The organism is Streptomyces sp. NPDC006711, assembly GCF_042869775.1.
Taxonomy (GTDB): domain Bacteria; phylum Actinomycetota; class Actinomycetes; order Streptomycetales; family Streptomycetaceae; genus Streptomyces.
In genome coordinates this window covers 1-112554 of sequence record NZ_JBIAGO010000010.1, presented here as the reverse complement: position 1 = coordinate 112554, position 112554 = coordinate 1, and the positions used below count along the sequence as shown (strand labels likewise).

Here is a 112554-nt window from a genome sequence, read left to right as displayed (position 1 = left end):
GTTCGGCGTCGTGTGATCAGCCAGCAGGAGGCACGTCCATCCATCGTGCTCGAAGGCGCAGGAGGGCCCTGTGAACATGGCCGCCTCCTCCCGCAGGCCGTCGATGTCACGCCACGTCGCCCACCAGATCTGCTCGTGCTGCCCGAAGTCCTGGCTGATGAGGGGCTGCTCGTGCTCCTCGACCTCATGGCGTTCGGGCAGATGGCACGTCAGCCCCTGAGCGTCCCAATCCACGATCCCGCTGACCCGCGCGAGGTTCTGGAGCTTGATGACGTCCGCGTCGCACAGCCTGCCGCGTGCACCGCACTGCTGGGGGTTGTCGTCCTTCATCGTGTCCTCGCTTCTCGGTGTGGGGCTTCTCGTGGTTGCGCATGTCGGCGGGACCGCTTCGCTGTGCGGCTATCGCGGGGGACGACCGAGGAACCAAGCACCACCCGGCGCAATGACGAGGAACGCCGCGGCGGCCACAGCGAAGCGCGCGCCGTCCAGTTCGCCGGGTAGGACGATGGCCGCAAACACCGAGAGGGCGATGACGAGCGGGACGAAGAAGCTGACGTTCGTGCTGGCCGAACTGTCCACGGTCAGCCCTCCTTGTCGTGGTTACCGAAGATGGCGCGCTTGGCCTCATCCAGCATGGCCTGACCGTTGCTCCACCGGTTCGGTACGCCTTCGATGAACTGGTCGAGCGCGGCACGCAGAGCGATCGCCTGCTCCAGATTGAGGTGCGGATTGCGACCGCTCGCAGCGGGGCTGTCGCCAATGAACAGCCAGACATGAGGCTCAGACGCGGCCGATGACTCCTGCACGCGGATCGTGTGCCCATAGCTCGTCTTGATCGGGCTGCCCGCATAGGTAAGGAAGCCTCGGCCGTTGGCGGCTACCGGCTCGCCGACGGTGGGGTGCTCGGTCATGCGGTCTCCTTAGTATGTTGCGGGCGGGGGCTGCTGCCGGTCAGCGCTTCCCGAGCCACTTGCGAACGGTCATGCGGTCGATGCCCGCCTGCTTCGCGAACCCGGCTTCGGTGGCGTCGCCGCTGTTGATGCGAGTGACGGCGATCTGCCGCAGGCTGATGAAGGCCTTCTGCTCTGCCAGGCGGGCGTTGACGCGCTCGCTGGCGAGTTCCGCGATGAGTTCTTCGGGCGCTTCAGTCATGAGCCGGTAGGCGGCAGTGAGTGCAGCTTCGCGGTCGTCACGGTCATCGGCATCGGGGTACTGCTCTGCGATGTCGTCGGCGGTGTGCAGGAGTTCGTCGATTTGGTCGCCCGTGAGGCCGTGGTCGTCGCCGAGCCAGGCTTCGAGTTCGTAGCGCTGCATGCGTCATTCCTCGGTGAAGTTGCAGGCATAGCAGTCGCAGGGGTAGGCGGCGACGGTTTCGCCGCCTACGGCCTCTGCGAAGGCGTTGCCTTCGGCGGTGCGGTGGGCGACGGGAGCGTGGAAGACGGGGATCTGCGAGCTGGCGGCCTCGTAGAGGGCGCGGGCGTGGCCTTCGCCGCGGTGGTCCTCACTGACCTCGATGTTCATGATCTCGTTGCGGTCGGTGGAGATGTAGAGCTCCGCGATGAGTTCACCGTCGGCGTTATGGGTCTCCCAGATGTGGTAGCTGCTGCCGTCGCCGTAGTAGTCGCCGGTGCGTGTGGTGATCGTCAGCATGGCGGCCTCTCCTGAGTGCGACCCTCGCCCCTTCTGTGGACCACTCTACAGCTCGCCTGTAGTCGTGTCTACAGGCTTGCGGAGGGGGCGTGGGCGCGCGGCGTGGCGGCCGGTAGCGCATAACGTTCCCTTATGCGCTAGGGAGTTGGTAGAATCGGGCATGACGAATCGCGATGATCCAAACTGGCTCTGGGAGTTCCGGGCCGAGGACTTCGTACATGCGCGACTTCGCGAAGACTTCGCCGCAGCCGAGGCACTACCCGAAGGCGACGAACGGGACGCGGCCGTGATCCGTGTCGAGTCGCTCCGCCTTGCCGTCGTCCAGCACTCGCCCTACGTGGATGACGACGGCAAGTCGTGGGGCAGGTGCTTCACCTGCCCCGGATCCTGCGGCTTCCCCTGCTCGACGATGCGCTACTTCACCCGCATGTGGCGCCACCACCCTGACTACCGGCCGGGCTGGAACGACACCCTCGACGGGCAAAGCGGCCCGTCCAGCTGGGAGCGCGACCAGCTCCGCCTCGCTGAACTCGGCGGCTACCGGCACGAGTTCCTTGCCGATCACCCGGAGGCGGCGTGACCGAGTTGCTGCCGAAGCAAGCCGCCGGGCAGTCGATCGCGCTACCCGGCTCGGACCTGTTCGAAGAAGTCCGCCGCAAGCTCGTCGACGACCTTGGCCAAGTTCAGGTCGACCGCAAGGGGCGGGCGCGCATCTACCGGGCCCGAGCCGAACTCCTCGCCGAGGCCGTCACCTCCGAGACATTCGTGATGGTCATGGACTGGCTGTCCTCCACCCGGCGGGGCAGCCTCCAAACGAAGCGCAACTACGTCGACGACATCCGCCGCGTCTGGGGCGCCTACGCCCAGGAGTTGGGCCACGACCGCTTCGCCCTCGGCTGCTTCACGGCCGACCACATCCGCGCCTGGCGACTCCGCATGGAAGGCCGCGGGGCACCGCCCACCACAATCAGCCGCTACCTCAACACGCTCTCCTCGCTGCACACCTACGCCGCCGAGAAGATCGACCTCCCCAAAAACCCCGTCACCCAAGACGACCGCCCCAAGGTCGACAAGGGCAACACCTCCCGCAGCACGCCTGTCCTCGAAGTCGACGAAGTGCAGGCCGTAGTCAACGCGGCGGAAAACGAGTTCGACGCGCTCATCGTCCTCCTCCTCTACACCCTTGCCGGACGCGTCAGCGAGATGTGCGCCGCTGACGTCACCGACCGGATCGAACGAGGGCGACGCTCCTACCTCGACGTCACTCGAAAAGAGAGCAAGGAGCGTATTCTCCCGCTGCCCACCACCGTCGCCGAACTCCTCGACGCCCACACTGCCGGCCGCACGGAGAAAGCCCTCCTCCTCGACTCCGCCGGTGAGCGCCTTGACCGTCACGACATCGCCCGGCTCCTCACGCGCCTGGGCCGCAAGGCGCGCGTCCTCGTCTGCTCGGCCGCCGACCAGCCGGCGCACGCCTTCGCCCGCTGCAAGGCCTGCCGGAAACTCACCCCGCACGTCCTGCGGGCCAGCCGGATCACGCACATGCTCGACGACCACGTCGACCTCGCCGAAGTCCAAGCCTTCGCCGACCACGACAACCCAGCCACCACCGTCGGCTACTGGAAGCGACGCAACAAGGGGCAGCGCAACGCCGCCCATGTCGACGCGGCCGAAGCCCTGTTCAGCGGCATTACCGACCGGTTCGGGCTGGGAGAGAAATGACCATCCACGAGGACGCCGCTCGCCTACTACTTGAAGAGCTGCAAGGCGAACCGGATGGCGCCACAATGCTCGCCCGCATGACCGCAACTCTGCGCGACGGTTCGTACAGTCGGCAGCTCATCGCCTTGGTGGGGCAGACGCAACGCGAGCCGGCTTACTGGCCGCCCCACCAGGTAGCGGCCCTCATGCGCGTCCTTGAGGGCTTGTCCTATGGGCGCATCATCCGTCGACGCATCCCAGTAGGAGCCGAGCCCGGCCCGGACGCAGACCGGCAGGGAAATGCGGCGAAGCTGAAAGCTGTCACAGATCCGTTCCGAGCCGAACTGGGCATGACACAGAACGGCGCAGACAGCGATGGCACGCTCTCGTGGAGCGAGCCCGTGAACTTCTGGCGGGCACTCGGCGTTCGCGTGCTTCACCAGCAAGGCCTCTACGGTTCCGTGCACGCTCCCTTCGAGGTCCGCCCGTGGTCTGTGCCGCTAGAGGTCGGTTACACGCTGCCCAGCCGTACAGCCGCACATCTGATGGTGGAGGGGGCGGTTGCGCGGTGGGCCTATGACGACAAGGAGATCTGCCTACTGCTTGATCTTCCGCGCATCGGCGAGATGGTTGGCACCCGGCCGCTCCCAGAGGGCGTCCAACCTTTCAGAGTCGGGCTGTAGGCGCAGGTGCGGCCTGCCGAGGGGTTACTCCCCACGCCCCCGAGGGGGTCGCTGCGAACGAGGCAGGCCGCGCCGCCACGTTAGACCGATGGCCCGGCCCTGTCACTACGCGTGCGGCAACTCGTCACTCTCGTCCCACGCCTCGGGCCCGCCGCCGCCGCGCCATTCGATGAGCGGCGACCGGACGACGTCGATGTCGTCGACCTCCAGCCCGGCCCGACGCAGCCAGATGACGAGGTCGGCGAGGTCGGTGGCCCGGCCGATGGTGCTGCCGTCGATGCGCACGCGGCGGGCGCCCTGTTCGTCGGGCGGGTAGACGACGATGATCCGGCGATCGGCCATGCATCCAGGGTGCGTCGGGCTTACGACTCCAGCACCCCGAGCTCGCTGTCCGGCCGGCAGTACGGGCAGGCCGGAACCGCGTCGACGGTGAGCGCACGGAGCGCCTGCTCCCGCGTGACGGCCTCGGTGCGGCCGGCTGCCATGCCGCACCCGCCGACGTGCACGCCCTCCGCGACCGGACCCGTCCCGCTGCGCTGGTAGGCGATCACCCAGTCCGGGACGGGCGGCGGCGTCCGGCGGGCGGCAGTAGCCCGCTCCTCCTCGGCCGCGATCCACCGCCGCGTCTGGTCCAGCTGCTGGAGCTGGACGCGCTCCAGAAAGCGGAGCAGGTCAAGGCGCGACGGGTCGGACATGTGTTCGAGTCTACGGCGCTTCCGCCTGCTCCTGCTCGGCGGCCTTAAGCGGCGTCCGACTCAGACCTTTTCAACACGCCCGCCGTTGTCAGTGGCCGCCCGTACAGTGGCAGCATCACATTCCCCGAGCATGCGGGGCTTGCTGCTGGAGGCCCGCCGGGACAGCGACCGGCGGGCCACTGCTGTTCAACGGGGCGCGTCGGGGACCTGGGGAGTGACTGGCGAGTTACGTCGTCCGTACATGACGACAAAGTGCCCAACACTGAAAGGGATTGCCGTGGCTGACGATCTGACCCCCTATGAACGCCTCCAGGAAGCAGCTGCCGAAGCCGCGATGGGAGCCCGCCTGCTCGCCCTTCGCACCCTTCGGGATGCGCACTGGGAGTGCGTCGCCCTGGAAGCCGAGTGGCGCGACCGGTCAGCGCCGGGCGCCGCCGAGGTGCGCGCCGCTCTTACTCGGATCCGCGCCAAGCTGGCTCCTGCCGTGACTGTGCCGTGGGGCGATCAATGACTGGCTGCACCCCATGACCACCGCCTGCCACAATGAGCCATGACCACCACGCTCGTCTCCGCCGCGACCCGCACAGTCGCCGTCCCGCAGACCCGCCGGATCTCGCTCGCCGCCCGGGCCGCAGCCCAGCACGCCGGACACGCCCCGGCCGTCCTCGACCGCGTCACCGAGGCAGCCGAGACAGTGCCGTCCGCGTCCGCCTTCCAGTCCGCGCTGTAGATCAGGCCGCGTCTTCGGGGTGCCGCACGAGCTTCTTCAGCGCCGCCTCGACCTCGTAGCGGCTGTGCGCCTCGTCCGCTTCCGCGAACGCCGTGATGGCCGCCTGCACAGCCTCGGCGGTCTCCACGGTCAGCGCGCCCGCCTGGATCTCAGCCCAGGCCCTGCGTTCCAGCTCAATCAGGTCATCGCTCAGTTCGATTGCCACGAGCCAGGATCCTAAGCCGCCTCGGCTACGTCGCCGCGCAGGGTCTCCGACCGCTGAGCCGCCGCCCATTCCACCAGCAGCTCCAGGTACGTCTCCGACCCGAGACCGCCCTGCTCGACGAGCCCACGGATCTCCTCGTTGATCACCGACGCGGGGCGCGCGGAGCCAGCAGCGGCAGGTGTAGTAGGCATGGATCAAGGCTACCCAGCAGCACCCGTACACCACCGCCTAGGATCCGGCCATGACGATTCGCGCAGTGGTATTTGACGTCGGCGAGTGCCTGGTAGACGAGACCCGTGAGTACGGCACTTGGGCCGACTGGCTCGGCGTACCCCGCCACACCTTCGCCGCCATGTTCGGCGCCGTCATCGCGCAAGGCCGCGACTACCGCGAAGTGTTCCAGGAGTTCCGGCCGGGCTTCGACCTGTATGAGCAGCGCCAGGCGCGCGCGGATGCGGGGCAGCCGGAGCACTTTGACGAGAGCGACCTGTACCCGGACGTTCGCCCGGCCCTTGCCCAGCTGCGGGCGGACGGCCTGTGGCTCGGTATCGCCGGGAACCAGACCGTGCGGGCTGGCGGCATCCTGCGCGAGCTGTTCATGGACGACGTCGACCTGATCGGCACGTCGGACGACTGGGGCGCATCGAAGCCAGATCCCGAGTTCTTCCACCGCGTCGCCGACGTCGTGCCGTTCTCCAACCACGAGATCCTGTACGTCGGCGACCGCGTCGACAACGACCTCCGCCCCGGCGCACAGGCGGGCATGCACACCGCGCTTGTTCACCGCGGGCCGTGGGCCACAATCCAATGGAACACCGAGGAAGCGAAGAGCCTGCCGACAATGCGCATCGACAGGCTCACCGAACTCCCCGAGCAGATCGCGAAGTTCAACGCGTCAGCGCGCTAACGGTCGTCGCCCACCCATATAGCTGATCATCAAGGTCGCGAACGCACTGTTCATGCTGGTGCGGTGCCAGGGCGCGCCGCACCTCGCGGACGCGGTCCATGCCCGTCGCGTACCAGGTGATCGCCAGTTGATTGAGGGCCAGGGTGGCGTACCGACACGCCTCTTCCGGGTTCCCGGCCGCAGCCTCTACCGCCGCGAGGTCGCCGAGGATCACCGTGCGCTGCTTGTCCGACTCCGGAGGCAGCTCTTCGAGGACTTGCTCCAGCGTCTGGCGGGCCTGCGGCAAGTGCCCCGCCTTCAACTGCGTGTTGCCCTTGAACGCGGCGAGACGTGCCGCGCTGAACCAGTCCAGCCAATCCGGTGTCGGGTGCCCGGTATCTGCGGCGAGGACGCCCTCGCCGTGGCCGATCAGGTGTAGCGCGGTACGAGTGTTGCCGCACCGTGTCTCGCACTCGGCCTCAACGGCATCGAGCCAGGCGAGCAGGTCCGCGCTGGCCGGGCCGCGCCGTGCATACGTCCGCGCCGCGATCAGTCGCTCGATGGCTTTCTCTCGCTCGCCGGCCCACCCAGGGATGAACGCAGTGTGGGCGAGCACGGCCGCCCCGAGGAGTGGGTCATCTGCCTCGCCTGCGGCCTGAAGTGCGCGCAGGAGGGTGGAGTCGGCGGCGTTCGGCTCACGCAGGTCAAAGAACTCGACTCTCCCGGCGAGGAGGTAGCTCTCGGCAAGGGCCACGGCCACGGCCTTGCGGGTGTCCCCGGCCGTCTCGGCGAGCAAGGCGCAGCCGAGCCGGGCGTGGGCGAGGACCGAGGGGTGCAGTTCGGCGGGCGCCACAGACCAGTACATCCGACGGTGTGATCGCGTGACTGCCGCGAAATCGGCGGCAACGGTGGCGGGCTGCATGGTCGCCTGCGCTTGCGCGGGCACGGTGGCCAGGCCGAGAGCAGCGATCGCCCCGCCGACGACGACGCGCCGCGAGGGATCCGGGCTGGCCTCGTCACGACCGTCGGGGGGCGTGAAGCCGAGGGACTGCATGTCCTGGCCGAGCAGGCGTGTGAGTGCCCGCTGGCAATCCGGGTGAGGCCACGGAGGATTGGCCGACTCCCATCGCCGCAACTGGCGGGTACCAACCGAGAGACCCAGCTTGGTGAGAGCGTCGGCGAGGGCCTGCTGCGAGTTGTACCCGGCCGCCACCCGGGCAGCTCGAAGTCGCGCGTTGCCAGTGGAGCGCGGCACGGTTCACCTCCGCTGAGTTGATGCTCTGCCAGTGTCGTCGCAGGTCCGCTTGGTGGCTAGGTCTCACCCGGATGAGCTCATCAAAGCCCGCTTTGCAAGCGCCAAAAGCCCCTTGAAAGTCCTCGTGTTAACGCGCCTTCTGGCCCACTCTGGTCTCCCTCCGCAAGCAAGCGCCGGAACCGAGGAGCTGTATCGCATGGACGTCGTTTCCACCGGGCCACCCACCGAAGGCACGTGCGCCCTCCGGGGGGCAGGGGTCGATTGGGACGCAATCCGTGTGCCTCGCGTCCTTGGCCTCACCGCGCTGTGCATCCTCGGGCGCCGCTCAGGCGCCGTCATCGACGACGGGAGTGCCCTGTACTGGTTCCTGTCGCCCGGCGTGGGTGCCGACTGGGACGGAGAGAGTGCCCAACTCCTGACGCTCGGCAGCGCGGTATACGTGCCGCCGGCCCGCCGGACGCAAGGACCGGGGCCCTTCTGGCGGATCTGCCCGGGTGATGCGACCTGGCACACTGACCCCGCTGCCCTGCTGGCTGCCATCGAGGACGCTCTCGATGCCAACCACCGGACCAGCGGCACGGGGCGGGTGGCCCAGTGAGCGCCGCGGTCGCCGCAAGCCAAAGAAGAGCAATCGCTGCCTGGCTGGCCGACAGCCTCAACCGGCCCGCCGACGCGCGAGCGCAGTGGGCGGATGGCCATCTTGCGGTGCTGGCGCTCGGCCGCCGGTTCTCCGCGGTCCGTCTCTCCGACGAACTCGTCTACGCGGTGGCAGCCGGCACGGATCCCGGGATCGCCAGCGAGGTGCTGAGTGCGCTGGACGGGCCCGTCATCCACGACCCGCGTAACGGCCGCTTCTACGCGCTGGTGCCGGCGTCCCCGCCCGGCCCGAGCCTCGGCCCCCACGCGGCGTACCTCGGCCTCGGGCATTACATCGGCGTGCCCCGGGTCGGCGACGACGAGCAGACCGAGACGTGGTCCAGCTACTGGGTGGTGCCGATGCGGACACCTGGCGATCTGTGCAATCCGATCCCTGTCATGGGGCTGGTCAACGCGGGCACCGCGATCCTCGACGGCCGGATCGAGTTGTGACCGACTTGCCGACCCCTGCCGCCTACGTGACGCCCGAGTGCCGCGAAGCCAGCAATCTCTTCTGGCGCGGGGGACACCTGCTCTGTCCCGGCCCCCTCGAAGTCCGGCGGCCGCCGAGCATCGTCGCGGTAGAGGTTCTGCGGTGCGCCTGCTCCTGCCACCACGCCGACCGCTGATCCCGCCGCCCCTGCCCGACCAGGGCGGCTCACCAAAAAGCAACGGTTGAAAGGAGATCCAACGATGAGCGCTGCCGAAAACCGACTCCTGTTCGCATGGCTAGAGGTGACGGGACTCTGCAACGAGTTCTGTGACCACTGCTACGCCGACAGCGGCCCCAAGGGGACGCACGGCACCATGGCCGTCGAGGACTGGGTGCGGGTGCTCGACGAGCTCGCCGAGATGGGCGCCCTGGACGTCCAGTTCATCGGCGGGGAGCCGACGCTGTACCCGCACCTGCCCGAGCTGATCGAGCACGCCCACGGAGCCGGACTGGGTATCGAGGTGTTCTCCAACCTGACCCACATCCGCGAGCCGCTGTGGGACACCTTCCAGGCGTGCGGGGTCAAGCTCGCCACCTCGTACTACTCCGACGAGGCCGAGCAGCACGACGAAGTGACCCGGCTCAGGGGTTCCCACAAGAAGACCCGCGCCAACATCGAGAAGGCGCTCGGCTTCGGCATCCCGCTGCGCGGCGGAGTCGTCACCGTCCGCCCGGACCAACGGGCCCGTGAGGGACTGCAAGACCTTCTGAACCTCGGAGTTGAGCAGGTCGGCGGCGACCGCACGCGGGCGTTCGGGCGGGCCGGCCAGGGGGCCACGCCGACCATCGCGGACCTGTGCGGGCACTGCGCGCACGAGAAGTGCGCCATCGGCCCGACCGGCGACGTGTGGCCGTGCGTCCTGGGCCGCTTCCTGACTCTCGGCAACGTGACGGAGACACCCCTGGCGGAAGTCTGGGGCGGGGCGCAGATGGCCGTAGTGGAGGCCGACATCAGGGCTGTGCACGGGGACGGCATGCAGTCGTGCACCCCGCCGCAGTTCCTCCCGATGTGCGGGCCGTGCGGGCCGTGCGTCCCCTCGGTCGGACACTGCGATCCCAGGGAAACAGAAGCCGCCGCTACGATCGGCGCACCGAACTAACCCGCTGCACGTCAGGGAGCACACAATGGACGATCACGGTGATGACTTCGGCCCATGGGGGTGGGAGCCCCAGGGCAACGCCATCCGGCGGACCGAGGACGAGTGGGCGACCATCGCGCGGTACGTCCGGCACGCCGCGAACAAGTTGGGGCCGGAGCTCCCGCTGTGCCTCCCCGGTGAACCACAGGAATGCGGGCGCCCAGCTCAACAGCACGTGATCGCGTGGGCCGCGCACCTCCGGGCCGTGTCCCATCACCTGATCGAACAGGCCACTCCCAGTGAGGCGAGGGGGGCTCACGCCGTCGGCCCCCTGTATCAGCGGCGTCTGGCTGAGTTGCGAGCCCAGTCCGCCCCGGTGAACGCCTCTCACTGAACTGCCGCACGTTTTGTCTGACAGTCCCGCTCGGCGGTCGGGGCTTCTTACCGTCGCACGAGGTCCGCGAGCGGTACGCCGATGACTTCGGCAATGCGGAACAGGCTGTCCAAGAGGGGCGACGAGTGACCCTGCTCAATGCGGTTGTACGTCGCCCGGTCCATGCCGGCGCGCAGCGCGACGGTCTCTTGCGTCAGATTCGCGTGTAGCCGAGCTGCGCGGATGCGATCGCCAACGGCCTGACGGCGGGTGATCACCCAGTCGGGCGGTGGAACGGAGCGCGGCACGAGTCCACGCTCACCGGTACAAGATCGAAAGTATGTAGGGTGAAACCTACATTCTGTGATCATATTTCGGTTGGGTACTCCCTGGAGTCCACTACGTATACGCCCGGCCGCGCCGCCCGTGCGCGCGCGGTCGGGTTGGACGGTCGACGGTGTACGTAGATCCGCCTGTTTCGACCGTCCGGTGCTCTGATTCGGTCAGAGCGCGCCGCCCCGCCCCGCTCATGGGGCGGGGCGGTTTATGTTGTGCAAGAAGGCCCCCCGCCGACAATCGCGGCAGGGGGCCTCTCCCTGCGGGCCGGGCCTCCCCGCCACAGCACCACAGGACATGACCGGCGTAGATCAGGCGCGCGTGGGGGAGACGCGCCAGCCCCGGTCGAGAGCACTCTAACGACTTGTTGACGTTGGGCAAGTCACCCTGAAGAGTGAAGACATGACGCGCGGAGCTTCATGATCGCTTGGGGTAGTGGACTCTTTGTGGACTTCGATCGCAGAGAAGGCCCTCCAGTCGATCTTGGCTGGAGGGCCTGAGCAGGCTCTCACCTGCTGACATCCGGTCGGTGGGCGTGGACGGTTTCGAACCGCCGACATCTGCTTTGTAAGAGCAGCGCTCTACCCCTGAGCTACACACCCGTGGATGAGGAAACAGCCTACATGGCCTGCGGCCCACCACCGCACACCGGACCCCGGGGGTGGGGCTGGCACCACCTTGGATTCGGATGCGGGCCTCAGGGTGCGGCGCGGGTCGGGGCTCTAGCGTGGAGGGACGGCCGCGCGCGTGACGCGGACCGGCAGGCAAACCGGGGGGAAGAACACCATGGCATCTCGCCTTCGCACCACGCTGATCGCCACGGGCGGGGCAGGACTGCTGGCGTCGGCTCTCGTGGGGTGCGGGAGTTCGGACGCCTCCAAGGCACCCGTCGAGCACAAGGACTTCGCGTTCGCCGGGAAGGCGCTGGTCATCGAGGCCGACGACTCCACGGTCGTGGTCTCGCCCGCCGACGTGAAGGATGTCGAGGTCGACCGGCAGGTGGACGGATGGGTCGCCTTCGGCAGCGGACCCGAGGCGAGCTGGGGGCTCAAGGACGACACCCTGAGCCTCACCGTGAAGTGCGGCGGGCTGATCGAGAACTGCGGCGCCCGGCACGTGGTGAAGGTGCCGCGCGGGGTCGCGGTGACCGTGCGCGACAACGACGGCCGGGTCGAGGCGAGCGGGTTCGACACCCCGCTGAAGATCTCCTGCGACAACGGCCGGGTGAGCGTCAAGGACTCCTCGGGCCCGCTCGACCTCACCTCCGACAACGGCCGGATCGACGGCGAGGGCATCCGTGCCGCCAGCGTACGGGCCGGCTCGGACAGCGGCCGGGTGACGCTGACGTTCGCCGCCGTACCGGACAGCGTGGTGGCTACGAGTGACGACGGGCGGGTGGACCTGACCGTACCGAAGGGCACGTACAAGGTCGCGGCCCGCTCCGACGACGGCCGCGTCGACGTGGACGTGGACCGCTCCGAGGGCAGTACGCACCACCTGACCGCGCGCAGCGACGACGGCCGGGTCACCATCCGGCACAGCTGAACCCGCCCGGCCGGCACCGCGACCGGCACCGCACGCGAAAGCCGGGGCCGGGCGTGAACTGACCGGGCCGCGTGTTCGTCCTTACCTGGTGGGAGAATGGACCGGGCAGGGCGACACAGCACGGGAGAGGGATGTGACGGCGACACACGCGCGGCCGTACAGCAGAGCGGGTGCCACCGTCCGGGATGTGCTGGCGCTCATGGCGTTGCCCCTGGTGCTCGGCGCATCGGTGCTGCCCGGCGCCTTCGCAGGCGGCGGCACGCGGCGCTGGTTCGGCGGGCGCGGCGAGAGCGTGCGGGCGGACGCGCAGGCCGCCAAGGACGCCGCGGCGGCCGCGTTCTACGAGCTCGACACCGCCCAGCGCGATCTGCGGATCTCCATCGAGACGATCACGGCGGTGGACAGTTCGCCCGGTGCCCGCCGGGCCGTCGACGACTTCGCCGCACTCGGCCGCCGCATCGACGAGGTCTCCAACCGCTACATCGACGCGGTCGACGCCCATGACCTCGACCGCGACGGCCTCGACACCTCCGTCGCCGCACGGGCGCGGACGGAACTGACGGCCGCCAAGGACGAACTCGTCCGGGTCAAGGGCGACCTCGACCGTTTCGAGCAGAGTCTGCGCCCGCTCCTGGACACCGCCGAGACCCAGCTCGCCCGGCTCGCCCCCGCCGTGGAACGCGCCCGGCACGCGCTGCTCGGCGCCAGCACCGCGCTCGACGCGGTACGCGCCTCGGGGCTGCGCGCCGACGACCTCGCCGCCCGGCTCGCCGCGCTCGGTCCGGAGCTCACCAAGCTCAACGAGGGCGCGGGCCGGCACGGCGTGCCCGAGACGTTGCAGCGCGCCGACCGCGTACTGCGTGAGGCCGAAGCGCTGCGAGCCGAGGCCGAGCAGCTGCCCGCGAAGGCCGCCGAGATCGACCGCAGGCTGGTCTCGCTGCGTACCCGCGCCCAGGCGCTCACCACCCGGGCCGGCCAGGTCGAGCCGGTCCTGAGCGAGCTGCGCCGCCGTTTCGCCGCCGCCTGCTGGCAGGACCTCCAGCAGGTGCCCGAGCAGGCCGCCGTCTCCGTACGGCAGGCCGAGGACAAGCTCAAGGAGGCGGCCTCGGCGCGCCAGGAGCAGCGCTGGGCCGACGCCACCTCGCGTCTCAGTACGGTGCGGGCGCTCCTGAACACCACGGACGAGGCCGTCTCGGCCGCCGGTGACCGGTTGCGCCGCCTCGACGCGGTGGCCAAGGACCCGCAGCAGGAGATCCAGCGCACCCGTTTCGCCCTGCGCGACGCCCAGCGCCTGGCGATGTCCGGCCGCACCACCCCCGACCCCCGGCACGCCCGGCCCCTGGACGACGCGGTGGCACGCCTGGAGCGCGCGATCGCCACGCTGGAGGGGCGTCACCCGGACTACTGGCACTTCCTCACGGAGACCGAGGCGGTGCGGGCGACCGTGGCGCGGGTGGTGGCCACGATTCGCGAGGAGCTGGGGCACGGCGCCTGACCGGTCCGCTTCCGGCCCGGTCCCTGCCGCTGCCCCGTCCGCCCGGCGCTGAGTTGTTGCGGACACCGGCCGGGCGCACCCTGGTGTACGTACGCCCGAGTACGTCACGTATGCCTGAGTACGTCATGTACGCCCACGTACGTCGCGTGCGCTCTGCCGGTCTAGGGATGAGGAGGGCCGCCACGATGGCCAGCCATACGATCTCGCAGCGCTTCAACCACAGCCGGGTCTCGCTGAACGAGCACCTGCCGGTCGACCACCGGCTGAACCGCGTCTACCGCTTCGGCGCCGGGGCCATGGGGGCCGTCCTGCTGGTCTTCGGCATCCTCGGTCTGATCCACCGGATCGGCTTCTTCGACACGGGCGGTGACACCGTCGCCGGGCTGAGCACCAACGGCGCGCTGAGCGTACTGTCCATCGTCGTCGGGCTGCTGCTCCTGTACGGGATGGTCAGGGGCGGCAACTTCGCCTCCACCCTCAACATCGTGCTCGGCGTGCTGTTCCTGATCAGCGGGTTCGTGAACCTCGCGCTGCTGGACACCTCGCGCAATTTCCTCGCGTTCAAGATGCAGAACGTGCTGTTCAGCTTCGTGGTCGGGCTGATCCTGATGGTGTTCGGGATGTACGGGCGGGTCACGGGGTTTCTGCCGCACGACAATCCGTACTGGAGGGCGCGGCACGAGCACGTGGAGGAAGAGCGCCCCTGATCGCCCCGTCCCGTCCGGGGCATGGGCGGGGGGTGGGCCGCTCGGTCGACTGCGGCTCAGCCGGCCGGGGCAGCGCTTACTCTGAGGCCATGCCTCGTTATGAATACCGCTGCCGTTCGTGCGGCGACACCTTCGAACTCAGCCGGCCGATGGCGGAGTCCGCCGCGCCCGCGAATTGTCCTGCCGGGCACGAGGACACGGTGAAGTTGCTTTCCACCGTGGCGGTGGGCGGCTCCGCGAAGTCCGGGCCGGCGCCGTCCGGCGGGGGCGGTTGCTGCGGCGGCGGTTGCTGCGCCTGACTCCGTCGGGGTGAGCATGGGCATGCGGGCCGGATGCGCGGGGCGCGGCCACGCGGGCCGAGAACGTCATGCCGGCCAGCACCAGCCCCGCCAAGGGGCGCGGGGAACTGCGCGCCCAGCCACCCACGGCCCGCAGCCGAGGCCCCTGGAGCTCCGCCCCAGACCCCGATCGCGCCTAAAGGGCGCTCGTCCTCAATCGCCGGACGGGCTGAGGTATGCCGGGTGGGCCAGCACCAGCCCCGCCAGGGGCGGGGGGACTGCGCGCCCAGCCACCCACGGCCCGCAGCCGAGCTCCCTGGGGCTCCGCCCCAGACCCCATTCGCGCCTAAAGGGCGCTCGTCCTCAAACGCCGGACAGGCTGAGGTATGCCGGGTGGGCCAGCACCAGCCCCGCCAGGGGCGCGGGGAACTGCGCGCTCAGCCCAGCACGGTCCGCAGCCGAGGTCCCTGGGGCTCCGCCCCAGACCCCGTATCGCGCTGAACGCGCTCGTCCTCAAACGCCGGACAGGCTGAGGGTGCCGATGCGGGCCCGCGCGGACCCCTGCCAGGGGCACAGAGACGGGCTGAGGTTGCCCGTGCGGGCCAGCACCAGCCCTGCCAGGAGCGCGGAGACGGGCTGAGGATGCCCGTGCCGGCCAGCACAAGCCCCGCCAGGGGCGCGGGGAACTGCGCGACCAGACCCCACACACCCGCACGCCAACCCCGCGGGGCGGGCGGTCAGCGTTTGCGGGCGAGGGTCAGGCCGTCCGCCACGGTCAGCATCACGCTGTCCATGCGCGCGTCCGCGACCACGTGTTCATTGAACGCCCTGATCCCCGCCGCCGCCCCGCCCGCCCCGGGATCCACCACCCGCCCGTGCAGCAGCACGTTGTCCGCCGCGATGAGCCCCCCGGCCCGCATCCGGGGCACCAACTCCTCCCAGTACGCGACATAGTTCTCCTTGTCCGCGTCCAGATACGCGAAGTCGATGTGCGGCTCGGCCGGCATCGCGCGCAGCGTGTCGAGCGCCGGCGCGATCCGCAGGTCGACGCGGTCGGCGACGCCCGCCTTCGCCCAGGCCTCCTTGCCGTACGCCGTCCACTCCTCGGAGATGTCGCAGGCGATCAGCGTGCCGTCGGCCGGCAGCGCCTGCGCCATGGCGAGCGCCGAGAAGCCCGTGAAGGTGCCCACCTCGACGACGTGCCGGGCGTTCACCAGGCGTACCAGGAAGGCGAGGAGCGGCGCCTGCTCCTCGGCCGACTGCATGCCCGCGTGGTCCGGCAGCCGGTCGTAGGTGGTGGTCACCAGGCCCTGCTGAACGGCGTCGAGGGGCGGATTGTGCGCCAGCATGTAGGCGTACAGCTCATCCGTGATCTTGGTGCTGTTTCCCTTGCTCATGCGGCGACCGTACCCGGATCCCGGCGCCGTTCGGCCGTTTCGCGTCAGCGCGCGGCACGGGCCAGGAATCGCCGCAGGATCTCCTCGCCCGCGACGACCCCGCGCTCGGCCAGCGCCTCGGTGTTCGGGGCGAGCCAGCCGGCCTCGGCCAGTTCGCCGTGGCCCGGGCGCCAGGCCGCGTCGGCGGCGAGCAGCAGGTCGGCGTCGAGGAGGGAGTCCCCGGCGGCCAGGGTGAGAGTGGCCCCGGTGCGCCGGGCGATCTCGCGGACCGCCGCGCTCTTGGTGAGCGGCTTCGGCACGGCGTAGATCTTGCGGCCCTGGAGCGAGACGGTCCAGCCGCGCGGCCCGGCCCAGGCGGTGAGTTCCTTGACCCACTGCTCGGGCAGCGCATCCCGCTCGACGACGAGGTAGGCGAACAGGTCCTCGGCGGTCCGCTCCTTGCGCAGCCAGCGCGGGTCGGCGGTGGCCCGCAGGTGGGCGGTGATCTCCGCCAGCGGGGCGCACTCGGCGGCGATGCGGGCGGCCACCGCGCGGGCCCAGTCCTGGTCGGACGCGCCGTCGACGAGCAGGTGGCCGCCGTTGGCGCAGATCGCGAACCGCGAGGGCGGGCCGGGGAGTCGGACGCGTTGGTACTGCGCGCGGGTGCGGGTCGTGGTGGGCACGAACACGGCCGCCGACTTCAGCTCCGTGAGCAGCCGGGCCGCGTCCTCGGTGACGTACGAGAGGGGCTTGTGCTCGTACACCTCGACGCACAGTAGCTTCGGCGCCCGCTCGTCGGGCCCGGCGATGGCGAGGGCCGCGCTGGAGTAGATCAGGGTGCGGTCGAGGTCGCTCGCGACCAGCGGGAGCGGGCTCATTCGGCCGCCACCGCCTTGCCGTCGGCGCCGGTGGCACCCCGGGTGTACTGGGGGTGGATCAGGCCGACGCAGCTGTAGGGCAGCCCGTCCACCTCCTCGACGGGTACGCCGCGCTGCTCGGCGAGGAGGCGGACGTGGTCGAGGTCGCCGCCCGCGCCGCGCGCCGCGAGGATCTTCCAGGGGACGCGGCGAAGGAGCACCCTGGTGGTCTCGCCGACGCCGGGCTTGACCAGGTTGACGTCGTGGATGCCATACTCCTCGCTGATCCGCTCGACGGCGGCCCAGCCCTCCCAGCTCGGGGTGCGGTCGGTGTCGCGCAGCTCCTTCGCCTCGCGCTCCACGTCGTCCGCGACCTCATCGAAGCGGGCCGCGACCGCGTCGAGGAAGTGGCCCGACACGTCCGCGCCGGCCAGCTCGCGGTAGAACTTGGCGCCGTGGAAGTCGCCGGGGCCGATGAGGTCCTGGCGCAGCACGGTGCGTGAGATCAGGCCGCTCACCGTGGAGTTGAGGCAGGCGGAGGGGATGAGGAAGTCTTCTCGGGTGCCGTAGGTGCGCACACAGGACCCGGGGTCGGCGAGCACAGCGATCCCTGGGTCGAAGCCGGAGAACTCGGGGAACTCCCTTATCGCGGCGGCCAGTTCGCGGGTGATGGCGCCCTTGCCCGTCCAGCCGTCGACGAACACGACGTCGGCCGGGTCGTGGTGGGCGGCCAGCCAGCGCAGGGCGTTGAGGTCGATGCCGCGGCCGCGCACGATGGACACCGCGTAGTGCGGCAGGGCGAGGCCGCGGTGGTGCAGGGCCCAGCGGCGCATGAGGACGCCGACGGGCGTTCCGGCGCGGGCCAGCGAGACCAGCACCGGGCGCGGATGGGGGTCCCCCCGGCGCTTTCGGCGTTGGGGGAGCTCGGTCAGGACGGTCTCGGTGACCACGCCGACGGCGCGCGCGATCCGGGGGGCCGATGCGTCGAGCGCGGCGCGGAACAGCTCCTGGTACTGGGGGCTCGGCTGGTACTCGACCGGCAGCGACTCCGCGTAGTGGGCGCCGCCGCTCTGGATGGCCTCCTCGCGCTCCTCCGTGGGGGCTTCGAGCTCGGTCCCGGACAGGTCCTTGAGCAGCCAGCCCACTTCGTCGGGCGCGTAGGAGGAGAAGGCGGGTCCCCTGAGGGGTTCGGGCAGCGGCTCGGGCATGGGGGCACCTTGGGGTACGTACGAGGGCAGCACGGCCAGCACGACGTGCGGTATGTGGGCGGCGAGCTGGGCCAACAGGCCGTCGGGCGCGTGCAGTTGGGGGGTGTCGGCGACCGAGTCGACGACGGCCACGACCGCGTCGAAGCCGCCGTCCGCGACGTTGTAGGCGTACCGCTCGCCCGGTCCGTCGGCCGGGTCGTCGTGCGCGGGGAAGGCGAGCCGGGTGCGGATGGCGTAGCCGGGGTCGTCGACGGCGAGGACGGGCGAGCGGGTGGTGGTGGAGTAACGCACCTCGGCCGCGCCGAGCTCTTCGAGGGCGACGGCCAGGCGCAGCGGCGCGTACATCAGCTCTTCGAAGCCGAGCACGAGCACGCGTCGCGGCCGCGCGCCGGCGCCGGGGGCGCCCAGCGCCTCGGCGATCCGGGCGGCCATGCCGGGCAGCGCGGCCTCCAGCTCGGCCCGGTGGGCGGGGGTGAACCCGTGCCGCCCGCCGTCGGGCAGGCCGTCGGGCCAGCGCAGGTCGACGCGGCGCGGGGCGCCCGGGTGGAGAGCGCTGCTCTTACCAAGCAGGTGTCGGCGGTTCTTCGACTCGTACTGCTCGACCAGGGCCCGCCCCTTCTCCAGGACGCCCTCCGGCAGCCGTACCGTGCCCGAGGCGGCGGCGACCAGGTCGACGCGGGCGCCGGTCTCGGCTGCGAAGGCCGTGAGGCGGTCGCGGTCCCCGGGGGCGCGCATGTCGACGAGGGCGACGATCACATAATGGTCGCGGGGGTGGCGGGCGTGCAGGTCGCGCATGGTGTTCAGGACCGTGTTGCCGGTCGAGAACTCGTCGTCCACCAGCACCAACGGTCCCTCGCCCGCGAGGAGTTGGGGGTCCTCGGGCAGGATCAGGTGGGAGGTGGCGTGGGAGTGGGACTCCTCGAAGCCGCCGGCCACGGCCACGCCCTCGACCGGGCGCCGGGTGGAGTGCAGACAGGGGGCGAGCGCCAGGCCGTCGGCGACCGAGTGGCCAAGGCCCGTCGCGGTCTCGGCGTACCCGAGGACCACGGCCCGCGCGGCCGACTCGTCCCCGAGCAACTTCCGCACGCGTACGCCCAGTTCGTACCCGGCGCGCCACACCACCGTCGGGCTCTGCGGCACGTGCTTGCCAAGGACGTTGGAGACGAGCAGGTGGGCGCGCTTGGGGTTGCGGCGCAGGGCGAGCCCGAGCGCGTCGCGCAGGCGCTCGTCCCCGACGAGCTCGACGCCCAGCCGCTCGGCGACCCACGTTCCCGACCACTCAACCACGTAGCTGTCTCTCTCTGTTCGTTCGTGTCGTTCGCACGAAAGGGTTTCTCGTTCGCGCGAAAAGGGTTCTTGTTCGCCCGCCCGGGACCGGCCGTGGCGCGCGGGTCAGACGGCGAGCCCGGCGGCCAGGAGGTCCACGAAGCCGACGTCCTCGGCGGCGACCCCGAACACCTCGGCCCGCAGCAGGGTGCGCTCGGCCCAGGCGCGGTGCGGCTTCACCTCGTTCATCTTGTTCGTGTACGCCGAGCGCAGCACTCCGCCGCCGTCCCGTTCGGGCCGCAGGATGTCCGCCGCGTCGCTGAACTCCTCGTGGCTGACCACCGAAAGGGCGTGGACGGGCGCGACGTGCGAGGGGTGGATGCAGGTCTTGCCGAGCAGGCCGTTGGCCCGGTCGAGCTCGATCTCGCGCAGCAGGCCGTCCAGGTCGTGCTCGATCAGGGCGGTGCGCAGTTTCTCGGCGCGGCCCTCCAGGAAGGGGCTGCGGCGCAGCTGGGGCTTGAACATCCGCTCCTGGAGCCGGAAGTACTCCCACACGGGGCCGGTGATGGTGAAGCCGCTGCCGTCTGCGCGGCCCAGCACGTTCACCACGTCCGCGATGACGCCGGCCACGATCTGCACGTCGTACGCCGTCATCTCCGGCGAGCGGCGCAGTCCGTAGGCGGCGCAGAAGTCGGTGACACCCAGGCGGAGCGCGAGGACCCGCTCGCGGTACTTCTCCACGGTGCGGGCGATCCCGGCCAGGGTTTCGGCGCGGGTCTCCAGATGGAGCAGCTGGGACGATTCCAGGACGGGCATGGCGAAGAGCCGGCGGCCGCACGCGGTCTCGGCGGCGGTGAGCGCTTCGAGGAACGGCAGGCCGCGCTCCTCGGTGAACTTCGGCAGGACGAAGCCGCTGAGCAGCCGGGCGGAGGTGCCCATGCGCTGGACGAGGCCGGTTATCTGGAGCGGGTCGCGGACGCGCACGAACAGCAGCGGGACTTCCTCGCCCCGGGCTTCGAGGTCGGCGAACTGGCGGACCAGGTTGTCCTCGGCGGCCGCCACCTCGGCGTCGTCGATCGAATCCTCCAGGCACAGGACCATGGACACCACACCCCGGCGGGCCTGTTTCAGGACGTCGTCGGCGAGGGCGGGCCTGGTCGCGGGGCTGTAGAGCGTCGCGCCCAGGGCGGCCGACAGCACGCGTGCGGGAGAGCCGGCGGTGAACTCAGCGGGCTCCTGATGGAAGAGGTCCTTCCGCACAGCCGACGGGACGTGCCCGAAATGACGCATATATATCCCCTGTACTGCCCGGCGGGCCAAGATTTTGGGTGGCCGGTAATAGTACGTAGGAAGACGTGTCAAGAGTTCCCCAAGTGCATGAAATTCGCGTAACTCATCTGCATCGTCACGCCCCGTGGGCCACGCGCGTACGCCGTGGGACGGCCGTGGGACGGGACCGGGCCGGTCCCCGCGTTGTCCGGGGGGCCCACGGGGAGGCAGGATGACCCGCATGACGCACGCGATGCTGAAGGGGTCGAACGTCCCGCTGGAGGCTTCGGCCGTACGGGCCGTGCTCCGCTGGTCACCCGGCGCCGACGTCCCGGACGTGGACGCCTCGGCGCTGCTGCTCGCCGCCGACGGACGGGTGCGTTCGGATGAGGACTTCGTCTTCTACAACCAGCCGCGCCATCCCTCGGGTCTGGTGCGCCGGCTGCCCAAGAAGCGGGTCGCGGAGGGTCTGACCGACACCGTCGAGGCCGATCTGTCGGCGCTCGACCCGTCCGTGGACCGCGTGCTGATCACCGCGTCGTCGGACGGGGCGACCTTCCGCGCCGTGCGCGATCTGCGGATCGCGCTGTTCGACGCGGCGGCGTCGGGGGGCGAGCCGGTCGCGCTGTTCGATGTGAAACCCGAGACCGGCGAGGAGACCGCGATCATCTGCGGTGAGCTGTACCGCCGTGGCGAGGGGTGGAAGTTCCGCGCGGTGGGCCAGGGGTACCCCACCGGCCTGGTCGGTCTCGCCACCGAGTACGGCATCTCGGTGGACGACGGCGAGGGCGTGGCCGGCGCGGACAGCGCGAGCGGCGTCGACGGCGTCGGCGGTCCTGACAGCGCCGGCAGCGCGTCCAACTCATCGAGCGCCCCTGGCGCCCCGAGCGCGCCCAGTGCGCCGTCCGTGCCCCAGCCGCTGCCCAGGCACGCGGCCCCGCCCGCCTACGGCTATCCGCACCCCGCTCCCCCGGCGAGGCCGCCGGCCGCGGCGCCCTCCTACGGCTATCCGCAGCCGGCCTCGCCGGGGCCCGCGTACGGCTACCCCCAGAGCGTCCCGGCGCCTGCCCCGGCCCTCACGCCGGACCCCGCGTTCGTACTGCCGCCCATGGGGCCGCAGTTCATCCGCTCCTAGGGGGTGTCTGGTGGATCAGGGTCGGTCAGGGCGCGGCGTCTGGTGCGGTGCATCGCAAGGCGCCGGAGCGTCTCGATAGCGGAGTTATCGGGGCGATTCGGCAACGCCGCGAGGTGCCGTGCCAGACGCCGCGCCCCCGGCCATGGTCCACCAGACACCCCCTAGCGCGACGCCCGGGGCGGCCGCGGCTCAGGCCTTGGTCTTGTAGCCGCGGCCCCACTGGAGCCCCCAGCCGTACAGCCGGTCGAGCTCGGCCTGGAAGCCGTACACGAACTTCACCTCGCGGCGCACCACCATGTCGCCCTTGACGTTCTCGATGGAGACCACGGCGCAGGAGCGGGCCTCGGGCGCGCGCTCGTCGAGTTCGATCTCGATGCGCGGGCCGTTGCTCGGATACAGCGTCACCTTGGCGTGGGTGCGGTCGAAGGCCGGCGTCTGGTCGTAGATGTAGACGAAGATCAGCAGCCGCTTGATCTCGTCGCGGTGGTCCAGGTTGACGAAGACCGTCTCGCCGGAGGCCGAACCGAAGCGGTCGTCGCCGCTGCACTCCACGTACGGCGGCTTGTTGGTGGCGCCGAAGAAGTTGCCGAGCGGCTGGACGACTCCCTTGGTGCCGTCCTGGAGTTCGTACAGACAGCCCAGGTCGAGGTCCACGTTGACCATGGACTGGGTGTGGCCCTGGACCATCTCCGGCTTGAAGAACTGGAGCGGGTGGCGCAGCAGCCGCCCGCCCTGCTCGGGTTTGCCGCCGAAGTCCGAGGTCCGCATCCGCCATGACAGGTTGACCCGCAGGCTGCCGGTGTTGGCGCCCTGCTTGCCGAGCGAGACCGTGTTGTGCCGTCGGGTCAGCTCGATCGTGTTGGTCGCCGCGCTGCCCGAGTCGAACTGTGAGGCCTTGCCTCGCCACAGGCCGTCCCAGAACGCCATTGCCCCCACCCCATAGGTCGTGAACCGTCCCCGCACACGCCGGCACCGGACCGGCGACACACACGCGGGGCGGCCGGCGAGGCCAGAGCCTCGTGACCGCCCCGCTCAGAGCGTTCCTCATTCGAGGGCGGATCACACGCCCTGGGGCGTGCGCTCCGGAAGCACCGGGGTCACACCCCGGAGCCGACTTCCGCCGGTTCGCCCGCGTCCTCGCCGCCGGCCGCCGCGATCCGCCGGTTGCGGCGCACGGAGGAGAAGAAGGACCACGCGATGAGGACGACGCCGACCAGACCCGTGATCACGTCGTTGATCTCGTACTGGATGGTGACGAGCAGGATCACGGCCAGCGCACCGATCGCGTAGTGCGCTCCGTGCTCCAGGTAGACGTAGTCGTCCAGGGTGCCCTGGCGGACCAGGTAGACGGTGAGCGACCGTACGTACATCGCGCCGATGCCGAGGCCGAGCGCCATCAGGACGATGTCGTTGGTGATGGCGAAGGCGCCGATCACGCCGTCGAAGGAGAACGACGCGTCCAGGACCTCCAGGTAGAGGAACATGAAGAAGGCGGCCTTGCCGGCCATGGCGACGGCGGACACCTTGCTGCCGGTGCGCTTGGCCTCTTCCTCCTGCTCGTGCTCGCGCTCCTCGTCCTCTTCGAGGCGGTTCTCGAAGTAGCCCGAGAGGCCGCCGACGACAAGGTAGGTGATGAGGCCGGCGATGCCGGAGATCAGGACCGTCTGCGCCTTGTCCACGTGCGCGCCGCCGTGCTGGTGGGCGTGGGTGGCCACCGTCATGGAGGCGATGAGCAGCGCGATCAGGGCGATGCAGACCGAGAGCATGTCGATCTTGCCGAGCTTGGCCAGCGGGCGCTCGAGCCAGGCGAGCCACTTGATGTCGCGGTCCTCGAAGATGAAGTCGAGGAAGATCATCAGGAGGAACATGCCACCGAAGGCGGCGATGGAGGGGTGCGCGTCGGTCACCAGCTGCTGGTAGCGGTCCGCGTCGTTCAGGGCCAGGTCGACCGCGTCGATGGGACCGATCTTGGCGCTGATGGCGACGATGACGACGGGGAAGAGCAGGCGCATGCCGAAGACGGCGATGAGGACGCCGACCGTGAGGAAGATCTTCTGCCAGAAGGCGTTCATCTTCTTCAGGATTCCGGCGTTGACCACCGCGTTGTCGAAGGACAGCGAGATCTCCAGGACCGCCAGGATGGCGACGACCCCGAGGGCGGTCCAGCCGTCGTAGAGCACGGCCAGGGCCAGGCCGATCGCGGTGATCACGAATGACCAGCCGAAGGTTTTCAGAAGCACTGACTTCCCCATCGTGTAGAGCGGGCCGACCCGACGAAGAGCGGGTGTCCCCCCGCCACCGCGCGCGGCTTGACGCAGCTGTCTCCCGGAGGCGGACCCCCGGGCCCCCTTGCAGGGACCGCCCCGATCGGCGCTCGATTTGAGGGCAACCGGGTGATCTCTTTAGGAGACGTTGACCCCGAAGTCTAGGGCGATGCCGCGCAGACCCGATGCGTACCCCTGGCCGACGGCCCGGAACTTCCACTCGCCGCCGTAGCGGTACAGCTCGCCGAAGATCATCGCGGTCTCCGTCGAGGCGTCCTCGCTGAGGTCGTAGCGGGCCAGCTCCTGGCCGTCGGCCTGGTTGACCACGCGGATGAACGCGTTGGCGACCTGCCCGAAGGTCTGGCCCCGGTTGTCGGCGTCGTGGATCGAGACCGGAAAGACGATCTTGTCGCAGCCGGCGGGCACCTTCGTCAGGTCGACGATCAGGGACTCGTCGTCGCCCTCCCCCTCGCCCGTGAGGTTGTCGCCGGTGTGCTCGACGGAGCCCTCGGGGCTCGTGAGGTTGTTGTAGAAGACGAAGTACTCATCGCCCAGGACGCGTCCGTTGGCGCACAGCAGCGCGCTGGCGTCCAGGTCGAAGTCGGCTCCGGTGGTGGAGCGCGCGTCCCAGCCGAGGCCGACGAGGACCTGCGTGAGGTTCGGTGCGGCCTTGGAGAGGGAGACATTGCCTCCCTTGGCGAGCGTGACGCCCATGATCGTGTCCTCCCCGATAAGTGGAACAGGTGGCGAGCGCGTCCGGCGCCGCGCCTTTCGGGGGCGGCGGGCCGGGCGAAAAAGCGGCGGGCTCCGACGGCACGCCGAAGCCCTCAGCCCCTGTGACCAGGGCCTATAGCACCCCCGTCCGGCACAGCCAAACGCACAGGTCAGAGCCTACATGCCCTGATCGCATTCCCGGCGGGTTCCGGGCCGTTTCCGTGCCTTTGGGGGTGGGGTGGGGGGTGGGTGCGTTTGGGGGCGCCGTCATGGGTGGGTGCCGGCCCGCGGGCCGTCCGGGCCAGGACACCTCAGCGCGTGGGGGCGGTTTCCAGTAGAGGAAACTCGATCCCCTTGCCACCGCCATGAGGGGCCGCGAACATCGGACACGACACCTGAAGCGGAGGGGGCCCAGTGGCAACAGAACTGACGCTCTTGGTCGGGGTCTGTGACGAGGGCGATTGCCCGACGATCTACGCCACCGACAGGGGGACGCTCGCCGTACAAGGTGCGGGTGACTGGTTCGAAGACTTCGAGCGGGAAGCTTTCCGACTGGAAACCCTGGACGATTACAGCCAGTCCGGCGGCGTGGACGCCTACCAAGCCTTCCTTGCCGGGAAACCTCAACCGGAGGAATACAAAGCGGCCGGATGGGTCAGGACAGTAAGCGACGCGGTGCAGGCGGGAAAGCGCATCTACCGCGTACACGTGTTGGCACGTCCGCTGACCGACTATCTTCGGTTCGAGTTGTCGTGGGGCTACATTCGCAACATGACTGCCGGAGAAGAGTTCTTCATCCTGGACACCACCAGCCAGGGGAACCCTGTCCCGGACGCTCCCGACTTCTGGATGTTCGATGACCAGACGATTGGCGCCATGAAGTACGACGGTGAGGGTAAGTACCTCGGCGTCGACTTCATCGGTGAAGACAAACGGTCGGAGTTCCGCCGGTACCGGGATACGGCGATGGCTTCGGCCGTTCCGTTCCCCGAATGGTGGGCCCAGTACGGCGAGTGAACAGATCCAGTCTCGGCTCTGCGCTACGGGCGCTGCGCGAGTCCTCCGGTATGGAGGCCAAGGCAGTGGCTCGTAGCGCTGCCATGTCCAGGTCCAAACTGTCCAAGATCGAGAACGGCAACACGTCTCCGAGCGTCACTGACGTGGACTGCATCCTCAGCGCGCTGGCTGTTCCAGAAGAGATCAAGGCCGAGTACATGGCTGCCGCGCGAGCAGCAGCGACTGAGATCACCCCTTGGCGCCTGATCCGACGACTGGGGTACAACCGAAAGCAACAACAGATTCAGGCTCTGGAATCTCAGACTCACCTCTTCCGTCTGTTTCAGCCGTCACTGATCCCTGGCCTCCTCCAAACACCGGAGTACATTCGAGCCGTCTTCGCGCGCAGGAACCTCACCGAGGCGCAACTGGATCTGACGATCAGTGCGAGGCTGGCACGGCGAGCCGCGCTTTATGATGCCGGCAAGGCGTTTCGGTTCATCATTACGGAACCTGTGCTTCGCTGGCGGATTGTGGCCCCGCTACTGATGGTTGGACAGTTGGACAGGGTAATATCCGTATCCCGGCTCCCCAACGTGGATATTCGAGTGGTGCCCCTGGCCGCCCCACAGGTGGACTTTCCGGGGCATTCGTTCTCCATCAAGGATGAGCGCACGGTGACCGTTGAGACTGTCCATGCAGAGACCGTGGTGACCGATCCCCGGGATATAGCGCTCTACACGTCAAAGTTTGATGGATTCGCGCGTCATGCTGTTGCTGGAGAGGATATGCGGGAATTGATCGCTTCCATCCGGGACGGCTTTTTGCGCGAACAGGAAACTCTCTAGGCGACGGTCCGCGCCAGGCTGACACTTGTGCGGTAACGAGGACTCCGACGAGAGGAAGCCATGACCAGTCCGCTCAAGTACCCGCGCCCGCCCGTGGAGTTGGCCGGGGCGGTGGAGGCGTACCTGTACGGCTGTGCGCCGGCCGATGGGTGCGGGGTGTGTGCCGCGCTGGTGAGGGAGTTGGGTGAGGCCAAGGCGGCCGAGAAGTGGAGCGCGGCGTACGACGCGGCGGCGGAGGTTCGCAACCACCCTCACCCGGGCCGGGCGAGGTAGTGGAGATGCGAGAATGGCGCGACGCCTGGGACCGCGCGCAGCACGCCACCGACGCGCTCAGGGAAGCCCTGGACGGGATGGGGGCCGGGGCCGGCCGTACGGCGCGCTTGCGGCCCACCGTGAGCCGCAAGGGGACGGCCTGGGTCGACGTGGGTCAGCTCCCGGCGTACCTGGCCGAGCGGGTCGCCGAGGTGATCCGGGCCGGGAGCCTCGGCCGCACCGATCAGTCATGAGCGGGCGTGCGACGCATAGCGCCGCGAAGGCCCCCCAAGGTGAAGTTGGGGGGCCTGCGGTCGGAGGCCGGCCTCAGACGTTGACGCCGAAGTCCTGCGCGATGCCGCGCAGGCCCGAGGCGTAACCCTGGCCGATGGCGCGGAACTTCCACTCCGCGCCGTTGCGGTACAGCTCGCCGAAGACCATCGCGGTCTCCGTCGAGGCGTCCTCGCTCAGGTCGTAGCGCGCCAGCTCGGAGTTGTCCGCCTGGTTCACCACGCGGATGTAGGCGTTGCGCACCTGGCCGAAGGACTGCTGGCGGGACTCGGCCTCGTAGATCGAGACCGGGAAGACGATCTTGGCGACGTCGGCCGGCACCGCGGCCAGGTTCACCTTGATGACCTCGTCGTCGCCCTCGCCCTCACCGGTGAGGTTGTCACCGGTGTGCTCGACCGAGCCGTCGGGGCTCTTGAGGTTGTTGAAGAACACGAAGTTCGAGTCGTTGGTGACCTTGCCCTGGTCGTTGGTCAGCAGGGCACTGGCGTCCAGGTCGAAGTCACCCCCGGTGGTGGTGCGTGCGTCCCATCCCAGACCGACGATGACCGCGGTCAGGTTGGGGGCGGCCTTGGTCAGCGAGACGTTGCCGCCCTTGCTGAGGCTGACTCCCACGAGTCCTCCCAATGGTGTGAGGGGCAAGCTAGGTCAGCGTCCCCGTCGTGCGTTGGCATCGGATCAACGAATGGATCCTAGTGACCGGTTCCCGGGTCAAACAGACGATTCGGCCGAACGACGCGTCAGGTGTCGCCCGGCCGGTCCGGCGGCGCCGCGCGCTCAGATGGTGTCGAGCGCCTTGACGTAGTCGTTCAGGTCGCGCGCGTCCGGAAGGCCGTTCACCACGCTCCAGCGGACCACACCTTCCTTGTCGATGACGAAGGTGCCGCGCACCGCGCAGCCCTTGTCCTCGTCGAAGACGCCGTACGCGCGGCTGACCTCGCCGTGCGGCCAGAAGTCGGAGACCAGCGGGTACTCCAGGCCCTCCTGCTCGGCGAAGACGCGCAGGGTGTGGATGGAGTCGTTGGAGACGGCGAGCAGCTGGGTGTCGTCGTTGACGAACTTCGGCAGGTTGTCACGCAGTTCGCACAGCTCGCCCGTGCAGACGCCGGTGAAGGCGAACGGGTAGAAGAGCAGCACCACGTTCTTCTCACCGCGGAAGTCGCTGAGCTTCACGGTCCTGCCGTGGTTGTCCTTGAGCTCGAACTCCGGGGCCTTGGTGCCGACCTCGATAGCCATCAAAACGCCTTCCCTTCACTGGGCCGATCTGGTGACACCCACCCTACGCACCCCGCCACGCCAAGGGCCCCCTCGGGCAACAGCCTGAGGGGGCCCTTGGGGCGTGAGGAGGGATCAGCGCTTGCCGGACTTCAGGCGGGTGCCCGACCAGTCCTTGGCGACGCTGACGCTCTTGGCCGGCGACAGGCCGGCGGTCTGCGCCGCGTCCTGGATGTCGCTGGGCTCGATGTATCCGTCCCGGCCGGTCTTCGGGCTCAGCAGCCAGATGGTGCCGGCGTCCTCCAGAAGACCGATGGCGTCCACCAGCGCGTCCGTAAGGTCGCCGTCCTCGTCCCGGAACCACAACAGCACGACATCGGCTGTGTCGTCATAGTCCTCGTCGACGAGATCCTGGCCAATCAGGGACTCGATGCCCTCGCGGAGATCCTGGTCGACGTCGTCGTCGTAACCGATCTCCTGGACCACCTGTCCGGGCTCGAACCCCAGCCTCATGGCCGGGTTGGTCCGCTCCTCCGCGTGGTCCGCGGTCGCGCTCACGGCTTGCCTCCTGATCTTGATTCGGTAAGTTCTCCAGCCGCGCGCGTACGCGGGGCATGGGGCGTAGTCCACACGGGCGGGACGAATCTCGCAAGTACCCGGCACCCGAACCCGCCCTTCGGGGCCCAGTGTGGCCGTGTTCAGGGACATCCGCATCCCCGCCGGTGATTCATCCCACACGCTTGGTCACTATTTGTTCCGTTCTGTTCCTCCGGGTACCCCTCTCGGGTTCGAACACCCTTCGGGAACGGATGGCCGGGTTGAGCGTAAGGTTGCGATTTGGCCCGACCCGTCCAGGCCCTGAGCCTACTTCCTGCTCCGGTGACGGTTACCTCGCGGTAGAGATGACGTTTGCGCCCCAGCGGTACACGATGGGATGCGGCGCACAATTGGCTGTCCCCGCATCCCCCGACAGTGAAGGAACAGCGTGGCTTCCGGATCCGATCGCAACCCGATCATCATTGGCGGCCTGCCGAGCCAGGTCCCGGACTTCGATCCCGAAGAGACCCAGGAGTGGCTCGACTCCCTGGACGCCGCCGTCGACGAACGCGGCCGGGAACGGGCCCGCTATCTGATGCTCCGGCTGATCGAGCGGGCGCGCGAGAAGCGCGTGGCCGTGCCCGAGATGCGCAGCTCGGACTATGTCAACACGATCGCCACCAAGGACGAGCCGTTCTTCCCCGGCAACGAGGAGATCGAGCGCAAGGTCCTCAACGCGACCCGCTGGAACGCGGCCGTGATGGTCTCCCGTGCGCAGCGCCCCGGCATCGGCGTCGGCGGCCACATCGCGACCTTCGCCTCCTCCGCCTCCCTGTACGACGTCGGCTTCAACCACTTCTTCCGCGGCAAGGAGGAGGACGGCGGCGACCAGATCTTCTTCCAGGGCCACGCCTCCCCCGGCATCTACGCCCGCGCCTACCTGCTCGACCGGCTCAGCGAGCAGCAGCTCGACGCGTTCCGCCAGGAGAAGTCGAAGGCCCCGTACGGGCTCTCCTCCTACCCGCACCCGCGGCTCATGCCGGACTTCTGGGAGTTCCCGACCGTCTCGATGGGCCTCGGCCCGCTCGGCGCGATCTACCAGGCGCGGATGAACCGTTACATGGAGGCGCGCGGCATCGCCGACACCTCCAACTCGCACGTGTGGGCCTTCCTCGGCGACGGCGAGATGGACGAGCCCGAGTCGCTGGGCCAGCTGTCCATCGCGGCCCGCGAGAACCTGGACAACCTGACCTTCGTCGTCAACTGCAACCTCCAGCGCCTCGACGGCCCGGTACGCGGCAACGGCAAGATCATCCAGGAGCTGGAGTCGCAGTTCCGCGGCGCCGGATGGAACGTCATCAAGCTGATCTGGGACCGCAGTTGGGACCCGCTGCTCGCCCAGGACCGCGACGGCATCCTGGTCAACAAGATGAACACCACGCCGGACGGCCAGTTCCAGACGTACGCCACCGAGACCGGCGCCTACATCCGTGAGCACTTCTTCGGCGACGACCACCGGCTGCGGGCCATGGTCGAGGGCATGACCGACCAGCAGATCCTGCACCTCGGGCGCGGCGGCCACGACCACAAGAAGATCTTCGCGGCGTTCGCGGCGGCCAAGGCGCACAAGGGCCAGCCGACCGTGATCCTGGCCCACACCGTCAAGGGCTGGACGCTCGGGCCCAACTTCGAGGGCCGCAACGCGACCCACCAGATGAAGAAGCTGACGGTCGACGACCTGAAGGGCTTCCGCGACCGGCTGCACATCCCGATCACGGACAAGGAGCTGGAGGGCGGCGCGCCGCCGTACTACCACCCCGGGCGCAAGTCCGAGGAGATCCAGTACATGCACGACCGCCGGCTCGGGCTCGGTGGCTATGTGCCGACGCGCGTGGTGCGCGCCAAGCCGCTGCCGCTGCCCGAGGACAAGACGTACGCGGCCGCCAAGAAGGGCTCGGGCCAGCAGTCGATCGCCACGACGATGGCGTTCGTGCGCATCCTGAAGGACCTGATGCGGGACAAGGAGATCGGCAGGCGTTTCGTGCTGATCGCGCCCGACGAGTACCGCACCTTCGGCATGGACGCGTTCTTCCCGAGCGCCAAGATCTACAACCCGCTGGGCCAGCAGTACGAGGCGGTCGACCGCGAACTCCTGCTCGCCTACAAGGAGTCGCCCACGGGCCAGATGCTGCACGACGGCATCTCCGAGGCCGGCTGCACGGCGTCCCTGATCGCCGCGGGTTCGGCGTACGCCACGCACGGCGAGCCGCTGATCCCGGTGTACGTCTTCTACTCGATGTTCGGTTTCCAGCGCACCGGCGACCAGTTCTGGCAGATGGCCGACCAGTTGGCGCGCGGATTCGTCCTCGGCGCGACCGCCGGGCGTACGACGCTGACCGGCGAGGGGTTGCAGCACGCCGACGGGCACTCGCACCTGCTGGCCTCGACCAACCCGGCCTGTGTCGCCTACGACCCGGCGTACGGCTACGAGATCGCGCACATCGTCAAGGACGGTCTGCGCCGGATGTACGGGCCCGAGAGTGAGGACGTCTTCTACTACCTCACGGTCTACAACGAGCCGATCCAGCACCCGGCCGAGCCGTCGGACGTCGACGTGGACGGCATCCTCAAGGGCATCCACCGCGTCGCCCCCGGTGCCTCGGGCGCCATCCCGGCGCAGATCATGGCGTCCGGTGTCGCCGTGCCGTGGGCCATCGAGGCGCAGCGGATCCTCGCCGAGGAGTGGAACGTACGGGCCGACGTCTGGTCGGCGACGTCCTGGAACGAGCTGCGTCGTGACGCCGTCGAGGTGGAGGAGCACAACCTGCTGCACCCCGAGGAGGAGCAGCGCGTCCCGTACGTCACGCGCAAGCTCCAGGGCGCGCAGGGGCCCTTCGTGGCCGTCTCCGACTGGATGCGGGCCGTGCCCGACCAGGTCGCGCGCTGGGTTCCCGGCACGTACCAGTCGCTCGGCGCGGACGGGTTCGGCTTCGCGGACACGCGGGGTGCGGCGCGGCGCTTCTTCCACATCGACGCGCAGTCGATCGTGCTGGCCGTGCTCACGGAGCTGGCCCGGGAGGGGAAGGTCGACCGTTCGGCGCTCAAGCAGGCGGTCGACCGGTACCGGTTGCTGGATGTGAGTGCGGCTGAGCCGGGGGTGGCGGGGGGCGACGCGTAGGCGCTCCGCTGGGGTTGCGGGGTACGGATGCGGTGCGGTGGGCGCCGGCGGGGTTGCTCCCCCGCCGGCCTCGCCCTCCGCGCGTGGCCGCCTGTAGCCACGCGTGGCTGGTTTGCGCAGTTCCCCGCGCCCCTTAATGGGTCGGACCTCGGGTGCCGGTCCGTGCGCGGTTGCTCGCGCAGTTCCCCGCGCCCCTTGAAAGGTCGGACCTCGGGTGCCGGTCCGTGCGTGGTTGCTCGCGCCGTTCCCCGCGCCCCTGGCGGGGGCGGTGCTGGCCCGCACCGGCACCCTCAGCCCGTCATGGGGGTCCCCCCTGGCCCTTAAGGCCTTGGGGGAGATTGAGGACGAGGCCGTTCAGGCCGAACGGGGTCTGGGGCGGAGCCCCAGGGGTTTTCCCTTTGCCCCCGGAGGGTTTAGGGAAGGGGTGGGGAGGGGCACCCCGGGGTCTGGGGCGGAGCCCCGGGGGCCCGGGTGCGGGTGGGCTCGCCGCGTTCCCCCTCGCCCCCGGCAGGGACGGGGTGGGCCCGGCCACCCCCAGACGCTCAGCCCACCAGCCAGACGATGGCCAGCACCGTATCGATCGCGCCCAGGATCAGAGCGACCCAGGCCGGCACCGCACCGGAGGCCCGGCGGCGCCCCATCGCCTCCCAGCCGCAGGCCATCGCCACCGGCCCCAGGACGATCGACAGGACGAAGAACCCCGCGACCGCGCAGACGAGCCCGATGATGCCCAGCGTCGCGCGGTCCGGCCCGGTCCGGGGCCACATGCGGTTCCGTGACCGGGGGGTCCTGCGCGTACGGCTCGTGTGTCCGAAGCCCGCCATCATCACTCCCTGAGGTTGTCGGCTCGGCCTCCACAGAACCGGGTACCACGCCTCGGCTCCCCCACACCCTGAACTCCCGTATGGGATAGGGGGATTAAGGGGATCGAGGCGCGCGGCGCCCGCCGGACCACCGGGCCGGCCCGGTCAGATGTGACCCGCGCCCGCACCCGCCTGCGCGTTCTCGCCGCGCTTGGTGAACATCGCGACCGCCGCCGCGAGCACCGCCACGACCCCGGCGACGGTGAACGCGGCGCTCATGCCCGACACGAACGTGTCGTGCGCGACGCCCGCGATCCTGGCCGCGATCTCCGGCGGCGTACCCGGCTTGGCCGGGCCCATGCCGACCTCGACCGCCTTGGACAGGTCGGAGGAGTCCTTGGGGCTCAGGGGCGGGAGCTTGGCGGCGGCCCAGTTCTCGGGGAGCTTGGAGGTGACCTGCGAGGACATCACCGCGCCGAGCACGGCGGTGCCGAGCGAGCCGCCCACCTGCATGCCGGCCTGCTGGAGACCGCCCGCGACGCCGGACAGCTCAAGCGGCGCGTTGCCGACGATGACCTCGGTGGCGCCGACCATCACGGGGGCCAGGCCCATGCCGAGCAGCGCGAACCAGATCGACATGGTGGCGGTGCCCGTGCCGATGGTCAGCCGGGACATGCCGAACATGGCGACGGCGGTGCAGACCATGCCGCCGACCAGCGGGATACGCGGACCGAGCTTGGTGATCAGGATGCCCGCGACGGGCGAGGCGACGATCATCATGCCGGTCAGCGGCAGCAGGTGGAGCCCGCTGTCGACGGCCGTCATGCCGTGCACGTTCTGAAGGTAGAAGGTGACGAAGAAGAGGCCGCCCATGAAGGCGAACGCCATGAGGATCATCAAGACCGTGCCCGCCGAGAGCGGGACGGAGCGGAACAGGCCGAGCGGGATCAGCGGTTCCTTGACCTTGGTCTCCCACAGTGCGAAGAGCACGAAGCAGATCACCGCGGCCGCGATGAACCCGAGGGTCTTCCCGCTGCCCCAGCCGTACTCCGAGCCCTTGATGAGGGCCCAGATCATGCAGAACATCGCGACCGAGAGGAGCAGGATGCCCAGGACGTCGAACGACTTCGGGGCGTTCTGCGCGCGGTGGTCGCGCAGGATCAGCAGGCCAAGCACCAGCGCGATCGCGCCGACCGGCACGTTGATGAAGAACACGGACTGCCAGCTGACGTGCTCGACGAGCACGCCGCCCAGGATCGGGCCGCCCGCCGTGGAGGCGCCGATGACCATGCCCCAGATGCCGATCGCCATGTTCAGCTTCTCGGCCGGGAAGGTGGCGCGCAGCAGGCCGAGCGCGGCCGGCATCAGGAGCGCGCCGAACAGGCCCTGGAGCACGCGGAAGGCGATGACGTAGGTGACGCTGTGGGACAGGCCGATGGCCCCGGACGCGGCGGCGAAGCCGACGACACCGATGAGGAAGGTCTGGCGGTGGCCGAAGCGGTCGCCGAGCTTGCCCGCGGTGATCAGCGAGACGGCCAGGGCCAGCATGTAGCCGTTGGTGATCCATTGGACGTCCTGGAGCGAGGCGTCCAGGTCGTGCTGGATGGCCGGGTTCGCGATGGCCACGATGGTGCCGTCGAGCGCGACCATCATCACGCCGATGGCCACGGCGAAGAGCGTCAGCCAGGGGTGGCCGCGCAGCCCCTTGGCCGGCGCCGGTATCTCGTCCTGCGGCGCCATTTCCACGGCGGTATGACTAGTCATGCGTTCGAGGCTAGTGTCAGCGGCTGACAGTTGACAAACCATTTCACAAGTCGGTGGCTGTCACATGGCTCACAGCTAGACTGAGCGTGCCGAATACGGCCGGATATGGCTGGGATTCGGCTGGAATGCGGTGGATATTTGGCCGGTATCCGGACCGGCCATACGACTGGCACGCGACGAAAAGAGACCCTGAAGTGACGGTGGAGCAGCGGCCGGTGGCGCCCTCGGGCGGCCTGCGCGAGCTGAAGAAGCAGCGCACCCGCGACGCCCTGCTGCGGGTGGCCCTCGAACTGTTCACGACCCAGGGGTACGAGCGGACGACCATCGACGAGATCGCCGAAGCGGTCGACGTCTCGCAGCGCACGTTCTTCCGCTACTTCGCCAACAAGGAGGCCGTGGTCTTCGCCGCCCAGTCCACCGTGGAGGGGCACTTCATCGACGCGCTGCGCGAACGGCCGCCCGGGGAGGGCCCGTTCACCGCGATGCGCCGTTCGGTGCTCTCGGCCTGGGACACCATCGAGGAGCGCCTGTCCCCCGTGGTGCCGGTCACCCTCTACATGCGTACGTACCAGGTGATCGAGTCGACCCCCGCGCTGCTCGCCGTCCATCTGCGCCGCTCGGTGGAGCTGGAGGAGCACATCGCGCGCCTGATCGCCGAGCGCGAGGGCCTGGACGTGGACGCCGACCCCAGGCCCCGGGTGGCGGTGGCCGCCTTCACCGGGGTGATGCGGGTGGCCGGCTGTCTCTGGGGGAAGGGCGAGGACATGAGCGTGGCGGCGATCCGCGAGCTCACCTGCGCCTACATGGATCACCTCGGCCCCGCCCTCGCCGACGACTGGCGCTCCTGACGCGAAGGGGGCGCGGCGGGGCCGGCGGCGCCCGCGCCGTACGGAGCGTGCGCCCGCGCGCGCTCTTGGTGAGGCCACGCCGAGTTCAAACGTGATCTGAGTCACTGTCGGTACGAGGGGCCTCCTGGGTCTCTTAATGTGGTCCGCAGTGACTTCCTTCGACTCCTCCCCCACGCTGAACGCCTGGCGCGCGCTGCTCGCGCTCGCCGTCGTGTTCGTCATGCTCGCGACCTCCGGCTGGACGGCGATCCGCGGCCACGCCGACGACTCCGCGCCTCGCGCCAAAGCCCTCGCGGCCTGGGCGCGGGGCACGATAGAGGGCCACAAGCTGCCCGGTGCCGACGGCACCGCGCAGCAGCTCGCGCACTTCTTCGGCACGCTCACCTCCCACGAGCGCGACGAGCTGGCCGACCGCTACCCGCTGGTCGTGGGCAACCTGAACGGCGCCCCCGTATCCCTGCGCTACCGCGCCAACCGGGCCGCGCTCACCGAGGCCCGCGCCGTCGAGCAGAAACGCACGGTCGATCCCAGGCTCTCCGCCGACGGCCGCCAGGACGCGAACCGACGGATGCGCCGGTTCGCGTCACTGCTCGACGACGACCGCCAGATCCTCGCCTTCGACCCCTCCGACACCGGCCGGGTCGCGGAGGTCTTCGGTGATCTGGACCACGCCGAGCGGGTCTCGGTGATCGTCCCCGGGGTCGACACCAACGTCTTGACCTTCGAGAAGTCCAGCCGCAAGAACACCGCCCCGGTCGGCATGGCCGAGTCCCTGTACGCGGCCGAGCAGGCCGCCTCGCCCGGCACCAGAACCGCCGTGATCGCCTGGGCCGACTACACGGCGCCGGTCGGGCTCGGCATCGACGCGGCGATCGGCAGGCTGGCCGAAGAGGGCGCGGTACGCCTTTCCGCCATGGTGCGGGCGCTGCCGGGGACCTCGCGGGTCGAGCTGTTCTGCCACAGCTACGGCTCCGTGGTGTGCGGGGTCTCCACCCGTGCACTGCCGTCCCGCGTCAGTGACATCGCGGTGGCGGGCAGCCCCGGCATGCGGGTGCGCGACGCCGCGCAGCTGGGCACCTCGGCCCAGGTCTGGGCGATGCGCGACAAGGACGACTGGATCCAGGACGTGCCGTACCTGGACGTCGCGGGCCTCGGCCACGGCGCGGACCCGGTCTCGGCCGCCTTCGGCGCCCGCGTCATGTCGGCTGCCGGAGCGATCGGCCACACCGGCTATTTCGAGCCCGGCACCCGCAGCCTCGCCAACTTCGCCGCCATCGGAGTTGGCGCGTACCAGGCGGTCGGCTGCGCCGCCGCCGACGCCGACTGCTCCAGCGGAATGTCCGTCCGGTCCGCGGCTTGACGGACGCGACGGCGGGCGGACACGCGTAGACGACGCGGGTCGTCCCGTGCGGCGGGGCGAGGACGGGGTTTTCTCGGAGGGGGGACGCGGGGGCCCGCGCCGCCTACGATGAGGCGCATGGGTGATGTGCTGGCCGGAATTCATGCCACCTGGGAGTTCGGGACCGACTCCGTGCTCATCCGCTTCGAACGGGGGATCCGCGCGCCGAAGCTCTTCCAGGCGCTGCGGGAACGACGCATCCCCTACGAGGCGTTGGAGTCGGTGACGCTCCGCCCGGGCAAACGCGGCACGGTGGTGCTGCACGCGGTGCCGAGACCTGGCGCCGATCCGCTGATGGAAGCCGCCGCCGGCCAGCTCAAGGAGTCCTGTGACCCCTACCGCCTGGTGCTGCCGGCCGAGCGCGAGATGCTGGCCGAGTACTACGCCGACGAACTGCGCTCCTCCTTGGTGGCACACGCCGGTGACACGGCCGAACGTCATCTGGTGGCGGCGCCCGAGGCCCCGCTGAGCTTCAAGGCGTACGACGGCCGGGCCGGCTTCGACGGCAAGCAGGTCACCTTCCGCTGGTTCTGGACGGGCGCCTCCTCGGAGAAGTGGAAGGCCGGCGACCAGACCTTCCCCGTCGCCCGGCTCGGCGGCGTCGAATGGCGCTCCCCCGAGGTCTTCGACGGACATCTGCGGCTGCTGCCGCGCGCGACGGACGGGACGGAAGGTTTCGCCGGACCCGCCGACCGCGATCCGGCATCCGTGGTCTTCGGCCTCGGCTACGGCCCGGTGCACGAGTCGCTGCCCTTCGCCGCCGCGGTCCTGGCGGCCGTGCGGGGCGGCGGTGCCGGTGGGGCGGGTGGGGCAGGCCTCTCGATCCCGCACCAGATCGTCCCGGTCCCGGCGGACCGGCGCGACCCCGCGGACATCGCGGAACGCATCCGCCACCTCGGGGACCTGCACCGGGCGGGCCTGGTGACGGACGACGAGTTCAGCGCGAAGAAGGCGGAGCTCCTGGCGGAGCTGTAGGCGGCAAGATCCTTACGGGGCTGTAGCCAGGAGCCAGGAGTCCGGGGTGGCGGCGGGCGGCCTACTGCTCGCGGGCCGCCGAGGTGGACGACATGTCCGGGTAGCGGTCGCCCGCCACCTGCCCGGCGATGGGTTCAAGCAGCGCCAGCTCCTCGGCGCTCAAGGTGATGCGGGTGGCGCCGGTGTTCTCCAGGAGGCGGCCGCGCTTGCGGGTACCGGGGATCGGTACGACGGTCAGGCCGTGCACCTGGGCCCGCTGCTGCACCCAGGCCAGCGCGATCTGCGCGGTCGTCGCGCCGTGCGCCGCCGCGATCTTGTGCAGCGGTTCGAGCAGGGCCGCGTTGGCGGCGGCGTTGTCACCGGTGAAGCGGGGCTGGTGCCTGCGGAAGTCGCCGTCGGCCAAGTCCTTGCCCGCGTCGGCGAACGCGCCGGTCAGAAAGCCGCGGCCCAGCGGCGAGTACGGCACGAAGGTGACGCCGAGTTCGGCCGCGGCCGGCACGGCGCTGCGCTCGACGTCGCGGCTGAAGACCGACCACTCCGACTGGAGCGCGGTGATGGGGTGCACGGCGTGCGCCTCGCGCAGTTCGGCGCCGGTGACCTCGCTCAGGCCCAGGTGCTTGACCTTGCCCTCCCGTACCAGCTCGGCCATCGCGCCGACGGACTCCGCGAGCGGCACCTCGGGGTTGCGGCGGTGCATGTAGTAGAGGTCGATGACCTCGATGTCCAGGCGGCGCAGGCTCGCCTCGACGGCCTTCTTGATGTAGGCCGGGCTGTTGTTGATGCCCCGGTAGTGCGGGTCGTCGGCGCGGCGCTCGATGGCGAACTTGGTGGCCAGGGTCACCTCGTCGCGGTGGGCGGCGAGGAAGGGCGCGAGGAAGCGTTCGTTGGCGCCGGAGCCGTAGACGTCGGCGGTGTCGATGAGGGTGACGCCCGCCTCGACGGTCGCCTCCAGGGTGTCGCGCGCGGCGGCCTCGTCGGTGTCGCCGTAGAACTCGCTGATGCCCATGGCGCCGAAGCCCTGGACACCGATCATCGGCCCGTCGGCGCCGAGCCGTACGGTGCTGATCTTCTCAACCGGGTTCTCGCTCATGGGGGTTCAGGCCCTTTCCGACGCCGGGAAGGCGTCCGCTTCGGACGCCCTGCGGGCGTCCGCGTAGAAGTCGATCTTGTAGTCGAGTACGGCGAGCGTGTCCTGGAGCTCCGCCATGCGCGCGATGACGTCGCGCCGGGTCTGCTCGAGGAGCTCCTGGCGCTCCTCGAAGGTGTGCGCTCCCTCGCGGACGAGTTCGGCGTAGCGGACCATGCTCGCGACCGGCATGCCGGTCAGGCGGAGCTTGCCGACGAAGGCCAGCCAGGTCAGGTCCTTGTTGCTGAACCTGCGCTGCCCGGTGTGCGAGCGGTCCACGTGCGGCATCAGGCCGATGCGTTCGTACCAGCGCAAGGTGTGCGCGGTGAGTCCGGTGCACGCCACCACTTCGCTGATGGTGTAGCGGTCCTGGCCGTCGGGGCGGGGGTGGGGCGGTTCCGTCGCGCACAGCCCCTGCCGGACCCGTGCCGCGACCTTCACCGCCGTGCTGTCGATCACCGTCATGACCTCCACGCTAGGACCTTGGAGTGCACTCCAAGCAAGCGATTTGGGCCCCGGATCCTCCCGCGTGCCTCCGCTCGCCTCCACCGCACACCGCCCGGGCGCTCGCGGCAACCGGACGGAGCCCGACGCGGGCGCGTCGGGCGCTGGGGCGCGGGCTAGGCTCGTACGCATGGAGAGCCTGCGGATCATAGAGACCTGGCCCGTGCCCACCGCCGCGGCGGCGGTGGTGCGGGCGGACGGAACACTGGCCGGCGCGCACGGAACGGTGTCCCACCGGTTCCCGCTGGCCTCCGTCACCAAGCCGCTCGCCGCCTACGCGGCCCTCGTCGCGTACGAGGAGGGCGCCATCGAGCTCGACGAGCCGGCCGGGCCCGCCGGCGCCACCGTACGGCACCTGCTCGCGCACACCTCCGGCCTCGCCTTCGACGAGCACCGCGTGATGGCGCCCCCCGGTGATCGCCGGCTGTACTCCAACGCGGGCTTCGAGGTCCTGGGCGACCACATCGCCAAGCAGTCGGGCATCCCCTTCGCCGACTACGTCCGTCAGGCCGTGTTCGCGCCGCTCGGCATGGACGCGAGCAGCGTGGAGGGCTCCCCGGCCAAGGACGGCGTCTCCACCGTCGAAGACCTCGCGAAGTTCGCGGCGGAACTCCAGGCGCCCCGGCTGCTGCACCCGGCCACGGTCGCCGAGGCCACGCACGTGCAGTACCCGGGCCTCAAGGGCGTGCTGCCCGGCTACGGCCACCAGAACCCCAACGACTGGGGGCTCGGCTTCGAGATCCGGGGCGCCAAGTCCCCGCACTGGACCGGCAGTTCGTCCTCGCCGCGCACCTTCGGCCACTTCGGCCAGGCCGGTACGTTCCTGTGGTGCGACCCGGACGCGGGCCTGGCCTGCGTCGCCCTGACCGACCGCGCTTTCGGGCCCTGGGCGGCCGAGGTGTGGCCGGTGTTCACCGACGCGGTGCTCGCCGAGTTCACCCGGAGCTGAGCTCCCACAGCAGCACTTCGGCGGCGTCCTCGGCCACCAGGTCCAGGCCGCCGGCGGCGCTGATCCGCGCGGAGTCGCCCGGCGCCAGCACGTCCTGCGCCAGGCGCACGCGACCGCGCACGACATGGACGTACACGCCCGGCGCGTCGGGCACCTCGGTGCGCGCGCCGGGCGCGAGGCGCCGCACGTGGAGCATGGCCCCCGCCGGGCGGACCGCGTACGGCGTGGAGTCCGCGACGGCGCGCACGACGTCGTAGGCGGGGACGCCGCCGGGCTCGGCCGGGGCGAGCCACATCTGGAGGAAGACCAGCGGCTGTACGCCCTCGTTGCGCTCCTCGTGCCGCACGCCGGCCGCCGAGCTCAGCCACTGCACGTCTCCCGGGCGCACCCGCGTGGTGTGGCCCGCCGAGTCGCGGTGGGTGAGCTCACCCTCGATCACCCAGGTCACGATCTCGGTGTGGCTGTGCGGATGCTCGTCGAAGCCCGCGCCGGGCGCGAGCCGTTCCTCGTTGCACGCGAGCACCGGCCCGAAGCGCAGGTTGTCCGGGTCGTAGAAGCGGCCGAAGGAGAAGGCGTGCAGGGACTCGATGCCGGCGTCCGCTTCCCCGCCCGGGTAGCGCTCGTCGCCGCGCCTGACTGAAATCACGCCCACCACGGTAGACCCGGCGGCGCCGGCCCGAGCCGTTTGTCACCCGGACTCACCCCGGCCCGGCGCGGAGGGTTGCCGATAAGGCACTCTTGTCCCCGTGCCAGCACCCGATCCCGAACACCCCGCGAAGAATGCCCATCCGCACGCGGCGACCCTCAAACGCCTGGAGCAGTCCTCGGGACGGCTCGCGGCGAACGCGATCGCCCGCATGGACGCGACGTTGCCGTGGTACCGGGCGATGCCGCCGGAGAACCGCTCCTGGATCGGTCTGGTCGCCCAGGCCGGCATCGCGGCCTTCACCGAGTGGTTCCGGCATCCCGAGACGCCCCAGGCGATCTCGACCGACGTCTTCGGCACCGCCCCGCGCGAACTGACCCGGGCCATCACCCTGCGCCAGACCGTGGAGATGGTGCGCACCACCATCGAGGTCATGGAGACCGCGATCGACGAGGTCGCGGCGCCGGGCGACGAGTCGATCCTGCGTGAGGCGCTGCTCGTGTACGCCCGCGAGATCGCCTTCGCCACGGCCCAGGTGTACGCGCAGGCCGCCGAGGCGCGCGGCGCCTGGGACGCGCGGCTCGAATCCCTTGTGGTCAACGCGGTGCTCTCCGGTGAAGCGGACGAGGGCGCCGTGTCCAGGGCCGCGGCCCTCGGCTGGAATTCGCCCGAGCACGTGTGCGTGGTGCTCGGTACGGCGCCCGACGGCGACAGCGAGCTGACCGTGGAGGCGATCCGGCGGGCGGCGCGGCACACCAAGCTCCAGGTGCTCACCGGGGTGCTCGGTGACCGTCTGGTGGTCATCGCGGGCGGCAGCGACAATCCGCTCCAGGTGGCGAAGGGTCTGATCGGGCCCTATGCCGCGGGCCCCGTGGTGGCCGGGCCCATCGTGCCCGACCTGCTGGCCGCGACCCGGTCCGCGCAGGCGGCGGCCGCGGGACTGAAGGCGTGCTCGGCCTGGCAGGACGCGCCGAGGCCGGTCCTCGCGGACGATCTGCTGCCGGAGCGCGCGATCGCCTCCGATCCTGCCGCGCGCGAGCAGTTGGTGGAGGAGATCTACAGACCGCTGGAAGAGGCGGGCTCGGCGCTCCTGGAAACCCTGAGTGTCTATCTGGAGCAGGCGAGCAGCCTCGAGGGCGCCGCCCGGATGTTGTTCGTCCACCCCAATACCGTCCGCTACCGGCTGCGACGTGTGACGGACGTCACCGGATGGTCACCCTCCGATGTGCGCTCCGCGTTCACGCTGCGGATCGCGCTGATCCTGGGGCGCCTGGCCGACGGAGATTCACAGTCCTAGACTTTTGTCGGACACCCACAATTCCCCCGACGGTTCTTCGTCCCTGTCCCCACGGGCGTACGGAGCCGTCCACAAGAGAGAGTGTGAGAGTGCTCGTACTCGTCGCTCCCGGCCAAGGCGCTCAGACGCCCGGCTTCCTGACCCCCTGGCTCGAACTGCCCGGCGCCGCCGACCGGCTCGCCGGATGGTCGGACGCCATCGGTCTCGACCTCGTCCACTACGGCACGCAGGCGGACGCCGACGCGATCCGTGACACCGCCGTGGCCCAGCCCCTGCTGGTCGCCGCCGGTCTGCTGGCCGCCTCGGCGCTGGGTGAGGTCTCCCCGGGCGCCGTCGCGGGGCACAGCGTGGGCGAGATCACCGCCACCGCCATCGCGGGCGTCCTGTCGGACGAGGCCGCGCTGGGCTTCGTGCGCAAGCGTGGTCTGGGCATGGCCAAGGCCGCCGCCGTCACGCCGACCGGCATGGCCGCGCTGCTCGGCGGCGCGCCCGATGACGTGCTGCCGCACCTGGAGAAGCTGGGTCTGACGCCGGCCAACGTGAACGGCGCGGGCCAGATCGTGGCCGCGGGCACCGCCGAGCAGCTGGCCGCGCTGGAGGCCGACAAGCCCGAGGGCGTGCGCAAGGTGGTGGCCCTCAAGGTCGCCGGAGCCTTCCACACCCACCACATGGCCCCGGCCGTGGCGGAGCTGGCCGAGGCCGCGAAGTCGCTCGACATCGCGCAGCCGCGCCTGACCTACGTCTCCAACGCGGACGGCCAGGCCGTGGCGAGCGGCCAGGACATCGTGGCCCGCCTGGTCAACCAGGTCTCCAGTCCGGTCCGTTGGGACCGGTGCATGGAGACCTTCACCGAGCTGGGCGCGACGGCGCTGATCGAGCTGTGCCCGGGCGGCACCCTGACCGGCCTCGCCAAGCGCGCGATGCCCGGCGTCAAGACCCTCGCCCTGAAGACCCCCGCCGACCTCGACGCGGCTCGCGCGGTCATCGCCGAGCACGCATCCGCCTGAGGAGCGAAGAGCCATGTCGAAGATCCGGCCCAGCAAGGGCGCTCCGTACGCCCGCGTCCTGGGCGTCGGCGGCTACCGTCCGGTGCGTGTGGTGCCCAACGAGGTGATCCTGGAGACGATCGACTCCTCCGACGAGTGGATCCGCTCGCGCTCCGGCATCGCCACCCGCCACTGGGCCTCCGCCGAGGAGACCGTGGCCGCGATGTCGATCGAGGCCTCGGGCAAGGCGATCGCCAACGCCGGGATCGACGCCGCCCAGATCGGCGGTGTGATCGTCTCCACCGTCTCGCACTTCAAGCAGACCCCGGCCGTGGCGACGGAGATCGCCGACAAGCTGGGCACGGGCAAGGCGGCCGCCTTCGACATCTCGGCCGGCTGCGCGGGCTTCGGCTACGGTCTGACCCTGGCCAAGGGCATGATCGTCGAGGGTTCGGCCGAGTATGTGCTGGTCATCGGCGTGGAGCGGCTGAGCGACCTGACCGACCTCGAGGACCGCGCGACGGCGTTCCTGTTCGGGGACGGCGCGGGCGCTGTCGTGGTGGGCCCGTCGGACGAGCCGGCCATCGGCCCCACGATCTGGGGTTCCGAGGGCGACAAGTCGGAGACCATCAAGCAGACCGTGCCGTGGACCGAGTACGACAGCTCGGGCAAGTTCCCCGCCATCACGCAGGAGGGCCAGGCGGTCTTCCGCTGGGCCGTGTACGAGATGGCGAAGGTCGCCCAGCAGGCGCTGGACGCGGCCGGGATCAGCCCGGACGACCTGGACGTCTTCATTCCGCACCAGGCCAACATGCGGATCATCGACTCGATGGTGAAGACTCTCAAGCTGCCGGACCACGTCACGGTCGCCCGTGACGTGGAGACCACCGGCAATACCTCGGCCGCCTCGATTCCGCTCGCGATGGAGCGGCTTCTGGCGACCGGACAGGCGAAGAGCGGCGACACCGCGCTCGTCATCGGCTTCGGGGCGGGTCTCGTGTACGCCGCGACGGTCGTTACCCTCCCCTAGGCACTCCGGATCTTCCGGAAGCCCGTAATTCGAAGCATTAACACCGAAGGAGCGCCAACATGGCCGCCACGCAGGAAGAGATCCTCGAGGGTCTCGCCGAGATCGTCAACGAGATCGCCGGCATCCCGGTTGAGGACGTCGAGCTGAACAAGTCCTTCACCGACGACCTGGACGTCGACTCGCTGTCCATGGTCGAGGTCGTCGTCGCCGCCGAAGAGCGCTTCGAGGTCAAGATCCCGGACGAGGACGTCAAGAACCTCAAGACGGTCGGCGACGCCACCGAGTACATCCTGAAGCACCAGGCCTGATTCAGGACCTGAATTCGGGCCGCCACCCAGCGGTGGCGCCGCTGATTCACGCCCCTTACACACGTGGAGAAATTTCCTGTGAGCTCGACCAATCGCACCGTGGTCGTCACCGGTATCGGCGCAACCACACCGCTGGGTGGCGACACCGCCTCAACCTGGGAAGGTCTGCTGGCGGGACGCTCCGGTGTCCGTGCCCTAGAGGGTGAGCGCTTCGCCGAACTGCCGGTCAGGATCGCGGCCCCGGCCGCGGTCGACCCCGGTGAGGTGCTGCCCCGCCCGCTGGCCCGCAAGCTGGACCGCTCGGCGCAGTTCGCGCTGATCGCGGCCAAGGAGGCCTGGGCGGACGCGGGCTTCACCGCGCCGGCGGGCGAGGAGTCCGGCCTCGCGCCGGAACGGCTCGGCACGGTCATCGCGTCGGGCATCGGCGGCGTCACCACCCTGCTCGACCAGTACGACGTGCTCAAGGAGAAGGGCGTACGCCGCGTCTCCCCGCACACCGTGCCCATGCTCATGCCCAACGGCCCCTCGGCCAACGTGGGCCTGGAGGTCAACGCCCGCGCGGGCGTGCACACCCCCGTCTCCGCGTGCGCCTCGGGCGCCGAGGCCATCGGGTACGCCGTCGAGATGATCCGCACCGGCCGCGCCGACGTGGTGGTCGCGGGCGGCACCGAGGCGGCCATCCACCCGCTGCCCATCGCGGCGTTCGCCAACATGATGGCGATGTCCAAGAACAACGACCACCCCGAGCAGGCCTCGCGCCCCTACGACAAGGCCCGTGACGGCTTCGTCCTGGGCGAGGGCGCCGGCGTCGTGGTCCTGGAGTCCGCCGAGCACGCGGCCAAGCGTGGCGCCCGGGTGTACTGCGAGGTGCTGGGCCAGGGTCTTTCGGCCGACAGCCACCACATCGCGCAGCCCGAGCCGACCGGCCGGGGCGTCGCCGCCGCGGTGCGGAACCTGCTCGACTCCACCGACCTCAAGCCGTCCGAGGTGGTCCACCTCAACGCGCACGCCACCTCCACGCCGCAGGGTGACATCGCCGAGATCAAGGCGCTGCGCAAGGTGCTCGGCGACGACCTGGACCACGTGGCGATCTCCGCGACGAAGTCCATGACCGGCCATCTGCTCGGCGGCGCGGGCGGCATCGAGACCGTCGCCACCGTCCTGGCCCTGCACCACCGCGTGGCGCCGCCGACCATCAACGTCGACGAACTCGACGACGAGGTCGACGCGGCCCTGGTGAGCAGTGAGCCCCGCAAGCTGCCCGAGGGTTCGATCTCCGCGATCAACAACTCGTTCGGCTTCGGCGGCCACAACGTGGTGCTCGCCTTCCGCTCGGTCTGAGCGCGTTCCGTACAAGCGCGTTCCGTACACGTGTGAAAGGGCCCCACCCTGTGGCGGGGCCCTTTCGCGTACGCGGGTGTGGCGTCAGACGACCTGGTGCAGCCAGCGCACCGGGGCGCCCTCTCCCGCGTAGCGGAAGGGCTCCAGTTCATCGTCCCAGGGCTTGCCGAGCAGCTTGGCGATCTCGGCCTCCAGGACGGTCTCGCCCTGCGCGGAGCGGGCGAGCGCGGCGCGCAGCCGGTCCTCCGGGATCAGGATGTCGCCGTGCATGCCGGTCACGGCGTGGAAGATGCCGAGGTCGGGCGTGGCGCTGTAGCGCTCGCCCTCGGCGGTGGCGCACGGCTCGGCCGTCACCTCGAAGCGCAGCAGGTGCCAGCCGCGCAGCGCGGAGGCGAGCTTGGAGGCCGTGCCGGGTTCGCCGCGCCAGGAGAACTCGGCTCTCCAGGTGCCGGGCGAGGCGGGCTGGCGGATCCAGTCGAGCTGGACGCGCACCCCCAGGACGCCGGCCACGGCCCATTCGACGTGCGGGCACAGCGCGCGCGGGGCTGAGTGGACGTAGAGAACTCCACGTGTCGTCACCGGGACCTCCAGTGCGGTTCGAGGTTCGCCTTCCCCAGCGGCCTCGCGCCCCTGCCGTTCCCGGTCAGGACAGCACCTGACATTCTGCCCCTGGGTTCAACAGTAAACAGCATCGGGAGCTAATCTCCTGAAAAGGGACAGTATGTGACGTGATGTAATGTACCGGAGCCGTCTGGCGTGGTTCCTCTGGCTGGACGGGCCCAAGCTACCGCGCTGAGCCCTGCCAAGGGTGTCGTAATGTCGGTCGGGGCGTCTTCGAACACGAAGCTTTCACCCGCGAGGACGCCGCGAGAACCGCACGACCACCGCACGGAGGGGGACCGGGACATGCCGGACAGCCGCCAGGGCCGTCGCACGCCCGCCATGGCCGCCCTGCTCGCGGCGGCCGCGCTCGCGCTGACCGCCGGCTGCGAGTCCGGTGGCCCCACCGGAGCGGGCCCCGCCGCCTCGAAAAAGCCGTCGCCCACGCCGTCGCCCGCCTGGAACCGCAGCCCCCGCTCGATAGCCGCCGTGGGTGACTCGATCACCCGCGGTTTCGACGCCTGTACGGTGCTCGCCGACTGCCCCGAGGTCTCCTGGGCGACGGGCAGCGACACCCAGGTCGACTCCCTCGCGACGCGGCTGCTGGGGCCATCGGCGCCCACCCACAGCTGGAACTACGCCAAGACCGGGGCCAGGATGGCCGACCTGCCCGGGCAGATGACGCGGGCCGCGGCCGAACATCCCGGCCTGGTCACGGTGATGACCGGCGCGAACGACGCGTGCCGCGACGATGTGGCGGCCATGACGCCGGTCGCCGCCTTCCGTACGGACTTCGTGAAGGCGCTTGGTGAACTGCGTGCGGTCTCGCCCCAGTCCCAGGTGTACGTGGCGAGTGTGCCCGATCTGAAGCGGCTGTGGTCCACGGGGCGGGGCAGTCCGCTGGGCAAGCAGATCTGGAAGCTCGGCATCTGTCAGTCGATGCTGGCGGACGCGGATGATCTGGGGGCGGGGGCGGTCGCTCGGCGGGAGGCCGTCTACGACCGGGTCGTGGCGTACAACCAGGTCCTCAAGGACGTGTGCCTGCGGGACCGGGCGTGCCGTTACGACGGCGGGGCGGTCTTCTCCTATTCCTTCTCCGGGGCTCAGCTCAGCCCCTGGGACTGGTTCCATCCCAGCAAGGACGGGCAGGCGCGGTTGGCCGAGCTCGCGTACGCGAGGGTCACGGCGTGAGCGTGCGCCGGGGTCACGCCGTCGGGGCTCCGCCCCGAACCCCGGTGGGCCCCACCCCGCCCCTTCCCTAAACCCGCCGGGGGTGAAAGCCCCTGGGGCTCCGCCCCAGACCCCGTCCGGCCTGAACGGCCTCGTCCTCAATCGCCGGACAGGCTGAAGATGCCGATGCGGGCCAGCACGAACCCCGCCAGGGGCGCGAGGAACTGCGCGAAAAGCGACCACGGCCCGCACCCGACCACAAGGCCCTTAAGGGGCGCGGGGAACTGCGCGACCAGCCACGCACGGCCCGCACCCGAAAGCGAACAGGGGCTACAAGGGGCGCGGGGAACTGCGCACACGCCGACGGGGGCCCACCGGTGCGGGCTGGCCCGCGCTCAGGGGGCTATACCTCCAGCGTCGCAGACAGCCTCGTATCCCCCAGCGAGTGGCACGCCCGCACCTCATAGGGGCCCGGGACGAAGCGGAAGCGCCCCCGCTCCTCGTCCCAGATTTCGAAGGCTCGCCCGCGCAGCGGGATTTCCACCCGCACCGTGGCGCCGGGGCCCGCCTCGACCGGGGCGAACCCGGCGAGCCACCGCCGGGGCCGCTCCACCGCGTCGTCCAGGGGAGCCAGATAGATCTGGACGGTCTCCCGCCCGGCGCGCTCCCCCGTGTTGCGGACGCGGACCGTGGCGTGCGCCGGCGTCACCTCAAGGGACTCGTACTCCCAGGTGGTGTAGCCGAGCCCGTGCCCGAAGGGGTAGGCGGGCGCGACCCCCGCCCGGTCGTAGGCCCGGTAGCCGATGAACAGGCCTTCCTCGTAGGGGAGTTGGCCATCCGCCGGGCAGACCTGGGTGACCGGCGCCCGGGCCAGCGAGACCGGCCACGTGGTGGGCAGGCGCCCGCCGGGCTCCGCGTGCCCGAGCAGCACGTCGGCGAGCGCGGCGCCGCCCTCCTGCCCCGGAAACCAGCTCAGCAGGACCGCCGCGACGGACTCGCGCCACGGAAGCTCCACCGGGGAGCCGGAGTTGACGATGACCACGGTGCGCGGGTTGACGGCGGCGACGGCGCGGACCAGGTCGTCCTGGCGCCCGGGCAGCCGCAGGTCGCGCCGGTCGAACCCCTCGGACTCGACGCGGTCGGTGGTGGCGACCACCACCACGGCGGCCTCGGCGGACCGGGCCGCCTCGACGGCCTCGGCGATCAGCTCGTCCGCGTCGCGCCGGGGCCCGAGGTGGGTGAGCGAGAACATCACGGCACTGAGCGCGGCGCGGGGCGCCCGGCGCACGGTGTGCAGCAGGGACACCTCGACGGGCTCACCGGCGGCGAGATGGGCGCGGCGGCGTTCGGCGGGGGCGCCGAAGAACGCCTCGAACGGGTCGCCGCCCTCACGGGGCTCCTGCGTCCCCTGCCACAGGATGCGGCCACCGACCGCGAGCGTGAACGCGCCGGTCCCCCGCGTCCCGAAGGTGTGCTCGCCGCTCTCGCGCGGCGTGAAGGTACCGGTGACCTCGACGGAACACAGGCGCTCGTGGGTGACTCCGGCGGGCAGGTCGCCGCCGATCCACTGGACCTGTCCGCTGGGCAGTGAGCCGGTGCCAAGGACGTTCCCCTCGGCGTCCCGGCACACCGCGCGCAACTCGAATCCCTGTCCTGCGGGGGCAAGTTCGTCGCTGGGGTCGGCGCCCACGGCGTACGTCAGAACGCCGTCGGGCAGCGCCGCGGTGAGCCCGTCGAGCGGGGAGACGACGTGCTCGGGGAAGACGGTGGCCGAGCCGCCGCCCAGCACCCGGGCATCGCGCGCGGCGGCGCCGATGAGCGCCACCTCACGCACCCGCGCCGGATCAAGGGGCAGCGCGCCGCGCTCGTTGCGTACCAGGACGAAGGAGCGGCGGGCGATCTCGCGGGCGAGGGCGGGGCCGTCCAGGGCGGGGGGCAGTTCGGTGACGGCCGGCTCGGCGCCGTCGAGGGCGCCGACGCGGGCGGCGAGCCGCAGCACAGCGCGCACCGCGTCGTCGACGGCGGCCTCGGCCACCTCGCCGGCCCGGACGGCGGCGGCCAGCGCGTCGCCGTACACGGTCACCGGGCCCGGCATCGCGATGTCGAGGCCGCCGAGGATGGCGCCGACGGTGGAGCGGGCCGCCATCCAGTCGGAGACGATGATCCCGTCGAAGCCCCACTCGCCGCGCAGGACGTCCTTCTGGAGGTGGCGGTGCTCGGTCATCGTGGTGCCGTTGACCTGGTTGTAGGCGGCCATGATGCCCCAGGGGCGGGCGTTTTCGACGATGGCCTCGAAGGGCGCGAGATAGAGCTCGCGCAGCGGGCGCGGGGCGATCACGTTGTCGACGGTGAAGCGGTCGGTCTCCGCGTCGTTGGCGACGAAGTGCTTGACGGTGGTGGCGACGCCGCCGCCCTGGACGCCCCGGACACAGCCCGAGGCGATCTCGCCGGTCAGGTGCGGGTCCTCGGAGAAGCACTCGAAGTGCCGGCCGCCGAGCGGGGTGCGGTGCAGGTTGACCGTCGGGGCGAGCAGGACGTGGACGCCCTTGCGGCGGGCCTCCTGGGCGAGCAGCGTGCCGGCCTCGCGGGCCAGCTCCGGGTCCCAGGTGGCCGCGAGCGCGGTCGGTGACGGCAGGGCGATCGAGGGGTCGTCGGCCGTCCAGCGGACCCCGCGCACCCCGATCGGCCCGTCGGACATGACCAGGGACCTCAGTCCGATCGCGGGCAGGGCGGGCAGGGACCACATGTCCTGCCCGGCCAGCAGGCGGGCCTTGGTGTCCAGGTCGAGCCCGCTCAGGGCCGCCTCGACGACGTCGCTGTGATCGGGGGTGGAAACGGATGCGCCTGCCACGGCCGTGCCTCCTCGGAGAAGTCCGCTGTCGGGCCCATGGTGACCGGTTTGCCTGTAGAGCGGTAGGGTTAGTGACCTTTCCGTGATAATAGGATGCCGTACGGTCCTCTCGGAACAGCGAAGGACCGGGACGGAGCGGGGGATCCATGGCGAGGGCCACGAGGGGCAGGAGCGCCCGGAGCGAGGAACGGCGCGCGGAGATCCTGCGGGCCGCCCTCGAAGTGATCGCGGAGCGCGGCTACCGGGGCGCCTCGCTCGGCGCCGTCGCCGAACGGGTCGGCCTGACCCAGCAGGGGCTGCTCCACTACTTCCCCACCAAGGAGGCGCTGCTCGTCGCCGTCCTTGAGGAGCGGGACCAGTGGGACACCGGCGGGCGGCGCGAGGCGGCCGAGGGCTGGCGCCTTGAGCTGCTGGCCTCCCTGGTCGAGTACAACGCCATGCGGCCCGGCGTGGTCCAGACGTTCTCGGCGCTGCTCGGCGAATCGGTGACCGAGGGGCATCCGGCGCGCGCGTTCTTCACCGGCCGCTACGCGCAGGTGCGCGAGGAGATGGCGGCGGTGCTGCGGGCTGAGTTCGGTGAACGGCTGCCCGGTGGCCTGAGCCCGGAGCGGGCCGCGCCGCTGCTCGTCGCGGTGCTCGACGGCCTCCAGTACCAGTGGCTGCTCGATCCGGACGCGGTGGACATGGCGGGCGCCTTCCGCGACTTCGTGACACTGCTGCACGGGTCCCGCGGCTCATAAGTCCCTCTATCCACACGGGACTTGTGTGCCAATACTGGGCGCCACCCGACCCCGACGGAAGGACCCATGGTGCGACGACGTATACGGGTGGCACGGCTCGCCCCGGCTCTGGCGGCGCTGACGTTCTGCGCACTGCTCGGCCCGGCCCCGGCGCAGGCCGCGACGGGGCCCCGGACGGCCACCGTGGAGGAGCAGCGCCTTGCGGGCCCGGTGCCGAAGGAGATCCTGGCACGCAGCGGATTTTCCGACGTGGCGCCCGAGTTCACGCGCGCCCTTGACGGCGTACGGTCCGCCGAAGCGGCGCGCCGGCTCGTGGCCCGCGAGGGGACACGGCTGTGGCAGCGGGCGGTGGACCGGGTGCAGGGCCGGGGCCCCGCGGGCGGCGACCTGAGCCGCGACGACGACCGCCCGCTGTACTGGGCCAGGCTCGGCCTGACCCGCGAACTGAGGCTGTGGGAGCCGCAGTTCACCCTGTCCGACGCGGACCGCGCGGCGCTCATCGACAGCCTTGAGCAGACCTCGCGCGGCCAGAAGAGCGTGCGCTATCCCGAGGGCAAGGGCTTCAAGCGCGTCCTGGTGACCGGGTTCGATCCGTTCACGCTGGACAGCGACATCCGGATCAGCAACCCCTCGGGCGCGACCGCGCTCGCCCTGGACGGCACCTGGCTCCGTACCCCCGACGGGCAGCTCGCGCGGATCGAGGCCGTGACGTTCCCGGTGCGCTGGCAGGACTTCGCGGACGGGGCCGTGGAGCGGGCGCTCACGCCGGTCCTGCCGAAGGTGGACGCCTTCACCACGGTGAGCCAGGGCCGGGTCGGCCGCATCGACGTCGAGCGCTTCAACGGGGCCTGGCGGGGCGGCTTCTGGGACAACGTGGACGCGTCCTGCACCGGCACGGTCCCGGTGAGCGACCCGGCCTCGCAGCCGCAGTGGACCCGTACGACACTTCCGTACCAGCGCATCGTGGCCGCGAAGACCGGGCCCTTCCCGGTCTACGACCACACCGACGTCACCGAGATCCCGGCCGGCGCGACCACCCCGGTCGACCGGCCCGATGGACCCACGCCGGACTCGGCCGCGCGGGCCGGGGGCGGTGGCGACTACCTCTCCAACGAGATCGCCTACCGGGCCACCCTGCTCCGCGACCGCCTCGGCCTCGGCATCCCGGGCGGCCATGTGCACACGCCGGTCCTGGAGTTCGGGCCGGGCAACACCGATCCGGGGACGGGCACGGTCAGCGATCCCCAGTTCGTCCGCAACCGCCTGGACATCGTGGCCCAGATGAGGGCGATCGTGGCGGTGGCGGCGCAGTAGGGCGGCGGGGCCGGGCCCGTCCGGCGCGGCGGCTTTCCGGCGGGGCTCTAGCAGGCGGCCGGCGCCGCGCCGGCCGCGCCCACGTCCCCGCCCGGCTCCGCGTCGTCGCCCGGCTCCGCGTCGTCGCCCGGCTCCGCGTCGTCGCCCGGCACCGCGTCGTCGCCCTGCGGGGCGTCCGGCTCGCCGAGCAGGTCCCGCACCATCAGGGTGGCTCCCGCGACCGCCCCCGGCATCAGGAAGACCGCGACCAGCGGGACGGCGAAGGCCAGGGCGAGGGGCACGCCGAAGCCGAGGACCAGCAGACGGCGCGAGCGCAACAGGGCGAGCCGGGGCCGCAGTTCCATGCCCCGGCGTTGCAGGGCGACCGCCGTGAGCTCTTCGGCGAGGAAGAAGCCCGTGACGCAGAAGCCGATGGCCGGGATCACGCTCTGGCCGATCACCGGCACGAAGCCGAGGCCGAAGAGCAGCAGGCCGTAGCAGGAGACCCGCACGAGGACGCGCAGGGAGTCACGGGCGGAGATCCACAGCTCGCGCCGGAGCGACAGGCCCGACTCGGGGGCCGCGCCGCCGCTTCGCGCCCGGTCCACGTCGGCGGACAGCTTCTCGTAGAAGGGCTGGCCGACGAGCAGGGTCACCGCCGTGAAGGAGATCACGGCGAGGAAGAGGCCGAGCGCGAAGACGAGCGCGGTCAAGAACCCCCGGAACAGGCCGAGCCAGGGCGAGGACCAGCCGTCGGCGAACGGGGTCGCCCAGCCGACGACGTCGTCCGCGCCGAAGGCGAGCCCGATCAGCGCGCCCACGTACAGGACGAGGGTGATGAGGCCGGGCAGCAGTCCCACGCCGAGTGACCTGCCGTGCCCGGCGGCCCAGCGCTGCCCCTTGACCAGATAACCGAAACCCGTCCCTATGTCACGCATGGCTTCGACCCTATCCGGCCACCAAGGAGCGGATTTCGCCGCGTCGGGTCAGGGGCGGGCGAACCGGTCGAGCGCGGCCTGGGCGGCGCCGCTCATCCCCGGGTGCCCCAGGCCGTGGCGCGCCCGCTCGATCACAAGCAGTTCGCAGCCGGGCCAGTTCGCCGCGAGCGCGCGGGCCGGGTCCGGCGGCGAGCTCACGTCCTGCTCACCCGTGATGAGCACCCCGGGGATCGCGCCCAACTGCGCTGCCCCGTCCCTGAGTTGATTCTCCCCGAGCCAGGCGGCGTGGCGCCAGTAGTGGGTGACGAGGCGGGCGATGGTCATGCGGACGCCCGGGTCGGCATAGCGCGAGTCCCCCAAATCGTCGGGGAGTTGGGCCCCCGGCGGCCGGACGTGGGTCTCCTCCCAGCGGCACCAGTCGTAGGCGGCCCGTTCGCGCACGGCCGGGTCGGGGTCGGCGAGCAGCCGGGCGTACGCGTCGACGACCCGCTCCCCGGCGCGCGGCCGCCCGGCGGCGCGGTAGGCCGCCCACGCCTCGGGGAAGTGCACCCCGACGCCCTCGGTGACCCATTCCACCTCGGCGCGGGTGGTGGTGGTGACCGAGACGAGGACGATCTCGCTGACCCGCTCCGGGTGCGCCTGGGTGTAGGCGAGGCCGAGCGTCGCGCCCCAGGAGCCGCCGAAGACAAGCCACTTGTCGATGGACAGGTGCTCGCGCAGCCGCTCCATGTCGGCGATCAAGTGGTGCGTGGTGTTGGCGGCGAGGCTGGTGGACGCGTCGCTGACCGGTGGGGTGGAGCGGCCGCAGCCGCGCTGGTCGAACAGGACGACGCGGTAGCGGGCGGGGTCGAAGTAGCGCCGCCAGGACGGCGTGGCGCCGGAACCGGGTCCGCCGTGCACCACGACGGCGGGTTTGCCCTCGGGGTTTCCGCAGACCTCCCAGTAAACGAGGTCGCCGTCGCCGGTGTCGAGCATGCCGTGGTCGTAAGGGGCCGTCTCGGGATGGGTCATGCGGGCCATCCTGGCAAGGACCGTGCGCGAGGGCAGCACGATTGTTACGCGGCCCGGCCGGGGGCCCACGGCGAAGGACCGCGCCCGGCAAGGGGGCGCGGTCCTTCGGTCCTGCGGCGGTGCGGTCTCCCGCGCGTGCGCTGGTTACGCGACGGCGAGGTTCACCGTGATGTTGCCCCGGGTCGCCTTGGAGTACGGGCAGACCTGGTGGGCCTTCTCGATCAGGTCCTGGGCGGTGGCGCGGTCCACGTTCGGGATGGTCGCGGTGATCTCGACGTAGATGCCGAAGCCGTCGTCGTTCTTGCCGATGCCGACGTGCGCGGTGACGGTCGAGCCGGAGATGTCGGCCTTCTCGTTGCGCGCCACGACGCCGAGGGCACCCTGGAAGCAGGCGCTGTAACCGGCGGCGAACAGCTGCTCGGGGTTGGTGCCCGCGCCGTTGCCGCCCATCTCCTTCGGCGGGTTGACCACGACGTCCAGCTGGCCGTCGTCGGTGAAGACGCGGCCGTCACGGCCGTTCTCGGCGGTGGCGACGGCGGTGTAGAGGACCTCGGACTTCTGAATGGACATGCTGGGGTGCTCCTCCTGGGTACGCGGCCGCTCGCGCCTCACGGCCGCCGGGATGTGGAAAAACCTTATCGGATCGCGGAAACCGTGAGGCGGAGTGTGCGGTGGGTCACTCGCGGCCGCAGGGTCGTTCACGGCCGCGGTGGAGCACGCGCCGCCGCGGGGGTCCACTCGCGGGCCCACTACCCCTCGCACGCCGGCCGCACTCCCCCAGAGGGGTCACCGGCTACTTGCCGAGCGTGACGACCATCTTTCCGGTGTTCTCGCCGCGCAGCATGCCGAGGAAGGCGTCCACGCCGTGCTCGATGCCCTCGACGAACGTCTCGTTGTACTTGAGCTCGCCCGACGCCAGCCAGCCGCCGACCTCGCCGACGAACTGCTCCTGCATGCCGTAGTGGTCGCCGACCAGGATGCCCCTGAGCTGGAGCCGCTTGCCGATGACCATGACCATGTTGGACGGGCCAGGGGTGGGCTCGGTGTCGTTGTAGCCCGCGATCGCGCCGCAGAGGGTGGCGCGGCCGTGCACGTTGAGCGTGGAGATGGCCGCTTCCAGGTGGTCGCCGCCGACGTTGTCGAAGTACACGTCGATGCCGTCCGGGGCGGCCGCGCGCAGCTGCTCCAGGACCGGGCCCTTCTTGTAGTTGAAGGCGGCGTCGAAGCCGAGCTCGTCCACGAGCCACTTGACCTTCTCGTCGGAGCCGGCCGAGCCGATGACGCGGGAGGCGCCCTTGAGGCGGGCGATCTGGCCGACCTGGCTGCCGACCGCGCCGGCCGCGCCGGAGACGAACACGGCGTCGCCCTCCTTGAAGGAGGCGACGTCCAGGAGGCCCGCGTACGCGGTGAGGCCCGGCATGCCGAGCACGCCGAGGTAGGCGGAGAGCGGGGCGATCCCGGCATCCACCTTCACGGCGTGCTTGGCCTCCACGTCGGCGTACTCGCGCCAGCCGAGCCCGTGCAGGACGTGGTCGCCGACCGCGAAGCGCTCGTCGCCCGAGGCGATGACCTCACCGACCGCGCCGCCGTCCATCGGCCGCTCCAGCTGGAAGGGCGGGATGTAGGACTTGGTGTCGTTCATCCGGCCGCGCATGTACGGGTCGACGGACATGAAGAGGTTGCGGACCAGGACGTGGCCGGGCGCCGGCTCGGAGACGGGGGTCTCGCGCAGCGCGAAGTCGGACGCCACGGGCCAGCCGTTCGGGCGGGCGACGAGGTGCCAGGCGCGGCTGGTGGCGGGGAGTGCGGGCGAGGTGGCCATGGGGTGCGTCCTCCTGCGAAGCAAAGATGGATCGGTCTGCTCGGTCTGCTCGGTCTGCCTGTTCGGGCTGCTCGTCCTGCTCGGCACATCGGGCACACATCAGTACGCCCGAGCCGGGCACGCGGGACATACGGCACGGTGGCGCCGGGGCCCGAATACTTCAGACACTGAAAGAACCATGCGCCCATATATTTGAGATTGTCAAGTATGTCGGTAGGCTGGTGGGCATGGCCCCCCGAATGGATCCCCTGAGCCTCGAAGTCGTCGAGCTGATCGGCACGGTCGTCGGCCGCTACTACGAGGAGTACGAGCGGGCCGCCGCCGAGCACTCCCTGACCGGCGCGCAGGCCCGGGTGCTCGGTCTCCTCGCCCTCGAACCGATGCCGATGCGCCGGATCGCCCAGAAGCTGAAGTGCGAGCCGTCCAACATCACGGGCATCGTCGACCGGCTGGAGGCCAGGGGCCTGGTCGAGCGCCGCCCCGACCCGGCCGACCGCCGCGTCAAACTGGCCGCCCCCACCGCCGAGGGCCTGGCCACGGCGGCCCATCTGCGCGACTCCCTGAACTTCGCGCGGGAACCGCTCGCCGGGCTCTCCGCCGAGGAGCGCACGGTACTGCGGGATCTGCTGCGGCGGATGCTCGGCGAGTAGCGGGCCCGGGGGCTGCCCGGCTCGGACGCCGCCGTACGGGCCGGATCAGGCGCCCCGCCACGGGATCAGGCGCCCCACCGCCCGATCAGGCCCAACGACCGCCGGATCAGGAGCACCACCACAGGAAGCGGTGGCAGGTCTTGGTCGGCGTGGGCGTGGGGGGCGGCGGCGGGGGTGGCGGCTTGGGCCCGGTCGAGGGCGGGGGGTCCTGGGGCCCGGGTGAATCGGAAACGCCCGGGGAGGCGGAGGACGTGGGCGCGGCCGGTCCGGATGGCGGGGCGCCGGGACCGTGGGTGAGCGAGGCCGACGCCTTCGGCGACGGGCTCTCCCTGCGCGGTCCGTCACTGCGCTCACCGCGCGGCGTCTGCCCGCCCGCCGCGCCCCGGCCGTGCCCCCGCGAGGACACCGGCTCTGCCGTGACCCGCGCGGGCGCCGGCGCGACGCTGCCCGACGGCAGCGGCTGGGGGTCGGAGATCGACTCGTCGTCGTGCACGGAAGAGGCCCGGTCGCCCGTCGGCGGCTCAAGCGCCATCTGGACGAAGCCCACCGCGCCGGCCACCAGGACCAGGCCGGCCGCGCCGAAGAGGATCGCCTTTCCGCGTCGGGGCCGGGCGCGCCGGCCCGGGCGCGCGCGGCGTCGGTGGCCCGAGGGCGCGGCCGCACCCGGGGTGCGGGCCGGGGCGCCGGCGTACACCAGGAGCTCGTCGGGTTCGCTTTCGGGGTGCGGCCCCAGCTCCTGCGCGGGGGTTCCGCATCCGGCGCAGGCCAGGGCGCCGTTGAGGTGCCGTCGGCAGGAGTGGCAGTAATCCATGGCTCCGGGAGGCTATGCGGCGGCCGGGAGACAAAAGGGGCCACAGTTGTGTGGATCTTGTGCGGAAGGGCCGTGCCCCTGGCGCGTCCGCGCGACGAATCACCATGGACCGGGGCGTTGTCAGTGGGGCGGGGCAGGATGGACGTCATGACGGAAACCGTGACGCGGCCGCTGGGTCCGCTGGACTTCCAACTGGTGCTGCTGCGACGGATGGCCGACCACCAGCCGGGCCTGGTGGAGGATGCCCGCCGCGAGCTCGGCGCGTCGATCGCGGACATGCGCGAGGCCAACAAGCGCTGGCAGGCCATGCTCCGCTCGTCCCGCTCCCGTGGCGCGCTCGCCCGTTACCGCTCGGTGCTGGGCGCGCCCGAGTCGGTCACGCGGCGCAGGATCGGTGATCTGGACTGCGAGTCGCAGCAATGGCCGGTGCCACTGTGGCCCGGGCTGCGCTTCGAGGTGCTGGCGGGGCCCGGCGGGGCGGTGTGGAACGAGTGGCTGGTCCGGGCCCCGGGCATCCCGGGCCCCGACCTGCGCGCGGAGGCGGACCTGCGGCCCTGGTCGTGCACGGTGGACGAGGCGGCGCGGGCCTTCGCGCCGGCCCTCCCGATGGAGGGCTCGGCGCCGACGCGCTGGCAGCTGGCGCTCACGCTGCCCGGCGGCGAGGAGCGCGTCGCGGAGTTCACGTGGGGGTTGCTGCAACGGCTTCTGCCGTGAGGGGGCGGGCGCTCGGACCGCCGTCGCGGATCCGGGCCCCCGGTCACGGCGGGAGCCGCCCGTCCCGCTGACCGTCAGGAGGCGGCTCCCCGAAGGGCGCAGCCCAGCGCGCGCCGGTCCCCGGGCCGTCCCATGATGCGAATTACGTGCCGGTCGCAGGAAGCGAACCACGTACCGCTCTCGGGAGGATCTGCCGTGACCGTCAGTCTTGAGCAGTTGCGCCGTTGCCATGTAGCCGTCGACCTCGGGGCCGCCAGGACCCGCGTCTACATCAAGGGCGCCGGGCTCGTCGTGGACGAGCCGAGTGTGGCCGCCGTCAACACCCGTACGGGCGCGCTGATCGCGGTCGGCGCCTTCGCCGAACAGATGACGGGCCGCACGCCCGACTACATCCGGGTGGCCCGCCCGGTCTCGGGCGGCACGGTCGTCGACATCGAGATGGCCCAGCGCATGCTGCGCCACCTGCTGGGCGAGAAGCTGCGCCGCCAGCTGCGCCGCAAGCCCCGGCTGCGCGCGGCCGCCTGCACGCCGCACGACAGCGACCCGCTGGCCCAGCGCGCGGCGATGGAGACGCTGGTGGGGCTCGGCGCCCGCAGGGTCGAGCTCGTCGACACCCTGATCGCGGCGGCCGTGGGGTGCGGGCTCCCGGTGGAGCAGCCCACCGCCACCATGATCATGGTGTGCGGGGCGGCCACGACACAGATCGCGGTGCTCTCTCTCGGCGCCATCGTGACGGCCGTCCGCATCCCGGTCGGCGGCGAGGCGATCGACCACGCGGTGATCCAACACCTGCGCCACCAGCACGAGTTGATGCTTCCGAGCCAGTCCGTACGCCCCTTGCAGCTGGCCCTGCGCGGCAATGGCCTCACCCCTCAGGGGCCCGCGCGCACCGAGATCCACGGGCGCGACGTGGCGACCGGCCTCGCCCGTTCGGTCCTGGTGGACACGGCCGCCGTGCGCGACGCGATCCACACCCCGCTCACCGCGGTCCTCGACGGCATCGGCAAGGTGCTCCGCGAGTGCCCGCCCGACCTGGTCGCCGACCTGGCCGAGCGGGGCATCATGATGGTCGGCGGCAGCGCGCTGCTCCCCGGCCTCGACCAGATGCTGCGCGACTCCACGGGGGTGCCGGTGCACATCGCGGAGCGGCCCGACGTGTGCGCGATCCAGGGCCTGGGCGCGATGCTGGAGGGCAAGATCCAGCCGATGGTCCTCAACCCGACGCCGGTGGCCGAGTGAGCGGCGCGGGGGCGGCGTCGAGCGATGGTGGATCATCGAAGGATGACTGAAGCGGGGGGCCCACCCGGCGCGGCGCCCCGGGGCCGCCCCACCGCGGGCCCGGACGCCCACGACGCGGACACACACGCGGCGGACACCGGGGCCGCGGACCCCGGGGCCGGCCCCGCGGCGAGCCCGGCCGGTCCGCCCGGTACCGGCCCACCGGACCCGGCCCCCACCGCCCGCAGCCCGCTGGACCCGCCCCCCGACGCCCCCGGCCCAAAGGCCCCGGCCGCAGACCCCCGGGCCCGCCCCGCCGCAAGCCCGGGCACCACGCCCGGCACCGGGCCGCCAGACCCGGCCCGCACCGGCCCGGACCCGCAGGACCCGCCCCCCACCGCCCCGGACCCAAAGGCCCCGGCCGCAGACCCCCGGGCCCGCCCCGCCGCAAGCCCCGGCACCGCGCCCAGCGCCAAGCCGGCAGACCCGGCCCGCACCGGCCCGGACCCGCAGGACCCGCCCCCCAACGCCCCGCGCCCAAAGGCCCCGGCCACGGACCCCCAGGCCCGCCCCGCCGCAAGCCCGGGCACCACGCCCGGCACCGGGCCGCCAGACCCGGCCCGCACCGGCCCGGACCCGCAGGACCCGCCCCCCGGCGCCCCTGGCGCGGACGCCGGGACCAGGGCGGTGGCCGCGCCTCGGTTGCCCCTGTTGCTTCAGGCCGTGCTCAGCGTCGGGACCGATCTCGAACTGCGCACCACGCTCCAGCACATCGTGGACACCGCCGCCGAGCTGACCGACGCCCGGTACGGGGCGCTGGGGGTGGTCGACCCGGAACGCGGCCGGCTCACCGAGCTGTTCACCGCCGGCCTCACCGACGCCGAACGGGAACGCGTCGGGCCGCTGCCGGACGGCCGCACCGGGTTGCTCGGCGCCCTCATCCACGACCCCCAGCCCCTGCGCCTTGACGACCTGAGCGAGGACCCCCGTTCGGTCGGCCTGCCCCCCGGCCACCCGCCGATGCGCACGTTCCTCGGCGTACCGATCCGCGTGCACAACCAGGTGTTCGGCAACCTCTACCTCACCGAGAAGCGCGACGGCTCCTTCACCGAGGACGACCTCGCGCTGCTGCGGGTCCTGGCCGCGCAGGCCGGGATCGCCGTCGGCAACGCCCGGCTGTACGAGACCGTGCGGCTGCGGGAGCGCTGGATCGACGGCGCGGCCGCCGTCACCACGTCGCTGCTCACCGGCGACACCGCGGCGAACGCCCTGACGACGGTGGCCGAGCGGGCCCGCCTGCTCGCGGACGCGGCCGCCGGGGTCGTGCTCCAGCCCACCCCGGCGGGCGGCATGGAGATCGTCGCCGCGTCCGTCCCGGACACCGGAGCCGGAGCCGGAGCCGACGCCGACGCCGACGCCGCCGACATCATCGGCACGACGATCGAACCCGGCTCGCCGGTCCTGGTCCAACTCCTCGGCGGGGAGCCGGTGTTCATCGAGGACTCGGCGACCGACCCCCGGATGACCACCCGGGTCCGCTCCCGGTTCGGGCCGAGCATGATGCTGCCGTTGCAGAGCGGCGGCAAGCTCATCGGCACGCTCGCGCTGCCCCGCAGGCGCGGAGCACGCCCCTACACGGCGGTGGACCGGCTGCTCGCCTCGCAGTTCGCCTCGCAGGCGGCCCTCGCCCTCGTCCTGGCCGACGCCCAGCACAACCGCGAACAGCTCGCGGTGTACGAGGACCGCGACCGCATCGCCCGCGACCTGCACGATCTGGTCGTCCAGCGCCTGTTCGCCACCGAGATGATGCTGGAGTCCACCCGGCGCAGGGCGCAGAAGTCGGCGGCCGACGACACGGACGAGATGCTGACCCGGGCCGTGGACGAGCTGGACTCCACCATCCAGGAGGTGCGCACCGCGATCTTCGCCCTTCAGCAGCCCCCGGCGGAGGCGCCGGCCACACCGCGCGGCCGCGTCCTGCGCGAGACCGCCGGGGCGGCCGCCCTGCTGGGCTTTCGCCCCTCGGTCCGCTTCGACGGGGCGGTCGACACGCTGGTCGGGGACGTGGTGGGCGGCCGGCTCGTCGCCGCGCTGCGCGGCGCGCTGGCCGCCGCGCACCGCAGGGCGGGGGTCTCCTCCGTACGGGTCGTCGTGGACGCGGACGCCGAGCTGCCCGACGGCCGCTCCGCCGTCCGGCTCACCGTCGTCGACAACGGCATGCGCGACGACGGCATCCGGGGCACGACCCTGACCTGGCAGGCCCCGCTGGAGTAGCCGCCGTCCCACCCGCCACGGGCGCGGCCGGCCCCGGACCGCACCCGGCCGCCGTGAGAGTGCTCACGCTCCGGCGGAACGCGGGGCCCGGTACGGCAGGATGCGGATCATGCGTCCGGACGGCGCCGCGCGGGGGTCCACGACCCGCGCCCCGGCACGGTCCGGCCACCGCCCCCAGCGCGCCGACCGGCGCGACGCCGTCGATGCCGAGGAGTCCCGTACGTGTCCCCTCTCTTCCCCTCCCTGTACGCCGCCGAGCCCGGGGAGGCGGTCCGCTTCGGCGAGCGGTCGCTGACCCATGCCGAGCTGGCCGCCGCCGCGGGGTTCCTGGCGGCCCGGCTCGCGGGCGCCGGACGCGTCGCGCTCTGGGCGACGCCGACCCCCCAGACCGTGGTCGGCGTGGTGGCGGCGCTCGTCGCGGGCGTGCCCGCGATCCCGCTGAACCCGAAGACGGGCGAGCGGGAACTGGCCCACATCGTCGGCGACAGCGAACCCACCGCGATCCTTGCCGCCCCGGGCGACCAACTCCCGGACGCGCTGGCCGCGTTGACCCGTATCGACGTACCCCTGACCGGGACGGCGCGGCGGCTGCCCGCCGAGCCGGGCGAGGAGACGCCCGCCCTGATCGTCTACACCTCCGGCACCACCGGCCCCCCGAAGGGCGCGGTGCTGCCCCGCCGGGCGATCGCGGCGACGCTCGACGCGCTCCGCGACGCCTGGGCCTGGACGGCGGACGACGTCCTGGTGCACGGGCTTCCGCTGTTCCACGTCCACGGCCTGATCCTCGGCGTCCTCGGCCCGCTGCGCCGGGGCGGCTCGGTGCGCCACCTGGGCCGCTTCTCGGTGGACGGCGTGACCCGCGAACTCTCCACGGGCGCCACCATGCTGTTCGGGGTGCCGACGATGTACCACCGGATCGCCGAACTGGTCGATGAGGACCAGGAGTTGACGAGGGCCCTGGCGGGCGCGCGGCTCTTGGTGTCCGGCTCGGCGGCGCTGACCGCGCCCGACCACCGGCGCATCACCCGCGCGACGGGCCGCGCGGTGATCGAGCGGTACGGCATGACCGAGACGCTGATGCTGTGCGCCGAGCGCGCGGACGGCGGGGCGCGCCCGGGCACGGTGGGCGCCCCGCTGCCCGGCGTCGCGCTTCGCCTGGCGGACGAGGCCGACGGCATCGGCGAGATCCAGGTGCGCGGCCCGAACCTGTTCAGCGGCTATCTGAACCGCCCGGACGCGACCGGCGCCGCGTTCACCGACGACGGCTGGTTCCGCACCGGCGACATGGCGAGCGTGGACGCGGACGGCCAGGTGCGGATCGTCGGCCGCAAGGCCACCGACCTCATCAAGAGCGGCGGCTACAAGATCGGCGCGGGCGAGATCGAGAACGTACTCCTGGACCACCCCGGTGTGCGCGAGGCCGCGGTGACGGGCGAGCCCGACGAGGACCTGGGCGAGCGCGTGGTGGCCTGGGTCGTGCCGACGGATCCCCAATCCCCGCCGGACGCGGCCGAGTTGAGCGACCACGTCGCCGCGCAGCTCGCCCCGCACAAGCGCCCGCGAGTGGTGCGCTACTTGTCCGAGCTGCCCCGCAACGACATGGGCAAGATCATGAAGCGGGCTCTGCATGTCTGAGCCGGCCGGGCGGATGACGGCGCGCGAGGCGATCGCGGCCGTGGCGTCCACGTTCGACGAACTGCCCGCGCCCGAGCGGGACTTCCCCGAGGACGGCCCCCTGAACTGGTCGGGCTACGGCGCCTCGCGGGCGCGCGCGAGGGAGCGCACCGGCGAGACGGAGTCGGTCGTGTGTGGCCTCGCCTCGGTGGAGGGGCGGCCGTGCGTGCTGCTCTCCTTCGAGTTCGGCTTCCTCGGTGGCTCTCTCGGCCAGTGCACGGGAGACCGGCTGGAACTCGCGTACGCCACGGCACGCGAGCGGCGGCTGCCTCTGGTCTCGCTGATCGCGACCGGCGGCAGCCGGATGCAGGAGGGCATGCTCGCGCTCACCCAACTCCAGCGCGTGGCACGGCAGTCGGCGCTCCTCAAGGCGGCGGGGTTGGCGCAGATCTCGGTACTGCGCGACCCCACGACGGGCGGCGGCTGGGCCACGCTCGGCGCGGGCGCCGATGTGGTGCTCGCCCTGCCGGGCGCCCAGATCGGCTTCGCGGGCTCCCGGGTGCGCCCGGCGGACGCGGACCCGGCGGCCTACTCGGCCCGGGGCCAGCTCGCGGCCGGCCAGATCGACGCGATCGTACGCAAGGAGGACCTGCGGGGCGTCCTCGCGGGCTGGCTGACCCTGCTGCGCGCGGGCGGGTCCGAGCCGGCGCCGCCGCCGGCGCCCTTCGACGGCCCGGGTCTTCCGGCGGACGGCTGGGAGGCGGTGAGCCGGGCCCGCGCGGCGACCCGGCCCCGCGCGGAGGCCTACCTCGACGCGTACTTCGCGCACCGCCAGGCCCTGGTGGGCGACCGGTGCGGGGGCGTGGACCCGGGCATGCTGTGCGGCTTCGGCCTGCACGGCGGACGGAGTTACGCCTACGCCGCGCAGACCGGCACCGCGACCCGCCCTGCGGGCTACCGCACCGCCGCCCGTCTCATCCGCCTCGCCGACCGCCTGGGCATCCCGGTCCTGACCCTGGTGGACACCCCGGGCGCGGCCAACGACGCGGCGGCGGAACGGGCCGGGCAGGGCGCGGCGATCGCGGAGGCGTTCGCCGCGGTGGCCTCGGCGCGCGTCCCGGTGACCACGCTGGTCATCGGCGAGGGCGGCTCGGGCGGCGCGCTGGCCCTGACCTCCCCCGACCGGACCTGGGTGACGGCGGACAGCTACTTCTCGGTGATCGCCCCGGAGTCGGCGGCCGCCATCTTGAAGCGCGACGCCTCGCAGGTGCGCCACACCGCGACCCAACTGCGCCTGCGCCCGCAGGACTTGGTGGAGCTCGGGGTGGCGCGGGGGGTGTGGGACGCCTGAGGTCTTCGCGCGCGGTGGGTACGCCGACGGGCCGAGCGATGGGGCCGGGCGACGGCCTGGCGACGGCCTGGCGACGGGCCGGGCGCTAGGGGTCGCGCGCGTCGTACCGCGCGAAGCCCCGGCGGGTGAGGCCGAGCACCGTCACCGCGAGGACGCAGGCCAGGCCGCCGCCCACCACCATCACGGCGGGCGAGGTCACGTCGGCGACCGTACCGGCGAGGAAGTCGCCGAGCCTCGGCCCGCCCGCGACCACCACGATGAACACGCCCTGGAGCCGGCCCCGCATCTCATCGGGGGCGGCGACCTGCATCATCGTGTTGCGGAACACCATGGACACGGTGTCGCAGAACCCGGCGACGGCCAGCATGAGCAGGCCGAGCCACAGCTGCCGGGTCAGGCCGAACGCCGCGATGGCCCCGCCCCAGCCGCCCACCGAGATCAGCACCGCGAGCCCGTGCCGGTGGACGCGTCCCTGCCAGCCGGAGAACACCCCGCCGAGCAGCGCGCCGATCGCGGGCGCCGCCACGAGCAGCCCGGTGGTGCGCGCGTCACCGCCGTACCAGAGCACGGCGACGGCGGGGAACAGGGCGCGGGGGTGGGCCAGGATCATCGCGCAGAAGTCGCTGAAGAACGTCATCCGCAGGTTGGGCCGGGTGGCGAGGAAGCGCAGCCCCTCAAGGACCGAGGGCCGCGCGCCGCCGCCGGCCCGCTCGGGCAGCATCGCGGGCAGCCGCCACATCGCGTACAGGGAGGCGGCGAAGGTGATCGCGTCGATGAGGTACGCCGTCTTGTACCCGGCGAAGCCGACGACGAGGCCGCCCAGCATGGGGCCGACCAGCGTGCCGGTCGTCATGATCATGGAGTTGAGCGCGTTGGCCGCGGGCAGCTGCCCGGGCGGGAGCAGCTTGGGGATCATCGCGGACCGGGCCGGGGCGTTGAGGGCCTGGCAGATCGACTGGAGCGCGATGACGGCGTACAGGAACCAGACGTTCGCGAGCCCGGCGAAGGTGCCGGCCGCGAGCGCCGCGGAGAGCGCGGCGGAGCCGAACGCGCTGTAGAGGCCGAGCTTGCGGCGGTCCACGGTGTCGGCGACCGCCCCGCCGTACAGACCGAACACGATGAGCGGTACGAGCGTGAAGATGCCGACGAGGCCGACGTAGAAACTGGAGCCGGTCAGGTCGTAGACCTGGAGCGAGATCGCGAGCGCGGTCATGCCGCTGCCCACCCAGGACACCATGTTGCCGAACCAGAGCCGGCGGTAGTCCGGTGAGGTCCGCAGCGGGGTGAGGTCGGCGAATATCCGACCCCGGGTCGGTATGGACCCGGTCGCCGCCCCCGGCGCGGTCCCGCCGCCCGGGGTGGCACCGGCCCCTGACTCGGATCCGGCCGCACCGCACGACGACGCGGGGCTCTGGACGGGCTGCTCGGCTTGTTCGCTCACGCGGGATGCTAACCCCGACGGTGAGGGGGAGGTAGGGCCGACCTCACAGGGGGGTGGGGGCGGCGCGGGGCGGGTGGTGCACGGGCCAGGGGCATGCGGGACGCGGGCCGACAGCCGGTGGCCCGGTGTATCCGCTCGGGCGGGCCGGCCCGGGCCCCGCCGAGTCAACCGGGGTGGCGGGCCGGGTGCCGCCCGGCCCATGGGGCGATCGGCCCGCAGGCCGACGGCCGGGCGGAGCCCCATCCGGCGACCGGGGTCGTGGGGGCCCGTACCCCGGCTGGGTCAATGGCCTGGGTCTGTGGTGCGTGGGCGGGGTGCGGGCCCGCGGGACCGGTCGGCGCCCCGGCCGCGCACCCGTCGGCTCAGGTCGCGGGCCTGGGGGCCGCAACCGGTTGCGGGGAGCACGTTCGCGCCACACGTGGACGCGCGCGCCGAAGTCCCCGGCCGCCGCTACGCTTCCCCCGATCAGTACGCGTCGTCGCCGCCCCCGCCTCCATCAGGCGGGGGCGGCGACGCATCTCGCCGAAAGGCCCACCATGAACACCCTGATCTCCGCCGCCGTGCGCGGCGCCACGCCCACCCCGCCCACCACCCGGCGCGTACCCCTCACCGCACGGGCCGCCGCCCAGCACGCCGGGCACGTGCCGGCCACCCTGGACCGCGTCACCACGACGGCCGCCAACGTCCCCAGCGCCTCGGCGTTCCAGTCGGCCCTGTGAAGGCGGCGTAACTCCGACACCCCGCCGGGAAGCCCCCGCCATCCGCACACGGCGTGCGTGACACCGGGGGCTTCCTTCGTTTCGCCGCCACGGACCGCGTGGCCCCCGAGCGGCCGGGGACCGCGGCCCACCGGTGGCATTGAGTCCCTTTGCCGGGGCCTTCCGGCCGTGTACCTCAGAAAGCCCTCAACCGTCGCCCGGGCTCGCGTCGCAGCACGCAGAATGCCAGCCGGGGCGTTCCCTACGTCGCGCGCATGCCCCGCCGAAGCCCAACGGAACACGCAGCGGACCTCAAGGAGCACGCCGATGGACGCGACCGACGAGCACAGCGGCAGGGCCCAACCGAGCCTGGACCACCAGGCGTCGGGCCCCGGCCTCTTTCCCGGCACGGGGCAGCCCGATGTCGCCTCCGACCCGGAAGCGAAGAGGACCGCCGCGAACACCATCGAGACCCACCTCGAACCGGACACCAAGACGTCGGGCAGCCACGCCGACGCGGCGACGGCAGCGGCGGTCAAGGAGTTCGGCCCCCGCGACGGACAGGGCTGGGCCACGTCCGGCGCCCTGAAGAAGGCGCAGGCCACCTGGGGCGGGCAGGTTCAGGCGCTCATGAACCGTCTCGGCGGCGAGAAGTCGGCGCTGAGGGGCACGAACACCCTCTTCAGCAACACCGACATCGGCATCCAGCACGGGATCGCGCGGGTGCCCTCCCCCTTGGACCACTACTGATCCGCCCTCCCCACCCCTCCACGGATCCACAGGACCTCATATGCCCACATATCAAGAGATATTGGCGACCGATCTGTCCACCCTGACCACGGCGGCGACGCAGTGGGAGGAGATGGCGGGACAGTTCCACGAGCGGGAGACGCTGTACCACGACCAGGTGCACACGATCACGCTTTCCCCCCAGTGGGTGGGCGAGAGTTCCCATGCGGCGAACGCCGCCTTCGGCGTCACCTTGAACGAGTACAGGAACGCCCAGACCGAGGCCAGGGCGATGGCCTCCCTGCTCAGGGACGCGCACACGCAGTTCACGGAGCTGCGCAAGAAGCTGGAGGCCGAACGGGACGGCGCCGTCAAGGACGGCATGCTCGTCTCGGCGACCGGAAACGTCACCTTCGACGCCGGCAGGCTCACACCGTCCGAGCTGAGCGCCTACGACCACGACCTGAGCGACCAGCAGTCGGCGCGGGAGAAGGCCGGCGTCTGGCAGAGCCGTATCGACCACGCCGTACAGAGCGTGTGCGACGCGGACGAGGGGTTCCAGATCGCGCTCACGCAGGTGGTGAAGGACCCCGACATCACCGACGGCACCAACAACGGGTTCAACGGCCGGGCCAAGGGTGACATCGAGCAGTACGAGGCGGACGAGGGCAGGGACATCGCGCTGCGTGTCGACTCGGGCAAAGCCACCGCCCAGGACTATCAGGAGCTGCGACGGCTCTTCCGTGACAACGCGGGCGACACGGCGTTCAGTCAGACCCTCCTGGACGATCTGGGCGCCGGCGGAACGCTGAAGCTCTCCAACTCCCTGGACAGCCTGGCCCACTACAAGGACACGGAACAGAGCGGCCAGTACCTGGACATCCAGAAGGGTCTCGCCACGACGCTGGCCACAGCCACCCGCGACCCGAACTCCGCCTTCTACCAGCGCTTCCGAGCCGGCACGCAGAAGTCGGGCACCGAGGAATTCAAGCTGAACGGCCTCAGCAGGATCCCGGACGAGCGGGTGCGCGGCTACCAGAGCCTGGTCACGCTCATGCAGCAGGGCAACGGCTATGCGGGCCAGTTCCTCAAGGACACCGCGGACGACATCCGGCACGCCGAGACGGCCTACGCGGCCAAAGGGAAGCCCGGCTCGCCCTGGGCCCTGCGGGACACGTTCAGCGGTGACAACCGGGGCTGGTTCGCCAACGACCCGCTCGACGGCGTCCTCGGCCTGATGTCCCGCGATCCGGCGACCAGCACCGCCTACCTGGACCCGGCGCACAGCGACAACCTCAACTACCTTTTGCACGGCCGTGATTGGGACACCGTCGTGGACCATTTCGCGACCCCGCCGGGCGGCACCACCCAGGGCATGCCGGTGTTGGTGGAGGACGCCGACACCCGCAAGGGGTTCGGCGCCGCCCTGGAGGCCGCGACCACGGGCAACGCCCCGGGCGCGTACCAGCCCATCGGCCACCACACGACGGCGCAGGCGAGCATTCTGCGGCAGACGCTCGACACGCTGAACGCGGACAACCACGCCCAGAAACTGCCGAAGAACCTCACCGAGCCGCTGGCGCACATCATGACGTCGTACACGGCGGACACGCACCAGACGTTCGCCAAGTCCGATACCCGCTACGAGATCGCCTTCAACGACCAGGGGACGGTCTGGGAGGACAAGGACGGCGCCCATCTGGCCCTGGCACCCGACCACTTGACCAAGATCATGCGGGGAATCGCCGACGATCCGGAGGCTTTCGGGCACCTCTACGGGGCGGAACAGAGGTATGCGCACGATGTCCTGGCCGCCCTGCCGCAGGACGCCGGGGAGAAGACCATCCACGATCGCGTCGTCGAGTCCTCGCGTGCCATGGGTTCCTACGACGGCGTCCGCGCGGACATCATCTTCGACGAACGTTTCAAGAAGACGCAGTGGGCCGCCGACTTCAACCACGGGATCGGCACGGCGCTGAGTACGGCCCTGATGTTCAACCCGGTGTCCGATCTCGACCCCGTGGGGAACCTGGCCACCAAGAGCGTCGACATCTGGACGTACGAGTCCAACAAGGAACACACGGCCGAGGCGAATCTGGAGGCGACCGCCGCGAACGCGAAGACGTACGACGCCGGCCAGCGTGACGTCGATCACATGGTCAGGATGTGGAGCCAGAGCCGCGGGCACGACCTCAACGGCGACTACACCAAGTACTTCCTCCACGCCGGCCAGGACGAGTACAGCATCAGCCGCGACGACTCCATGCGCTTCCTGCGCCCCGACCGCTGACGCTCCGCCGGAACGGCCCTCGACAGAATGAGCACCATGCAGAAGAACCCCAGGCTCCGACGCATCCACCCCGGCTGGTACGCGGGGGCGTTCGTCGCCGTTCTGGCCATAGCGGCCCAGGTTGTCTACAGCACCGGCCTCTACGGCTCCTGGCGCGACAGCCGGTCGGTGGACCGGGCCTGTGGCGGGAATGTGGCACGGCCGGAACTCGCCACGGCTCTGGAGTCCTCGCACCTGCGGGCGAGATCCCTTGAGCTCGACGACGGGTATCTGGCCCATTGCCTGGTGCTGAGGGCGGACTCCGCACGCAACGGCTCGCTGGAGATGTCCCTGCGCTGGAGCAGCACCGGGCCTGCCCCCCTGGAGGCATTCCCCTCCGACATCACCAACGGGTTCAAGGGAGCGGCCTCGCCCCTGGGCAAGGGCTGGCCGGGCATCGCACGAAGCGGGGACGGCGGGGCGGTCCAGGTCGCCCTGGACTGCCGCAACGACCGGGGCAAGGCGCTCATCGCCCACGGACGTTTCGCCCCGCCGGGCTTCGCCCCGTCGAGGAGCACGGCCGCGCTCACCGGTCTGGGCCAGGTGACCGCCGAGACCGCTCGCAAGGCGGCGGAGAAGTACGGGTGCCGGACGAGCGGCGGGGGGAAGCTGAGCGACGTGTCGGCGCCTCCTGTCGGCGCCGGGTCCTACCGGGCCAAGCCGCTGGGGCAGTCACAGGGGTCCTGCGCCGCGTTGCGCGACCTCGCGCCGACGGCGACGCCGAGCGGCACCCCGCTGGCGGTGGAGTTCCCCGCGGACACCCGGGCGCCCCAGGTGAACTGCTATCTCGCCACGGCGTCCCAGAAGCCTGGATATGGCCTGTTCGCCTTCTACGGCGCGACCGCGAAGGAGTTCCGGACGAGCGCGGCGGCCCGCTCCCTGAAGCGACTGGAAGGGGACCTTGCAGAGGACAAGGACAGCGTTTGGGCCACCGCCCAGTGCCCTCAATCCGCCGAACCCGCCTCGTTCCTGCTCACCCGGCTCCAGGAGGTGACGGCGTCCGCCGTCACCTACCCGGCCCCCCGCTCCTCCCCCGACTTCGCGAACACCGCCCTGAAGGCGTTCGCGGACGGCGAGGCGAAGCAACGGGGGTGCACCGATGTGCGGATGACGACTCAGCCGTGAGAGCCCGTCGAAGCGTCCGGCGGGGCGGGGAGGTCCCGTCCGGCCGGGGCGCGACACGCGCTCGGCGGTGCCGGTGGGCCAGGCGGGTGATCACTCGCTGGAGATCGTCCGGCGGCCCGATCCGGATCGAGCGGGGCCGTCCGCCGCACCCTCGGCGGACGCCACACAGCGCACCGAAACCGCCAAAGGCGCAGGCCAGAACGTTTCTGCACAGGGAACTGCTGGTGGGGCGGGTGGGACTCGAACCCACGGCCGACGGATTATGAGTCCGCTGCTCTAACCGGCTGAGCTACCGCCCCTTTACGGCGCGTCGCGCACATGTGTGCGCGCCGTCTGCCGCAGCATAGCCGCTCATACGATCTCCTGCCTCGGATGGTCGGCTTCGCACGCCCATGAGGACTTCGCGGGGATCCCGGCGGTTCCACCGGATACGAAAAAGGACCCCGAAGGGTCCGATTCCGCTGCTCTCCCGACTGGACTCGAACCAGTAACCTGCCGGTTAACAGCCGGCTGCTCTGCCAATTGAGCTACAGGAGACCGAGCTCCCCCGACTGGACTCGAACCAGTAACCTGCCGGTTAACAGCCGGCTGCTCTGCCAATTGAGCTACAGGGGAATGTCTCGTCGCCTCGAACGTACCCACCTGGGATGATCCCGGGCGGCGTGCGTTCGCTGCGACACATACATTAGCGCAAGCAGGGGGGTGCTCCGCCAATCGGTTCCGCCCCGGGTGATCACGGGGCTGCGCGGGTAGGCGCGGCTCACACGCTAGGGAAGGGTGACCGCCATGCGATACCGGCTCTCGTTCGCCGCCGGAATGGCTCTTGGATACGTGCTCGGGACCCGGGCCGGCCGCGAGCGCTACGAGCAGTTGAAGAAGTCCGCGCGCCAGGTGGCGCAGAACCCCGCCGTGCGCAACACCGCCGAGTCGGCCGCGCAGACCTCGCGGGACGTGGCGGGCAAGGCGTTCCACGCGGTGAGCGAGAAGGTCGGGGACAAGGTGCCGGCCTCCGTGGCCGGCCGGGTGCGCTCCCTGCGCGAGCGCGGTCCGGGCGGCGAGGACGACTGGGGCACCAGCAACACCTGACGCACCGGCACCACCTGACGCGCAGGCGACGCCCCCGGCGCGGAACCCCGCCCGCGCCGGGCGACAGCGTTGTCCCGGCCACTGCCGTCCCGGCCGCCCCGCCCGTGCGGCAGAATCGGGGCCATGGGGATAGTCGCCGGTCTTGACAGTTCTTCCGCCTTCACGCGCATCGTCGTCTGCGACACGGACACGGGCGCCGTTCTGCGCCAGGGGTACGCCCCCCACCCGGTCGAACCCAAGGCCACGGAGGTCGATCCGCAGGCGTGGCTGCTCTCGCTCGGGGAGGCGGCGAGCGGCGGGCTGCTCGAAGGGGTCGAGGCCATCGGCGTCTCGGCCCAGCAGCACGGGCTGCTGCCGCTGGACGGCGCGGGCAATCTCGTACGTCCCGCGCTGACCGGCAACGACAAGCGGGCGCAGGTCTCCGCCGCCGACCTGGTGGACGGGCTCGGCAGCCGGGAGGCCTGGGCGCAGGCCGTGGGCTGTGTGCCGCAGGCCGCGCAGGCGGTGGCCAAGCTGCGCTGGATCGCGCGCAACGAGCCGGAGGCCGCCCAGCGCACCGCCGGTGTTCTCCAGGCGCACGACTGGCTGGTGTGGCAGCTGCTCGGCCGGCCGGCCCGGCGCACCACCGACCGGGGCGCCGCCTCCGGCACCGGCTACTGGTCGGCGGCCACCGGCTTCTACCGTCCCGATCTGGTCGAGCTGGCCCTCGGCCACCAGGTGGCGCTGCCGGAAGTGCTCGGGCCGTCGGACGCGGCCGGCACCACCCCCGAGGGGCTGCTGATCTCGGCCGGTACGGGCGAGACGATGGCGGCCGCGTTCGGGCTCGGCGTCGGCGTCGGCGACGCGGTGGTCTCGCTCGGCGCCTCGGGTTCGGTCATGGCCGTGCACCACGAGGCGCTGGCCGATCCGAGCGGGATGATTACGTCCTTCGCCGACGCGACGGGGATGCATCTGCCCGTCGTGCATACGAGCAATGCCGTCCGTGCCCTGCGCGGGACGGCGCAGATGCTCGGCGTCGAGGACCTCGCGGCCCTCAGCGAGCTCGCCCTGACCTCCACCCCCGGCGCCTGCGGCCTGGTCCTGCTGCCCTACCTGGAGGGCGAGCGCACCCCCCGCCTTCCGCACGCCGCCGGCACGCTTTCGGGGCTGCGGCGCGAGTCGATGCAGCCGGAGCACCTGGCAAGGGCCGCCTTCGAGGGGATGCTCTGCTCGCTCGCCGACGCCCTGGACGTGCTGCGCGGGCGCGGCGTCGAGGTGCGGCGGGTCTTCCTGCTGGGCGCGGCGGCCGAACTGCCCGCCGTGCAGGCGGCGGCGCCCGCGATCTTCGGTACGCAGGTCGTCGTGCCGCAGCCCGCCGAGTACGCGGCGCTCGGCGCGGCCCGCCAGGCCGCCTGGGCGCTCGGGGTGGCCCGCGGCACGCTCGCCGCCCACACCCCGCCCGCCTGGCAGGGGGCGTCGGCGCAGGTCTTCGAGGCCGGTGAGGAACTGGCCGTGGGGCAGGCGGTCCGTCAGCAGTACGTCGCGACGCGTGACGAGATACACCCCGGCGCCTTCGGCCAGGGTGCTTGACGCGCGCCCGCCGTACGCTCTTTGCTATTCCTTTTGACTCCAGCACGATAATCGCTTGAGCTTCCAGGGGTGGGGTGTCGCAAGATGGGGGGTCGAACCCCCGATCTTGCCGACCCGGAGAGCCTGCGCGTGCTCATACGTCTCCTGCGGTCCCACCTAGGGCCGTACAAGAAACCGATCGCCTTCCTGGTGCTGCTGCAACTCTTGCAGACCAGCGCCACCCTTTACCTGCCCACCCTGAACGCGAACATCATTGACAACGGTGTCGTCAACGGCGACACGGGCTACATCCTGGGTCACGGCGGCATCATGATCGCCATCAGCCTCGTCCAGGTGTTCTGCAACATCGGTGCCGTCTTCTTCGGCGCCAGGACCGCGGCCGCGCTCGGGCGCGACGTCCGGGCCGCCGTCTTCGCGCGGGTGCAGTCCTTCTCGGCCCGCGAGGTCGGTCAGTTCGGGGCGCCGTCCCTGATCACCCGCACCACCAATGACGTCCAGCAGGTCCAGATGCTGGTCCTGATGACGTTCACCCTGATGGTGTCCGCGCCGATCATGTGCGTCGGCGGCATCATCATGGCGCTCGGCCAGGACGTGCCGCTCTCGGCGGTGCTGCTCGCCGTCGTACCCGTCCTCGGCGTCGCGGTCTCGCTGATCGTGCGCAGGATGCGGCCGCTGTTTCGCACCATGCAGACCCGCCTGGACACCGTGAACCGGGTGCTGCGCGAGCAGATCACCGGCAACCGCGTGATCCGCGCCTTCGTGCGCGACGCCTACGAGCAGGACCGCTTCAAGGGCGCCAACACCGAACTCACCGACGTCACACTCGCCACCGGCCGCCTGATGGCGCTGATGTTCCCGACCGTCATGACCGTCGTGAACATCTCCTCGGTCGCCGTGGTCTGGTTCGGCGCGCACCGCATCGACAGCGGCGACATGCAGATCGGCCAGCTCACCGCGTTCCTGGCCTACCTCATGCAGATCGTGATGGCCGTGATGATGGCCACCTTCATGTTCATGATGGTGCCGCGCGCCGAGGTCTGCGCCGAACGCATCGAGGAAGTCCTCGCCACCGACACCAGCGTGGTGGCGCCCAGGAGCCCGGTGCTGGAACTGCGCCGGCACGGCCATCTGGAAGTGCGCGGCGCCGACTTCAAGTACCCCGGCGCCGAGGCGTCCGTACTGCGCGGCGTGGACCTGGTGGCAAGGCCCGGCGAGATCACCGCCGTCATCGGCTCGACGGGCAGCGGCAAGTCCACGCTGCTCGGTCTCGTGCCGCGCCTGATGGACGCGACCGACGGGCAGGTCCTGGTCGACGGCGAGGACGTGCGCACCCTCGACCCCGTCCTGCTGGCCAAGACCGTCTCCCTCGTACCGCAGAAGCCGTACCTGTTCTCCGGCACCGTCGCCACCAACCTGCGCTACGGCAACCCCGACGCGAGCGACGACGAGCTCTGGCACGCCCTGGAAGTGGCGCAGGCCAAGGACTTCGTCTCCCGCCTCGACGGCGGCCTCGACGCGCCGATCGCGCAGGGCGGCACCAACGTCTCCGGCGGCCAGCGCCAACGGCTCGCCATCGCGCGCACCCTGGTCCAGCGCCCGGAGATCTACCTCTTCGACGACTCCTTCTCGGCGCTCGACTACGCCACCGACGCGGCGCTGCGCTCCGCGCTCGCCCGCGAGACCGCCGAGGCCACGGTCGTGATCGTGGCCCAGCGGGTCTCCACCATCCGGGAAGCCGACCGCATCATCGTCCTCGACGAGGGACGGGTCGTGGGGACCGGGCGCCATCACGAACTGATGGCCGACAACGAGACGTACCGGGAGATCGTGCTCTCCCAGCTGACGGAGGCTGAGGCGGCATGAGCGGGCCCGGTGGACGCATGATGATGGGCGGCGGCCCCGATCAGCGGTCGATGAACTTCAAGGACTCCGGAAAACGGCTGGTCAAACGGCTCGCACCGGAGAAGGCCACGCTGAGCGTGATGCTCCTGGCGGTCGTGTGCAGCGTCGGTCTCTCGGTGGTCGGACCGAAGATCCTCGGCAAGGCGACCGACCTGGTCTTCGCCGGGGTCGTCGGACGCGAGATCCCCGAGGGCGTCACCAAGGCGCAGGCCCTGGACGGCCTGCGCCACAAGGGCCAGGGCGGCCTCGCCGACATGCTCTCCGGAGTGGACTTCCACCCCGGCCACGGCATCGACTTCGACGGCGTCGCACGTGTGCTGCTCGCGGCGCTCGCGGTGTACGTGGGCGCGGGCCTGCTCATGCTGGTGGCGACCCGGCTGTCCAACCGCGCCATCAACAAGACCGTGTTCCGCATGCGCGAGGACATCCAGAGCAAGCTGTCGCGGCTGCCGCTGTCCTACTTCGACAAGGCCAAGCGCGGTGAAGTGCTCAGCCGCGCCACCAACGACATCGACAACATCTCGCAGACGATGCAGCAGACGATGGGCCAGCTCATCAACTCGCTCCTGACCATCGTCGGCGTCCTGGTGATGATGTTCTGGATCTCCCCGCTGCTCGCCCTGGTGGCGCTGGTCACGGTGCCGCTGTCGATCGTGGTCGCCACCAGGGTCGGCAAGCGCTCGCAGCCCCAGTTCGTCCAGCAGTGGAAGTCCACGGGCAAGCTGAACGCGCACATCGAGGAGATGTACACCGGGCACGCCCTGGTGAAGGTGTTCGGCCGCCAGCAGGAGTCGGCGCGGGCGTTCGCCGAGCAGAACGACGCGCTGTACGAGGCCTCGTTCAAGGCGCAGTTCAACAGCGGCGTCATGCAGCCCCTGATGATGTTCGTGTCCAACCTGAACTACGTCCTGGTGGCGGTCGTCGGCGGTCTTCGGGTCGCGACGGGCTCGCTGTCCATCGGTGACGTGCAGGCGTTCATCCAGTACTCGCGGCAGTTCTCGATGCCGCTGACCCAGGTCGCCTCCATGGCCAACCTGGTGCAGTCCGGCGTCGCCTCCGCCGAGCGGATCTTCGAACTCCTCGACGCCGACGAGCAGGAGCCGGACACCGCATCGCCCGAGCGCCCCGAGGTGGCGCGCGGCGCGGTCGCCCTGGAGCACGTGTCCTTCCGCTACGAGCCCGACAAGCCGCTCATCGAGGACCTGTCCTTGACGGTGGAGCCCGGGCACACGGTCGCCATCGTCGGCCCCACCGGCGCCGGCAAGACGACCCTGGTCAATCTGCTCATGCGTTTCTACGAGGTCACCGGCGGCCGGATCACCCTGGACGGGGTGGACGCGGCGCGGATGACCCGCGAGGAGGTGCGGGCCGGCATCGGCATGGTGCTCCAGGACACCTGGCTGTTCGGCGGCACGATCGCGGACAACATCGCGTACGGCGCCCCGAAGGACGTGACCCGCGAAGAGATCGAGGAGGCGGCGAAGGCGGCCCACGCCGACCGCTTCATCCGTACGCTCCCCGAGGGCTACGACACCGTCATCGACGACGAGGGCTCCGGGGTCAGCGCGGGCGAGAAGCAGCTCATCACCATCGCGCGGGCGTTCCTGTCCGACCCGGTGATCCTGGTCCTCGACGAGGCGACGAGCTCGGTCGACACCCGCACGGAGGTGCTGATCCAGAAGGCGATGGCCCGGCTCGCGCACGGGCGTACGTCGTTCGTCATCGCGCACCGGCTCTCCACGATCCGGGACGCGGACGTGATCCTGGTGATGGAGAACGGCTCGATCGTCGAACAGGGCACGCACGACGAGCTGTTGGCGGCGGACGGCGCGTACGCCCGCCTGTACGCGGCCCAGTTCGCGCAGGCGGTCGCCGAAGTCGACTGATCCGTAGGCATGTTGGGGCCGGTGCGCGGTGCGCGCCGGCCCCTTTTGCCTGTCGGGCGCCGGGAACGCTAGTCCAGGTAACCCCGCAGCTGCTCCGCGAACGCGTGGTCGCGGAGTTTGTTCAGCGTCTTCGACTCGATCTGGCGGATCCGCTCCCGGGTCACGCCGAAGATGCGCCCTATCTCCTCCAGCGTGCGCGGCCGGCCGTCCGCGAGCCCGTACCGCAGCTGCACCACTTTGCGTTCGCGTTCACCGAGCGTGGACAGCACCGCTTCCAGGTGCTGGCGAAGCAGCAGGAACGCGGCGGACTCCACGGGGGAGGCGGCGTCGCCGTCCTCGATGAGGTCGCCGAGCGCGACATCGTCCTCCTCCCCCACCGGCGCGTGCAGCGAGACCGGTTCCTGGGCCAGGCGCAGCACCTCCCCGACCCGTTCCGGGGTCAGGTCGAGGTGGGCGGCGACCTCGTCGGCGGTCGGTTCGTAGCCGCGTTCCTGAAGCATCCGGCGCTGGACGCGCACCACGCGGTTGATGAGTTCGACGACGTGCACGGGCACCCGTATGGTGCGGGCCTGGTCGGCGAGCGCCCGCGACATGGCCTGGCGGATCCACCAGGTCGCGTACGTGGAGAACTTGTAGCCCCGCGCGTAGTCGAACTTCTCCACCGCCCTGATCAGACCGAGGTTGCCCTCCTGGACCAGGTCGAGCATGGTCAGGCCGCGCCCCACGTACCGCTTGGCCACCGAGACCACCAGCCGCAGGTTCGCCTCGATGAGGCGGCGTTTGGCCATGCGGCCCATGACGACCAACTTGTCCAGATCCACGGCGAGTTGGGAGTCGAGGTCGGAGGCGGTGTTCAGCTTCTCCTCGGCGAACAGGCCGGCCTCGACGCGCCGGGCCAGCTCGACCTCCTCGACGGCGGTGAGCAGCGGGATGCGTCCGATCTCGCGCAGATACTGGCGAAAGAGGTCCGAGGAGGGGCCGCCGGTGTCGGTCCGGCCGGGCCCGGGGGCCGGGGGCCGGGGCGTCTCTTCCTCGAACGGTTCGGGCGCGGGCCCCGCCTGGGGCCCGGTCCGCTGCGCGTCCGCGCGGTGCGCGGGGCGGGGCCGAGGCGGCTGCGCCGCCGTGACGACGTCGTGGTCGGTCAGGGTCCGGGTCTGCACGGGGGCGACCTCCAGGGTGATCGCTGCCGGATCGGGGGCGTCCGGCAGCGGGACGGGGGCGGCCGGGCCGCATTCCGTCCCGGACTCATCATTGAGCGGATCCGCGGGGGTGAGGTGCCCACCTGCGGGGGTGGGCCGGCCGCGCTCCGAGGACTCAGGCACCGCCATCCAGTGTGGGGTACGACACAGTCCCGCCGCGACGGGCGTGCGGTGACTTTTTGAAGCCGTGCGTGAGCGGGTGGTTACCCACGCGGGGCCGGGCGCGGCCGCCGTGCGACCGGATCGGGCCGGCGCGGCGCCTAGGGGGTGTCTGGTGGACCATGGCCGGGGGCGCGCCTGATCCACCAGACACCCCCTAGAGCGCGGCCGCGCCCTTGTTGCGCAGGGCCTGACCGTACTGCTGGAGCACCCACAACTCGTTCTGCACGGCGGCCAGTTGGGCCGGGTCGCCGTGCTGGCCGAGGCGGGCGAGGCTGCCCTGGATGTCCAGGAGGCGCCGGTCGACGGCGCGGCGGCGCACGGCCACCAACTGCTCGCCCGCGTACGCCTCGTCGACCGTGCGGGCGTGGATGGCCTCGACGGCGAGCTCGGTGACCAGGGCGCGGACCACGTCGTTGGGCGCGCGGTCCATGACGGTGGGCAGATAGTCCGATGGGGCGTCGGTGGCGCCGCCCGCCTCCTGGATGCACTGGCGCACCGCCGCGTAGGGCGGCGCGGTGAACTCGTCCGCGCCGTAGGCGTCGAACGCCGGGGAGACCAGGTGCGGGTACTGGAGCGCCAGCTTCAGCAGCTCCCGTTCGGTGCGGTGGGCGGGGCTGCGCAGGTTCAGCGCGGGGCCGGGGCCCACCGTGGGGCGGGGGGCGGCGCTCTCGTAGCCCTGGCGGCGCCCGGGCGCGGGCGCGGGGCCCTTGCCGCCCCGGTCGCGGGCCCAGCGGGCGAGCTGGGCGACGCGCTTGACCACGAACTGGGTGTCCAGGATGCCGAGGATGCCCGCGAGTTGGACGGCGACCTCGTGCTGGGAGGCGACGTTCTTGATGCGGGCCACGATGGGGGCCGCCTCGTCCAGGGCCGCGGCCCGCCCCGCCGGCGTCTCCAGGTCGTAGCGGCTCACGATCTGGCGGATGGCGAACTCGAAGAGCGGGGTGCGGGGCTGGACCAGCTCGGCGACCGCCTCGTCGCCCTTGGCCAGGCGCAGATCGCAGGGGTCCATGTTGTCGGGCGCGATCGCGATGTAGGTCTCGGCTGCGAACTTCTGGTCGTCCTCGAAGGCCCGCAGGGCCGCCTTCTGGCCCGCCGCGTCGCCGTCGAAGGTGAAGATCACGCGGGCCGAGCCGTTGTCCATGAGCAGCCGGCGCAGGATCTTGATGTGGTCGCCGCCGAAGGCGGTGCCGCACGTGGCGATCGCGGTGGTGACGCCGGCCAGGTGGCAGGCCATGACGTCGGTGTAGCCCTCGACGACGACCGCGCGGCTGGACTTGGCGATGTCCTTCTTGGCCAGGTCGATGCCGTACAGGACCTGTGACTTCTTGTAGATCGGCGTCTCGGGGGTGTTGAGGTACTTGGGGCCGTTGTCGTCGTCGCGCAGCTTGCGCGCGCCGAAGCCGACGACCTCGCCCGACACGTCGCGGATCGGCCACATCAGGCGGCCCCGGAAGCGGTCGATGGGGTTGCGGCGGCTCTCCTGGGCCAGGCCCGAGGTCAGCAGTTCCTTGTCGCTGAAGCCCTTGCCGCGCAGATAACGCGTCAGGTGGTCCCAGCCCGCCGGGCTGTAGCCCACACCGAAGTGGGCGGCCGCCGCCTGGTCGAAGCCGCGCTCGGCGAGGAAGGCCCGGCCGATCTCCGCCTCGGGGCTGCCCAGCTGTTCGCTGTAGAACTGCGCGGCCGCCTTGTGCGCCTCGACCAGGCGGATGCGCTCGCCGCGCTGGTGGGAGGGGTTGTAGCCGCCCTCCTCGTAGCGCAGGGTGATGCCCGCGGTGGCGGCCAGGCGCTCGACCGCCTCGGAGAACGACAGGTGGTCGATCTTGCGCACGAAGGCGATCGTGTCGCCGCCTTCCTGGCAGCCGAAGCAGTGGAAGAGACCCTTGCTCGGGCTGACCTGGAAGGACGGGGACTTCTCGTCGTGGAAGGGGCACAGACCCTTGAGGTTGCCGCCGCCCGCGTTGCGCAGCTGGAGGTATTCGGACACGACGGCGTCGATCGGGACCGCGTCCCGTACCGCCTTCACGTCGTCATCGTTGATCCTGCCTGCCACGCGTGAAGTCTACGGGGACGCGCCGACACTCAGGGTGCGAGGGAGCCGAGCGCGACGGTGGCATCGGCGAGCGCGTCGGTGTCCACCTGGGCCCCGCCCCGGATGAGGGCCTGGATGGGCTCTGTGACATCCCACACGTTGACGTTCATCCCGGCCAGGACCCGGCGCTCCTTCAGCCAGAACGCGATGAACTCGCGCTTGCCCGTGTCGCCCCGGATCACCACTTGGTCGTAGGAGCCCGGCGGCGCCCAGCCCGAGTATTCGAGGCCGACGTCGTACTGGTCGGAGAAGAAGTACGGGATCCGGTCGTAGGTGACGTCCTGGTCCAGCATGGCGCGGGCGGCGGCCGGACCGCCGTTGAGGGCGTTGGCCCAGTGCTCCACGCGCAGCCGGACGCCGAGCAGGGGATGGTGGACCGCGGCCACGTCGCCGGCCGCGAAGATGTCGGGGTCGGAGGTGCGCAGCGAGGCGTCCACGGCGATGCCTCCGCCGTGCTCCCGGTCGACCATCGCGAGCCCGGCCGTCTCGGCGAGCGAGGTGCGCGGGGCCGCGCCGATCGCGGCGAGCACGTCGTGCGCGAGGTGCTCCTCGCCGTCGTCGGTGCGGGCCGCGAGCACCATGCCGTCCTGCCCGACGATCTCGGTGAGGCGGGCCCCGAAGTGGAAGCGGACGCCGTGCTCGGCGTGCAGGTCGGTGAAGAGCTGGCCGAGCTCGGGGCCGACCACGTTGTGCAGCGGGGTCGGTTCGGGCTCGACGACGGTGACCTCGGCGCCGTAGCCCCTGGCGGCCGCGGCGACCTCCAGGCCGATCCAGCCGGCGCCCGCGACGACGAGGTGGCCGTTGTCGCGGCCGAGCGCCTTCAGGACGTGCCTCAGGCGCTCGGCGTGGGCCAGGCGCCGCAGATGGTGCACGCCCGCCAGGCCGGTGCCGGGGATGTCCAGGCGGCGCGGCTCGGCGCCGGTGGCCAGCAGCAGCCGGTCGTACTGGATGAGCGCGCCGTCACCGAGGCGGACCGTCTTGGCCGCGCGGTCGATGGCGGTCACGGGCTGGCCGAGGTGGAGCTCGATGTCGCGCTGCGCGTACCAGGCCGGCTCGTGCGTGAAGACGCTGTCGCGCTCCTCCTTGCCGGCCAGGAACCCCTTGGACAGGGGCGGCCGTTCATAGGGGTGTTCGCGTTCGTCACCGATGAGGATCACTCGCCCGCTGAACCCTTCGGCGCGAAGGGTCTCGGCGGCTTTCGCCCCGGCGAGACCGCCTCCCACGATCACGAATGTCCGATCTGCGTCGACCACTTGATGCCTCCTCGGTGCTTGCTGCGCGGCGCCGCCATCTGCGAGCGTCCCGCACGGAGCGTGATGGGGGAAGAGGGCTTGCTCCGCCTGGACGCCGGGTCGGCCTGGATTTACCGGTGGTGCACGGTGAGTCTGGAGTGAAGCGAACGCGCCGCCGCGTCGGTGAGCGAGGCGACCTGATCGACGATCACACGCTTGCGGTCGCGGTCGTCGCCGGCCTCCTCGTACAGCGCCCGGAACTGCGGGTCGAGGCCGTCGGCGGGGGCGCGGGCCGTCAGCGCCTCGGCCAGCTCGGTCAGCACCACGCGCTGGTCGGCGCGCAGCCGCTCCTGCTCGTCGCGCTGCATCACATAGCGGTCGGCGACCGCTTTCAGGACGGCGCATTCATTGCGGGCCGCGCGCGGCACGACCAGCTCCGCGCCGTAGCGGGTGAGGTGTCCGGTGCCGTACGCGGCGCGCGTGGCGCTCTCGGCGGCCAGGCAGAACCGGCCGATGAGCTGGCTCGTGGCGTCCTTCAGGCGGGCCTGGGAAACTGCGGAGCCGTCATAGCCGTGCGGCCACCACTCCTGCTCCATGAGCCGGTCCAGGGCGTCGGCCAGCTCCTGGGGAGCGGTGTCCTGCGGCACGTACCGGCCGATCGCGACGCGCCACACCTCGGCGCGCTCGGTCGCCGAGAGCAGCGCGCGCGGGTCGATGTGCCCGGCGTGCAGGCCGTCCTCGAAGTCGTGCACCGAGTACGCCACATCGTCCGACCAGTCCATGACCTGGGCCTCGAAGCACGTGCGGTAGGGCGTGGCGCCCTGCCTGACCCAGGAGAACACCGGCAGGTCGTCCTCGTACACCCCGAACTTCACCGAAGCCGGGCCGCCGGGGTGGGCGCCGCGCGGCCAGGGGTACTTGGTGGCGGCGTCCAGCGCGGCGCGCGTGAGGTTGAGCCCGACGCTGACGGGCTCCCCGGTCACCGACGAGCGCACGAACCGCTTCGGCTCCAGCCGGGTCAGCAGGCGCAGCGACTGCGCGTTGCCCTCGAAACCGCCGATGTCCTCGGCGAATTCGTTGAGCGCCTGCTCGCCGTTGTGCCCGAACGGCGGATGTCCCATGTCGTGGGCGAGGCAGGCGGTTTCGACGAGGTCGGGGTCGCAGCCGAGGGCGGCGCCCAGCTCACGGCCCACCTGCGCGCACTCCAGGGAGTGCGTCAAGCGGGTGCGCGGGCTCGCGTCCCAGGCCTGGAGCGGGATCTGTCCCGGCCGGGTGGCGGCGAGCCCCCGGGGCAGCGAGCCGGGCGTGACGACCTGCGTCTTGCCGGACAGCCGGCGCAGCGCCCCCGAGTGCAGCACGCGCGCGCGATCGCGCTGGAAAGCCGTGCGGCCCGGCCGCTTGTCGGGCTCGGCGGCCCAGCGCTCTGTGTCGGCCTCGGCGTAGAACTCCATGCACCGACAGTAAACGCAGACAGTGACAAGTGGGGCTCATGGGGGGGTCCCCGCGCTGCGTCCCTGCCGCTCACACCCGGGCGAGCACCGAATCCGCGCGGGGATCGCGCAGGGCCGCGTGCGGCGTCAACTCCTGTGCGTAGCGGCGCAGTACGAGCTCGGCCATCGCCGGATGCGCCCCCAGAGGCGCCGCCGCCACCCACGGCGCCTGGGCCGCGCACTGCGCCGCGAAACGTCCCGGCGCGGTGAAGTACGCGGCGATCGCGACCCGGTGCCTGCCGCGCGCGGCCAGTGCGCGCAGCGCGTCGGGCACGGTGGGCGAGGCGGCCGACGCGTAGGCGGGCACCACCGGCACACCGCCCAGACGTGCGCTGAGCAGGCGGGCGGTGCGGCGCGTGCCGGCGGCCGCCGCGGGATCGCGCGAGCCGGCGGCGGCCAGCACGACGGCCAGGGAGCGCGCGGTTTCGGTGGAGTGCGCGGTGTCAGCGGCGCGCTCGGTGTCGGTGGAGAGCGCGGTGTCAGCGGCGCGCACGGCGTCGGTGGAGAGCGCGGTGTCAGCGGCGCGCACGGCGTCGGTGGCGGGCGCGGTTTCGGTGGCGCGCGCTCCGGCGGGCTCGCCTGGCCATCCCGCCTCGATGAGCCGGGCGTGCAGGGCCTCGGCGAGCAGCGGATGTGGGCCGAGCGGCGCCGCGACCCGGGCCCGCAGATGGCCGCCCGCCGTGGCCAGGACGTGCGGGATGTCGTGCTTGACGTGGTGGCCGCGCCCCAGCAGCAGCGGTACGAGGACGGCCTCGCCACGCAGCTGAGTCAGCGTGTCGCTCAGCGCGGGCCGGTCCATCTCTATGTTCCCGAGCCGCACATCGAGATCCGGGCGCAGCGCGCGCACCCGGTCCAGGAGCGCGTCGACCGTCCGCAGCGCGCCGGGGTCACGGCTGCCGTGCGCGACGGCCACGAGAGCGGGCCCACCGGAGTCCGTATCTGTCCTGCGCCGGCACTGATCTGTCATGCGCCGATCGTGCCGCGCGCATGTTGCCGGCCCATTGCGCCCCGGTCACAGCACCGGTCACAGCACCAGTCACGTCACAACCCCGCCGAAAACCCCGCTCATCACCCTCGTTCACGCCCCGGGGCCGCGCTGCCACGGGGCGAACCGGCGCGCCGCCCCACGCGTCCACCCTTTCGTACACCGATCCGCCCCCGGAGGGACCCCGTGCCGCGCATCCCACTGAAACGACCCCGTCTGCCGCGTACCCGCGCGGGGCGGCGGCGCCTGCTGCGGGGTGTGGTCGCCGGGTGCGTGCTCGCGCTCATGCCCGCCACCTGGCTCCGCACCAGCACCGTCGGCCGTGTCGGCACCGTGGCGGACGCCCCGGCGGCCGGGGTCGCGGTGGTGTTCGGGGCGGGCCTGTGGAAGGGCGAGCCCTCGCCGTACCTGGCCGGCCGGCTCGACGCGGCGGTCGAGCTGTACCGGGCGGGAAAGGTGCGGGCCGTCCTGGTCACCGGCGACAACAGCCGCGCCGACTACGACGAACCCGACGCGATGCGCGGCTATCTCCTGCGCCACGGGGTGCCGGACACCCGCGTGGTCGCCGACTTCGCCGGCTTCGACACCTGGGATTCCTGCGTACGGGCCAAGAAGATCTTCGGCGTGGACCGGGCCGTCCTGGTCACCCAGGGCTTCCACATCCGGCGCGCGGTGGCGCTGTGCGAGGCCGCGGGCGTGCGCTCCTATGGGGTGGGCGTCGACGCCGCGCACGACGTGACCTGGTACTACGGCGGCGCACGCGAGGTGTTCGCCGCGGGCAAGGCCCTGATGGACGTCGTGTTCGAGCCCGACCCCACCTTCCTCGGCCCCACCGAGCCCGGGGTGGCGCGGGCGCTGGCCGGCTGACGCACGGGCGGGCCCGCCCGGGGTGGCGGGTCCGCCGGGCGGCGGGGGCCCAGCCCAGCGGGGGCCCGGGGGCGGCGGGGGCCCGGGCGCGGCGGGGGCCCGGCCCTGCCGGGTCACGTTCCGATGGCGACCGCCTCACCGCGCGCCGGCCGCCGCGATGAGGCCGTCGCAGCGGGCGCGTAACCGGCGGGCGGCGCCGGGCGTAACACGCCTCGCGCAGCGTGGGGGCATGCCCACCGAAGCCCCCGCGCCCCCGCCCGTCACCGCCACCCACTGCCCGTACTGCTCCCTCCAGTGCGGCATGGGGCTGCGGGCCGCGAGCGGCGCGCCCGGCGGCCTCGAAGTGGTCCCGCGCGACTTCCCCGTGAACCGGGGCGCCCTGTGCGGCAAGGGCAGCTCCGCGCCCGCCCTCCTCGACCCAAGGCTGCGCCTGACCGAGCCGCTGATCCGCAGCGCCGCCACCGGACGGCTCGAACCGGCCACCTGGGACGCGGCGCTGGCCCTGGTGGCCGCGCGGCTCGGCGCGGTCGGCGAGGAGCACGGCCCGGACGCGGTCGGGGTGTTCGGGGGCGGCGGCCTGACCAACGAGAAGGCGTACGCGCTCGGAAAGTTCGCCCGCGTGGTGCTCAAGACCTCCACCATCGACTACAACGGGCGGTTCTGCATGTCGTCGGCGGCCGCCGCCCATCAGCGGGCGTTCGGCGTGGACCGGGGGCTGCCGTTCCCGCTCCAGGACGTGGCGCGGACCGGCTGTGTGATCCTGGCGGGCTCGAACCTGGCCGAGACCATGCCGCCCGCCGTGCGCCATCTGCGCGAACTGCGCGAGAACGGCGGCAAGTTGATCGTGGTGGATCCCCGCAGGACCAGGACGGCCGAGCAGGCAGATCTGCATCTGGCGCCGCGCCCGGGCACCGACCTCGCGCTCGCCCTTGGCCTGCTGCACCTGGTGGTGGCCCAGGGGCGCACCGACGAGGCGTTCATAGCGCGGCGGACCACGGGCTGGGAGGCGGCGCGCACGGCGGTGATGGCGCACTGGCCGGAGCTGGTGGAGAAGATCACCGGGGTGCCGGTGCCCCAACTGCGGGCGGCCGTCGGCCTGTTCTGCAACGCGCCGGACGGCATGGTGCTGACCGCGCGCGGCGCCGAGCAGCACGCCACCGGCACCGACACGGTGGGCGCCTGGATCAACTTCTGTCTCGCGACCGGACGGGCGGGCCGGCCCTTGTCCGGATACGGCTGCCTCACCGGCCAGGGCAACGGCCAGGGCGGCCGCGAACACGGCCAGAAAGCCGACCAGTTGCCCGGCTACCGCAAACTGACCGACCCCCGGGCCCGCGCCCACGTGGCCGGAGTGTGGGGAGTGCCCGCGGACTCGCTGCCCGGGCCGGGGCCCAGCGCGTACGAACTCCTCGACGCGCTCGGCGGCGAGGTGCGGGCGCTGCTCGTGATGGGCTCGAACCCGGTGATCTCGGCGCCGCGCGCGGCCCACATCGAAGGCAGGCTGCGCGCGCTGGACTTTTTGGCCGTCGCGGACGTGGTGCTCTCGGAGACCGCCGAACTCGCGGACGTGGTGCTGCCGGTGACGCAGTGGGCGGAGGAGACCGGCACGATGACCAACCTGGAGGGCCGGGTGCTGCTGCGCCGGGCCGCCCTCGCCCCACCGGACGGCGTGCGCGGCGACCTCTCTGTCCTCAACTCCCTTGCAAAGCTCCTGAGTTGCGAGGAGACGGCGAGGAAGTTCCCCGCCGACCCCGAGACGGTGTTCCAGGAGCTGCGCCGGGCGTCGGCGGGCGGCGCGGCCGACTACGCGGGCATCAGCTACCGCCGCATCGAGGCCGAGGACGGCGTGTTCTGGCCCTGCCCCGACGAGGACCACCCGGGCACGCCCCGGCTCTTCCTCGAACGGTTCGCGACGGACCACGGGCGGGCCAGGTTCGTCGAGGTCACCCACCGGGGCCCCGAGGAGGAGCCCGACGCCGAGTATCCGCTGGTGCTCACCACCGGGCGCGTGCTCGCACAGTACCAGTCGGGCGCGCAGACCCGGCGCGTCCCCGAACTCGACGCGGCGGCGCCGGGCGCCTTCGTGGAGCTGCACCCCCTGCTCGCCGGCCGGATCGGGGTGGCCGACGGCGACGCGGTGACGGTGACCTCCCGGCGCGGGCACGCCACCGCCCCGGCCCGCGTCACCGCCGCGATCCGCTCCGACACCGTGTTCATGCCGTTCCACTGGCCGGGCGAGGGCCGGGCCAACAACCTCACCAACCCCGCGCTCGACCCGGTGTCCAAGATGCCCGAGTTCAAGGCGTGCGCGGTACGGGTGGAGCGGGCGGGGCCGGCCGCCTGAGCCAGTCGCCGCCGGGGATCGCGGTGCCGCCCGCGCGCAGCTCACGGGCGAGGCGGGGCGCCGCGAGATAGACCCAGGACCACACGGCGCGCCCCTCGACGGCCACCTCGCGCGCCACCCGGTCGTAGACGTTACGGGGGTCCCCGGCCCCGAAGTACTCCTCCAACTCATCCAGCGCGCCCAGGAGTTGCGGGTAGTCGGCGGGGGCGATCTCGACGAGAGTGCCGGTGACCGCAGGGACCCCGGGCCCGGCCGCGCCGCCTTCGAGCGCGGCGTGCGCCAGGGCGTACGGGTAGCCGGGCCCGTCGTACAGGACCGCACCGGCCAGCAGCGCCGGTCGCTCCGCGACCGTACGGCCACGCAGGAACCGCCGGTGGTAGCGCTCACCGGGGCGCAGCGTGCCGTACACGAAGAAGGGGAGCGCGGGCTCGTCGCGGCTCATCGCTCGGCCGGGTCGGCCGGGTCGGGCAACTCAGTCGACTCGGTCGGCTCGATGGAGGTGAGGGGCCCCGCGATCTGGGCGCGGGCCGCGAGGCGGGTCTGCACCGCGCCACGGGCCGGCGCCGCCGCCTTGTCCTGGCTGTCGGTGGTGGTGTGCACGGTCAGCGTCTGGGCCGTCGTCACGGCGTCCTCCCTCGGTGGTGGGCCCGGGCCCGGCCGGGACGGCGAGCGCCACCCCGGCCCGGGCGTGGACCCCGATCCTGCCGGACGCGCCGGGCCGGGCGCCACGTCACCGGCGCCGCCTCGCCACCGCCGTCAGGCGGCGTACGGGCGGACCTGCTTGGCGTCGCGCAGCGCGAGCGCCCACCAGGTCACCTGGTCGAGCATCTTCTTGACGGCCGCGTCCGCCTGCGAGGGCTCGCGGTGCTCGCCCTCCTCGTCGAACAGGCCGTGCACGTGCTGGAAGCTGACCCCGTCCCGCACGGTGACGGCGTGCAGCTCGGCGAAGACCTGCCGCAGCTGCTCGACGGCGCGCAGACCGCCGGAGACCCCGCCGTACGAGACGAAGCCGACCGGCTTGGCCTGCCACTGCGTGTAGTGCCAGTCGATGAGGTTCTTCAAGGGGGCGGGGAAGGAGTGGTTGTACTCGGGGGTGATCACGACGAAGGCGTCGGCGTCGGCCAACTTAGGCGAGGTGACGGCGAGTTGGGCGGCAACGGCGGGCGAGGGGTTGTGGGAGAGGGTGGTCGGCAGTTCGGTCTCGGCGAGGTCGAGCACGTCGATGGCCAGGCCCTGGTGTTCGCGGGCCCGGGCCAGGAACCACTCGGCGACGACCGGCGCGAAGCGGCCCTCGCGGTTGGAGGCGATGACGACGGCGAGCCGAAGAGGAGCCTGCTCGGCGCCGGTGGTGGCGCCGGTGGCGGTGTCGATGGCGGTGTCCGTGGCGGTGGTGATGTCCGTGGTGATGTCCATGGCGAGAAGGATTCAACCTCAAGCCCAGTTGAGGTCAAGCCCGGGCGTCGGCGAACTATGTTGAGGCGCATGACACTTCCGTACGTCGAGATCGACGGCCGTCCCGCGAACGCCGAGAACCTGCTCGTTCCCGCGCTGACCGGCGGCTACGGGCACTACACCGCCATGCAGGTGCGCGACGCGGGCGTGCGCGGTCTCGCCCACCATCTGACCCGTCTCGACCGGGCCAACCGCGAGCTGTTCGGCCCGGCTCTCGACGGCGGCCGGATCCGCGCGCTGGTGGCCGGGGCCCTGGACGCGGCGGGCACGCGGGACGCGGCCGTACGGGTCTACGTGTACGGGCCCGAGGACGCGCCCACCGTGATGGTCGTCGTGAACGAGCCCGTCGACATGCCCTCCGGCGCCCAGTCGCTGCTGTCCGTGCCCTACGAGCGGCCGGTCGCCCACCTCAAGCACCTCGGCGGGTTCGCGCAGGCCTACTACGGCCGCCTCGCCCGCCGCCAGGGCTTCACCGACGCCCTCCTGACCGGCCCCGGTGGCGTGATCGCGGAGGGCGCGGTCACCAACATCGCCTTCTGGGACGGGACTTCGGTGGTCTGGCCCGACCGTCCCGCGCTGCCCGGCGTCACCCGGGCCGTACTCGAACCCCGCCTGGCGGACCACGGCCTGAAGTCGACCCGCCGTGAGGTGACCCTGGCGGGCCTTGCCGCGTACAGCGCGGCCTTCGTCACGAACGCGCGCGGCATCGCCCCGGTGGGGCGCGTCGACGAGCGGGAGTTCGCGGTGGACGCGGAGCTGATGAAGGTGGTGTGGCGAGCGTTCGAGGAAACCCCTTGGGACCCGATCCACCCGGGGTGACCCACACCGCACGGCGGCGGGGGCGAGGGCGGGGCGCTGCGGGGGGCCCGGCGGGCCGGGACACCGGTAACTCGTACGGCCCCGGGTCTCACCCTTTTGTCCCCCGTCGGCGGGCGCCGGGGCCGGGGTGGCTCTTAGGTCGTAGGCAGTAGCTTCTGCCTCGCCCACGGAGGACCCATGCGTGCTGCCCGACTCCTGACGAGCGCCCTGCTGGCGGGCGCCGCCGTGCTGGGCCCGGCGGGTGCGCTCGCGTACGCCGACGCCGAGCCCGGCGGACCGCCGGATCCCGGGGCGACGAGCGCGTCCCCGGGCGCGACGGTGGCCGGGCGCTCCACCGCCTGCGGATCGGCGCGCTGCGCGAACGCCAAGAACGCCAAGAACGCCGAAAACACCAGAAACATCAAAAACACAGAGACCGCCGAGACGCGCCCCGAGGTCAACGCCAGCGGCGATCAGCCGGGCCGCGACACGCCGTGGGACCCGGACAACCAGGGGACCCGCGACAAACCGTGGGACGTCAAGGACCGCACGGGACGCGACAAACCGTGGGACGTCAAGGACCGACCGCCGGGTCACGACAAACCCTGGGACGTCAAGGACTCCCCCGGTCACGACAAGTCCTGGGACGTCAAGGATCAGCCGGGGCGCGTCAAGCCGTGGGAGGGCGACGAGCCACGGGGTCATGTCAGAACCGGGGTCGGCGGCAGCGTCCGCCCCGACACCACCGAGATCGCGGTGGGCGCGGCGGTACTGGCCGCGGCCGCCGTGGGCGGCACCTGGCTGCTGCGTCGCCGGGCGAGCGGCGCGCAGGGCCGGGGCTGACCGCCCTTGTCGACCGGGGGCGTCCGGCGCGACGCGGGCTGGCTGGTGGTGATCGCCGCGTTCGCCGGGATCTGGCTGATCGAGCGAGGACTGGAGACCGTGGAGCCGCCCCGGCCCGCCAGGGCCGAGGCGTTCGCGGCGGGACCGGCGGGAGCTGGGGGCAGGGGAGCGGCCCGCGACGGGATCGCGGCTGATCCCAGGAGCGGGTCCGCCGTGCGGGCCGGGACCGAACTCCCGCCCCCCGACGGCCTCCCGCCCGCCGAACCCGTACGGGTCAAGATCCCGGCGATCGGCGTGGACGCACCCGTGACGCGGCTCGGCCTCGGCGCCGACCGCACCCTGGACGTGCCGCCGCCGGGCAGCACGAACATGGCGGGCTGGTACAAGGACGGCACGCCGCCGGGCACCCGGGGCACGTCCGTGATGGCGGGCCACGTCGACGACGCGCGCGGTCCCGCCGTCTTCTACGCGCTGGGCGCGCTGAAGAAGGGCAGCCGGGTCGAGGTGACCCGCGCCGACGGACTGACGGCGGTGTTCGACGTCGACGCGGTCGAGGTGTACGAGAACGAGGCGTTCCCGGACGCCAAGGTGTACGGCGCCGCGCCCCGCCCGGAGCTGCGCCTGATCACCTGCGGCGGCGGCTTCTCCCCGGGGACCGGCTACCGGGGCAACGTGGTCGCCTTCGCCCACCTGACCGGCGTGCTCCGCCCACCCGCCCACGCGGGTCCGGAACGCGCCCTCTGACCGAACGGACCCCGCGCCGGGCGGGGTTGGCTCAGCTCAGCGCCGCGCCCCGCGCCGCCCTCACGCGTTCCACTGGTCGAAGGCCAGCTTCGCGACCAGGGAGAAGACGACCACCAGCAGCACACCCCGGACGAACTCGCTGCCCCTGCTCAGTGCCATCCGCGCGCCGATCATGCCGCCCGCCAGATTGAACACCGCCATGATCGCGGCCAGTTGCCACAGCACGTTGCCCTGGTAGGCGAACATCGCGAGCGCGCCCGCGTTGGTGCAGACGTTCACGATCTTGGCGGTGGCGCTCGCCGTCACCAGGTCGAGGTGGAGCACGGCCGTGAGGGCGAGGACCAGGAACGTACCGGTCCCGGGGCCGAAGAGCCCGTCGTAGAGGCCGATGCCGCCGCCGACGAGCACGACCGCCGTCACGGCGCGGGCCCGGGTGACAGGCCGCCCGCCGGCCGCCGTCCCGAACGCGGGCTTGAACATCACGAACGCCGCCACCCCCAGCAGCACGACCAGAATCACCGGCCGCAACACCGCGCTGCTGATACCGGCCGCGAAGAACGCCCCGGTCATGGAGCCCGCGAGCGCCGCGAGCCCGATCCGCACCGCGGACTTCACCTGAACGGGCGCCTTGCGCACATACGTCACGGCCGCACCGGAGGTGCCCACGATGGCAACGGCCTTGTTGGTGCCCAGGATGTGCGCCGCCGGAACGTGCGGCAGGCCCAGCAGCAGCGCGGGCAGCATGAGCAGTCCGCCCCCGCCGACCACCGCGTCGATCCAGCCGGCCGCTCCGGCGGCGAGACAGAGCACGATGAGCATGGTCAGTGATATGTCGGGCACAGCGCGACTTTAAGGAGCGCAGCCGGCGTGCGTCCATTACTTTCGGCATCCTTGAGCCGGATCTGAGCTACGGCGACACGGACCGGTCCAGATACCGCAGCACCGCCAGCACCCGACGGTGTCCCGAGTCCGACGGCGGCAGATCCAGTTTGGTGAAGATGTTCGCGATGTGTTTCTCCACCGCCCGCTCCGACACCCCGAACGACGTCGCGATGGCATGGTTGGTGCGTCCCTCCGCCATCAGCCCGAGCACATCCCGCTCGCGCGGCGTCAGCGCGTCCAGCGCCGCCGCCCGCCGGCTCGCGCCGAACAACTGGGCCACCACCTCCGGGTCCAGCGCGGTGCCACCCGCCGCCACCCGCTCCAGGGCGTTGACGAACTCCCCGATGTCCACGACCCGTTCCTTCAGCAGATAGCCCACACCGGCCCCTCCGTCGCCGATGAGCTGCGCCGCGTACTTGGTCTCCACATACTGCGAGAAGATCAGCACGCCGGTGCCGGGCGCCGTGCGGCGGATCTCCACGGCCGCCCTGAGTCCTTCGTCGGTCTGCGTCGGCGGCAGCCGGATGTCCACCACCGCCGCGTCCGGGCGGTGTTCGGCGACCGCGGCGAGCAGCGCCGACGCGTCCGCCACGGCGGCCGCCACCTCCACCCCGCGCAACTCCAGGAGCTGGACGAGTCCGTCGCGCAGGATCGAGGAGTCCTCGGCGATGACAACGCGCATGAATCGACCCGTTCCGTTCTCACTCATTTGAAGGGCAGCAACACGCTCACCACCGTAGGCCCTCCCGGTGGACTGTTGCAGGTCAGCGATCCATCCACGGTCCGCACCCGGGCCCGCAGCCCCGCCAGGCCACTGCCCGCGCCGACCACCGCTCCCCCACGTCCGTCGTCCTCGACGGTGAGCAGCAGCATCCGCGCCGCGCCGACCACCGTGACCTCCACCGCCGAAGCCCCGCTGTGCTTGGCCGCGTTGGCCAGCAGTTCGGCCGCGCAGAAGTAGGCGATGGACTCGACCGCGGGGCTCGGCCGGCCCTCGATCCCGCACCTCACCCGCACCGGCAGGGCGCTGTCCGCCGCGAGGGTGGCAAGCGCCGTGTCCAAGCCCTGGTCGAGCACCGGCGGGTGGATGCCCTTCACCAGGTGCCGCAGATCGGCGACCGCCTGCTTGGCATTGCCCTGGGCGGTCTCCACGACCCGCAGGATCCGGTCCTGATCGGCGCCTGCCATCACCAGTTCACGGATCATCGTGAGGTGCATGCCGAGACCCACCAGGCGGGCCTGGGTGCCGTCGTGGAGATCGCGTTCGATGCGGCGCAGCGTCGCCGCCGCGTCGTCCACGGCCTGCGCCCGGGTCTCCTCCAGGGTCTGGATGCGCTGGTCCGTCCGGTCGGGCCCGAGCAGCGCGGTGAGCAGCATCCGGTGCGGGGCCAGAGCGTGACGGACCAGCCACGGCGCCGCGTACAGAAGCAGCAGGCCGAGGACGAATGGGGCCAGCCGCTGCGGCCAGCTGTCCAACTCCACTCCTCCCACCTCCATTCCCACCCGCCGCATGGAACCGTCGCCTTCCGTGATCGTGAAGTAGTCCCAGCGCTTGAGCAGCGGATACAGACTCAGGAGCGCTCCCTGCACGAAGCCGACGCACACCGCGAGCAGCGGCAGCAGCGCCGTCAGCGGCGCGACCAGGGCGCAGCCCACCGCCCGCCATCCGTGCCGTCCCCCCAGCACCGAGCGCCGCCAGTCGAACGCCCCCGACGTCTCCGCGCGGGGCGGCGGATCGATCTCGATGCCCAACAGGGCGCGCATCAGGCGTCGTTGAATGTCTCCGAGAGCCAGCGCCCCCCGGACGCCTATGGCGAGAAGCCAGAGCCCCGGCGTCGTCCACGACAGGACCGCGCCGGCCAGCAGGACACCGACGACAGCGAACCAGCCGGCCAGGGTGAGCGGCAGCGCGATCAGCGAGTACAGGGCGGCCCGCGCGATCGTGCCCAGCCGCTCCCGCCGGTAGGGGAACTCCAGGGACCGCGCGAGGTGGGGACGGTGCATGAGCACAACCTAAGCCGCTCGGTCAGAGCTGGCGGATCACCGGTATGGGCAGCCATGTCCGAGCCCGGAACGGCTCCTGGGGTATCCCCTTCCAGTCCGGGCCCCGGCCTCCCGCGCGCCGGGCGTGGTGGGCCGGCTGGGCGTGCTGGGCCGGCTGAGCGTGCTGGGCCAACCGGGCGTGGTGGGCCGACTGGAGTCGCTGGGCGTGCTGAGGGTGCCGATCGGAGCGCGGTGCGTCCGGGACAGCCGCCCCGGCGCCCGGCGGCGCGGCGCGAGGCGCGCCGGTGGCCGTGACGGCGCGCGGTGTCCGATGGGCGGGGCTGTGCGTGCCCGGCCGGGCCGGTGGGAGTGCGGAATGCCGCTGGTCGAGGTCCATGCGTCAAGGCTCCCGCCCCGGGCCCGCCCTTTCGATCGTGCCAGCACGGATCTTGCAGGTTCGGTTTACCCCACCCCCAGCCACCACCCCTCGCCTCACCCCCCGTCCCCTCACACCCCTCCCCCCGCCCCGCTGAGCTCAAGGTTCCCCGCCGGTAATCGGCGGGATGCGGCCGGGAAACAGCCGCCGCGCACGCTGGGCACATGAGTACGGACATCGTGGTGATCGGCGGCGGCACAGCGGGTGCCCGCCTGGCCCGGCATGTCCCGGTGACCGTCATCGGGGAGGAGACCCACGCACCGTACAACCGGGTGCTCCTCGCCGAGGTGCTGGCCGGACGGTACGGGCCCGAGGTGACGGCCCTGCCCCCGGTACCGGTGCGGCGGGGCGTGCGGGCGGTGCGCATCGACCGCGCGGCCCGGGTGGTGCACTGCGACGACGGCCGCGCCGTCCCCTATGGCCGGCTCGTGCTCGCGACCGGCTCCAACCCGGTCCTGCCCCCGCTGAGAGGCCTTCGCGAGGGCCGCCTCCCCGACGGCGTGCACCCCTTCCGCACTCTCGACGACGCGCTCGCGCTGCGCGAACGAGCCCGGGCCGGCGCCCGCGCGGTCGTCATCGGCGGCGGCCTGCTGGGGGTGATGGCGGCGCGGGCGCTCGCCGAACGCGGGACGCAGGTCGTCCTGGCCCAGCAGGGCGCGCGCCTGATGGAGCGTCAACTCGACGCGCAGGCCTCGTCATTGGTGCGGGCGCACCTCGAAGTCCTCGGCGTCGAGGTGCACACCGAGTGCCGGGTGCGCGGGCTCACCGGGCCGGCCGGCACCGACGTCGAGCTCGCCGACGGCTTCGTGCTCGGCGCCGAACTCGTCGTCCTCGCCACCGGCGTGCGCCCCAGGACCGGGCTGGCGCGCGACGCCGGGCTCGACGTCCGCCAGGGCGTCGTCGTCGACGACGAACTGCGTACGTCCGACCCCTTCATCCACGCCGTCGGCGACTGCGCCGAGCACCGGGGCACGGTGTACGGGCGGGCTGGCGCGGCGCTCGAACAGGCCGACACGCTGGGCGCGTTGCTCGCCACCGGACGCGGTTCCTACCCCGGCACCCGGGGCCTGACCCGGCTCACCCTCGGCGGCCCGCGCCCCCTCGACCTGGCCGCGTTCGGGGAACCCACGCCCCGCCCCGGCGACGACGTGGCCCATCTCGCGGACGCCACCCGGGGCGCCTACCGCAAGGTCGTCGTGCGCGGCGACCGCCTGGTGGGGGGCGTACTCCTCGGCGACCTCGGCGCGGTCGGGACGCTCGCGCGCGCCTGGGAGGGCGACGAGCCGCTGCCCGACGCGTCCCTGCTCCATCTGCTCACCCACGACGGAGGTTCCTGACGTGCCCACCGAACACCTTCCCACCCTCGTGGTCGTCGGCCACGGCATGGTCGGCCAGCGCTTCCTGGAGGCCCTGGCCGAGCGCGGCGCGACCGCGCGGACCCGGGTGGTCGTGCTGTGCGAGGAGCCCCGCCCGGCCTACGACCGCGTCCACCTCACCTCCTACTTCGAGGGCCGCACGCCCGACGAACTCAGCCTGGTCCCCGACGGATTCCTCGGCGAACACGGCATCGAGCTGTACGTGGACGACCCGGCCGCCTCCATCGACCGGGCGGCGCGCACCGTCACCGCCCGCTCGGGCCGCACCTTCGCCTACGACACGCTCGTCCTGGCGACCGGCTCCTACCCGTTCGTGCCGCCCGTGCCCGGCAAGGACATCCCCGGCTGCTTCGTCTACCGCACGATCGAGGACCTGCTCGCCATCGAGGCGTACGCGAAGACCGCGACGACCGGCGCGGTGGTGGGCGGCGGGCTGCTCGGTCTCGAGGCGGCCGGCGCGCTGCGCGGGCTGGGCCTGGACACCCACATCGTGGAGTTCGCGCCCCGGCTGATGCCGGTCCAGGTCGACGAGGGCGGCGGCGCCGCGCTGCTGCGCACCATCGAGAACATGGGCCTCACCGTGCACACCGGTGTGGGGACCCAGGAGATCACCGCCGACGATGAGGGACGCGTCAGCGGGATGACACTTTCTGACAGCTCTCATCTGTCAACCGATCTCGTGGTCTTCTCCGCCGGCGTCCGCCCCCGCGACCAGCTGGCCCGCGCCTGCGGCCTCACGGTCGGCGAGCGCGGCGGCGTCGTCGTCGACGAGCAGTGCCGCACCAGCGACCCGGCCGTCTTCGCGATCGGCGAGTGCGCGCTGGCCGCCGACGGCCGGGTCTACGGCCTGGTCGCGCCCGGCTACGACATGGCGCAGACCGCCGCCGACACCATCGCCGCCACCGCCCGCCGCGCCTTCACCGGCGCCGACCTGTCGACCAAACTGAAGCTGCTCGGCGTCGACGTGGCGTCCTTCGGCGACGCGCACGGCGCCGCGCCGGGCTGCCTCGACGTCGTCTACTCCGATTCCCGCTCCGGCGTCTACAAGAAGCTCGTCATGTCGGCGGATGGCGCCCTGCTCGGCGGCGTCCTGGTCGGCGACGCCGACGCGTACGGCATGCTGCGCCCACTCACCGGGCACGTGCCGCCCGTCGCCCCCGAGCAGCTGGTCCTGCCCGCCGGGCTCGGCGCGCCGGCCGCGCTCGGCCCCGAGTCGCTGCCCGACGACGCGGTCATCTGCTCCTGCCACAACGTCACCAAGGGAGCGATCACCGCCTGCGCCTCGCTGCCCGAGGTCAAGAAGTGCACCAAAGCCGGTACGGGCTGCGGCAGTTGCGTCAAGACCATCGGGCAGCTGCTGCAGAAGTCCGGTGACGACGGGCTCTGCGCCTGCTTCGCCCAGAGCCGCCAGGAGCTGTACGAGATCGCGCTCGCGCTGCGTCTGACGACCTTCACCGAACTGCTCGACGGGCACGGGCGCGCCGGGGCGCGCGGCGGCGAGGGATGCGATATCTGCAAGCCGACCGTCGCCTCGATCCTGGCCGCCCTCGGCAACGGGCACATCCTGGACGGCGAACAGGCCGCGCTCCAGGACACCAACGACCACTTCCTGGCCAACTTGCAGCGCAACGGCTCCTACTCGGTCGTGCCGCGCATTCCCGGCGGCGAGATCACCCCGGACAAGCTCATCGCGATCGGCGAGGTGGCCCGGGACTTCGGCCTGTACACCAAGATCACGGGCGGCCAGCGCATCGACCTGTTCGGCGCCCGGGTCGACCAACTTCCCCTCATCTGGGCCCGGTTGGTGGACGCCGGCTTCGAGTCCGGGCACGCGTACGGCAAGTCGCTGCGTACGGTCAAGTCGTGTGTCGGCCAGAGCTGGTGCCGCTACGGCGTGCAGGACTCGGTGCGGATGGCGATCGACCTGGAGCTGCGCTACCGGGGGCTGCGCTCGCCGCACAAGCTGAAGTCCGCGGTCTCGGGCTGCGCCCGCGAGTGCGCCGAGGCCCAATCCAAGGACTTCGGTGTGATCGCCACGGCCAACGGCTGGAACCTGTACGTCGGCGGCAACGGCGGCGCGAGCCCACGCCACGCCGACCTGTTGGCCCAGGACCTGACAGATGACGAACTTGTCCGTCTGATCGACAGATTCCTGATGTTCTACATCCGCACCGCCGACCGCCTGGAGCGCACCTCGGTGTGGCTGGAGCGCATCGAGGGCGGCCTCGCCCACGTCAGGGACGTGGTGGTGAACGACTCGCTCGGCATCTGCGCCGAACTGGAGTCCCTGATGGCCGCGCATGTGGCCGGCTACCGCGACGAGTGGGCGGGGACCCTGGACGACCCCGAACGGCTCGCCCGCTTCGTCTCGTTCGTGAACGCGCCCGGCGCGCCCGACCCCTCGGTCCGCTTCGTCGCCGAACGCGACCAGATCAAACCCGAACTGCCCCTCCTCACCCTGGGAGCCACCCGATGACCATGGTCCATCTCCAGCTGGAAGAAGGCTGGTTCGCGGTGTGCGAGGCCGCACGGCTCACTCCCGGGCGCGGGGTGGCCGCGCTGCTGCCCGACGGCCGCCAGGCCGCCGTCTTCACCGACCGGCACGGCCGTACCTACGCCATCGACAACCGCGATCCGGTCACCGGCGCCTACGTCCTGTCGCGCGGGCTGCTCGGCTCCACGCCGCAGGGCCGCCCCTATGTCGCGTCCCCGCTCCTCAAACACCGCTTCGACCTGGAGACCGGCGCCTGCCTCGACGACGAGGCGCACGCCGTGCGGACGTATGCGACCGAGCGTTCCGGCACGGCCGCCTCCGCCTGACCGGCGGGGTCTCACCCGCCCCCGCCCACCCGCATACCGAGCGGTACGGTGGCGGTATGACTGGTGGCTGGAACGCTCAGGACATCCCCGATCAGAGCGGCCGCACGGCCGTGGTCACCGGGGCGAACAGCGGCATAGGTCTCGTCACGGCGCGCGAGCTCGCCCGTCGCGGCGCGCGGGTGGTGCTCGCCTGCCGCAGCCAGGAGCGGGGGCGGGCGGCCGAGGAGCACATCCGCCGCGAAGTCCCCGGCGCGCGGGCGGAGTTTCGCCGGCTCGACCTCGCCGATCTCGCCTCGGTGCGGGAGTTCGCCGCCGCGCTGCCCGGCTCCCGGCTCGATCTGCTCATCAACAACGCGGGCGTGATGGCGCTCCCCCACGGCCGCACCGCCGACGGCTTCGAGACGCAGTTCGGGGTCAACCACCTGGGCCACTTCGCGCTCACCGGGCTGCTCCTGCCCCGGCTGCGGGCGGCCGGGGCGGCCCGCGTGGTGAGCGTGTCGAGCGGCCTGCACGTGCTGTCCACCATCGACATCCGTGACCTCAACAGTGAGCGGCGCTACCGGCGTTGGATCGCCTACGGGCGCTCCAAGTCCGCCAACCTGCTCTTCGTCCACGAACTCGCGCGGCGGCTCGGCGCGGCGAACTCCCCCGTGGTCGCGGCGGCCGCGCACCCCGGTTACACCGACACCAACCTCCAGACGCGGGCCGTGCGCATGGAGGGCCGCGGGGCCGCCGAGCGGATCGTCAAGCTCGGCAACCGCCTGGTGGCCCAGCCCGCCGAGACCGGCGCGCTGCCCACCTTGTACGCGGCGACCGCGCCCGGGGTGCGGCCCGACTCGTTCACCGGGCCGTCCCTGATGGGGTTGCGCGGCGCGCCCGGCCCGTCCTGGCGGGCGCCCTGGACCCGCGACGACGACGCCGGTGAACTGCTGTGGGCGGCCTCCCAGCGGCTCACCGGCGTCACCTACGAGGCGCTGTGACGTACGGGACGGGCGGCCCGGACCGTGCGCTGCTCCGGCGGCTCGGGGCGGCCCGGGCGGCTCTCAGGCGTTGACCGCGGCCGGGTCCATGTACATGACCTCCCAGTGGTGGCCGTCGGGGTCCAGGAAGGAGCGGCCGTACATCGGGCCCTGCTCCATGGTGTCGTTGGCGGGCGAGCCGCCGCCGGCCAGGGCGGTGTCGACGAGGCGGTCCACCTCCTGGCGGCTGTCCGCGCTCAGGCAGACGATCGACTCGACCGTCGTCGCGGTGTCGGCGATCTCCCGCTGGGTGAACCCCTTGAAGAACGGCTCGGTCAGGAGCATGGCGTAGATGGTGTCGCTGATGACCAGGCAGCCCGCGTTCTCGTCGGTGAACTGGGGGTTGAAGGAGTAGCCCAGCTTGCCGAAGAACTCCTTCGAGCGCTCCAGGTCCTTCACCGGCAGATTGACGAAGATCATGGTGGGCATGGTGTGCTCCCTCGTGGGTGGTGTCGGCTGTACGAGGGGTAGACGGCAAGCCGCGCGAAAACTCATCGCCCCGCCGGGTTTGTTTTTCCGTCCGCCGCGAAGAGCGGCCGCCAAGAGCGCGTATGGATGCGTGTTCCGCGCGACAGGGGGGCGCCAAGGGCGCCCGGCGGGTGCCCGAGCGGCCCGCACGCTGGGTCCATGCTCACCATGTCGAAGGCCGTCGCCCAGGGCGCGGCCCCCGGACAGCGCCCCCGCGGGGGCGACCGGCACCGGCTCACCGCCACGCAGGGGCTCGCCGCGCTCGCCCTGGACGCGCTGGCGTCGGTGGCGTACGGGCCCGAGGCCATCGTCCTGGTCCTGGCCGCCGCCGGCGGAAACGGGCTCGGTTTCACGCTGCCCGTGACGCTCGCCATCGCCGCGCTGCTCGCGGTGCTCGTCGCCTCCTACCGGCAGGTCATCGCGGCCTTCCCGGACGGCGGCGGCTCCTACGCGGTGGCCCGCAGGCACCTGGGGACCCGCGCGAGCCTGGTCGCGGCGGCCTGCCTGATCCTGGACTACGTCTTGAACGTGGCGGTCTCCGTCACCGCCGGGGTGGCCGCCCTGACGTCGGCGTTCCCTGGCCTGTACGGACACCGGCTCGCGCTGTGCCTGGCCGCCCTGGCGCTGGTCACCGCCGTCAATCTGCGGGGCGTGGTGGAGTCCGCGAAGCTGTTCGTCGTGCCCAGCGCCGTCTTCGTCGCCGCGATCGGGGCGATCGTGGTGGTGGGCCTGTTCCGGGCGGCGCCCGCGTCCACGTACACCGCCGACGGCCACACCTCCGTCCTCGCGGGCAACGCGACCGGGGTCGGCGCGCTGCTGCTGCTCAAGGCCTTCGCTTCGGGCTGTTCCGCGCTGACGGGCGTGGAGGCCGTCGCCAACGCGGTGCCCTCCTTCCGCGCCCCCGCCGCCCGGCGCGCCCAGCGCACCGAGGTGGCGCTCGGCGCACTGCTCGGGGCCATGCTGATCGGTCTCGCGGTGCTGATCGGCCGCTTCCACCTCCAGCCGGCCGAAGGCGTCACCGTCCTGGCCCAGCTCGCGGACGCCTCCCTCGGCCACACCTGGGCGTTCTACGTCGTGCAGTTCGCCACCGTCGTGCTGCTCGCGCTGGCCGCCAACACCTCCTTCGGCGGGCTGCCCCTGCTGATGTCGCTGCTGGCCCGGGACCACTATCTGCCGCACGTGTTCGCCCTCAAGGCCGACCGGCAGGTGCACCGGCACGGTGTGCTGGCGCTGGCCGCCGTCTCCGCGGTGCTCCTGGTGTTCTCCGGCGGCGACACCAACACGCTGGTCCCGCTCTTCGCCATCGGTGTCTTCGTCGGCTTCACGATCTGCCAGGGCGGCATGGTGGTCCACTGGTGCCGCGAGGGCGCACCCGGCCGGTCCCGCAAGGTCCTGCTCAACGGTTTCGGCGCGGCCCTGACCGGTGTCGCGGCGGTCGTGGTCACCGCCACCAAGTTCACCGACGGCGCCTGGCTGATCGTCGTCGCGCTGCCGCTGCTGGTGCTCGTCCTGGAGGCGGTCCACCGCGCGTACGGGCGGATCGCCGAACGCCTGGATCTGGGCCGCCTGCCCGAACCGCCCTGCCGCGACCGGTCGTTGGTGATCGTGCCGGTGTCGCACCTGTCCCGGCTGACCCGCGAGGCCCTGAACGCGGCGGTCTCGCTGGGCGATGAGGTGCGGGCGGTGACCGTCAGCCACCTCGACGAGGAGGACCGGCCCCAAGCACAGGCGCTGCGCCGGGACTGGGAGCGGTGGAGTCCGGGCGTCGAGCTGGTCGAGCTGGCCTGCGAACACCGGGGTCTTGGCCGTCCGGTCGCCGCCTATGTGCGCCGCGTCCACACCTACCATCCGCGCACCCGTGTCACCGTCCTCATCCCGGAGGTGGAGCCCGCGCACATCTGGCAGCGGGTGCTCCAGAACCAGCGCGGCGCGGTCCTGGCGCACGCGGTGCGCAGGGACACCGACGCGGTGATCTGCCGGCTGCGCCTGCGGCTCGGAGCGCCGCCCGCGCGCCGGGAGGCCTGAGCGCCGGGCGACGCGGCGGCGGCCCGGCGCGGGCCGACACATCCTGGCAATACCCCTGTCGTAATCCCCCTGCATGGTTGATCGTTGAGCCGTACAGCCACATGACGAACAGGGGGGCGCCCGCCATGACGATCAGCCGCCGGACACTGCTCGGCACCGGGGCCGCACTCGGCCTGCTCACCGCCTGCGGCTCCAACACCGGCCGCGACCAGGGAAGTTCGCCGGGCGGGGGTGTCACGCTCAGCCAGTGGTACCACCAGTACGGCGAGCCCGGCACCGAGGCCGCGGTGCGTCGCTACGCGGCCGCCTACGGCAAGGCGAAGGTCACCGTGCAGTGGCGCCCCGGCAATTACGACCAGCAGACCGCGGCCGCCCTGCTCACCGACTCCGGTCCGGACGTCTTCGAGGTCAACGGGCCGACCCTGGACCAGATCAGGGGCGGCCAGGTCACCGATCTGAGCGCGCTGCTCGATGGCGTGCGCGACGACTTCAACCCGGCCGTGCTCGCGCCGAAGACGTACGACGGCAGAATCTGGGGCGTCCCCCAGGTGATCGACACGCAGTTCCTCTACTACCGCAAGAGCCTGCTGGCCGCGGCAGGCGTCCAGCCGCCCGCCACCCTCGACCAACTCGTGGACGCCGCCAAGGCGTTGACGCGGAACAAGGTCAAGGGGCTTTTCCTCGGCAACGACGGCGGGGCGGGCGTCCTTGGCGGTACGCCGCTGTACGCGGCCGGCCTCAGCCTGGTCACCGACGACGGCCGGCCCGGCTTCGACGACCCGGCGGCGGCCCGTACGCTCGGCAAGCTGCGCCAGCTGTACGCCGACAAGTCGCTGCTGCTCGGCGCGCCGTCCGACTGGTCGGACCCGGCCGCCTTCACCCAGGGCCTCACCGCGATGCAGTGGTCGGGCCTGTGGGCGCTGCCCGCCGTGCGCCAGGCGCTCGGGGACGACTTCGGGGTGCTGCCGTTCCCCAAGGACGGCCCGGCCGGCAAACCGTCGGTACCGGTGGGCGCGTACGCCGCCGCGGTGTCGGCCCGCTCGAAGCACCAGGCCGAGGCGAAGGCGTATGTGAAGTGGCTGTGGGTCGAACGCGCCGACTACCAGGAGGACTTCGCGCTGAGCTACGGTTTCCACATTCCCGCGCGGCTCTCGCTCGCCAAGAAGGCGGCCAAGCTGCGCGAGGGGGCCGCCGCCGACGCCGTCACGTTCGTGACCGACCACGGCTACGCGCAGCCGCTGCTGTGGACGCCGACGCTCCAGAGCGCCTACCAGGACGCGCTGAACCGGATCATCAAGGACGGGGCGAGCCCTGACAGTGAGCTGAAATCTGTCATCCGTCAAACCAATGACGAACTTCAGCGAATGAAGAAGCACTGACAGCGATGCGACGCCCCTCTATGTCACGCCCCCCGACGCCACGCCCCTCGACGCCACGCCCTGCGATGCGGCGCCCCGCGCCGCGCCCCTCCCCCGCGCGCCGCCGCTCCGGCGACACCCTCTGGTTCTGGATCTTCGTCGGCCCCTTCGCCGCCGGCCTGGCCCTGTTCACCTACGTCCCGCTCCTGTGGAGCGTCTACCTCAGCTTCTTCGACGCCCACAACACCGTCTCACCGACCGACTTCGTGGGCCTGGACAACTACGCCGCGATGCTGCGCGACGACGCGTTCACCTCCAGCCTCGCCACTTTCGCGGTGTTCTCGCTCTTCATCGTGCCGGCGACCTACGCCCTCGCGCTGGGGCTCGCGCTGATGGTGAACCGGATCCGCCGCTTCCAGGCGTTCTTCCGCTCGGTCTTCTTCCTGCCCGCCGCCTGTTCGTATGTGGTGGCCGCCCTGATCTGGAAGATGTCGATCTTCAGCGGGGTACGGTTCGGCCTGGCGAACACGGTGCTCGGCTGGTTCGGCGCCGATCAGACCGCCTGGCTCTCCACGACGCATCCGCCCTGGTACTGGCTGGTCATCGTGACCGTACGGCTGTGGCTCCAGGCCGGTTTCTACATGATCCTCTTCCTCGCGGGGCTCCAGCGCGTCAGCCCGCGCCTGTACGAGGCGGCCGCCGTGGACGGCGCGCGGCCGGGCTGGCAGGTGTTCCGGCACATCACCTTCCCGCAGCTGCGCACCACCTCCGTCGCGGTGGTCCTGCTCCTGGTGATCAACGCCTTCCAGGCCTTCGACGAGTTCTACAACCTGCTCTCCGACGCGCGCGGTTATCCGCCCTATGCCCGCCCGCCGCTGGTCTACCTCTACTACACGGCGCTCGGCCAGGGCCAGAACCTGGGGATGGGCAGCGCGGGCGCGGTGATCCTCGCCCTGATCATCGCGGTGGTGACGGTGTTCCAGGCGCGGTGGTTCGGCCTGGGCAGGAAGGAGACGGACGCGTGAGGACACCGGTCAGGAGGACACCGGTCAAGGGGGGCGGGCGCCCCGAGGACGCCCTGGTGCGGGCGGGGCGCGCGCTGCGCGCGGTGGTCCTGGTGGCGCTCGCGCTGCTCTTCTTGATCCCCTTCTATCTGCTGGTGCGCAACGGTCTGGCGGCCGAGCAGGACATCACCTCGCCCGGGTGGACGTTCTTCCCCTCCACGCTGCACTGGTCGAACGTGCGGGAGCTCTTCGACGATCCGGCGGTGCCGATGGCGCGCTCGCTGCTCAACTCGGCGCTGATCGCGGTGGCGACGACGCTCGGCACGCTGCTGCTGGCCTCCCTGGCGGGGTACGGGCTCGCGCGCATCCCGTACCGGTTCGCGGGCCAGGTCTTCTACGCGGTGATCGGCACGCTGATGGTTCCGGCGGCGGTCACGTTCGTACCAAGTTTCGTTCTTGTTTCGTCGCTCGGATGGGTGTCCAGCTTGCGCGGTCTGATCGTCCCCACGCTGTTCTCGGGGTTCGCGTGCTTCGTCTTCCGCCAGTTCTTCACGGGATTTCCACGCGAGTTGGAGGACGCGGCGCGCGTGGACGGTCTTGGCTATTGGCGGACGTACTGGCGGATCGTCGTGCCCAATGCGCGTCCGGTGTTCGCGGCCGTCGGCACCATTGTGTTCATCGGTGCCTGGAATTCCTTTCTGTGGCCGCTGGTCATCGGGCAGGACCGGCAGGCATGGACGGTGCAGGTGGCCCTGTCGACCTTCACGACCGCCCAAGTGGTCCATCTGCACGAGCTGTTCGTGGCGGCGGCCGTCTCCATCGTCCCGCTGGTCGTGGTCTTCCTGCTGCTCCAGCGCTACATCGTGGCGGGCGTGGAGCGTTCGGGGATCGAGGACTGAAGCCGGCGCGGCGCGGCCGGCGCGCCGCCGGACAGGAGCGCGGAGCCGAGGGGGGTGAGCGTGTGCAGGACGGAGTTGCCGTGCCGCAGCGTGACCAGGAGGCCGGCGTCGCGCAGGACGCCGGCGTGCTGGCTCGCCGAGGCGAGCGAGACGCCGGCCCGGCGGGCGAGTTCACTGGTGGTGCAGCCGTTGCCGATGGCGTGCAGCACGCTGGAGCGGGTGTGGCCGACGAGCCGGCCGAGCGAGGTGCCGCGGTCGGGGGCGGGCGGGGATTCGTAGGGCGCCTGGGTGTGGGTGACCGGGTAGACGAGCACGGGCGGCAGCTTGGGGTTGTGGAGCGCGACGGGGGTGCGGCGGCAGAAGTAGGACGGCTGGAGCAGCAGCCCGCGTCCGTTCAGGTGGAGGTCGCGCTCCACGGGGTAGTCCGCCTCCAGGACGGGGGCGCGCCAGCGCAGCATCGGCGGCAGCGAGGCGAGGAGTTCGCCGGCGCCGCCGTTCAGCAGGGCGCGGCCCCGGGCGGCGCGGTCGGCGTCCACCCGGGTCTGTATGTGGGCCCAGTACGGGGAGACGGCCGAGCGGTGGTAGTCCGCCAACGCCTCGGTGAGGCGGGCGAGTTGGCCGGGGCCGCCGTCGGCGAGGCGGGCCGCCCAGCCGGTGGTGGGGCGGCCGCCGGGCAGCCGGGAGAGTTCCGCGTTCAGGCGCTCAAGGCCGGTCTCCCGAATGCGTTCGAGGCCGGCGTCGAGGGAATGGGGGCCCTGGGGCGGGGTGAGGAAGTCGGGGAAATATCCCCGGCAGGGCACGACTGCGGAGAGCAATCGTGTTTTCCCGCTGAGCCGCCCACGAGTTTCCTGTCGCCATTGACCGAATACGGAAGCGCCCCGCCGGTCCCTTAAGCGGTGAAAGCTGAGAATCGTTTCCCACAGCGTGTCAGGACCCGGCGCCATACGGAGCCGGGCCAGATCCTCGCCGGTGAAATGAATGCGCAGCACCGAAATCCCACCTGTCCAGTGTGTTGCAACCTGTTGCGTTGTGTTGCATCCGCAATTGATCCCCCGATCGACTCGACTGAGTATGCCTCCCGTCACTGCCCGTGACCACGGGCCTTTCAGCCACAGTTGAAAGGCCTCGCGGAAGGGGCACCGGGGACGAAAAGCTGTACCTCGTCGGGCACGACACCGAGCCGACCGGAAAGATTCTGCGAAGACCGTGGGGGGCTTCGCGGGCTCTGGCGGCGGTGGGCGTAGGTGGCGGCTCCGTGCTCGGCGTGGTTGACAGAGTGCGGTTCACGGGTGGGGATCCGTGAACCGCACTCTGCATTTCCGGCCACCTCCCCGTTAAATGTCCGCCATTCAACCGGAATTAAGCGCTCGCACACCCGCTTCGGGTGGCGCGCGGGCATCGGACGAACGCTTACCCGGGGCGGACACACCGCGGACGCACGCGAAAGGGGCAGCACCCCCGCACAGGGTTGCTGCCCCTTCTTGTGACCGCGGCCGCCGCCGGATCGGTGGTGAGGGTCGGGGACCCGGCGGCGGCCGCGGGGTCTCAGCGCGAGTCGCTGCCCTTGTCCCCGGCGCCGGGCACGGCGGCCGCGCGGCCCGCTTCCAGGCGGGCGACGGGGATGCGGAAGGGCGAGCAGGACACGTAGTCCAGGCCCACCTCGTGGAAGAAGTGCACCGACTCGGGGTCGCCGCCGTGCTCGCCGCAGACGCCGAGCTTGAGGTCGGGGCGGGTGGCGCGGCCGGCCTGGACGGCGGAGCGCACCAGCGCGCCGACGCCGTCCTTGTCGATGGTCTCGAACGGCGAGACCCCGAAGATGCCCTTCTCCAGGTAGGCGGTGAAGAAGCTGGCCTCGACGTCGTCGCGGGAGAAGCCCCACACCGTCTGGGTCAGGTCGTTGGTGCCGAAGCTGAAGAACTGGGCGGCCTCGGCGATCTGACCCGCCGTCAGGGCGGCTCGGGGCAGCTCGATCATGGTGCCGATGGTCAGCTTGAGTTCGGTGCCGGTGGCGGCCTCGACCTCGGCGATGACCTGGTCGGCCTCCTCGCGGACGATCTCCAGCTCCTGGACGGTGCCCACCAGCGGGATCATGATCTCGGCGCGCGGGTCGCCCTTGGCGCTCTTGCGCTCGGCGGCCGCCTCGGCGATCGCCCGTACCTGCATGGCGAACAGGCCCGGGATGACCAGACCCAGGCGTACGCCGCGCAGGCCCAGCATCGGGTTCTGCTCGTGCAGCTTGTGCACGGCCTGGAGCAGGCGCAGATCGTTCTCGTTGGCGTCCTTGCGGGACTCCGCGAGCGCGACGCGCACCGACAACTCGGTGATGTCGGGCAGGAATTCGTGCAGCGGCGGGTCGAGGAGGCGCACGGTGACGGGGAGTCCGTCCATCGCCTCGAAGAGCTCGACGAAGTCCTTCTTCTGGAGCGGCAGCAAGGCACTGAGTGCCGTCTCGCGCTCGTCGTCGGTGTCGGCGAGGATCAGCTTCTCGACCATCTCGCGCCGCTCACCGAGGAACATGTGCTCGGTGCGGCACAGGCCGATGCCCTGGGCGCCGAAGCGCCGGGCGCGCAGGGCGTCCTCGGCGTTGTCGGCGTTGGCCCGCACGCGCAGGCGGCGTACGCGGTCGGCGTAGGCCATGACACGGTGCACGGCGCCCACCAGTTCGTCGGCGTCGTCGGCACCGGCGTGCATGCGGCCCTCGAAGTACTCCACGACCGGCGAGGGCACGACGGGCACCTCGCCGAGGTAGACCTTGCCGGTGGAGCCGTCGATGGAGACGACGTCGCCCTCTTCGATGACGGTGCCGGCCTGCGTGGTCATGCGGCGGCGCTTGGTGTCGACCTCCAGCTCCTCGGCGCCGCAGACGCACGTCTTGCCCATGCCCCGGGCGACGACGGCTGCGTGGGAGGTCTTGCCGCCGCGCGAGGTCAGGATGCCCTCGGAGGCGATCATGCCGTCGAGGTCGTCGGGGTTGGTCTCGCGGCGGATCAGGATGACCTTCTCGCCCGAGCGCGACCACTTGACGGCGGTGTAGGAGTCGAAGACGGCCTTGCCGACGGCGGCGCCCGGCGAGGCGGCGATGCCCCGGCCGATCAGGTCGCTCTTGGCGTCCTCGTCGAAGCGCGGGAACATCAGCTGGGCGAGCTGGGCGCCGTTGACGCGTTGCAGCGCCTCGGCCTCGTCGATGAGCCCCTGGTCCACGAGCTGGGTGGCGATGCGGAAGGCGGCGCCCGCGGTGCGCTTGCCGACGCGGGTCTGGAGCATCCACAGCTGGCCGCGCTCGATGGTGAACTCGATGTCGCAGAGATCCTTGTAGTGGGTCTCCAGGGTCTCCATGATCCCCATGAGCTGGTCGTAGGACTTCTTGTCGATGCCCTCGAGGTCGGCGAGCGCGACGGTGTTGCGGATGCCGGCGACGACGTCCTCGCCCTGCGCGTTCTGGAGGTAGTCGCCGTACACGCCCTGGTGGCCGGAGGCGGGGTCGCGGGTGAAGGCGACGCCGGTGCCGGAGTCGGGGCCGAGGTTGCCGAAGACCATGGAGCAGATGTTGACGGCCGTGCCGAGGTCGCCGGGGATGCGCTCCTGGCGGCGGTAGAGCTTGGCGCGGTCGGTGTTCCACGACTCGAAGACCGAGCAGATCGCGAGGTCCATCTGCTCGCGCGGGTCCTGCGGGAAGTCGCGTCCGGCCTCCGCCTTGACGATCTTCTTGAAGTGCTTGACGAGCTTCTTCAGGTCGCTCGCGTCGAGGTCGGTGTCAATGGTGACCTTCTTGGCGGCCTTGGCCTCCTCAAGGGCTTCCTCGAAGAGCTCGCCGTCGACGCCGAGGACGGTCTTGCCGAACATCTGGATGAGGCGGCGGTAGGAGTCCCAGGCGAAGCGCTCGTCGCCGGACTGCTTGGCGAGGCCGGCCACCGACTTGTCGGAAAGACCGATGTTGAGGACGGTGTCCATCATGCCGGGCATGGAGAACTTGGCGCCGGAGCGGACGGAGACGAGCAGCGGGTCGTCGGCCTGGCCGAGCTTCTTGCCCATCGTCTGCTGGAGGGTGTCCAGGTGCGCGGTGACCTCGTCGCGCAGCTCGGCGGGCTCCTCACCGCTGTCGAGGTAGACCTTGCACGCCTCGGTGGTGATCGTGAACCCGGGCGGGACCGGGAGGCCGAGGTTGGTCATCTCGGCGAGGTTCGCGCCCTTGCCGCCGAGAAGGTCCTTGAGGTCCCTGTTTCCCTCGGTGAAGTCGTAGACGAACTTCTGGGTGTGCTGGAGGTCTTTGTCTTCCGACACGGGTCTCGACTCCTCGAATCCGCGGTGGCTGCCCTGACGGCGAGGAACATACCCAGATCGAAGGTGTCTGGGTACGTCCACTTGCGCGTCACGGGGTCGTAACCACCCGTCCGCCACCAGATCGAAAGTGACTGGCGCGTAATGGGTAGGTCAGGCACTTCTTCAACACTTGAAGACGAAGTCTCGGGAAAACCGCACATGTGCGCCCATCGGAGCGGATGACTCCGCAAGTGAGTTCATGAGGTGAACGCAGAAGGGGTGGCACTGAGTGCCACCCCTTTCAGAGATGCAGCCACGCGGAAAGCGCTCATCTGAGCGCAACCCCTATCAGGGGTGGCGAGAATCACGCGCTCGATCGAGCGGGATTTCGGCCCTCGGACGGCTCGGCGGGACGATCCGGTGCGGCCCGGACCGGATCGGACCGGCTCCTACCGGCCCGGACCGGCCCGGATCAGCCGCCGGAGGTGTCGAGCTCGGCTTCCATCGTGATGCCGGAGCAGTCGTAGGGGTCCTTCAGCCAGCCGTCCGGCAGGACGACCCGGTTGTTTCCGGACGTTCTGCCGCGCGGGCCGTCGGCGCCGTCCGGCCACGACTGGTCCAGGTCCAGCTCGCTCAACTGAGCGGCCAGTTCGTCCAGGGAGGAGGTCACCGCGAGGGACTTGCGCAGCGTCGAACCGACCGCGAACCCCTTCAGATACCAGGCGACGTGCTTGCGGAAGTCGATCACACCGCGCTTCTCGTCGCCGATCCACTCCCCCAGCAGCGTGGCGTGGCGCAGCATCACCTCGGAGACGGCGCGCAGGGTGGGGCGCGCGAAGGAGTCGGTGCCCTCGAAGGCGGCCACCAGGTCGCCGAAGAGCCAGGGGCGCCCCAGGCATCCTCGGCCCACCACGACGCCGTCGCAGCCGGTCTCCTTGACCATGCGCAGCGCGTCCTCGGCGGACCAGATGTCGCCGTTGCCGAGCACGGGGATCTCCGGGACGTGCTCCTTGAGGCGGGCGATGGCCTCCCAGTCGGCGGTGCCGCCGTAGTGCTGGGCGGCGGTGCGGCCGTGCAGGGCGATCGCGGTGACGCCCTCCTCGACGGCGATCCGTCCGGCGTCGAGATAGGTGATGTGGTCCTCGTCGATGCCCTTGCGCATCTTCATGGTGACCGGCAGGTCCCCCGCGTTGGACACCGCCTCGTGCAGGATCGCGCGCAGCAGCGGCCGCTTGTAGGGCAGGGCGGAGCCGCCGCCCTTGCGCGTCACCTTGGGCACGGGGCAGCCGAAGTTGAGGTCGATGTGGTCGGCCAGGTCCTCGTCCACGATCATCCGGACGGCCTTGCCGACGGTGACCGGGTCCACTCCGTACAGCTGGATCGAGCGCGGGGTCTCGCTCGCGTCGAAGTGGATGAGCTGCATGGTCTTCTCGTTGCGCTCGACCAGCGCCCGCGTCGTGATCATCTCGCTGACGAACAGGCCCTTGCCGCCGGAGAACTCACGGCACAGGGTGCGGAACGGGGCGTTGGTGATGCCGGCCATGGGTGCGAGCACCACGGGCGGCTGCACGGTGTGCGGGCCGATGGAGAGCGTGGTCATCTGTTCATTGTCGCGCATGGCGGGCGTGTGCCTGCGGGGCCTGTGGACAACGCGGGTGTGGGGGGCCGTGAGGGTACCGCCGGTGCCGGGGCGGGCGGGCCGGGGTTGCCGGGCCCGGGTTGCCGGGCCGGGGTTGCCGATACCAGGACCGGGCCGGGTGGTGGGGGGCGGGGCCGCCCCCCCCCGCCCCCCCCCCCCGCCCGCCCCGGGGCGCGGGTGACACAGAAACCAACCACCACCCCCCCCCCCCCCCCCCCCCCCCCCCCCCCCC

At 71.5% G+C, this 112554-nt stretch carries 108 protein-coding genes and 4 tRNA genes (1 of these 112 only partly in view); 59 read left to right on the top strand and 53 right to left on the bottom strand.

What is annotated here, in order from left to right; translation table 11 throughout:
• The 5 genes from ACFYM2_RS21045 to ACFYM2_RS21025 all read right to left on the bottom strand — a co-directional run.
• Positions 1–330: the 5' portion of a hypothetical protein gene (locus ACFYM2_RS21045; protein WP_388838021.1), read on the bottom strand. It extends 24 nt beyond the left edge of the window; the window shows 330 of its 354 coding nt (coding positions 1–330); its start codon is at positions 328–330; its stop codon lies beyond the left edge, outside the window.
• A gap of 69 nt (positions 331–399) precedes the next feature.
• A complete protein-coding gene (locus ACFYM2_RS21040) occupies positions 400–579 on the bottom strand; it encodes a hypothetical protein (RefSeq protein WP_388838018.1) in 180 nt (59 codons plus the stop codon).
• Between the two features lie 2 nt (positions 580–581).
• The gene (locus tag ACFYM2_RS21035; protein ID WP_388838015.1) at positions 582–911 is read right to left on the bottom strand and encodes a hypothetical protein; all 330 of its coding nucleotides are present in this window, start codon (positions 909–911) and stop codon (positions 582–584) included.
• Positions 912–951: 40 nt separating this feature from the next.
• The gene (locus ACFYM2_RS21030) at positions 952–1314 is read right to left on the bottom strand and encodes a hypothetical protein (RefSeq protein ID WP_388838012.1); all 363 of its coding nucleotides are present in this window, start codon (positions 1312–1314) and stop codon (positions 952–954) included.
• Between the two features lie 3 nt (positions 1315–1317).
• On the bottom strand, positions 1318–1650 hold the full coding sequence (locus ACFYM2_RS21025; protein WP_388838008.1) for a hypothetical protein: 333 nt from the start codon (positions 1648–1650) through the stop codon (positions 1318–1320).
• 160 nt (positions 1651–1810) lie between these two features.
• Here ACFYM2_RS21025 and ACFYM2_RS21020 point away from each other — a divergent pair, with 160 nt between their 5' ends.
• From ACFYM2_RS21020 to ACFYM2_RS21010, 3 genes are read left to right on the top strand one after another with little or no spacing between them, the layout of a single operon-like run.
• Positions 1811–2230, top strand: coding sequence for a hypothetical protein (locus tag ACFYM2_RS21020; protein WP_388838005.1), 420 nt, complete (start codon positions 1811–1813; stop codon positions 2228–2230).
• Positions 2227–3372: a tyrosine-type recombinase/integrase gene (locus ACFYM2_RS21015; RefSeq protein ID WP_388838002.1), complete on the top strand. Its 1146-nt coding sequence runs from the start codon at positions 2227–2229 to the stop codon at positions 3370–3372. The genes ACFYM2_RS21020 and ACFYM2_RS21015 overlap by 4 nt, the downstream gene beginning before the upstream one ends.
• On the top strand, positions 3369–4034 hold the full coding sequence (locus ACFYM2_RS21010; protein WP_388837999.1) for a hypothetical protein: 666 nt from the start codon (positions 3369–3371) through the stop codon (positions 4032–4034). The genes ACFYM2_RS21015 and ACFYM2_RS21010 overlap by 4 nt, the downstream gene beginning before the upstream one ends.
• 105 nt (positions 4035–4139) lie before the next feature.
• On the opposite strand, the gene ACFYM2_RS21005 is transcribed toward ACFYM2_RS21010, so the two are convergent.
• On the bottom strand, positions 4140–4376 hold the full coding sequence (locus ACFYM2_RS21005; protein WP_388837996.1) for a hypothetical protein: 237 nt from the start codon (positions 4374–4376) through the stop codon (positions 4140–4142).
• Between the two features lie 20 nt (positions 4377–4396).
• Entirely contained in the window at positions 4397–4729 is a 333-nt protein-coding gene (locus ACFYM2_RS21000; protein WP_388837993.1) for a DUF6233 domain-containing protein, read from the bottom strand.
• A 277-nt stretch (positions 4730–5006) separates the two neighbouring features.
• On the opposite strand from ACFYM2_RS21000, the gene ACFYM2_RS20995 reads away from it, so the two are divergent.
• Both ACFYM2_RS20995 and ACFYM2_RS20990 read left to right on the top strand, forming a co-directional pair.
• Entirely contained in the window at positions 5007–5240 is a 234-nt protein-coding gene (locus ACFYM2_RS20995) for a hypothetical protein (RefSeq protein ID WP_388837990.1), read from the top strand.
• A 39-nt stretch (positions 5241–5279) separates the two neighbouring features.
• Positions 5280–5459, top strand: a complete 180-nt coding sequence (locus ACFYM2_RS20990) for a hypothetical protein (protein WP_388837987.1) — start codon at positions 5280–5282, stop codon at positions 5457–5459.
• Position 5460: 1 nt separating this feature from the next.
• Here ACFYM2_RS20990 and ACFYM2_RS20985 read toward each other — a convergent pair whose 3' ends face one another.
• Positions 5461–5664: a hypothetical protein gene (locus ACFYM2_RS20985; RefSeq protein ID WP_388837984.1), complete on the bottom strand. Its 204-nt coding sequence runs from the start codon at positions 5662–5664 to the stop codon at positions 5461–5463.
• Positions 5665–5675: 11 nt separating this feature from the next.
• Positions 5676–5855, bottom strand: coding sequence for a hypothetical protein (locus ACFYM2_RS20980; protein ID WP_388837981.1), 180 nt, complete (start codon positions 5853–5855; stop codon positions 5676–5678).
• A 50-nt stretch (positions 5856–5905) separates the two neighbouring features.
• On the opposite strand from ACFYM2_RS20980, the gene ACFYM2_RS20975 reads away from it, so the two are divergent.
• Positions 5906–6571: an HAD family hydrolase gene (locus ACFYM2_RS20975; protein ID WP_388837978.1), complete on the top strand. Its 666-nt coding sequence runs from the start codon at positions 5906–5908 to the stop codon at positions 6569–6571.
• On the opposite strand, the gene ACFYM2_RS20970 is transcribed toward ACFYM2_RS20975, so the two are convergent.
• Positions 6552–7805 (bottom strand): transcriptional regulator, encoded by a 1254-nt coding sequence (locus ACFYM2_RS20970; protein ID WP_388837975.1) that lies wholly within the window; start codon positions 7803–7805, stop codon positions 6552–6554. The genes ACFYM2_RS20975 and ACFYM2_RS20970 overlap by 20 nt on opposite strands.
• 277 nt (positions 7806–8082) lie before the next feature.
• Here ACFYM2_RS20970 and ACFYM2_RS20965 point away from each other — a divergent pair, with 277 nt between their 5' ends.
• The 4 genes from ACFYM2_RS20965 to ACFYM2_RS20950 all read left to right on the top strand — a co-directional run bounded on the left by ACFYM2_RS20965 (position 8083) and on the right by ACFYM2_RS20950 (position 10034).
• Complete coding sequence (locus tag ACFYM2_RS20965) at positions 8083–8403, top strand: hypothetical protein (protein ID WP_388837972.1); 321 nt, start codon at positions 8083–8085, stop codon at positions 8401–8403.
• Positions 8400–8894, top strand: coding sequence for a hypothetical protein (locus tag ACFYM2_RS20960; RefSeq protein WP_388837969.1), 495 nt, complete (start codon positions 8400–8402; stop codon positions 8892–8894). Before ACFYM2_RS20965 ends, ACFYM2_RS20960 begins: the two co-directional genes overlap by 4 nt.
• Positions 8891–9070, top strand: a complete 180-nt coding sequence (locus ACFYM2_RS20955; RefSeq protein ID WP_388837966.1) for a hypothetical protein — start codon at positions 8891–8893, stop codon at positions 9068–9070. The genes ACFYM2_RS20960 and ACFYM2_RS20955 overlap by 4 nt, the downstream gene beginning before the upstream one ends.
• Positions 9071–9134: 64 nt before the next feature.
• Positions 9135–10034 (top strand): radical SAM protein, encoded by a 900-nt coding sequence (locus ACFYM2_RS20950; RefSeq protein WP_388837963.1) that lies wholly within the window; start codon positions 9135–9137, stop codon positions 10032–10034.
• 420 nt (positions 10035–10454) lie between these two features.
• Here ACFYM2_RS20950 and ACFYM2_RS20945 read toward each other — a convergent pair whose 3' ends face one another.
• Both ACFYM2_RS20945 and ACFYM2_RS20940 read right to left on the bottom strand, forming a co-directional pair.
• Complete coding sequence (locus tag ACFYM2_RS20945; protein ID WP_388837960.1) at positions 10455–10694, bottom strand: helix-turn-helix domain-containing protein; 240 nt, start codon at positions 10692–10694, stop codon at positions 10455–10457.
• A gap of 558 nt (positions 10695–11252) precedes the next feature.
• Positions 11253–11324: transfer RNA gene (locus ACFYM2_RS20940), tRNA-Val, on the bottom strand.
• 184 nt (positions 11325–11508) lie between these two features.
• Here ACFYM2_RS20940 and ACFYM2_RS20935 point away from each other — a divergent pair.
• The 4 genes from ACFYM2_RS20935 to ACFYM2_RS20920 all read left to right on the top strand — a co-directional run bounded on the left by ACFYM2_RS20935 (position 11509) and on the right by ACFYM2_RS20920 (position 14768).
• The gene (locus ACFYM2_RS20935) at positions 11509–12267 is read left to right on the top strand and encodes a DUF4097 family beta strand repeat-containing protein (RefSeq protein ID WP_388837957.1); all 759 of its coding nucleotides are present in this window, start codon (positions 11509–11511) and stop codon (positions 12265–12267) included.
• 133 nt (positions 12268–12400) lie between these two features.
• Positions 12401–13762 (top strand): hypothetical protein, encoded by a 1362-nt coding sequence (locus tag ACFYM2_RS20930; protein ID WP_388837954.1) that lies wholly within the window; start codon positions 12401–12403, stop codon positions 13760–13762.
• A 185-nt stretch (positions 13763–13947) separates the two neighbouring features.
• Positions 13948–14469 (top strand): DUF4383 domain-containing protein, encoded by a 522-nt coding sequence (locus tag ACFYM2_RS20925; protein ID WP_359005920.1) that lies wholly within the window; start codon positions 13948–13950, stop codon positions 14467–14469.
• A gap of 89 nt (positions 14470–14558) precedes the next feature.
• A complete protein-coding gene (locus ACFYM2_RS20920) occupies positions 14559–14768 on the top strand; it encodes a zinc ribbon domain-containing protein (RefSeq protein WP_359005917.1) in 210 nt (69 codons plus the stop codon).
• Positions 14769–15484: 716 nt separating this feature from the next.
• Here ACFYM2_RS20920 and ACFYM2_RS20915 read toward each other — a convergent pair.
• The 4 genes from ACFYM2_RS20915 to ACFYM2_RS20900 all read right to left on the bottom strand — a co-directional run bounded on the left by ACFYM2_RS20915 (position 15485) and on the right by ACFYM2_RS20900 (position 20744).
• Complete coding sequence (locus tag ACFYM2_RS20915; protein ID WP_359005915.1) at positions 15485–16144, bottom strand: class I SAM-dependent methyltransferase; 660 nt, start codon at positions 16142–16144, stop codon at positions 15485–15487.
• A 44-nt stretch (positions 16145–16188) separates the two neighbouring features.
• Positions 16189–17001 (bottom strand): HAD family hydrolase, encoded by an 813-nt coding sequence (locus ACFYM2_RS20910; RefSeq protein ID WP_388837950.1) that lies wholly within the window; start codon positions 16999–17001, stop codon positions 16189–16191.
• The gene (locus ACFYM2_RS20905; RefSeq protein ID WP_388837947.1) at positions 16998–19475 is read right to left on the bottom strand and encodes a phosphoribosyltransferase; all 2478 of its coding nucleotides are present in this window, start codon (positions 19473–19475) and stop codon (positions 16998–17000) included. The genes ACFYM2_RS20910 and ACFYM2_RS20905 overlap by 4 nt, the downstream gene beginning before the upstream one ends.
• Positions 19476–19580: 105 nt before the next feature.
• Positions 19581–20744, bottom strand: coding sequence for an HpcH/HpaI aldolase/citrate lyase family protein (locus ACFYM2_RS20900; protein WP_388837944.1), 1164 nt, complete (start codon positions 20742–20744; stop codon positions 19581–19583).
• 220 nt (positions 20745–20964) lie between these two features.
• Between ACFYM2_RS20900 and ACFYM2_RS20895 the strand changes: the two genes are divergently transcribed.
• Positions 20965–21858 carry a TerD family protein gene (locus tag ACFYM2_RS20895; RefSeq protein WP_388838377.1) on the top strand — a complete coding sequence of 298 codons (894 nt, stop codon included), beginning with the start codon at positions 20965–20967 and terminating at the stop codon, positions 21856–21858.
• A 189-nt stretch (positions 21859–22047) separates the two neighbouring features.
• On the opposite strand, the gene ACFYM2_RS20890 is transcribed toward ACFYM2_RS20895, so the two are convergent.
• The 3 genes from ACFYM2_RS20890 to ACFYM2_RS20880 all read right to left on the bottom strand — a co-directional run bounded on the left by ACFYM2_RS20890 (position 22048) and on the right by ACFYM2_RS20880 (position 24836).
• Positions 22048–22785 carry a Tellurium resistance gene (locus tag ACFYM2_RS20890; protein ID WP_350230089.1) on the bottom strand — a complete coding sequence of 246 codons (738 nt, stop codon included), beginning with the start codon at positions 22783–22785 and terminating at the stop codon, positions 22048–22050.
• Positions 22786–22955: 170 nt separating this feature from the next.
• Positions 22956–24098 carry a DUF475 domain-containing protein gene (locus tag ACFYM2_RS20885; RefSeq protein WP_359008995.1) on the bottom strand — a complete coding sequence of 381 codons (1143 nt, stop codon included), beginning with the start codon at positions 24096–24098 and terminating at the stop codon, positions 22956–22958.
• Between the two features lie 162 nt (positions 24099–24260).
• A complete protein-coding gene (locus tag ACFYM2_RS20880) occupies positions 24261–24836 on the bottom strand; it encodes a TerD family protein (protein WP_350230091.1) in 576 nt (191 codons plus the stop codon).
• A 471-nt stretch (positions 24837–25307) separates the two neighbouring features.
• On the opposite strand from ACFYM2_RS20880, the gene ACFYM2_RS20875 reads away from it, so the two are divergent.
• Genes ACFYM2_RS20875 through ACFYM2_RS20860 form a run of 4 tightly spaced genes read left to right on the top strand, consistent with a single transcriptional unit; the run spans position 25308 to position 27186 of the window.
• Complete coding sequence (locus ACFYM2_RS20875) at positions 25308–25853, top strand: DUF6879 family protein (RefSeq protein ID WP_359008997.1); 546 nt, start codon at positions 25308–25310, stop codon at positions 25851–25853.
• Positions 25850–26680: a helix-turn-helix domain-containing protein gene (locus tag ACFYM2_RS20870; RefSeq protein WP_388837940.1), complete on the top strand. Its 831-nt coding sequence runs from the start codon at positions 25850–25852 to the stop codon at positions 26678–26680. The genes ACFYM2_RS20875 and ACFYM2_RS20870 overlap by 4 nt, the downstream gene beginning before the upstream one ends.
• Before the next feature lie 60 nt (positions 26681–26740).
• Entirely contained in the window at positions 26741–26953 is a 213-nt protein-coding gene (locus ACFYM2_RS20865; protein WP_388837937.1) for a hypothetical protein, read from the top strand.
• A gap of 5 nt (positions 26954–26958) precedes the next feature.
• On the top strand, positions 26959–27186 hold the full coding sequence (locus tag ACFYM2_RS20860; RefSeq protein WP_388837934.1) for a hypothetical protein: 228 nt from the start codon (positions 26959–26961) through the stop codon (positions 27184–27186).
• 73 nt (positions 27187–27259) lie between these two features.
• Here the strand turns inward: ACFYM2_RS20860 and ACFYM2_RS20855 are convergent, their stop codons facing one another.
• From ACFYM2_RS20855 to ACFYM2_RS20845, 3 genes are all read right to left on the bottom strand, one after another.
• A complete protein-coding gene (locus ACFYM2_RS20855; RefSeq protein ID WP_350230097.1) occupies positions 27260–27835 on the bottom strand; it encodes a TerD family protein in 576 nt (191 codons plus the stop codon).
• Between the two features lie 162 nt (positions 27836–27997).
• A complete protein-coding gene (locus ACFYM2_RS20850) occupies positions 27998–28456 on the bottom strand; it encodes a peroxiredoxin (RefSeq protein WP_359008987.1) in 459 nt (152 codons plus the stop codon).
• 114 nt (positions 28457–28570) lie between these two features.
• The gene (locus ACFYM2_RS20845; protein ID WP_350230099.1) at positions 28571–28993 is read right to left on the bottom strand and encodes a DUF3052 domain-containing protein; all 423 of its coding nucleotides are present in this window, start codon (positions 28991–28993) and stop codon (positions 28571–28573) included.
• Between the two features lie 427 nt (positions 28994–29420).
• Between ACFYM2_RS20845 and aceE the strand changes: the two genes are divergently transcribed.
• Entirely contained in the window at positions 29421–32150 is a 2730-nt protein-coding gene (aceE, locus tag ACFYM2_RS20840) for a pyruvate dehydrogenase (acetyl-transferring), homodimeric type (protein WP_388837931.1), read from the top strand.
• Positions 32151–32692: 542 nt separating this feature from the next.
• Here the strand turns inward: aceE and ACFYM2_RS20835 are convergent.
• Together ACFYM2_RS20835 and ACFYM2_RS20830 are read right to left on the bottom strand one after the other, a co-directional pair.
• Entirely contained in the window at positions 32693–32977 is a 285-nt protein-coding gene (locus tag ACFYM2_RS20835; RefSeq protein WP_358999767.1) for a small hydrophobic protein, read from the bottom strand.
• Between the two features lie 141 nt (positions 32978–33118).
• Positions 33119–34717, bottom strand: coding sequence for an MFS transporter (locus ACFYM2_RS20830; RefSeq protein WP_388837928.1), 1599 nt, complete (start codon positions 34715–34717; stop codon positions 33119–33121).
• Between the two features lie 194 nt (positions 34718–34911).
• Here ACFYM2_RS20830 and ACFYM2_RS20825 point away from each other — a divergent pair, with 194 nt between their 5' ends.
• From ACFYM2_RS20825 to ACFYM2_RS20815, 3 genes are all read left to right on the top strand, one after another.
• Positions 34912–35565: a TetR family transcriptional regulator gene (locus ACFYM2_RS20825; RefSeq protein ID WP_358999772.1), complete on the top strand. Its 654-nt coding sequence runs from the start codon at positions 34912–34914 to the stop codon at positions 35563–35565.
• A gap of 148 nt (positions 35566–35713) precedes the next feature.
• Positions 35714–36925 (top strand): alpha/beta hydrolase, encoded by a 1212-nt coding sequence (locus ACFYM2_RS20820; protein ID WP_358999775.1) that lies wholly within the window; start codon positions 35714–35716, stop codon positions 36923–36925.
• Positions 36926–37042: 117 nt separating this feature from the next.
• On the top strand, positions 37043–37939 hold the full coding sequence (locus ACFYM2_RS20815) for a DUF4429 domain-containing protein (protein WP_388458010.1): 897 nt from the start codon (positions 37043–37045) through the stop codon (positions 37937–37939).
• A 61-nt stretch (positions 37940–38000) separates the two neighbouring features.
• On the opposite strand, the gene ACFYM2_RS20810 is transcribed toward ACFYM2_RS20815, so the two are convergent.
• Both ACFYM2_RS20810 and ACFYM2_RS20805 read right to left on the bottom strand, forming a co-directional pair.
• Positions 38001–39029: an aldo/keto reductase gene (locus ACFYM2_RS20810; protein ID WP_358999780.1), complete on the bottom strand. Its 1029-nt coding sequence runs from the start codon at positions 39027–39029 to the stop codon at positions 38001–38003.
• A 6-nt stretch (positions 39030–39035) separates the two neighbouring features.
• Positions 39036–39530: a MerR family transcriptional regulator gene (locus tag ACFYM2_RS20805; protein ID WP_358999782.1), complete on the bottom strand. Its 495-nt coding sequence runs from the start codon at positions 39528–39530 to the stop codon at positions 39036–39038.
• A 169-nt stretch (positions 39531–39699) separates the two neighbouring features.
• Here ACFYM2_RS20805 and ACFYM2_RS20800 point away from each other — a divergent pair, with 169 nt between their 5' ends.
• Complete coding sequence (locus ACFYM2_RS20800) at positions 39700–40518, top strand: serine hydrolase domain-containing protein (protein WP_358999784.1); 819 nt, start codon at positions 39700–39702, stop codon at positions 40516–40518.
• On the opposite strand, the gene ACFYM2_RS20795 is transcribed toward ACFYM2_RS20800, so the two are convergent.
• Entirely contained in the window at positions 40505–41164 is a 660-nt protein-coding gene (locus ACFYM2_RS20795; RefSeq protein ID WP_358999787.1) for a pirin family protein, read from the bottom strand. The genes ACFYM2_RS20800 and ACFYM2_RS20795 overlap by 14 nt on opposite strands.
• A gap of 100 nt (positions 41165–41264) precedes the next feature.
• Here ACFYM2_RS20795 and ACFYM2_RS20790 point away from each other — a divergent pair, with 100 nt between their 5' ends.
• The 5 genes from ACFYM2_RS20790 (at position 41265) to fabF (ending at position 46126) form a co-directional block, all read left to right on the top strand.
• Positions 41265–42461, top strand: coding sequence for a helix-turn-helix domain-containing protein (locus ACFYM2_RS20790; RefSeq protein ID WP_350230110.1), 1197 nt, complete (start codon positions 41265–41267; stop codon positions 42459–42461).
• 89 nt (positions 42462–42550) lie between these two features.
• The gene (locus ACFYM2_RS20785; protein WP_358999790.1) at positions 42551–43468 is read left to right on the top strand and encodes an ACP S-malonyltransferase; all 918 of its coding nucleotides are present in this window, start codon (positions 42551–42553) and stop codon (positions 43466–43468) included.
• Between the two features lie 13 nt (positions 43469–43481).
• Positions 43482–44477, top strand: a complete 996-nt coding sequence (locus tag ACFYM2_RS20780) for a ketoacyl-ACP synthase III (RefSeq protein WP_358999793.1) — start codon at positions 43482–43484, stop codon at positions 44475–44477.
• 59 nt (positions 44478–44536) lie between these two features.
• A complete protein-coding gene (locus ACFYM2_RS20775; RefSeq protein WP_358999796.1) occupies positions 44537–44785 on the top strand; it encodes an acyl carrier protein in 249 nt (82 codons plus the stop codon).
• Between the two features lie 78 nt (positions 44786–44863).
• Positions 44864–46126 (top strand): beta-ketoacyl-ACP synthase II, encoded by a 1263-nt coding sequence (gene fabF, locus ACFYM2_RS20770; protein WP_350230114.1) that lies wholly within the window; start codon positions 44864–44866, stop codon positions 46124–46126.
• An 84-nt stretch (positions 46127–46210) separates the two neighbouring features.
• Here fabF and ACFYM2_RS20765 read toward each other — a convergent pair whose 3' ends face one another.
• Positions 46211–46705, bottom strand: coding sequence for a DUF3145 domain-containing protein (locus tag ACFYM2_RS20765; protein WP_350230115.1), 495 nt, complete (start codon positions 46703–46705; stop codon positions 46211–46213).
• 327 nt (positions 46706–47032) lie between these two features.
• Here ACFYM2_RS20765 and ACFYM2_RS20760 point away from each other — a divergent pair, with 327 nt between their 5' ends.
• A complete protein-coding gene (locus ACFYM2_RS20760) occupies positions 47033–47917 on the top strand; it encodes an SGNH/GDSL hydrolase family protein (RefSeq protein WP_388837924.1) in 885 nt (294 codons plus the stop codon).
• A gap of 382 nt (positions 47918–48299) precedes the next feature.
• Here the strand turns inward: ACFYM2_RS20760 and ACFYM2_RS20755 are convergent, their stop codons facing one another.
• The gene (locus ACFYM2_RS20755) at positions 48300–50747 is read right to left on the bottom strand and encodes a glycoside hydrolase family 3 C-terminal domain-containing protein (RefSeq protein ID WP_388837921.1); all 2448 of its coding nucleotides are present in this window, start codon (positions 50745–50747) and stop codon (positions 48300–48302) included.
• A gap of 146 nt (positions 50748–50893) precedes the next feature.
• Between ACFYM2_RS20755 and ACFYM2_RS20750 the strand changes: the two genes are divergently transcribed.
• A complete protein-coding gene (locus ACFYM2_RS20750; protein WP_358999806.1) occupies positions 50894–51487 on the top strand; it encodes a TetR/AcrR family transcriptional regulator in 594 nt (197 codons plus the stop codon).
• A 66-nt stretch (positions 51488–51553) separates the two neighbouring features.
• Complete coding sequence (locus ACFYM2_RS20745) at positions 51554–52801, top strand: pyroglutamyl peptidase (protein ID WP_388837918.1); 1248 nt, start codon at positions 51554–51556, stop codon at positions 52799–52801.
• Positions 52802–52848: 47 nt separating this feature from the next.
• Here ACFYM2_RS20745 and ACFYM2_RS20740 read toward each other — a convergent pair whose 3' ends face one another.
• The 4 genes from ACFYM2_RS20740 to ACFYM2_RS20725 all read right to left on the bottom strand — a co-directional run bounded on the left by ACFYM2_RS20740 (position 52849) and on the right by ACFYM2_RS20725 (position 56551).
• The gene (locus ACFYM2_RS20740; RefSeq protein ID WP_388837915.1) at positions 52849–53718 is read right to left on the bottom strand and encodes an EI24 domain-containing protein; all 870 of its coding nucleotides are present in this window, start codon (positions 53716–53718) and stop codon (positions 52849–52851) included.
• 48 nt (positions 53719–53766) lie between these two features.
• Positions 53767–54738: a prolyl aminopeptidase gene (pip, locus tag ACFYM2_RS20735; RefSeq protein ID WP_388837912.1), complete on the bottom strand. Its 972-nt coding sequence runs from the start codon at positions 54736–54738 to the stop codon at positions 53767–53769.
• A 135-nt stretch (positions 54739–54873) separates the two neighbouring features.
• Entirely contained in the window at positions 54874–55299 is a 426-nt protein-coding gene (locus ACFYM2_RS20730) for an organic hydroperoxide resistance protein (protein WP_358999815.1), read from the bottom strand.
• Between the two features lie 223 nt (positions 55300–55522).
• Entirely contained in the window at positions 55523–56551 is a 1029-nt protein-coding gene (locus ACFYM2_RS20725) for an NADP-dependent oxidoreductase (protein WP_388837909.1), read from the bottom strand.
• A 227-nt stretch (positions 56552–56778) separates the two neighbouring features.
• Here ACFYM2_RS20725 and ACFYM2_RS20720 point away from each other — a divergent pair, with 227 nt between their 5' ends.
• The gene (locus tag ACFYM2_RS20720) at positions 56779–57201 is read left to right on the top strand and encodes a MarR family transcriptional regulator (protein ID WP_350230122.1); all 423 of its coding nucleotides are present in this window, start codon (positions 56779–56781) and stop codon (positions 57199–57201) included.
• A gap of 106 nt (positions 57202–57307) precedes the next feature.
• On the opposite strand, the gene ACFYM2_RS20715 is transcribed toward ACFYM2_RS20720, so the two are convergent.
• Entirely contained in the window at positions 57308–58012 is a 705-nt protein-coding gene (locus tag ACFYM2_RS20715; protein ID WP_388837906.1) for a hypothetical protein, read from the bottom strand.
• Positions 58013–58159: 147 nt separating this feature from the next.
• On the opposite strand from ACFYM2_RS20715, the gene ACFYM2_RS20710 reads away from it, so the two are divergent.
• The 5 genes from ACFYM2_RS20710 (at position 58160) to ACFYM2_RS20690 (ending at position 65183) form a co-directional block, all read left to right on the top strand.
• Positions 58160–58726 carry a hypothetical protein gene (locus tag ACFYM2_RS20710; RefSeq protein WP_388837903.1) on the top strand — a complete coding sequence of 189 codons (567 nt, stop codon included), beginning with the start codon at positions 58160–58162 and terminating at the stop codon, positions 58724–58726.
• Between the two features lie 195 nt (positions 58727–58921).
• Positions 58922–59965, top strand: coding sequence for a rod shape-determining protein (locus ACFYM2_RS20705; protein WP_350230125.1), 1044 nt, complete (start codon positions 58922–58924; stop codon positions 59963–59965).
• A 666-nt stretch (positions 59966–60631) separates the two neighbouring features.
• Positions 60632–62218, top strand: a complete 1587-nt coding sequence (locus ACFYM2_RS20700) for a GAF domain-containing protein (protein ID WP_388837900.1) — start codon at positions 60632–60634, stop codon at positions 62216–62218.
• 222 nt (positions 62219–62440) lie between these two features.
• Positions 62441–63853, top strand: a complete 1413-nt coding sequence (locus tag ACFYM2_RS20695; protein ID WP_388837897.1) for an acyl-CoA synthetase — start codon at positions 62441–62443, stop codon at positions 63851–63853.
• On the top strand, positions 63846–65183 hold the full coding sequence (locus ACFYM2_RS20690) for a carboxyl transferase domain-containing protein (protein ID WP_358999833.1): 1338 nt from the start codon (positions 63846–63848) through the stop codon (positions 65181–65183). Before ACFYM2_RS20695 ends, ACFYM2_RS20690 begins: the two co-directional genes overlap by 8 nt.
• 85 nt (positions 65184–65268) lie before the next feature.
• Here the strand turns inward: ACFYM2_RS20690 and ACFYM2_RS20685 are convergent, their stop codons facing one another.
• Complete coding sequence (locus tag ACFYM2_RS20685) at positions 65269–66501, bottom strand: MFS transporter (RefSeq protein ID WP_388838372.1); 1233 nt, start codon at positions 66499–66501, stop codon at positions 65269–65271.
• 659 nt (positions 66502–67160) lie between these two features.
• Here ACFYM2_RS20685 and ACFYM2_RS20680 point away from each other — a divergent pair.
• The 4 genes from ACFYM2_RS20680 to ACFYM2_RS20665 all read left to right on the top strand — a co-directional run bounded on the left by ACFYM2_RS20680 (position 67161) and on the right by ACFYM2_RS20665 (position 71505).
• Complete coding sequence (locus tag ACFYM2_RS20680) at positions 67161–67343, top strand: hypothetical protein (protein WP_388458035.1); 183 nt, start codon at positions 67161–67163, stop codon at positions 67341–67343.
• 306 nt (positions 67344–67649) lie between these two features.
• Positions 67650–68072 (top strand): hypothetical protein, encoded by a 423-nt coding sequence (locus tag ACFYM2_RS20675; RefSeq protein ID WP_388837893.1) that lies wholly within the window; start codon positions 67650–67652, stop codon positions 68070–68072.
• A gap of 40 nt (positions 68073–68112) precedes the next feature.
• Positions 68113–70341 carry a hypothetical protein gene (locus ACFYM2_RS20670; RefSeq protein ID WP_388837890.1) on the top strand — a complete coding sequence of 743 codons (2229 nt, stop codon included), beginning with the start codon at positions 68113–68115 and terminating at the stop codon, positions 70339–70341.
• Between the two features lie 36 nt (positions 70342–70377).
• On the top strand, positions 70378–71505 hold the full coding sequence (locus ACFYM2_RS20665) for a hypothetical protein (protein ID WP_388837887.1): 1128 nt from the start codon (positions 70378–70380) through the stop codon (positions 71503–71505).
• Positions 71506–71727: 222 nt separating this feature from the next.
• Here the strand turns inward: ACFYM2_RS20665 and ACFYM2_RS20660 are convergent.
• The 3 genes from ACFYM2_RS20660 to ACFYM2_RS20650 all read right to left on the bottom strand — a co-directional run bounded on the left by ACFYM2_RS20660 (position 71728) and on the right by ACFYM2_RS20650 (position 72120).
• Positions 71728–71804: transfer RNA gene (locus ACFYM2_RS20660), tRNA-Ile, on the bottom strand.
• Between the two features lie 165 nt (positions 71805–71969).
• Positions 71970–72042, bottom strand: a tRNA-Asn gene (locus ACFYM2_RS20655).
• A gap of 5 nt (positions 72043–72047) precedes the next feature.
• Positions 72048–72120: transfer RNA gene (locus ACFYM2_RS20650), tRNA-Asn, on the bottom strand.
• A 171-nt stretch (positions 72121–72291) separates the two neighbouring features.
• Between ACFYM2_RS20650 and ACFYM2_RS20645 the strand changes: the two genes are divergently transcribed.
• The 4 genes from ACFYM2_RS20645 (at position 72292) to ACFYM2_RS20630 (ending at position 77948) form a co-directional block, all read left to right on the top strand.
• Complete coding sequence (locus ACFYM2_RS20645) at positions 72292–72591, top strand: YtxH domain-containing protein (protein WP_359000059.1); 300 nt, start codon at positions 72292–72294, stop codon at positions 72589–72591.
• 123 nt (positions 72592–72714) lie between these two features.
• Positions 72715–74160 (top strand): FGGY family carbohydrate kinase, encoded by a 1446-nt coding sequence (locus ACFYM2_RS20640; RefSeq protein WP_358999848.1) that lies wholly within the window; start codon positions 72715–72717, stop codon positions 74158–74160.
• A 129-nt stretch (positions 74161–74289) separates the two neighbouring features.
• A complete protein-coding gene (locus ACFYM2_RS20635) occupies positions 74290–76023 on the top strand; it encodes an ABC transporter ATP-binding protein (protein WP_388837884.1) in 1734 nt (577 codons plus the stop codon).
• Positions 76020–77948, top strand: a complete 1929-nt coding sequence (locus ACFYM2_RS20630) for an ABC transporter ATP-binding protein (protein ID WP_358999854.1) — start codon at positions 76020–76022, stop codon at positions 77946–77948. Before ACFYM2_RS20635 ends, ACFYM2_RS20630 begins: the two co-directional genes overlap by 4 nt.
• A 68-nt stretch (positions 77949–78016) precedes the next feature.
• On the opposite strand, the gene ACFYM2_RS20625 is transcribed toward ACFYM2_RS20630, so the two are convergent.
• The 5 genes from ACFYM2_RS20625 to ACFYM2_RS20605 all read right to left on the bottom strand — a co-directional run bounded on the left by ACFYM2_RS20625 (position 78017) and on the right by ACFYM2_RS20605 (position 85087).
• Complete coding sequence (locus ACFYM2_RS20625) at positions 78017–79270, bottom strand: sigma-70 family RNA polymerase sigma factor (protein ID WP_388458046.1); 1254 nt, start codon at positions 79268–79270, stop codon at positions 78017–78019.
• A 193-nt stretch (positions 79271–79463) separates the two neighbouring features.
• On the bottom strand, positions 79464–81359 hold the full coding sequence (gene dnaG, locus ACFYM2_RS20620; RefSeq protein WP_388458048.1) for a DNA primase: 1896 nt from the start codon (positions 81357–81359) through the stop codon (positions 79464–79466).
• A gap of 29 nt (positions 81360–81388) precedes the next feature.
• Positions 81389–82651, bottom strand: a complete 1263-nt coding sequence (locus ACFYM2_RS20615) for an NAD(P)/FAD-dependent oxidoreductase (protein WP_388458050.1) — start codon at positions 82649–82651, stop codon at positions 81389–81391.
• 110 nt (positions 82652–82761) lie between these two features.
• A complete protein-coding gene (locus ACFYM2_RS20610; RefSeq protein WP_358999865.1) occupies positions 82762–84081 on the bottom strand; it encodes a deoxyguanosinetriphosphate triphosphohydrolase in 1320 nt (439 codons plus the stop codon).
• 70 nt (positions 84082–84151) lie between these two features.
• A complete protein-coding gene (locus ACFYM2_RS20605) occupies positions 84152–85087 on the bottom strand; it encodes a sirohydrochlorin chelatase (RefSeq protein ID WP_388837881.1) in 936 nt (311 codons plus the stop codon).
• A gap of 213 nt (positions 85088–85300) precedes the next feature.
• Here ACFYM2_RS20605 and ACFYM2_RS20600 point away from each other — a divergent pair, with 213 nt between their 5' ends.
• Positions 85301–85972: a vancomycin high temperature exclusion protein gene (locus ACFYM2_RS20600; RefSeq protein WP_388458162.1), complete on the top strand. Its 672-nt coding sequence runs from the start codon at positions 85301–85303 to the stop codon at positions 85970–85972.
• Positions 85973–86201: 229 nt separating this feature from the next.
• On the top strand, positions 86202–88316 hold the full coding sequence (locus ACFYM2_RS20595; RefSeq protein WP_388837878.1) for a molybdopterin oxidoreductase family protein: 2115 nt from the start codon (positions 86202–86204) through the stop codon (positions 88314–88316).
• Here the strand turns inward: ACFYM2_RS20595 and ACFYM2_RS20590 are convergent.
• The 3 genes from ACFYM2_RS20590 to ACFYM2_RS20580 all read right to left on the bottom strand — a co-directional run bounded on the left by ACFYM2_RS20590 (position 88270) and on the right by ACFYM2_RS20580 (position 89729).
• Positions 88270–88758: a gamma-glutamylcyclotransferase family protein gene (locus ACFYM2_RS20590; protein ID WP_358999877.1), complete on the bottom strand. Its 489-nt coding sequence runs from the start codon at positions 88756–88758 to the stop codon at positions 88270–88272. The two genes, ACFYM2_RS20595 and ACFYM2_RS20590, sit on opposite strands and share 47 nt — an antisense overlap.
• Entirely contained in the window at positions 88755–88940 is a 186-nt protein-coding gene (locus ACFYM2_RS20585; RefSeq protein ID WP_388837875.1) for a hypothetical protein, read from the bottom strand. The genes ACFYM2_RS20590 and ACFYM2_RS20585 overlap by 4 nt, the downstream gene beginning before the upstream one ends.
• 132 nt (positions 88941–89072) lie before the next feature.
• The gene (locus tag ACFYM2_RS20580) at positions 89073–89729 is read right to left on the bottom strand and encodes an NAD(P)H-dependent oxidoreductase (RefSeq protein WP_358999879.1); all 657 of its coding nucleotides are present in this window, start codon (positions 89727–89729) and stop codon (positions 89073–89075) included.
• Between the two features lie 69 nt (positions 89730–89798).
• Here ACFYM2_RS20580 and ACFYM2_RS20575 point away from each other — a divergent pair, with 69 nt between their 5' ends.
• From ACFYM2_RS20575 to ACFYM2_RS20565, 3 genes are all read left to right on the top strand, one after another.
• Entirely contained in the window at positions 89799–90587 is a 789-nt protein-coding gene (locus ACFYM2_RS20575) for an aminotransferase class IV (protein WP_358999882.1), read from the top strand.
• A gap of 177 nt (positions 90588–90764) precedes the next feature.
• Positions 90765–91409: a hypothetical protein gene (locus ACFYM2_RS20570; protein ID WP_388837872.1), complete on the top strand. Its 645-nt coding sequence runs from the start codon at positions 90765–90767 to the stop codon at positions 91407–91409.
• Positions 91410–91415: 6 nt separating this feature from the next.
• Positions 91416–92153 (top strand): class F sortase, encoded by a 738-nt coding sequence (locus ACFYM2_RS20565; protein WP_388837869.1) that lies wholly within the window; start codon positions 91416–91418, stop codon positions 92151–92153.
• Positions 92154–92213: 60 nt separating this feature from the next.
• Here ACFYM2_RS20565 and ACFYM2_RS20560 read toward each other — a convergent pair whose 3' ends face one another.
• From ACFYM2_RS20560 to ACFYM2_RS20550, 3 genes are all read right to left on the bottom strand, one after another.
• Positions 92214–92993, bottom strand: coding sequence for a TSUP family transporter (locus ACFYM2_RS20560; RefSeq protein ID WP_358999891.1), 780 nt, complete (start codon positions 92991–92993; stop codon positions 92214–92216).
• 67 nt (positions 92994–93060) lie between these two features.
• Positions 93061–93717, bottom strand: coding sequence for a response regulator (locus ACFYM2_RS20555; RefSeq protein ID WP_388837866.1), 657 nt, complete (start codon positions 93715–93717; stop codon positions 93061–93063).
• A gap of 23 nt (positions 93718–93740) precedes the next feature.
• Positions 93741–95039: a sensor histidine kinase gene (locus tag ACFYM2_RS20550; protein ID WP_388837863.1), complete on the bottom strand. Its 1299-nt coding sequence runs from the start codon at positions 95037–95039 to the stop codon at positions 93741–93743.
• A gap of 579 nt (positions 95040–95618) precedes the next feature.
• On the opposite strand from ACFYM2_RS20550, the gene ACFYM2_RS20545 reads away from it, so the two are divergent.
• Genes ACFYM2_RS20545 through ACFYM2_RS20530 form a run of 4 tightly spaced genes read left to right on the top strand, consistent with a single transcriptional unit; the run spans position 95619 to position 100630 of the window.
• Positions 95619–96791 (top strand): NAD(P)/FAD-dependent oxidoreductase, encoded by a 1173-nt coding sequence (locus ACFYM2_RS20545; protein WP_388837860.1) that lies wholly within the window; start codon positions 95619–95621, stop codon positions 96789–96791.
• A gap of 46 nt (positions 96792–96837) precedes the next feature.
• A complete protein-coding gene (gene nirB, locus ACFYM2_RS20540) occupies positions 96838–99306 on the top strand; it encodes a nitrite reductase large subunit NirB (protein WP_388838369.1) in 2469 nt (822 codons plus the stop codon).
• Positions 99303–99650, top strand: a complete 348-nt coding sequence (gene nirD / locus ACFYM2_RS20535) for a nitrite reductase small subunit NirD (RefSeq protein ID WP_358999902.1) — start codon at positions 99303–99305, stop codon at positions 99648–99650. The genes nirB and nirD overlap by 4 nt, the downstream gene beginning before the upstream one ends.
• Before the next feature lie 56 nt (positions 99651–99706).
• Positions 99707–100630, top strand: a complete 924-nt coding sequence (locus ACFYM2_RS20530; protein WP_388837857.1) for an oxidoreductase — start codon at positions 99707–99709, stop codon at positions 100628–100630.
• A gap of 63 nt (positions 100631–100693) precedes the next feature.
• Here the strand turns inward: ACFYM2_RS20530 and ACFYM2_RS20525 are convergent, their stop codons facing one another.
• A complete protein-coding gene (locus tag ACFYM2_RS20525; RefSeq protein ID WP_358999908.1) occupies positions 100694–101098 on the bottom strand; it encodes a VOC family protein in 405 nt (134 codons plus the stop codon).
• Positions 101099–101305: 207 nt separating this feature from the next.
• Here ACFYM2_RS20525 and ACFYM2_RS20520 point away from each other — a divergent pair, with 207 nt between their 5' ends.
• The 4 genes from ACFYM2_RS20520 (at position 101306) to ACFYM2_RS20505 (ending at position 106423) form a co-directional block, all read left to right on the top strand.
• On the top strand, positions 101306–103162 hold the full coding sequence (locus tag ACFYM2_RS20520) for an APC family permease (protein WP_388838366.1): 1857 nt from the start codon (positions 101306–101308) through the stop codon (positions 103160–103162).
• A gap of 125 nt (positions 103163–103287) precedes the next feature.
• On the top strand, positions 103288–104541 hold the full coding sequence (locus ACFYM2_RS20515; RefSeq protein WP_358999911.1) for a sugar ABC transporter substrate-binding protein: 1254 nt from the start codon (positions 103288–103290) through the stop codon (positions 104539–104541).
• Between the two features lie 65 nt (positions 104542–104606).
• Entirely contained in the window at positions 104607–105545 is a 939-nt protein-coding gene (locus ACFYM2_RS20510) for a carbohydrate ABC transporter permease (protein WP_388837853.1), read from the top strand.
• Complete coding sequence (locus ACFYM2_RS20505; protein ID WP_388837850.1) at positions 105542–106423, top strand: carbohydrate ABC transporter permease; 882 nt, start codon at positions 105542–105544, stop codon at positions 106421–106423. The genes ACFYM2_RS20510 and ACFYM2_RS20505 overlap by 4 nt, the downstream gene beginning before the upstream one ends.
• On the opposite strand, the gene ACFYM2_RS20500 is transcribed toward ACFYM2_RS20505, so the two are convergent.
• The 3 genes from ACFYM2_RS20500 to dusB all read right to left on the bottom strand — a co-directional run bounded on the left by ACFYM2_RS20500 (position 106381) and on the right by dusB (position 112301).
• Positions 106381–107412, bottom strand: a complete 1032-nt coding sequence (locus tag ACFYM2_RS20500) for a helix-turn-helix domain-containing protein (RefSeq protein WP_358999916.1) — start codon at positions 107410–107412, stop codon at positions 106381–106383. The genes ACFYM2_RS20505 and ACFYM2_RS20500 overlap by 43 nt on opposite strands.
• A 556-nt stretch (positions 107413–107968) precedes the next feature.
• The gene (gene ppdK, locus ACFYM2_RS20495) at positions 107969–110704 is read right to left on the bottom strand and encodes a pyruvate, phosphate dikinase (protein WP_358999919.1); all 2736 of its coding nucleotides are present in this window, start codon (positions 110702–110704) and stop codon (positions 107969–107971) included.
• Positions 110705–111155: 451 nt separating this feature from the next.
• Positions 111156–112301 carry a tRNA dihydrouridine synthase DusB gene (gene dusB, locus ACFYM2_RS20490; RefSeq protein ID WP_358999922.1) on the bottom strand — a complete coding sequence of 382 codons (1146 nt, stop codon included), beginning with the start codon at positions 112299–112301 and terminating at the stop codon, positions 111156–111158.
• Positions 112302–112554 lie beyond the last annotated feature (253 nt).

Coding starts and splice junctions, on each gene's coding strand:
- ACFYM2_RS20810 (WP_358999780.1), bottom strand. CDS start 39,029: ATGAGCGAGAACCCGGTTGAGAAGATCAGCACCGTACGGCTCGGCGCC.
- ACFYM2_RS20860 (WP_388837934.1), top strand. CDS start 26,959: ATGCGAGAATGGCGCGACGCCTGGGACCGCGCGCAGCACGCCACCGAC.
- ACFYM2_RS20710 (WP_388837903.1), top strand. CDS start 58,160: ATGACGGAAACCGTGACGCGGCCGCTGGGTCCGCTGGACTTCCAACTG.
- ACFYM2_RS20595 (WP_388837878.1), top strand. CDS start 86,202: ATGCCCACCGAAGCCCCCGCGCCCCCGCCCGTCACCGCCACCCACTGC.
- ACFYM2_RS20890 (WP_350230089.1), bottom strand. CDS start 22,785: ATGGCGTTCTGGGACGGCCTGTGGCGAGGCAAGGCCTCACAGTTCGAC.
- ACFYM2_RS20590 (WP_358999877.1), bottom strand. CDS start 88,758: ATGAGCCGCGACGAGCCCGCGCTCCCCTTCTTCGTGTACGGCACGCTG.
- ACFYM2_RS20980 (WP_388837981.1), bottom strand. CDS start 5,855: ATGCCTACTACACCTGCCGCTGCTGGCTCCGCGCGCCCCGCGTCGGTG.
- ACFYM2_RS20515 (WP_358999911.1), top strand. CDS start 103,288: ATGACGATCAGCCGCCGGACACTGCTCGGCACCGGGGCCGCACTCGGC.
- ACFYM2_RS21020 (WP_388838005.1), top strand. CDS start 1,811: ATGACGAATCGCGATGATCCAAACTGGCTCTGGGAGTTCCGGGCCGAG.
- ACFYM2_RS20555 (WP_388837866.1), bottom strand. CDS start 93,717: ATGCGCGTTGTCATCGCCGAGGACTCCTCGATCCTGCGCGACGGACTC.
- ACFYM2_RS21010 (WP_388837999.1), top strand. CDS start 3,369: ATGACCATCCACGAGGACGCCGCTCGCCTACTACTTGAAGAGCTGCAA.
- ACFYM2_RS20605 (WP_388837881.1), bottom strand. CDS start 85,087: ATGACAGATCAGTGCCGGCGCAGGACAGATACGGACTCCGGTGGGCCC.
- ACFYM2_RS20690 (WP_358999833.1), top strand. CDS start 63,846: ATGTCTGAGCCGGCCGGGCGGATGACGGCGCGCGAGGCGATCGCGGCC.
- ACFYM2_RS20580 (WP_358999879.1), bottom strand. CDS start 89,729: ATGGACATCACCACGGACATCACCACCGCCACGGACACCGCCATCGAC.
- ACFYM2_RS20920 (WP_359005917.1), top strand. CDS start 14,559: ATGCCTCGTTATGAATACCGCTGCCGTTCGTGCGGCGACACCTTCGAA.
- dusB (WP_358999922.1), bottom strand. CDS start 112,301: ATGCGCGACAATGAACAGATGACCACGCTCTCCATCGGCCCGCACACC.
- ACFYM2_RS20550 (WP_388837863.1), bottom strand. CDS start 95,039: ATGCACCGTCCCCACCTCGCGCGGTCCCTGGAGTTCCCCTACCGGCGG.
- ACFYM2_RS20850 (WP_359008987.1), bottom strand. CDS start 28,456: ATGGCTATCGAGGTCGGCACCAAGGCCCCGGAGTTCGAGCTCAAGGAC.
- ACFYM2_RS20525 (WP_358999908.1), bottom strand. CDS start 101,098: ATGCCCACCATGATCTTCGTCAATCTGCCGGTGAAGGACCTGGAGCGC.
- ACFYM2_RS20720 (WP_350230122.1), top strand. CDS start 56,779: ATGGCCCCCCGAATGGATCCCCTGAGCCTCGAAGTCGTCGAGCTGATC.
- ACFYM2_RS20775 (WP_358999796.1), top strand. CDS start 44,537: ATGGCCGCCACGCAGGAAGAGATCCTCGAGGGTCTCGCCGAGATCGTC.
- ACFYM2_RS20715 (WP_388837906.1), bottom strand. CDS start 58,012: ATGGATTACTGCCACTCCTGCCGACGGCACCTCAACGGCGCCCTGGCC.
- ACFYM2_RS20895 (WP_388838377.1), top strand. CDS start 20,965: ATGACGCACGCGATGCTGAAGGGGTCGAACGTCCCGCTGGAGGCTTCG.
- ACFYM2_RS20915 (WP_359005915.1), bottom strand. CDS start 16,144: ATGAGCAAGGGAAACAGCACCAAGATCACGGATGAGCTGTACGCCTAC.
- nirD (WP_358999902.1), top strand. CDS start 99,303: ATGACCATGGTCCATCTCCAGCTGGAAGAAGGCTGGTTCGCGGTGTGC.
- ACFYM2_RS20670 (WP_388837890.1), top strand. CDS start 68,113: ATGCCCACATATCAAGAGATATTGGCGACCGATCTGTCCACCCTGACC.
- ACFYM2_RS21030 (WP_388838012.1), bottom strand. CDS start 1,314: ATGCAGCGCTACGAACTCGAAGCCTGGCTCGGCGACGACCACGGCCTC.
- ACFYM2_RS20575 (WP_358999882.1), top strand. CDS start 89,799: ATGACACTTCCGTACGTCGAGATCGACGGCCGTCCCGCGAACGCCGAG.
- ACFYM2_RS20950 (WP_388837963.1), top strand. CDS start 9,135: ATGAGCGCTGCCGAAAACCGACTCCTGTTCGCATGGCTAGAGGTGACG.
- ACFYM2_RS20780 (WP_358999793.1), top strand. CDS start 43,482: ATGTCGAAGATCCGGCCCAGCAAGGGCGCTCCGTACGCCCGCGTCCTG.
- ACFYM2_RS20975 (WP_388837978.1), top strand. CDS start 5,906: ATGACGATTCGCGCAGTGGTATTTGACGTCGGCGAGTGCCTGGTAGAC.
- ACFYM2_RS21025 (WP_388838008.1), bottom strand. CDS start 1,650: ATGCTGACGATCACCACACGCACCGGCGACTACTACGGCGACGGCAGC.
- ACFYM2_RS20675 (WP_388837893.1), top strand. CDS start 67,650: ATGGACGCGACCGACGAGCACAGCGGCAGGGCCCAACCGAGCCTGGAC.
- ACFYM2_RS20750 (WP_358999806.1), top strand. CDS start 50,894: ATGGCGAGGGCCACGAGGGGCAGGAGCGCCCGGAGCGAGGAACGGCGC.
- ACFYM2_RS20640 (WP_358999848.1), top strand. CDS start 72,715: ATGGGGATAGTCGCCGGTCTTGACAGTTCTTCCGCCTTCACGCGCATC.
- ACFYM2_RS20545 (WP_388837860.1), top strand. CDS start 95,619: ATGAGTACGGACATCGTGGTGATCGGCGGCGGCACAGCGGGTGCCCGC.
- ACFYM2_RS20530 (WP_388837857.1), top strand. CDS start 99,707: ATGACTGGTGGCTGGAACGCTCAGGACATCCCCGATCAGAGCGGCCGC.
- ACFYM2_RS20990 (WP_388837987.1), top strand. CDS start 5,280: ATGACCACCACGCTCGTCTCCGCCGCGACCCGCACAGTCGCCGTCCCG.
- ACFYM2_RS20935 (WP_388837957.1), top strand. CDS start 11,509: ATGGCATCTCGCCTTCGCACCACGCTGATCGCCACGGGCGGGGCAGGA.
- ACFYM2_RS21000 (WP_388837993.1), bottom strand. CDS start 4,729: ATGTCCGACCCGTCGCGCCTTGACCTGCTCCGCTTTCTGGAGCGCGTC.
- ACFYM2_RS20610 (WP_358999865.1), bottom strand. CDS start 84,081: ATGGAGTTCTACGCCGAGGCCGACACAGAGCGCTGGGCCGCCGAGCCC.
- ACFYM2_RS20745 (WP_388837918.1), top strand. CDS start 51,554: ATGGTGCGACGACGTATACGGGTGGCACGGCTCGCCCCGGCTCTGGCG.
- ACFYM2_RS21005 (WP_388837996.1), bottom strand. CDS start 4,376: ATGGCCGATCGCCGGATCATCGTCGTCTACCCGCCCGACGAACAGGGC.
- ACFYM2_RS20815 (WP_388458010.1), top strand. CDS start 37,043: ATGGGTGATGTGCTGGCCGGAATTCATGCCACCTGGGAGTTCGGGACC.
- ACFYM2_RS20630 (WP_358999854.1), top strand. CDS start 76,020: ATGAGCGGGCCCGGTGGACGCATGATGATGGGCGGCGGCCCCGATCAG.
- ACFYM2_RS20830 (WP_388837928.1), bottom strand. CDS start 34,717: ATGACTAGTCATACCGCCGTGGAAATGGCGCCGCAGGACGAGATACCG.
- ACFYM2_RS20645 (WP_359000059.1), top strand. CDS start 72,292: ATGCGATACCGGCTCTCGTTCGCCGCCGGAATGGCTCTTGGATACGTG.
- ACFYM2_RS20800 (WP_358999784.1), top strand. CDS start 39,700: ATGGAGAGCCTGCGGATCATAGAGACCTGGCCCGTGCCCACCGCCGCG.
- ACFYM2_RS20570 (WP_388837872.1), top strand. CDS start 90,765: ATGCGTGCTGCCCGACTCCTGACGAGCGCCCTGCTGGCGGGCGCCGCC.
- ACFYM2_RS20900 (WP_388837944.1), bottom strand. CDS start 20,744: ATGCGTCATTTCGGGCACGTCCCGTCGGCTGTGCGGAAGGACCTCTTC.
- ACFYM2_RS20665 (WP_388837887.1), top strand. CDS start 70,378: ATGCAGAAGAACCCCAGGCTCCGACGCATCCACCCCGGCTGGTACGCG.
- nirB (WP_388838369.1), top strand. CDS start 96,838: ATGGTCGGCCAGCGCTTCCTGGAGGCCCTGGCCGAGCGCGGCGCGACC.
- pip (WP_388837912.1), bottom strand. CDS start 54,738: ATGGCCCGCATGACCCATCCCGAGACGGCCCCTTACGACCACGGCATG.
- ACFYM2_RS20760 (WP_388837924.1), top strand. CDS start 47,033: ATGCCGGACAGCCGCCAGGGCCGTCGCACGCCCGCCATGGCCGCCCTG.
- ACFYM2_RS20520 (WP_388838366.1), top strand. CDS start 101,306: ATGTCGAAGGCCGTCGCCCAGGGCGCGGCCCCCGGACAGCGCCCCCGC.
- ACFYM2_RS20740 (WP_388837915.1), bottom strand. CDS start 53,718: ATGCGTGACATAGGGACGGGTTTCGGTTATCTGGTCAAGGGGCAGCGC.
- ACFYM2_RS21035 (WP_388838015.1), bottom strand. CDS start 911: ATGACCGAGCACCCCACCGTCGGCGAGCCGGTAGCCGCCAACGGCCGA.
- ACFYM2_RS20925 (WP_359005920.1), top strand. CDS start 13,948: ATGGCCAGCCATACGATCTCGCAGCGCTTCAACCACAGCCGGGTCTCG.
- ACFYM2_RS20835 (WP_358999767.1), bottom strand. CDS start 32,977: ATGATGGCGGGCTTCGGACACACGAGCCGTACGCGCAGGACCCCCCGG.
- ACFYM2_RS20680 (WP_388458035.1), top strand. CDS start 67,161: ATGAACACCCTGATCTCCGCCGCCGTGCGCGGCGCCACGCCCACCCCG.
- ACFYM2_RS20880 (WP_350230091.1), bottom strand. CDS start 24,836: ATGGGCGTCACGCTCGCCAAGGGAGGCAATGTCTCCCTCTCCAAGGCC.
- ACFYM2_RS20510 (WP_388837853.1), top strand. CDS start 104,607: ATGCGGCGCCCCGCGCCGCGCCCCTCCCCCGCGCGCCGCCGCTCCGGC.
- ACFYM2_RS20910 (WP_388837950.1), bottom strand. CDS start 17,001: ATGAGCCCGCTCCCGCTGGTCGCGAGCGACCTCGACCGCACCCTGATC.
- ACFYM2_RS20805 (WP_358999782.1), bottom strand. CDS start 39,530: ATGACGGTGATCGACAGCACGGCGGTGAAGGTCGCGGCACGGGTCCGG.
- ACFYM2_RS20730 (WP_358999815.1), bottom strand. CDS start 55,299: ATGTCCATTCAGAAGTCCGAGGTCCTCTACACCGCCGTCGCCACCGCC.
- ACFYM2_RS20725 (WP_388837909.1), bottom strand. CDS start 56,551: ATGGCCACCTCGCCCGCACTCCCCGCCACCAGCCGCGCCTGGCACCTC.
- ACFYM2_RS20865 (WP_388837937.1), top strand. CDS start 26,741: ATGACCAGTCCGCTCAAGTACCCGCGCCCGCCCGTGGAGTTGGCCGGG.